The following is a 112,991-nucleotide window of genomic DNA, read 5'->3' as shown; positions in this document are numbered from 1 at the left end:
GTCCGTGGTCGAGGACGGCGCGATGGGGCTGACCCTCACGCTGACCAATCAGGGCACGGTGGCGACCACCTTCACGATCGGCAACAACCAGGTGTACGGGGCGTCCAGCGGCCCGGTGCGCACCGTGACCGTGGCGGCCGGCGGGAGCTCGACCCTCACGCTCAGCACGCTGGCCGGTCGGTACGACTATACGGTGACGGCCAGCGTGGGTGACGGGTTCGGCCGCCGGTTCGCCGGCCGCGTGTACCGGTGACCCCTGATCAGATCTCGTCGAGGACCCGCTGCGCGATCCGGAAGGCGGTGTTGGCGGCGGGCACCCCGCAGTAGATCGCGGTCTGCAACAGCACCTCCTTGATTTCGTCGACGGTGAGGCCGTTCGTGTGGGCGGCGCGCACGTGCATGGCCAGCTCCTCGTGATGTCCGAGAGCGACCAGCGCGGTCAGCGTCACCACCGAACGGCTGCGCCGGTCCAGGCCGGGCCGGGTCCAGATCTCGCCCCAGGCGTACCGGGTGATCAGATCCTGGAAGTCGCGGGTGAACGCGGTGGTCCCGGCGGTCGCCCGATCGACGTGGGCGGCCCCGAGGACCTCCCGGCGAACCGTGCTGCCGGCCGCGCGGAGCTCGTCGAAGTGCTGGTCGAGCAGGAACGCGACCACCTCCGGGGACTCGGCCGGGGCCAGGTGGGCGACCCCGTCGAGGATGACCAGCCGGCCGTGCAGCACACCGTCGGCGATCAGGCGCAGGCCGTCGGCGGGCGTCGGCCGGTCCTGACCACCGGCCACGGCGAGCACCGGGGTGGCGATCTCGGCGAGCCGATGGCGTACGTCGAATCGCGCCAGCGCCTCGCAGCAGCGGGCATAGCTCTCGGCATCGGTCGCGCGCAGCGCCCGCAGCAGCGGCTCGCGGCCGGCCGCCGGGAAGCCGGCGCCGAACCAGCGGTCGTCGGACCCGGCGACGACCGCTTCGACACCCTCCGCCCGGACCAGCGCGGCGCGCTCGTGCCAGGCCTCCGGCTGACCGATCCTGGCCCCGGTGCAGAGCAGCACGGCGGCGGTCACCCGCTCGGGCGCGTCGAGCAGCAGCTGCAGGCCGATCGCGCCGCCGATCGAGTCGCCGCCGAACCGGAAACTCTCGCCCGGCCGCAGCCTGTCGGCCAGGTCGAGGACCGCTCGGGCCAGGTCGGGGATGGTGAACGGCGCGTCGGACGGGGCGCTGCGGCCGTGGCCGGGCAGGTCGAAGCCGACCACGTGGTAGCGGCCGTACAGACGGGACGCGCAGTCCGCCCAGAGGGTCTCGGCCGAGGTGCCGACCGAGGAGCCGAGCAGCAGGAGCGGGCGATCGGGGGCGTCGGTGAAGACGGTCGCGGTCAGCACGAGAGTCCCTTCTCCGGTGCGGCCGTGGCGCGGGCCAGAGCGGCGTCGATGATCGCGTCGGTGGCGCCGAGATAGGGCTGGTCCGGAGCGACGCCCGGGGTGATCGACTGCTGTTCCGCGTCGATTTCCGGCCGCGCATCGTGCAGGGTGGCCAGCATCCGGCCGGTGTCCACGCGCAGGCCGGCGAGCAGCTCGGCGGTCTGCGCCCCGGCGGTCACCGTGTGCCGGGCGAGGGTGCGCAGGGTGGACCACTCGACGTGCCAGCCGCCGTCCGGGCGTTCGTCGACGGCGGCCGCCGCGCCCGCGTGGATCAGCGCGGCCAGCGGCGGCCCGGCCAGTGCGGCCCGCTTGATCAGCACGGCGTGCACCGGGTTCCGCTTGTTCGGCATCGCCGACGAGCCGCCCTTGCCCTCGGCACCGCCCTCGATCAGCTCGTGGATCTCCGGCCGGGAGCCGACCAGCACGTCGTTGGCGATCCGGCCCCACGCGTCGGTGCAGGTCACGAACGCGTCGGCGACCCGGGTGAGCGGGGCCCGGCTGGTCTGCCACGGGAAGCGCTGCGGCAGGCCGAGCTCGCGGGCGGCGACCGCGACCAGCTCGGCCGCCCGGACCGGGTCACCGGCCAGGGCGACCGGGGCGGCCAGGCTGCCGGCCGCGCCGCCGACCTGGATCGGCAGGTGCGCCGCGGCGGCCAGCTGGTCGCGGGCGTCGAGGACCCCGGTCAGCCAGCCGGCCGCCTTCAGTCCGAAGGTGATCGGGACGGCGTGCTGGGTGAGCGTCCGCCCGGCCATCCGGGTCTCCCGGTGCTCGTCGGCCAGCCGGGACAGCGCGCCGGTCTGGGCCAGCAGCGCGCCGCGGACCCGGGCGACCGCCTCACGCAGGCCCAGCACGATCGCCGTGTCGACGACGTCCTGGCTGGTCAGGCCCTTGTGCAGCCATCCCGCGGCGGCGGTGTTGCGGCCGCGCAACCGGGCCCGGAGCAGCTTGAGCAGCGGGATCAGCGGGTTGCCGCCCGACTCCGCGTCCCGGGCCAGGGCGGGCAGGTCGTCCGGGGTGACCAGGCCGGCCAGCTCGTCCGGCGCGGGGACGGTGATGCGGGCCAGGCCGGTCTCGGCGAGCGCGGTGAGCCAGGCGTGCTCGACCCGGATCATCACGGTCACCACGGCCGCGTCGGTGAGCAGGTCACCGGCCCGGTGGTCGCCGGGCCACAGCAGATCACCCACCGAGACTCATGCCCAGGCGTCCCGCAGGCGGGGATAGGTCACGAAGACCGTCTCCCCCGCGCCCTGCAGCCGGACGTCGAAGATCAGGCCCTGCTCGTCGCGCCGGGCGATCAGCGTGTCGCGGCGGGCCGGGTCGACCGCGGCCAGCAGCGGGTCGGCGGCCAGCGCGGCCGGATCGTCGGGGAGGTAGGCGCGGGTGAACAACCGGTCCAGCAGGCCGCGGGCGAAAACCGTCACCGCGAAGAACGCCGGGCGTTCCGGGGTGGTCCGGCCCGGCTCCACGGTGGCGAACCGGTAACGGCCGTCCGGATCGGTGGCGGCCCGGCCCCAGCCGGTGAACGTCCACCCGTCACGGCGCAACGACCCGGGCTGCCGCACGACGTGCCCCTGCGGGTCGGCCTGCCAGATCTCGATCATCGCGTCCGGCACCGGTTCGCCGGCGCCGTCGGTCACCCGGCCGTGCAACCGCACCGCCCGGGGATGCGCCGGGGGCACCAGCTCGTTCATCCCCGGATATTCCAGACCCAGGTGGAAGAAGGGGCCGACGGTCTGGCCCGGTGCCGCGGTCATGCGTGGTCCTCGGGGTCGAGCGTGTCGAGCGGAGTGCGGTGGCTGCCGGTGAGCACGATGTCCCAACGGTAGCCGAGGCTCCACTCCGGGGTGGTCAGGTCGTGGTCGTACCGGGCGATCAGCAGCTCCCGGGACTTCGGATCGGTGATCGACTGGTAGATCGGGTCGAGCGCGCACAGCGGATCGCCCGGGAAGTACATCTGGGTCACCACGCGCTGGGTGAATTCGGTCCCGAACAGCGAGAAGTGGATGTGCGCGGGACGCCACGCGTTCCGGTGGTTGCGCCACGGATACGGCCCGGGCTTGATCGTCTGGAAGCGGTAGTTGCCGTCCGCGTCGGTCAGGCACCGGCCCACCCCGGTGAAGTTCGGGTCGTGCGGCGCCGGATGCTGGTCACGCTGGTGGCGGTAGCGCCCCGCGGCGTTCGCCTGCCACACCTCGACCAGTTGGTGGGCGACCGGGCGGCCGTCGCCGTCGAGCACCCGGCCGGTCACCACGATCCGCTCGCCGAGCGGGGTGCCGGCGTGCTGGATGGTCAGGTCCGCCTCGTCGTCGGCGACGTCGCGGTGCCCGAACGCCGGGGCCCACAGCTCGACCGACTCCGGGTCGATCGGCTGCGGCGGCTGCTGCGGATGCCGCAGGACGCTGCTGCGGTACGGCGGATAGTCGATCCGGGGCTGGGGGCCACTCGACTGCCGGGCCGCCGCCTCGATCTCCTGACTGATGTCGGCCTGGGTGTTCACCAGGGGGACGCTAGGCGCTCACCGCCCCCGGAGGCGATACTCGGCTTCCACTCAACGGAAGGGACCGCGATGGCCAGGAGCGTCACCGGCCGGGCGCTGGACCTGCTCGGCGCGTTCGACGCCGAGCACCGCAGCCTCACCCTCAGCGACCTGGCGCGGCGCTCCGGCACCCCGCTGACCACCGCGCACCGGCTCGTCGCCGAGCTGCGCACCTGGGGCGCGCTGTCCCGGGAGCCGACCGGGGAGTACGTGATCGGGCGGCGGGTCTGGCAGCTCGGCCTGCTCGCCCCGGTGCAGAGCGAGCTGCGCACCGCGGCCGGCCCGTTCCTGCACGACCTGTACGGCGCCACCCTGGCCACCGTGCACCTGGCCGTCCGGGACGGGCTGGAGGTGCTCTACGTCGACCGGCTGGGCGGGCACGAGTCGGTGCCGGTGATCAGCAAGATCGGCTCGCGGTTGCCGCTGCACGCGACCGGGGTCGGCAAGGTGCTGCTGGCGTACGCGCCGGACGACGTGCTGGGTGCGGCGCTGCAGAAGCTGACCAGGGTGACCGCGTACACCGTGACCCAGCCGGCCCGTCTGCTGGAACAACTGCGCCGGGTCCGGGCCGACGGGTACGCCACCACCGGCGAGGAGATGAGCCCGGGCGCCTGCTCGGTGGCGGTGCCGGTGCGCAACGGCGACGACGTGGTCGCCGCGCTCGGCATGGTGGTGCCGGATCTGCGCCGGCAGCTGCCCCGGATGGTGTCGGCGTTGCAGGTCGCGGCGCGCGGGATCGGACGCACGCTGACTTCCGTCCAGTGGAAATAGGCCCTTGCCCGGGAGCCGTCCGCCGCTGAAGGTGGTGGGCATGCGTACCCAGGTCGCCATCATCGGCGCGGGCCCGGCGGGCCTGCTTCTCTCCCACCTGCTCGCCCTGGGAGGCATCGACTCCGTGGTCCTGGAGACCCGCTCCGAGGAGTACGTCGCGGCCCGGATCCGGGCCGGCATCCTCGAGCACTCCAGCGTCGAGCTGCTGGAATCGGTGGGGCTCGGCGCTCGGCTGCGCGCCGAGGGGGACGAGCACCGCGGGATCCACCTGCAGTGGCCGCACGAACGGCACCATCTCGACTTCGTGAACCTGACCGGCCGGTCGGTCTGGGTCTACGGGCAGACCGAGGTGCAGAAGGACCTGATCGCCGCCCGCCGCGCGGCCGGGCAGGAGATCCACTACGAGGTGACCGAGGTCCGGCTGCACGATGTGGACGCCGATCGCCCCTTCGTGACCTTTTCCGACAGGTCCGGTCGCAGCGTTCGGCTGGACGCGGCCGTCATCGCCGGCTGCGACGGGTCGTTCGGGCCGAGCCGAGCCGCCGTCCCGGCCGCGAAGACGTTCGAGAAGGTCTACCCGTACTCCTGGTTGGGCATCCTCGCCGACGTCGCCCCCTCCACCGACGAGCTGATCTACGCCTGGCACCCGCACGGGTTCGCCCTGCACTCGATGCGCTCGGCCACGGTCAGCCGGCTCTACCTGCAGGTGCCCACCGGCACCGACCCGGCCTCCTGGTCCGACGACCGGATCTGGGACGAGCTGGCCACCCGGCTCGGCCACGGGCAGAACGGCTGGAAACTCCACCCCGGCCCGATCACCGACAAGAGCGTGCTGCCGATGCGCAGCTACGTGCAGACCCCGATGCGGTACGGCAATCTCTTCCTGGCCGGCGACGCCGCGCACATCGTCCCGCCGACCGGCGCCAAAGGACTGAACCTCGCGATCGCCGACGTCGCGCTGCTCGGCAGGGCGCTGGTCGCCCTGCTCGGCGAGCGGAACCCGACGCTCGCCGACGCGTACTCGGAGGCCGCGCAGCGGCGGGTCTGGCGGTGCACCCACTTCTCCTGGTGGATGACCACGATGCTGCACACCTCGGGTGACGGGTTCGACGCCGAACTGCAGCTGTCGCAGCTGCGCTGGGTGACGTCCAGCGAGGCCGGCGCGACCGGGCTCGCGGAGAACTACGCCGGGCTGCCGATCACCTACTGAACCCCTATCGAGGTAGATATCCGTGGATCCCCAGGGAGATTCACGGATACGCTCCGCCTGCCCGGCACCTACTGTCCGAAGGGTACGGCGCGACGAACGGGGGTACATCGGTGGGGTGGCTCGGCGAGTGGCTCGGCGGGCTCCCGCCGGTGTTGGTCTACGCGGTCGTCGGCGCCCTGGTCGCCGGCGAGGCCGCGATCATCGCCGGGATGGTGCTGCCGTCCGCGACCGCGCTGATCGCCACCGGGCTGCTCGCCAACGCGGGCGTCGTCCCGGTCCTGCCAGCCCTGCTGGTCGCCATCGGCGCGGCCCTGCTCGGCGGCACCGTCGCCTACCGGCGGGCGGCGCGCACCACCGGTGCCACGCCGCCGGCCCGCACCGGCAGACACTGGGCGCGGGCCGAACGGCTCTTCGCCCGGTACGGCGGACGGGCGATCTTCCTCGGCCAGTGGGTGGTCGGCGCGCGGACGCTGATGCCACGGCTGGCCGGCCGCAACGGCGTACCCTATCGGCGTTTCGCCCTGTGGCACACGCCCTCCGCGATCCTCTGGGCACTCTGGATGGTCGGCGCCAGCTATCTCGCCGGCGCCGGATACCAGGCCCTCGCCGCCCGGGCCGGCCGGGCCGCCGGTGCGCTGGCCGCCCTCACCCTGATCATCGTCGGTCTGCTGCTGGTCGGCCGCTGGCTCGGCCGACACCCGTTCCCGGTCCACGCCCCCGGCCGCCTGTCGCTGATCCGGCGCACCGTCGCCCGGTGGCACCCCGCGGTGCTCGCCGCGGTCAGCCTGGCCCTGTTCACCGGCCTCGCCCTGGTGCTGATCGAGGTCATCCCGCCGATCGTCCGTTTCAGCGGCCTGGCCGCCGCCGACGACTCGGTGACCACCTGGGCGCGCGGGCAGTGGACGTCGGACGGGTACTGGTTCGCCCTGTCCACCGCCGGCACCCTGGCCCCCGAGGTGCCGCTCACCTTCGCCGTCGTCGTCGCACTGATCCGCTTCGCCTGGCGCCGCCGCCCCGACGGCCTGCGCCACGGCCTCCTGCCCGCCGTCATGTACCTCGCCGAGCTCCCGTCCCGAGCCCGCAGCCTGCGCCGGCCCCGCGGTCCTGAGCCGGGCGCTTCTCAGCCGGGCGCTTCTCAGCCGGGCGGATCTCCTCCCGGCGTTTCCCGACCGGGCGGTCTCCGGGCGCGCGGTCTGCTGCGCGGCTCTTTCTGGGCGGCCCTGTTCGAGGCGGTCGGCCCGGTGCTGCCGGCCATCGTCCTGGCGGTCGCCCTGTCCCTGCTCCTCGACCCGGGCTGGCGCACCGCCGGCACCATCGTCTTCCCCTCCCCCACCGAATTCGACGGCGGCGGCCTCCCCCTGGACACCGCCCCCAGCATCCTGGCCGGAATGGCGGCCGGCTCCACCGCACAGACCGCCGCCGCCATCGGCCTGCTCGCCTGGCTGCTCACCGACAACCTGCGCTGGGGCTGGCAGGTCACCGTCTGGACGGTCGCGGCCGGCACCCTGACCACCGCCGCCGGCTGCTGGGTCTACCTGGGCTGGGGCCGCCTCAGCGAAACCGTCGCGGCGGTCGTCATCGGCGCGGCCTGGGCCGCCCTCAACGCCGCCATCTGGACCGCCCGCTACCGATCAGCCGAGCGGCCGGTGCTGGACGAGGCCGACCAGGTTGCCCTCGCTGTCCCGGATGAAGGCCTGGACCTCCTCGGTGCCGACCGGCCCGAGTGACCCGTCCCGGTGCGTGAAAATGACGTGCGGTTCGCTGTCGATCGGCACCCCGGCGGCCCGCAGCCGCGCCACGGTCGCGTCGATGTCGTCCACCAGGAGGTGGTGCAACGCCGACGGTGCTCCCGGTTCGAGCAGCAGCCGCACCCCGTCCAGGTCGAACAAGACCAGCCCCGGCGGGTCGAACGAGGGCACCGGCGGCGCCCCGAGCAGGTCACGGTAGAACGCGGTGGCCCGCGCCAGGTCGGTGGCCCGCCGGGCGATCTGCACTGCTCGCACTGTTCTCCACTTTCCCGTCGCTCCGGTGCACACGACCACCCCGCCGCCCGGCGGACCAGTGCGTCAAGGACCGTTCCATGCTCGTAGGATCGGAACGACAGCGCATCCACTGAACACCTGAGCCGGAGGCATGAGGCTGCCATGGCATACCGGCCGATGACGATGGTCGACCTTGCTGGACACCTGCGGCGGCAGCAGGCGGACAAGGTCCGGTGGAAACATCTGTGGGAGTTCCTCGAGGAATACCGGTGGGAGGCTCCGGAGAGCCGGCCGGCACTCTTGCGCGACGAGCCGGCGCCGTGCGGTGATCCTCAGTGGGATGCGCTGCTCGCCGCGCTGGCCGAGCAACTCGCCGCCCAACTGGATCTCGCACCACCGGAGTGGTCCCGACCCAGGGTTCTGGTAACTCCCTGGTTCCCTTCTTCGCTGCCGTCCAAGCGCATGGAAGCGCTCGTCTCGGCGCCCGCGGCCTTCCGCAAGCACGGCGTCTATCTGTCCGCCCGTGACCTGGAGGCGGCATGAGCGGCGACGGTCTGATGGGCCGCGCCGAACTCGAACGAGCCTTCACCGCTCTGGGTGACCGCCTTGTTCGCCGAGGCGTCGTGGCGGATCTTTTCATTGTGGGCGGCGCGGCAATGGCGCTCGCCTACGATGCCGCCCGTGTGACACGGGACGTTGATGCGACGTTCGTTCCCCATGGAGTGGTCCTGGAAGAGGCTCGCACCGTGGCTGAGGTAATGGGTCTACCGCCCTGGTGGCTCAACGAACAGGCGAGCGCATACGTCTCCGCCAACACGACGCCGGCAAGCGGGAGGTATTCGACCATCCAGGCATCAGGGTCATGGCGGCCTCTGCGGAACACGTATTCGCGATGTGATGCCCAGGTGGCGGCTGAACGAGCAGAATGCCCGAAGGGATCATCGAGAGACAACTGGATGTCGGCCTAGTTCGGCTGAACGATGACCTTGCCCAGGGCGCGCCCCTCGCCCACCCGGGCCAGTGCCTCGGGCGCTTGCTCCAGCGGAAACGTGCGGTCGATGTGGACGTCGAGCTCGCCGCCGGCGCACAGGTCGGCCACCGGGCCGAAATGGTGCGGTCCCTGTTTGACGGCGAGCACACCCAGCCGGCGACCGGTGAGCCGGCCGGCGACCGTGCCGGCCGTCAGCACGCGCAGCAGCGTCGGCACCGAGCGGCGCCGGGGACCGGCACGGGGAGTTCCTCGAGCCTGAGCACGGCGGGCGGCCCGTACCGGTCGTACACCACTGCTCGCATCCGCACACGTCCCACCTCACGGTTGGTAGCACGCGCGGACAAGCTTTCCGACCGGACCGGCCACGGCCACCTGGTTACGGCCGCCGTTCTTGGCCTGGTAGAGGGCGTGGTCGGCGCGGGCCATCAACTGGTCGAGGGCGTCGCCGTCGGCGCCGAGAGTGGCCACGCCGACGCTGATCGTCACGCGGACCCGTCCACCGCGGGTGGTCACCGGCTCGGCGGCGACGGCCTCGCGGGTCCGCTCCATCGCCGCGATATCGGCGCCGTCGCAGTCGGGCCGGATGATCGCGAACTCTTCACCGCCGTAACGGCCGAGCACGTCGGAGTTCCGGATGGTGTCCTGGACACGCTGGGCAACGGCGCGGATCACGTCGTCGCCGACGCCGTGACCGTACCCGTCGTTGATGTTCTTGAACTTGTCGATGTCGATCATCGCGGCGCTGAGCGGGCTCCGCCCGCCAACTGGCAAAATCGGCGCATGGGTGCTCCCGAGCTGGTTCTGGTGCTGCGCTATCGCAAGGCGGTGACGTACGGCTTTCACGCGCTGCTCGGGGCGCTGGGCGAGCACGACTCCCCCACCCGCTACGAGGTCCGCTTCGGCGAGACTCCGGAGCAGACGGCCCGGCACATTCGCGAGGCCGGCGACACCCGCGTCCTCGTGCTGTGGTCCTTCTATTCTCCCGACGCCGCCGCGCTCGCCGAGGAACTCGAGCAGATCCGGGCCCTCGCCGACGGCCCGCACGTCACGCACCTCGCCGGTGGGGTGCACGCCACCGCCGAGCCGGTGCAGACGCTCGATGCCGGTTGGGACGTGGCGGCCGTCGGTGAGGGTGAATCGACCCTGATCAGCCTGGTCGACGCGAAGGGCGACCCGGCCGGCATCACCGGTCTGGCCTACCGCGACACCGCCGGGAACCTCGTGCGGACCGGCAAGGCGAAGCAGCGGCCACTCGACGACTTCCCCGGCTTCGCGCTGCGGTGGGACAGGTTCAACGCCCTGGAAATCACCCGCGGATGTGTCTACGCGTGCCGGTTCTGCCAGACGCCCTTCATGTTCTCGGCGAGGTTCCGGCATCGCAGCGTCGACAACGTGCGGTGGCACGTCGATCAGATGCGGGCGCGCGGGCTGCGGGATGTCCGGTTCATCACGCCGACCGCCCTGTCGTACGGCAGCCAGAACGAGGATCCGAATCTGGCCGCGGTCGAGGAGTTGCTGGCCACCTGCCGGGAGGGGATCGGGCCGCGCGGGCGGGTCTATTTCGGCTCGTTCCCGAGTGAGATCCGGCCCGAGCACGTCACCCGGGAAACGCTGCGGCTGGTCAAGAAGTACTGCGACAACAACAACATCATCGTGGGCGCGCAGTCCGGATCGGACCGGGTGCTGGACGCGGCCAAACGCGGGCACGGGGTGGAGGAGGTGAAGCGCGCGGCCCGGCTCGGCATCGAGGAGGGGTTCCGGATCAACGTGGACATGATCTTCGGGATGCCCGGGGAGAGCCGGGACGACGTCGAGGACTCGCTGCGGCTGGCCCGTGAGCTGGCCGACCTGGGGGCCCGCATCCACGCGCACACGTTCATGCCGCTGCCCGGCACGCCGTGGCGGGACGCGCCGCCCGGGGATGTCGACCCGGCCACGATCCGGGAGGTGGACCGGCTGTCGCGGCGGGGCGCGCTGTACGGGCACTGGCAGAAACAGCGGGATCACGCGGCCCGGCTGGCGGCGGCGGCGCAGGCCTATCCGCGGCCGGGGCGCAGCCGGACGATGCTGACGGTGCATGACATACGCCACCAAGATTCGCCGTGAGGCAACCGTGATCGGCCGGAACCCGTCTGGGAGATGTGAGCCCACGACGTTTACTGGCCGCGACGGCCCTGCTGCTGCTGGCCGGCTGCGATGGATCGGCCCAGGCGAAACCACCGCAGACACCCCCGCCGACGGTGACCGCCGGCCGGTCGGCGCCGCCCACCAGGGCACCCGCTCCGAAGCCCCGGATCACCTACCCGGCCACCGGTAGCCGGAAGTTCGCGGTCGCCTCGGGGGAGGCCGCGGCCCCGGCCGGCGATCGGAAGGGCCGGCTGCTCCGGTACCACGTGCTCGTGGAACGCGACATCAAAGGCGTCACCGCCAGCGAGTTCGCCACCGCCGTCACCACGACGCTGCGCGACCCGCGGAGCTGGACCGCCGGCGGCCAATGGCGTCTGCAGCGCGTCGGGCCGGAGCAGAAGGCCGATTTCGCGGTACGCCTCGTCACGCCGGCCACCCGCGACAGACTGTGCGAGGGCGCCACCGACGGGTACACCTCATGCCGTACCCATGATGAGGTGGTCATCAATGTCGCCCGCTGGGCCAAGGGTGTGCCGCACTACGGCGCGAGCCTCGCCGTCTACCGCGAGTACGTGATCAATCACGAGGTGGGGCATCGTCTCGGCCAGGCTCACGAGCTGTGCCCCGGGCGGGGCCGGCCGGCTCCGGTGATGCAGCAGCAGACCCTCGGCCTGCACGGCTGCACCCCGAGCGCCTGGCCGTTCCTGAACGGGGTCCGCAACCGCGGCCGGATCGGGGCCTACGACGACCCGGTGCCGCCGCGCGACAGGGGACTTTCCTGATGCAGGGGCCGCGAGCCGGGGTGCCCGGCTCGCGGCCCGCCCCTCACCGTCGTTTCTTGGGCAGGTCGAACTGGTCGGCCCGGCGGCAGTCCACGTGGTCGCCGACCGCGTCCTTGCCCAGGTCGGCGAGCGCCTTGCGGGCCCGGGCCCGGCCCAGGTTCCAGGCGTACCACGGGTCGGGTCGCGACAGGTCCTGGGCGATCCAGCTGAGCGTGCACCGCCGGACCGGATCGGGCAGTCTGGTCAGTGCCGGGGTGGCGTCGGCGGACAGGGCCCGCAGATACCAGGCGTCGATCTTGCCGGTCTCGGCGTAGCGGGTGGCGTTGCGGCTCGCCGCGTACCCCTCGGGGTCGAGGACCGCGAGGCCGAGCAGCATGAGCACGGCGAGACCGACGGTGGCCCGCGGGATCCACCGGCCCTGCCAGCGGATGCCGGCCGCGGCGACCATCACGAAGATCGTGCCGAGCAGGATCTCCAGCGACATCACGAAGATCCGCTCGCCGGTGAAGCTGTACACCTTCTGGTACGCCCACATACGGGACAGCGCGGACGCCACGATCACCACGCTCAGTCCGCAGATCAGGCCGAGCAGGACGCGCAGCAGCAGCCGGTCGCGCGGGTCGTCGCGTTTCGCCCAGCGGGCCAGGGCGGCCAGCACCACCAGCGACAGCAGGGTGACCGCCACCAGCTGCCAGAAGCCGCTGCGGGCATACTGCGCGTAGCTGAGCCCGGCGGTCTCCAGCACGTGCCGGCTCCCGCCGAACATCACCGTGAACTGCACCGCCACGAACCCGCCGAACAGCAGCACCAGCGCACCCGCGGCCGGCGCCCACTCGACCAGACCGAACCGGCCGTGACCGGGTCTGTCCATGCTGGAGGTGACCGGCGGCGCCGACAGGGTGTAGATGCCGGCCACCGCGATCAGGCCACCGACCACGGCCAGGAACACCCAGCGGAACACCGACCCGACGTTGATCTCGGGAACCGCCTTGCCGAGCAGCGTGGAGAACGCCACGTCCGCCGACGACAGCAGCGCGCCGAACACCAGCAGCACCAGGATGGTGAGCACCGCGGAGAAACCGATGCGCCGGGCGATCCCGGGGTTGCGGCTCGCCCGCAGGTGACGGCGCACCCAGGGCAGACCGGAGATGGCGGCGTACGGCGTTGCCACCAGACCGAAGAGGATCGACCGCACCTGGCGGCCCCCGACGATCGCCAGCGTGGCACACCCGAGCGCGCCGAGAATGCTGAACGTCACCAGCCACCACGCGTTGCGGAACGCCGGGACCAGCAGCAGGGCCAGCGTCGCCAGCGCCCAGCCGGACCGGATCCACCGCTCGTAGACGGGCAGTTCGGCGGAGCGCCGGATCGCGCCGACGATGCCGAGCGCCAGCACCAGGAAGCCGAGGAACCAGCCGATCCCGGACCGGTTCAGCGGCAGCAGGAACGCGAACCCGAGCGCGCCGGCCAGCACCCCGGCGGGCACCGCGCGGCCCCGGGTGGCGGTGGGTCCGGGCCAGTACTTGGCACGGAACGTCTGCCACGGGGTCGGCGGCGGTTCGTAGCGTCCGAACGGCCCGTGCGGGAACGGCTCCGTCCGCACGGGAACGTCGACCGGCACCGGCCAGCCGGACGCGTGCGCGGCTCCGACGGGCATCGGCGCGGGCGCAGGTCCCGGCACGGGCGCAGGTCCCGGCACGGGCGCAGGTCCCGGCACGGGCGCAGGTCCCGGCACGGGCGCAGGTCCCGGCACGGGCGCAGGTCCCGGCGCGGGCTCCGGCGCGGGTTCCGGCACGGGCGCGGGCTCCGGCGCGGGTTCCGGCGCGGATTCCGGCGCGGGCGCGGCGGGCGTCGCGCCCGGCGGCGGGGTGGCCGCGGCCGGGCCGGGACGGTCGGCGACGACTCCCGGGCCGGCACCGGCGGCCGGCGCGGTCCGTTGCGGGGACGCCGGGGCGGCGACCGCGACCGGTGTGGACGGCTGCGCCGGCACCATCGGCACGAACAGTGCGTACCCCCGGGTCCCGGACGGAATCTGCACCGGGATCGCCCAGGCCGGTCCCCCGTCCGGCCAGACCATCGACGGAATCGCCTCGGTCGGCGGCATGACCAGAAGTTGAGGCGCCGGCGTCGGTTCCGCCGGATCTCGTTGCTCAGGTGGCAGGTCGGCCACAGCACCCTCCTCGATGGGTCGGTCCGCACAACATAGGGGTTCAGCACCACAGATATCAACGCTGGAACGGAACCGTTCCGCCCTGACGGCACGAATCCGGGAGGTAATCCGAGGCACCAGAGATGTCGATGGAGTCACCGCCACCGACAGTCGGGAGGCGGTGGCGCAGCGCACACCCGGGACTCGGATGACGGTGAGAGCGCTCTATCGCTGCCGGCCGATACGGAGGTCGGCTTCGATGGCGGCGGTGGCGGCCAGCAGCGGTGGCAGGAGACGCTCGCGGATGGTGTCGACGGTGGCGCGGGCGGCGTGGACGGAGATGTCGAGTGCACCGGCCGCCGCGCCGGAGCGATCGCGGATCGGGGCGGCGATGGCACGCAGCCCCTCCTCCAGCTCCTGGTCGACGACCGCGTGCCCGTCGGCGCGGACCCGGCGCAGCTCGGCGCGCAGCTCGCCGGGGGTGCGGATGGTGCGCCCGGTGAGCGGCTTGAGCTCGGCCCCGGACAGGTAGGTCTCCAGGTCCGGTTCGGGCAGCGCGGCGAGCAGCACCCGGCCCATCGACGTGGCGTAGGCCGGGAACCGGGTGCCGACGTTGATCGACACCCGCATGATGCGGCTGGTCGGCACCCGGCTCACGTAGACGATGTCGGGTCCGTCCAGGACGGACAGGGAGGACGACTCGCGGACCTCGCCGACCAGGCGTTCCATGTGCGGCTCGGCGACCTCGGGGAGGGTCAGTCCACCCAGGAAGGCGTAGCCGAGTTCGAGCACCCGCGGGGTCAGCGAGAACAGCCGGCCGTCGGTGCGCACATAGCCGAGATCGGTCAGGGTGAGCAGGAATCGGCGGGCCGCGGCGCGAGTGAGTCCACAGTGGCGGGCCACCTCGCTGAGTGTCAGCTCGCGGTGCTCCGCGTCAAATGCACGGATGACCGCCAGGCCTCGTTCCAGGGACTGGACGTAGTACGGTTCCCGCGTCATCGGATGATCGACACAGGTCGTTGACGTGACACGAGCCACATTCTAGCGTTCTCCATGAGAACTTTCGTTCGTTGTGCGCACACATCTACGGAGGAACAGATATGCGGCGGCGTTTGCTCGCGGGCCTGGCACTGGCGCTGGTGGCCGGCACGGTCGCGGCCTGCGGCTCGGACAAGGACTCCAGTTCCTCCGGCGGATCGTCCGGGGGTGTGGACACCGTGACCGTGGGCGTCATCCCGATCGTCGACGTCGCCCCGATCTACCTGGGCCAGTCGAAGGGCTTCTTCAAGTCCCGCAACATCGAGCTCAAGCTGGAGGCCGGCCAGGGCGGCGCGGCGATCACGCCCGGTGTGGTCAGCGGCCAGTTCCAGTTCGGCTTCTCCAACCTGACCTCGCTGATGATCGCGCAGACCAAGAACCTGCCGATCAAGGTGGTCGCGGCCGGCGTCTCGTCGACCGGTGTGCAGGGCAAGGACTTCGGTGCCGTGGTGGTCAAGGGCAGCAGCCCGATCAAGACCGCCAAGGACCTGGAGGGCAGAAAGATCTCGGTCAACACCCTGAAGAACATCGGCGACACGGTCACCCGCGAGTCGGTGCGCAAGGCCGGCGGCGACCCGAGCAGGCTGCAGTTCGTCGAGATGCCGTTCCCGAACATGCCGGCCGCGCTGGACGGCGGCCAGATCGACGCCGCCTGGGTGGTCGAGCCGCAGCTCACCACGATCAAGCAGGCCGGCGGCCGGGAGATCGCCTCGACCTACGTCGACGCCGCCCCGGACCTGACCGTCGCCGCGTACTTCACCTCGCAGAACCTGATCGCTTCCAAGCCCGACCTGGTGAAGCGCTTCACCGAGGCGATCAACGAGTCGCTGACCTACGCCGACGCCCACCCGGACCAGGTGCGCCAGATCCTCGGCACCTACACCAAGATCGACGAGAAGATCCGCGCCGCCGTGGTCCTGCCGAAGTGGCCCACCGAGATCAACAAGGCGTCCGTGCAGACGATCGCCGACCTCGGTACCCAGGACGGCATCTTCAGCACCGCTCCGGACCTGGGCAAGCTCCTGCCGTGACGTCCGCGCGCCGTGGCAACCCGGTCCTGCTCGGCCTCGCCGGGCCGGCCGGGTTGGTCCTCATCGTCGAGCTGCTGCCCCGGCTCGGCCTGGTCAACGACCGGTTCCTGCCGCCGGCCAGCCGGATCGCCGGCGCGCTCGCCGACGAGGTGGCCACCGGGGCGTTCTGGCAGTCGCTGGGCGACACGCTGTACGCGTGGGCGGCCGGCCTGCTGATCGCGGTGGCCGCCGGGGTGCTGGCCGGGCTGCTGATCGGCTCGGTGCCGGTGCTGCGCGCGCTGACCGCGTCCACGGTGGAGTTCCTGCGGCCGATCCCGTCGGTCGCGCTGATCCCGCTCGCGGTGCTGCTCTACGGCACCCGGCTGGGCTCCACCCTGCTGCTGGTCTGCTACGCCGCGTTCTGGCAGGTGCTGGTGCAGGTGCTGTACGGGGTGGCCGACGTCGACCCGGTCGCCGAGGAGACCGCGCGCAGTTTCCGGTTCTCCGCGTGGGGCCGGGTGCGGCACGTGCTGTGGCCGACCGCGCTGCCCTACGTGTTCACCGGCGTGCGGCTGGCCGCCTCGGTGGCCCTGGTCCTGGCGATCACCGCCGAGCTGGTGATCGGCGCCCCCGGGCTGGGCAAGGAGATCGCCACCGCGCAGAACTCCGACGCGGTGCCCACCATGTACGCCCTGATCGTGGTCACCGGCGTGCTCGGCGTGCTGATCAATCTACTGACGCGCACCGGCGAGCGCCGCCTGCTGGCGTGGCACCAGTCGGTGAGAGGCGAGGCGGGCGTCTGATGGGCGTACTCAAGAAGTGGTCTTTGGCCGTGATCCTCCCGATTCTGCTCTTCGCCGGGTGGTTCTGGCTCAGTGACGACAGCAGGAGCTACTACGCGCCGCCGCTGCGGCAGATCCTCCAGGCGTTCGGCGACACCTGGACCCTCGACCGGCTGCGCACCGACGTCGCCCCCAGCCTGGTCCGGCTGCTCGCCGGCTTCCTGCTGGCCGCGGTGATCGGGGTCGGTCTCGGCGTCGCGATCGGCCTGAACCGCAAGCTGCGGGCGGTGCTGGAACCGGCCCTGGAGTTCTTCCGGGCCGTCCCGCCGCCGGTCCTGGTCCCGGTGATCATGCTGTTCGCCGGGATCGGCAACGGCATGAAGGTGATCGTGATCGTCTCCGGCTGTGTCTGGCCGATCCTGCTCAACACGGTCGAGGGGGTGCGCGCCACCGACAGCGTCGTGCTGGACACCGCGCGCGCCTACGGCGTGACCGGCCCGGCGGGGCTCACCCGGGTGATCCTGCCGTCGGCGTCCCCGCAGATCGCGGCCGGTCTGCGCCAGGCGCTGTCGATCGCGATCATCCTGATGGTGATCAGCGAGATGTTCGCGTCCAGCAACGGCCTGGGCTTCACCATCGTGCAGTTCCAGCGCAGTTTCGCGATCCCGGAGATGTGGAGCGGGATCATCCTGCTCGGCCTGCTCGGCTTCGCGTTGTCGCTGTTGTTCCGGCTCGCCGAGCGGCGGGCGCTGCGGTGGTACGAGGGGCTGCGCGCGGCGCGGCGCCGGGCCGGTTAGGAGGGCCAGCATGCTGGAGGTCAAGGGCCTGCGGAAGGTCTACAGGTCGGGCGGCCGGGAGGTGGAGGCGCTGCGCGATCTCACCTTCACCGTCGAGGGCGGTGACCTGGTCTGCCTGGTCGGGCCGTCCGGCTGCGGCAAGACGACGCTGCTGCGCTGTGTCTCCGGCCTGCTCACGCCGACCGCCGGCGAGGTCCGGGTGGGCGGCCGGGAGGTGGCCGGGCCGCCGCCGGGGATGGCGGTGGTCTTCCAGGAGTACGGCCGCAGCCTGTTCCCCTGGATGAGCGTGCGGGACAACGTCGAGCTGCCACTGCGGCAGAAGGGTGTCGCCCGGGCGCGGCGCCGGGAGCTGGTCGAGTCGTCGCTGGACGCGGTCGGTTTGGGCGGGACCGCGACGGCGTATCCGTGGCAGCTGTCCGGTGGCATGCAGCAGCGGGTGGCGATCGCGCGGGCGGTCGCCTACGAGCCGGAGACGCTGCTGATGGACGAGCCGTTCGCGGCGGTCGACGCGCAGACCCGGGCCGATCTGGAGGATCTGGTCCGGTCGCTGTGGCAGCGGCTCGGGGTGACGGTGCTGTTCGTGACCCACGACATCGACGAGGCGGTGTACCTGGGGCAGCGCGTGGTGATGCTGTCGTCGTCGCCGACCGTGGTGCAGGACGAGCTGGTGGTGGACCTGCCGACCGACCGCGATCAGCTGCACACCCGGGCCGATCCGCGGTTCATCGAGCTGCGCGCCCACGTGTACGAGCAGATCCAGCTGGCGAAGAAGAACGCCTGACGCCGGGGTCCGGGGCATGCTCCCGGACCCCGGCGCCGATTCAGCGGCCGACCGCCGCGCGAATCACGTCACGGGCGGTGTCCGCGGTGGCCGCGCTCTTCTTGCTGAGCGCGGAAACCGCGGTCGGGTCCGGCTGCGGCACCGGCTGGCACTGCTTGTCGGACCGGTTGCCGTGCACCCGCGACGGCAGCGCACCGGTCGCCAGGTAGGCGGCGACGGTGTCGTCGGTGCAGGCCACCCCGCTGAGCGAGCCGGCGTGCGTGGTGCCGCCGACGCCCTCGATCAGCACCGAGCGCGGGAAGAGCTTACGCACCTGCAGGGCTCCGGAGTACGGCGTGGCGGCGTCGTCGGTCTCGCTGATCAGCAGGACCGATGGAGCCTTCGCACCGTTGATCCGCACCGGGGTGCCCGGCTTGGCGCCCCAGGTGGTGCAGGGCGCGTTGTACCAGGCGTTGTTCCAGGTGATGAACGGGTACCGGGAGTAGATCGTCCAGTTGTCCTTCTGCCACTTTGACCAGTTGGTCGGCCACTTCACGTCGCTGCACTGGGTGGCCAGGTACATCGCGTAGTTGTTGTCGGCGCCCGGCGCGCCCGGCTCGCTGTAGCTGGCCAGCAGCAGGCTCGGGTCCTTGTCGTTGACCCAGGCCGCGAACGCGTCGGCGACGTCCCGCCAGCCGTAGACGTAGTAGCCGGCCGAGACGAAGATGTCGTTCCACTCGTCCGGGCCGATCTTGCCGGCCGCCGGCGCCTTGCGGAGCTGTTGCAGGACCGAGTAGTACTTCTTCTTCACCGCCTTGCCGGTGACGCCCAGGTGGTAGACCGCGTCGTACTTGGCGATCCAGGTGAAGTAGACGTCCATGTTCTTGTCGAACTGGATGTCCTGGTCGAGGTTGGCGTCGTACCAGACGCCCCGCGGGTCGACCACACCGTCGAAGACGGCCCGGCGCACCCGGTCCGGGTGCAGGGTCGCGTAGACCTGGCCCAGGTACGTCCCGTACGAGAAGCCGTAGTAGTTGATCTGGCGCTGGCCCAGCGCCTTGCGCAGGCTCTCCATGTCGGCCACCGAGTCGGTGGTCTTGACGTGGTCGAGCAGCGCGCCGCCGGCCCGGTCACACGCCTTCGCGTAGCCCGCGGCCTTCTTCAGCCAGGTCTTCTCCAGCGACCGGGTGACCGGCACGTAGTACGGCCGGTTGTAGCCGGCGTAGTTCACGTCGCAGGACAGGGCCGGCACGCTGGAGCCGACGCCGCGCGGGTCGAAGCCGATCCAGTCGTAGTAGTCGCCGGCGTGGTCCGGCACCGACTCGCCGATCACCGGCAGACCGAGACCACTGCCGCCGGGGCCACCCGGGTTGGTCAGCATGACGCCCTGGTACTGCGCGTCGGCCGACTTGTGGTTGATCCGGGACACCGCAATCTTGATCTTGGTGCCGTTCGGTTTCGCGTAGTCCAGCGGAACGGTGAGAAAGCCGCACTGGGCGTTGCGCGCCTTGAGGCTCGCCCGGGTGCAGGTGCCCCAGTCGATCGGCGGCGGGGTGTAGCCGTCGTCGTGGCCGCTGTGCGCCACGGCGGCGACCGGGATCGTGCCGGCGCCGACGAGCAGGCCGACCGAGGCGGCGACGGTGGCCGCCAGGATTTTTCGCATCCCTTGCCTTCCGTTGTCGAAATCGTCCTGCCGGCGATGGTTCGCCCGGACGATCTCCGCAGACTAGCCATTCACCGATGGAGATGCGTTCCACCGATCGGCTGACCGCGCTCTCCACCGCACGCTCGGGAGACCGGGCGAGGCTCGGCGACCCGCGCGGCGGCGATGCTCCCGGTGTCGATGCGGCAACGGGATGGGGGCGCCGGGATGCGCAAGGTCGTTCGGTTCATGGGTTGCTACGTGGCACTCAGCTTCTCGACGCTGGGCGCGATCGTCGCCCTGCGCGACACGCACTACGTCACCGACGCGGTCGGGGTGCGGGCCTCGCTCGTCGCGCTGGCGTCGCTGATCTCGCTCCACCTGTCGGTGCGGGCGCTGCGCGGCAGCCGCGGGGCGCTGCTGCGGCTGCGGATCGTCACGGCGATCATGCTGGTCGCGATCGTGGTGATCGCGGCGCTGCCCGGGATGTTCCCGCTCTGGTTCAGGCTGGAGCAGGTGGCCTGCGGACTGCTGCTGCTCACCCCGGTCATCCGGATCAACCGGAAGCCGGCCCTGGCCTGAGATCGAGGATCCGGAAACGGAAGGCCCCCCGGCGGGGGCCTTCCGTTTTGTTGCTCGGGTGCGTAATACTCGGTAGCGAGCATTCACACCACGAGGAGCGAGATGGCGAAGCGGCGCAAGGTGGGCAACCTCCTCGGGTTGCACATCCTGGCGACGCTGAGCATCGAGCCGATGCACCCCTACGAGATGGCCGCCCGGCTCAAGGAGTTCGGCAAGGATCAGGACATCAAGATCCAATGGGGATCGCTCTACACGGTCGTGCAGAACCTGGAGAAGCACGGCTTCATCGAGGCGGCGGAGACGGTCCGGGACGGCCGTCGGCCCGAGCGCACGGTGTATCGGCTGACCGGGAACGGCCGCGCCGAGCTGACCGACTGGATGCGCGAGCTGGTCGGCACTCCCGCACGGGAGTTTCCGAAGCTGCAGGCGGCGCTCTCGGTGCTCGGCGTGCTCCCGCCGGACGAGGTGATCACGCTGCTCGAGCAGCGCCTCGCCACCCTCGCGATGGAGAACGATCGGATGCGGGCCGACCTCGACGGCAACCGCGCGGTGGTCCCCCGGCTGTTCCTGGTCGAGGCGGAGTATCGGATGGCGATCCGGGACGCCGAGGTCACCTGGCTGACCGGGCTGCTGACCGAGATGCGCGAGGGCACCATGGCCGGTCTCGCCGCCTGGCGGCGGATCCATCGGACCGGCGAGATGCCCACTGATCTCTCGGAGTTCATGACGATCACCGAGACGTGAGAAAAGCGGCCCCGGCCGGTGCGGGAACACCGGCCGGGGTCGTGCCCCATCAACCGGCCGCGGGAACGGCCCGGCTCATCCGAGGCGTGTAGCAGCAACAAGGATAACCGGGACACGGCCCGTGGCGATCTGGAGAAGGATCACCATGAGTGATGCCGTGACGGCACAGGAACTACGCAAGAGTTATCCCGGCGGGGTGCGGGCCCTCGACGGGCTCACCCTCACCGTCCGCGCCGGCGAGGTGTTCGGCCTGCTCGGGCCGAACGGCGCCGGCAAGTCCAGCACCGTCAAGATCCTCACCACGCTGGCCCGGCCGGATTCCGGCGGCGCGACCGTGGCCGGGCACGACGTGCTGCGCCACCCCGACCGGGTGCGCCGCACGATCGGCGTCGTCCCGCAGCGCTCCGCGCTCGACCCGATGGCGACCGGAAAGGACAACCTCCGGCTTCAAGGGCGTCTCTTCGGCGTACGCGGTGGGCAGCTCACCCGGCGCGTGGACGAGCTCCTGGAGCGCTTCGGTCTGGGCGAGGCCGCCGGCCGGGCGGTCCGCGGCTGGTCCGGTGGCATGCAGCGCCGCCTCGACGTGGCCCTGGCCCTGATCCACCGGCCCGGCGTGCTCTTCCTCGACGAGCCGACCACCGGGCTGGACCCGGAGGGGCGCGCCGAGATGTGGACCGAGATCGGCCGGCTCGCCGCGGACGAGTCGATCGCCATCCTGCTCACCACGCACTACCTGGACGAGGCCGACCGGCTGGCCGACCGGCTCGCCATCGTCGACGGCGGCCGGATCGTGGCCGAGGGCACCCCGGAGAGTCTGAAGGGGGAGTTGCGGGGTGATGCCGTACATCTGCAATTGGCGCTGCCACCGGATGAGCCGCAGGCGCGGCGGGCCATCGCGCACGTCGCCGGCCTGCGCGACATCGCCCTGGACGGGCGGACGCTGAGCGCGCGGGCCGACGACGGCGCGGCGGCGGTCCCGGCGGCCCTGGCCGCCCTCGAATCGGCCGGGATCGGCGTCGCGACGGTGACCGTCGCCCGCCCCTCGCTGGACGACGTGTATCTGCGCCACGCGGGACGGAGGTACGCGGCATGACGACCCTGGTGACGCACACCTGGTGGATGACCAACCGGCGGCTGAAGGTGCTGATCAAGCAGCCGGCGTTCGTGGTGATCCTGCTGATCCAGCCGGCCATCTGGCTGTTGCTGTTCGGCAACCTGTTCCGGAAGGTGGTGGAGCTGCCCGGCTTCGGCGGCGGGTCGTACCTGGACTACATCGTGCCCGGTGTGGTCGCGATGACCGCGGTGTCGTCGAACATGTGGTCCGGGATGGGGGTGCTCGAGGAGATCGAGCGCGGCACCATGAACCGGCTGCTGACCACCCCGGTCGCCCGCGGCGCCATCATGAACGCGCTGGTCGTCGAGCAGGCGCTGTCCACCGCGGTGCAGGTGGCGGCGATCGTCCTGCTCGGGCTGGCCGCCGGGGCGAGCTACCCGGGCGGCGCGGCCGGCCTGGTCGTGCTGCTGGTCACCGCGCTGCTGCTCGGGACGATCTTCAGTGCGCTCTCGAACACGGTCGGGATGCTGGTCCGGCAACGCGAGACGATCATCGGGATCAACACCCTGCTGCTGTTGCCGCTCACCTTCCTGTCCTCGGCGTTCATGGCGGCGACACTGATGCCGTCGTGGATGCGGCGGATCGCGGAATTCAACCCGGTGAACTGGTGCCTGGCGGCCGCCCGGGCGGCGATGCGGGACACGCCCGACTGGGGGGTGGTGCTCAGCCGCGGCGGATGGCTGCTCGCGCTGGCCGCGGTGATGATCTTCCTGTCCACGCGGACGTTCCGGGCGTACCAGAAATCGGTGTGATCCAGCGGACATGACCTCAGGGTCGTCGGGCGGGTCCCGATGGTTGCGGCCGTCCCTGGACCGGAACGGAAACGAGGACCCGCACCGATGACGAGCCCCGCGCAGCCCGCCGGATGGTACGCCGACCCCAGTGGTCTGCCCGCGACCCGATGGTGGGACGGCCAGCAGTGGACCGACCACCTGCAGCCCGGGCCGGCGGTGCTGCCGCCGACCGCGGGGCTGGGCGGCTACTACCCGGCGGCCGCGCCGTCCGGGCCGCTGGTGCCGGGGGCACACACGGTCGCGCCGCCCGACCCGGAGGCGGCCGCGATCTTCGCGCACTCGGCGGCGTCGGCCGGGGCCGCGTTCCCGGCGGCGCGGCCGGTGGCACCGGGACCGGCGGGTGGCGCTCTACCGGCGCCGCCCGCCGAACTCGTCGACTACGCCATCCCGCCGGTCGACTCCGCCGCGCCGCTCAGCGGCTTCGGGATGCCGGCGCCGGCCGGCGACCCGGAGAAACGGCCGGCTGCCCAGCACGCGACCGGCCTGCTGACGCATCCGCTGCTGCTGGGCACCCTGGCCGTCGTCGTCCTGGTCGCCCTGATCGTGCTCACCGTGCTGCGCTGAGCGCGCCGGTCGTGGATCGGACAGCGAGCAAGGGCCGTCGCGCACGCATGGAACACCCGGGCAGCGGGGTACCTGACGACCATCGACACGAGCGGCCGCGTCCGGGTCGCGGGAGTCCGAAGTGACCGATCACGGATAGAACGGCGTGGGCCGCCGGACCGGCGGCTAGCGTGGTGATCGTCGCTCGACGATCACCCGCGGCGCGGCCGGCGTCCGGACGGAGGTCACCACCATGGCCGAGCACGCGGCCGCGCAACGCCGGAACTGGCTCGTCGCCCTCGGCGCGGCGGTGATCCTGCTGATCCTGCTCGCCCTGACGCTGTCGTTCTGCGATCGGAACGGGGGCGCCGGCACCACGGCGGGGCCGGCGACGACGGCCAGCAGCGAGACGCTGCCACCGGTGTCCGGGCCGGCCTCGCGGCCGGCGTCAGCCTCGGCGTCGCCGGGCACGCTGTCACCGAAGACCGTGACGACCGCCGACGATCCGACGACCAAGCCCTCGCCGTCGCACTCGGCGTCGCCGTCGCACCGGCCCAGCTCCAAGCCCGACCGGACGCCGGCCGGTGGCGTCGACGCCGGGGGCGGCAGCGGGCTCGACGGCCGGCGCCTGGCACTGCTGGTCGGCGGCGCGTTCCTGCTGCTCGCGGCGGTGATCACCGGCCGGTTCGGCTTCGGCCGCGCTCGATGATCCGCAACCGTCGGGCCGCCGTCTTCTCCGTTCTGCTGGCAGTGCTCGGGGCCACCGTCACCGTGCTCGGCCTGATCACCGACGACGCGCTGCCCGACCCGCCGGCCGTCACCCCGGCCTGGGAGGACGTGCCGGCGCCACCGGCACCCACCAGGTCGAGGACGCACCGCTCGCAACCCACCGCGCTGGACATCCCGGCGATCGGTGTGCACACCCCGATCACCCCGATCGGGCTGCGCGGTGACGGCACCCTGGACGTGCCGCCGCTGCGCTCCGACGCCCCGGCCGGCTGGTACGACGGGTCGCCCACCCCGGGCGAGCCCGGTCCCGCGGTCGTCGTCGGCCACGTCGACACCGCGCGGGACGGCGCGGCGGTCTTCTACCGGTTGCGCGAGCTCAAGCCGGGCGACACCCTCACGATCCGACGCAGCGACCGGTCGACCGTGACCTTCACCGTCGTCAAGGTCGCCAGTTATCCGAAGAAGGCGTTCCCGAGCGACGAGGTGTACGGGCCGACGGGCGGCCCGGCGCTGCGCCTGATCACCTGCGGGGGATCGTTCGACCGGAGCCGTCGCAGCTATCGGAGCAACATCGTCATCTATGCGGTCGAGGCCGCCTGAGCGCCGCTCGCCGGTAACGTGAAACCGATTCCGGTACCGGTTCCGGCGGTCTGTTCGGTTCTCGGTTCCGGAACCTGGGCGGCTTGCCCACATTGGATGCCGTATGCCTTTTCCCCGCTCTTGACATGGAGGTACGCCGATTGCTTCCGTGACCTGGATCATTGCGATCTTGTTTCCGGAAGGGGTCCCTCCGTATGTCGACCATCCGCCGGCGCACCGCGCTGCGCCGGACCACCGCCGGAGCGTTCGCGCTCGGCCTGGCCCTCACGGCCGTCACGGCCCAGGCCTCGCCGGCCGCCGCACATTCCACATCCGCCGTGCCCAACCTCGGCCCACACGTCACCGTCTTCGACCCGAGCCAGCCGATCGCCGACATCCAGGCCACCCTGGACGCCGCGAACGCCAAGCAGGTCGACAACGAGATGGGCACCGACCGGTACGCCTTCCTCTTCAAGCCGGGCACCTATGGCACCGCCGAGCACCCGCTGCAGGTCAAGGTCGGTTACTACACCGAGCTGGCCGGCCTGGGCGCCAACCCCGGCGATGTCGTGATCAACGGCAAGGTCGAGGTGTACAACCGCTGCCTGGAGAACGGCGGCACGAGCAACTGCCTGGCCCTGGTCAACTTCTGGCGGACCGTGGGCAACCTGACCGTCAACATCAACGGGGCGGGCCAGGACGGCTGCCGGGGCACGGCCAACTTCTGGGCCGTCTCCCAGGCCGTCTCCCTGCGGCGCACCCAGTTCACCGGCGGCACCCTGTCGCTGATGGACTACTGCACCGCCGGCCCGCAGTACGCCTCCGGTGGTTTCATCGCCGACACCAGGGCGGAGACCATCGTCAACGGGTCGCAGCAGCAGTGGCTGACCCGCAACAGCCAGGTCGGCAACTGGTCCAACGGCGTGTGGAACCAGGTCTTCTCCGGCGTCGTCGGCGCCCCCGACGAGTCGGCGTTTCCGAACCCGCCGTACACCACGCTGGCCACCACCCCGGTCAGCAAGGAGAAGCCGTACCTGTTCGTCGACGCGCACGGCAGGTGGCAGGTGCAGGTGCCCGCCACGCAGAAGAACACCTCCGGCGTCACCTGGGCCTCGGCCGGGCGCACCCTGCCGCTCAGCGACTTCTACATCGCCAAGCCGGGCGACTCGGTCGCCAAGATCAACCTGGCCCTGGCCCTGGGCAAGAACCTGCTGTTCACCCCGGGCGTCTACGACATCGACCGCACCATCGACGTGTGGCGGCCGAACACCGTGGTGCTCGGCCTCGGCCACGCCACCCTGACCGCGGTCAAGGGCGCCACCCCGGTGCAGGTCGAGGACGTCCCCGGCGTCACCGTCGCCGGGCTCACCATCGACGCCGGCACCGTCAGGTCGTCCGCGCTGCTGCGCGTCGGCCGCGGCCACGGCTTCGGCTTCACCTCGGCGAACAATCCGACCAGCCTGCAGGACGTGTACTTCCGGGTCGGCGGCCCGCACGTCGGCAAGGCCGGCACCGCGCTCGAGGTGAACAGCGACCACGTGCTGATCGACCACACCTGGGTGTGGCGCGCCGACCACGGCGTCGAGGGCTTCACCGGCGGCGACACCGAGCGGTGGAACACCAACATCGGCACCTACGGCGCGGTGATCAACGGGAACGACGTGACCGCGACCGGCCTGTTCGTCGAGCACTTCCAGAAGTACAACACCGTGTGGAACGGCAACGGCGGCACCACCGTGCTCTACCAGAACGAGCTGCCGTACGACCCGCCGACCCAGGCGGACTGGATGAACGGCCCGGTCCAGGGCTACGCCGGTTACAAGATCGGCAACCGGGTCAAGACCCACCACCTGTACGGCGCGGGCGTGTACGTGTTCAATCAGAACAACCCCACGATCCACACCGCGAACGGGTTCGAGGCGCCGCAGACCCCGGGCGTCCACCTGCACCACATCATGACGGTGAACCTGAGCGCCGGCGTGATCGACCATGTCGTCAACGGCGTGGGTGCGGCGGCGGACACCACGAAGGTCGGCGTGCCGGTCTACGTGAACGACTACCCGGCCGCTCCGTAAGAACCATGCGGTGGTCACGCTCCGCCGGAGCGTGGCCACCGCTTGCCCTTGCCTGTGTACGCGGTGAGCCGGGCCCTTTCGTGGACGAGTGGGCACCCTGCGCGTGGCTACGCATGGTGATGTGCGAAGCTGCGCGCTACCACATGCACCCTCATCTCCCGCCCGGAGGCCCGATATGGCAGCATTTTTCTCCCTTGTGGCCGGGGTCGTGGTCGGCCTGATAGCTGGATGGTTCATCCGTGGACGCTCGCTCGGGGCCGCGACGGCTCCCGCGGTGGTCACGCCGGCTGCCGCCACCGAGACCGCGCCCACCACCTCACCCTCCGTTTCGCCGACCGCCGTTTCCCCGGCCTCCGTTTCGCCGGCCTCCCTTTCGTCGAGCTCCGTTTCGTCGACCGCCGAGACCGCTGTCATCGAGCCCGCCGCCGAGGCCGGCACCGAGCGCTTCGACGTGGCCGAGACGGCTGTCGTCGAGCCGGTCGAGGCTGAGGCGGAGGTCGCCGAGCCGGGTGCCGAGACCGTCGTGATCGAGGCCGTCGTCGTCGAGCCGGTCGCTGTCGAGGAGCCGGCTGCCGCGGCTGAGCCGGCCGCGGTCGACGAGCCGATCGTCGCCGCTGAGCCGGTCGCCGCCGCTGAACCGGTCGCCGCCGCTGAACCGGTCGCCGCCGCTGAACCGGTCGCCGCCGCTGAACCGGTCGCCGCCGCTGAACCGGTCGCCGCCGCTGAACCGGTCGCCGCCGCTGAACCGGTCGCCGCCGCTGAACCGGTCGCCGCCGCTGAACCCGTCGCCGCCGCTGAACCGGTCGTGGCCGACGAGCCGGTCGCCACCGACGAGCCGATCTCCGCGGAGGAGTTCATCGACGAGCCGATCGCGGAGGAGGCCGAGGAGGCGTCCCCGATCATCGAGCCGTCCGAGGACCCGGCGCCGATCGACGCGCCGGCCCCGATCGAGGACACCATCGGCGTTCCGGCCCCGGTTCACCAGCCGGACGACCTGACCAGGATTCCCGGCATCGGCCCGAAGGTCGCCATGGCGCTCGCGGCGGCCGGGATCACGACGTACGCCAAGCTCGCCGATTCTGATGTGACCGATCTGAAGAAGGCGGTCAACGCCGCCGGCATGCGCGGCTCCGCCAGCCTGGCCACCTGGGCCGACAAGGCCCGCGAGCTGACCGTCGCCGGCTGAACCCTCCGGTCCGGCCTCCCCGGGAGGCCGGACCGCGGCTGTCGCCCAGGTCACCAAAACTTGATGCGGCAGAAGTAGCAACTCGGGAGTGACCCCGCCGATGTGAGGGGCCGTCCGGTTGCCAGCACGTTTCTAGGAGCTCCCGATGGCCGCGATCACCGCTACCGCCACCGCGTCTTCGACTTCGTCCGACCGCCAGGCCGCGTGGACGCGCCTGCAGACGTACCGCCGCCAGCTCGCCGCCGACCTGATCCCGGTGCAGGCGAGCCCGCAGACCATCAACACCGACCGGGCCGCCGTCGCCGCCGCCGAGGCCGAGGTCGCCCGGATCGAGGGCGTCCGCACGGTGACCGCCGGCAAGGTCGCCTCCACCGCCGTGCAGGCGGAGAGCGCCGCGATCGCGAGCGAACGGTCGTCCGCCGACAGCCAGCGGTCGTCCGCGGCGGTCGCGTCGTCCGCGCCGGTTCCGTCACGATCGTCCGCGGCCGCCCCGGCGTCCGCGCCGGCCGGGTCCCGGGCGTCCGCGGACACGGCGGCCGTGACCGGCCTGCCGTACGGCCGCAGCCTCGACGTCACGGTCTGACGCGGCTGACGGATCTCCGACACACCGGATCCGGTGAAATCGGCACACCGCGCCCGTCCCGCCCCGCACGCCGTCCAAGACCACATCGGACCTGCTAGATCGCCGCACACCGGCCGGAATCCGACAAAGATCAACAACCGAAGGTCATCGACCGCGGACAGTTCGTAATCTTCCAGGGGTTCCGGCTCGGCTCTTCCCGTCGCACCATGGACCAAGGGTGATGCGATGAGCGGGCGACGTCTGGCGGTCGTGGTGACGGTCGAACACCACGACGATCCCGTCCTGCGCCGGTATTCGGTGCCGTCAGCGGACGTGCGGGGTCTCGCCGCCGTGCTGGCCGATCCCGGTCTCGGCGGCTTCGACGTGGAGTTCCTGCAGGACCCGGAGACGTGGGACGTCTATCAGCGCCTGCAGGCCGTCGCCGACAACCGCACCCCCGACGACTGTCTGCTCGTCTACTTCCGCGGCATCTTGCTGTCCGGCCCGGGCGGCGGCCTGTACCTGGCCACCCCCGACACGGTGATGCAGCGTCCCGCCGACACCGCCGTCGACGTGACCCGCCTGGACGCGCTGATCCACCGCAGTCACGCCGGTCAGGTCGTGATCATCCTGGACGGCCGCACCGGCGGCCCGGTCGACGCCGGCGCCTACTTCCCGGCCGCCCACGCCGCCGACAACCGCAGCCGCGTCCTGCTCACCGCCGACGCCCGCCCCGAACCCCCCACTTTCGCCGGCCTGCTCGCCGACGGCCTCCGCGGCGGCGCCGCCGACCGCAACCGCGACGGCTACACCGGCATCGACGAGGTCATCGACCACCTGCGCGAACGCGACCCGTCCGTCCGCCACTGGACGTTCGGCACCGGTCGCCAGCCCTACCTGTCGAAGGTCCGCAAGCCGGGCAGCGACCAGATGGCCCTGATCGCCGAACTGGCCGCGGCGGCCGCCGGCCCCGACCTCCCGCAGGCCGCCCAGGCCCGCACCACCCTGTCCCGCCTCGCCACCGGCAGCGACCGGGTCGCCGCCGCCGCCACCGCCGCCCTGCGCCGCACCTCCCTGCGAGTCCCCGACCCCCAGATCACTTTCGGCCAGACGCTTCCCGGCGGTCCCGCGCAGACCGCCCGGGTCCCGCTGACCGCCCCGCCCCTGGTGGCCACCTCCACCGTGACCACCACCGGCGACGGCCTGCAAGCGGTCCTGGACGGCTCGCACCTCCAGGTCACCTGGCGCCCCGGCCGGTCCTCCCTGACCGGCTCCGTCACCATCGACGGCCCCACCGGCGTCGCCCACCTGTCCGTGACCGGCGAGGTCACCCCGGAGACCTCGGCCCTCCCGAAACCGGGCACCGCCCCTCAGCCCGGACCCGCCCTACCCGGCGCTGCCCCTCACCCCGGCGCCACTTCCCAGCCCGGCGCCACTTCCCAGCCCGGCGCCGCCTCCCAGCCCGGCGCCGCCTCCCAGCCCGGCGCCGCCTCCCAGCCCGGCGCCGCCTCCCAGCCCGGCGCCGCCTCCCAGCCCGGCGCCGCCCTTCACCCCGGCGCTGTCTCTCATCCCGGCGCCACCGCTGAATCCGGCAGCGGGGCTCAATCCGGCGCCGCTGCTCGATCCGGTCAATCCGATGCCACCGGGCAGGGTGGCACCGCCCTCGAACCGACGCTGCCTGCACCACCGCCTCGCTGGGCCGGCGGCAACGGCGTACGGCCCACGTCCGGGGCCCCGGCGGGCCAGCCGCCGTTCAGCGCTCCGGTCGACCCCTGGCCTGACGCCCCCACCTCGACGACCCCGCCCCCGGCCCGGCCGGCGGATCCGTGGCCGACCGCACCCGCCTGGCTGCCCGACGCCAGCCCTCACCACCGGGTCGTCGGCCCGCCCTCCGCACCCGGCTCCCACGACCAGGTCACCAGCCCGCTCCCCACTTCCGGTGCCCCGGATCAGAACACCGACCGCGCCCCGGCCTCCGGCGCGCATGACCAGACGACGAGTGCCCTGACCTCGCCGCCGGCCGCCCATCCGCAGTCCCGTCCGCAGATTTCGCAGGGCCCGTGGTCCGGCGCCCCGAGTCGCCCCGCCGCCCCATGGTCCACCGGCACCACCGAAGACCCGTCCCACCCGAGCGGCACGTGGTGGGCGCAGTCCCCCGGCGCCGGTCAGCAGCCGGAACGCACCTCCCCGACCGTCCCCACCACCCGGCCCTCGGCCCAGCCCCCTTCGCAGCGTCGTCCCGACCACGACGCCACACCGACCCGCACTCCCGAGCCGGCCAGCCCCCTTTCAGCGTCCGCGCCCTCCCCGGCCGCCACTCCCCCGGCCGAAATCCACCCGGCTGGAATCCACCCGGCCGAAATCTGGCCCGGTTCCCCTGCCGAGCCGTCCACCCAGACGGAGAGCCACGTCCCATGGCCGGGCTCCCTCACCGCCATGCAGGCCGACACCACCCCGGCACCTGTCGCCGACGCTCTCCCCTCAACGCTTGAAGCCCCGATCCACCCGCCCGGACCTTCCACCTCTCGCCCCGAGTCCCCGGCTCCTTCTCCTGCTCCCGCCCCGGTTCCCGGTCCCACTCCTTCTTCTGTTCCTGCTCCCGTCTGGTCCGATGTCACGCCCGCCTGGTCCGACGCCGCCTCGACCAGCCCCAGCGACTCCGGTGTGGATCAGGTCGCCCCTCTGACAGATCCCGTTACGCCGAACCATCCGGCGCCCGAGGAGTCCGGCCCACCCCAGGCCGAAGACGACGTGATCGACCACCGAACCGAGTCGCCTGCCGATTCCAGCGCCCGCGAAGCCACACCCCCGAGCGATCCGGAAGCGCTCCGCCTCAGCTCCGGCGCCGAAACACAGGCATGGCCCCCGGATCCAGCCGCCGACCCGGATCCGGTCGACAACCCAGCTGAGGTTGACAGCCCGAGCGCGCCTGACAGCCCCGCCGGGCTCGACAGCCGCGCCGCGGTTGACAGCCGCGCCGCGGTTGACAGCCCCGCCGCGGTTGACAGCCCCGCCGCGGTTGACAGCCCCGCCGCGGTTGACGACCGGAGCACCCCACGCGCAGCGGACATCGCGGATACGCCGAGCACCCCGCCCGCCCCGGCCGAGCAGCACACCACCGGTAACCGATCCGCCGCCGTAGCCGCGGCCGCAGCCGGCGGTTTCGTAGGCGCTTGGCTGAACACACAGTCCTCCCCCAGCGATCCCCCCGTCCAGGAGCAGCCGATCGCGCCGGACCAGAACCCGGGGACGCTGCCCCACAGCCGCCAAGAACAACCAGCATCGAAGGGCGCCGCACCAGCGACACCCCCAACAGCCAACGGCGACACCCCGGCGGCCCCCGACCCGGTAGTACCTGACCCCGCAACACCGGGATCACCGGTGACACCGACGTTGTCGCCTGCCGGCCCCTGGCCCGGCGACCAGCCCTCCGGCCGCGGCGCGTTCTACGCGCAGCAGCCCGGTTTCGGCTGGCAGCAGGCCCCCGCCAACCCCTCCGATTCCGCCGCTCCCCCCGAATCCGTCGGCCCCGCCGACTCCGCCGACTCCGCCACCCCCGCCGAACACTGGACGACCGCTGCCGGCCAGGCCCAGCAGTCCTCCGATCCTGCCGGCCCGTGGCCGGGCACCTCCGATCCCGCCGGCCCATGGCCGGGCACCGCCGTTCCCGGCCAGTCCTGGCCGTCCCGCGGCACCCCGCATGAGCAGAGCGACCGCACAACCGTCTCCTGGGAGGCGGGTTCCGCCGCAGCCGCAGCCGGTGGCTGGCCCCGATCCACCGATCCGGCGACCGACCCGGCAGTCCCCCACCGGCCAGAGTCCCCGGTCCCGACTGGCCCACAGTGGCCGGGTCAAGCCGCCGCGGCAGATCAAGCCACCCCACCGGAACCGCCCACCTGGCCCCCACCCCCACATCCCTCTGCAGCACCGTCGACCGCCCCAGCGAGTGGCGTCGGCCCGGGCGGATCCTCGTCGCGCGTAAGCTGGATCGGCCCGAACGACTGGCCCTCGACAGCCGACACCCCCGGCCATGGACCGACCGGTGCTCCCGGCCATGGACCCATCGGTGCTCCCGGCCCCGGACGAGCCGGCATTCCCGGCGCCGCAACAGCCGGCGCCGCAGGTCCCGGACAGGCCGGCATTCCCGGTGCGGGAATTGCCGGCGCCGCAGGTCCCGGACAGGCCGGCATTCCCGGTGCGGGAATTGCCGGCGCCGCAGGTCCCGGACAGGCCGGCATTCCCGGTGCGGGAATTGCCGGCGCCGCTGGTCGCGGACCGGCCGGCCCCGGCTCCCCGCCGGCACCCCCTTCCGGAACAGGTCCGGCTGATGCTCCCGGAGTCTCCGGCCCCCACAGCGGCTCGGAGACCACGGCCTGGGGTGGCGTCCAGTCCCCGAGCGGATGGCAGCAGGCGCAGACCGCCGCCCCCGCCAATCCGGCATGGCCGACCTCGCCCGCCGGGTGGCCGGCCGCTCCCGGATGGCAGCAGCCCGGCGTAGCGTCGCCCGCGGCGGGTGGCGATCCGGCGTACGCCAATAATCCTCCGCAGGAGAAGCGGCGCCTGCGCGTCGCGGGGATCCTTGTTCTTGCTCTGCTTCTCGCGGCCGGTGCGTATCTCGGCATCCGGTACGCCGCGGGCCGCGGTCGGGAGCAGGCCGCCCCGCCGCCGACGGTGGCTCAGACGCTGACCGGCACGCCGCCGTCGGGGCAGGCGACCGGACCGGCCACGACGACCCCGGCGCCGGCGAGTCTCGGCACCCCGGTCGTGCTGAACACGATCAAGGGGGTCGGCCGGGAGCCGGAGGGTGTCGTCGTCTCGTCGGACAGCAAGACGCTGTTCGTCGCGGATCAGGGCGCCAAGCAGGTTTTCGTCGTCGATGCCGCGAGTGGGAAGGCGCAGCCGGTCGACGTACCGAACACGCCGCGTTTCCTGACCCTGTCGAAGGACGGTGCGAAGCTCTACGTCTCGATGTTCGAGAACGATTTCAGCGCCAACGGGCTCGCGGTGATCGACACGGCGAAGCGCAGCGTGATCACGTCGGTGAAGACGGGGCCACGGCCGTTCCAGCCGGCTGTCGCCGCGGACGGGCGGGTCTGGCTGCCGATCCACAACGGGGCCCGGGTGGAGATCTACGACGGGACGACGCTGGCCCGGTTGTCGCAGATCAGCGTGCCGCCGAATCCGCACTGGATCGCTTTCACGCCGGACGGGTCGCGCGCGTTCACCTCGGATCACGAGTCGAGCCGGGTGTCGGTGGTCGACACGGCGTCGTTGGCGGTGCTGAACACCATCACGGTCGGCCGGTCGCCGCACAGCCTGGCGGTCACCCCGGACGGCGGCACCGTGGTGGTCACCAACTATGACGTCGACACCGTGGAGACCTATGACACGAGGACGCTGAAGCTGACTCAGCGTTATCAGGTGGGGAAACTGCCGCAGGCGGTGCTGGTGTCGGCGGACGGTGCGCACGCCTACGTGGTGAACGAGGGCTCGGACACCCTGTCGGTGCTGGATCTCCCCGCGCGGAAGGTGGCCGCCACGATCCCGGTCGGGGACAGCCCGCGGGTGGTGGGTCTGTCGCCGGACGGCCTGCGGCTGTACGTGACCGCGGGGCGGGACGGTGCGATCACGGTGCTGAAGGCGGCCGACGGCTGACCGGTAATCTCGCCGGGTGCGCCTGCACGGAAACGATACTTTTGGCTACGCTCGACCGCAGAAAGCCCTGGTAGGGTCGCCGCATGCCAACGGATTCCGGCGTCGATCGGGCACGCCTCAGCAAGCTCGCCGAGCGCGAGCGGGCCGCTTTCGCCGAGCGGCATCCGCGGTCCGCGGCGGCTTACGGGCGGGCCGACCACCTGTTCGGCCGCGTCCCGATGACCTGGATGAACAAGTCCGCGGCCGGCTTCCCGGTCTATCTCAAGACCGCGCGGGGCAACCGGCTGACCGACGTCGACGGCAACGATTTCCTCGACTTCTGCCTGGGTGACACCGGGGCGATGGCCGGCCACTCGCCGGCCCCGGTGGTCGCCGCGGTCACCCGGCGGCTGGGCGAGTTGGGCGGCGCCACGACGATGCTGCCGACCGAGGACGCCGCCGCCGTCGGCGCCGAGCTGGCCTCCCGGTTCGGCCTGCCGTTCTGGAGCTTCGCGCTGACCGCGACCGACGCGAACCGGTGGGCGATCCGGTTGCTGCGCGCCGTCACCGGCCGGTCCAAGATCCTGGTCAACAGCTACTGCTACCACGGGTCGGTCGACGAGTCGCTGATCGTCGTCGGCCCCGACGGGCGTGGCCGCAGCCGCGAGGGCAACGTCGGCGCGCCGGTCGACGTGACCGAGACCAGCCGGGTCGCCGAGTTCAACGACCTGGCCGGCCTGGAGCGCGAGCTGGCGCACGGCGATGTCGCGGCGGTGCTGATGGAGCCCGCGCTGACCAACATCGGCATCGTGCTGCCCGAGCCGGGCTATCTGGCCGGGGTCCGCGAGCTGACCCGCCGATACGGGACCTATCTGGTCAACGACGAGACGCACACCTTCTCGGCCGGGCCGGGCGGCGCGACCCGGGCCTGGGATCTCGCGCCCGACGTGCTGACCATCGGCAAGGCGATCGGGGGCGGCGTGCCGGTCGGCGCCTACGGTCTGTCGGCCGAGCTGGCCGACGCGCTTCTCGGTCGCGCCGACCTCGACCTGGTCGACATGGGCGGGGTCGGCGGCACCCTGGCCGGCAATCCGGTGTCGATGGCGGCCACCCGCGCCACGCTGGAGGAGGTACTGACCGAGGGCGCTTTCGCCACCATGACCGCCACGGCGACCGCCTTCGCCGACGGCGTTCAGAAAATCGTCTCTGCGCACCGTCTGCCCTGGTCGGTGAGCCGTCTCGGCGCCCGGGTGGAATATCGGTTCGCCGACCCGGCACCGCGCACCGGCACCGAGTCGGCGGCCGGCGCGGATGCCGAGCTGGAGGACTTCCTGCACGTCTATCTGGCGAACCGCGGCATTCTGCTGACCCCGTTCCACAATATGGCGCTGATGTGCCCGGAGACCACGCTGGACGACGTCAGCCGCCACCATGAGATCTTCGACGCGGCGCTCTCCGCGCTCACCGCTTCCTGAGCGCTACGGCGCCGGGCGTGGTGGGCGGAAGGTGAAGGCGTACATGCCGCGCCGGCCGGCCGCGAACAGGTCCAGGGAGTCGCCGCCCCAGGCGCATTCGTGCAGCGCGCCGTCCACCCGCATCGCCGCGACCGGCTGCAGGTCGCCGGTCAGCGGGCGGATCCGCAGTTCACCGTCCTGGCTGGTGGTGGCGAGCCAGCTCCCGTCGGCCGAAACGGCGCCGTGGGTCACCGCGGTCTCGGCGAATGCGGCGCACCCGGTGCGGCGCAGCGTGCGTACATCGAAGCAGGCGACGCCGGAGGCGTCGATCACCGTGATCCGGTCCCGGACCACGTGGATCGCCCGGACCTCGGCACGACGCGAGGGGAGCAGCGGCCGCAGCCGGTTCTTCCGGCACTGCCAGACGGCGAGTTCGCCGCCGGCTCCGGCGAGGATGAGCCGGTGACCGGGCAGGAAGGCGGCGGCCCGGATCGGACTGTCGCAGGTCCGGTGCAGCGGTTCACCGCCGGCGACCGACCGGACGGTGACTGCGCCCTGGTCGTCCCACCACGCGAGCAGGTCCTGGTCCGGGGCCGCGGCGCAGCCGAGCGCACCGGGAAGTTCCTCGACCTCCCATCCGTCGGCCGGCGAAGAGGAGGGTTCGCGGAGCAGGATCGTCCGGGATGGCGACGCCGCCGCGATCCACGATCCGCAAGGGCCGACCACGCACCGCCGGATCGGCTCCTCTCCCGCCCACAGCACGGCGCCGCCGCCTCCGCCGATCTCCCACCTGCGCACCACACCGTCGCGGCCGCCGCTGATCAGCGATGTCCCGGACGGTGCCACCGCACAGCTGTCCACCCAGTCCACCGGTCCGCCGACGGTCTCCTGGCCGAGCCGCGGAAGATCCCACACCCGGACGGTTCCGTCACTGCCGGTGGTCATCAGCGTGCGCCGGTCGGGCCCGATCACGCACCCGGTCACCCATCCCGGATGGGCTCGCACCACGGCGACCTGCGCCCCGTACCGGTCAATCATCCGGATCGTGCCGTCCTCGCCGCCGGAGATGATCCGGTCGCCGAAGGCGACGATCGTGCTCACACACCCCTGATGTCCACGGACGGTGACCGTCTCGCCGCCACCGCGGATCGGCTGGATCCGGATCGTCCCGTCCACGCCGCCGAGCGCCACCCAGGACGGCCCGGCCGCCAGCCCGGCGACCAGGTCCTTTCCCGCCATGACCAGGACTTTCCGGCGTCCGCTGCGCAGATCGTGGCCGACCACCGCGCCTTCGTCACTGGCCGTCAGCACCCGGTCGTCGTCGTAGAACGTGCAGCCGACCAGCCGTTCGCCGCCCCGATGGCCGAGAATCCGCCAGTTCCCGGCCACATCGAGGACGATCAGCTCCCCCGCGGCGCTCACCGCCGCGATCCGGTGGCTGGCCGGGGCCGCCGCGCAGCCCAGGATCTCGCCGGACGTCGTCCACAGGGTCCGCTCCTGCCGGCGGTCCACGTCCCACAGCCGCAGCGTGCCGTCGGCACCCGCGGAGATCAGTGACGCTCCGTCATATGTCGCGGCGAGCGCCTTGATCGCCCCGGGGTGCCCGGTCAACCGGGCGAGCACGTCACCGGACGCCGGATCGTGCAGGGTGATCACGCCGCTGGCGCCGCCGGTCGCGATCCAGCCGGTGGCGACCGCGACGGCGTCGAGCCAGCCGGGGCCACCGCCGATCACCCGGGTCAGGCTGTCCGGTCCGACGTCGGGCAGCGGCCAGCGCGCGGTGAGTCCGGCCCGGCCCCGCTGTGCGGCGGCAAATTCGGTCACGCCGGCAGCGAGTTCGGGCGCTCCGGAGAGCCGGGCGAGCAGCACGTCGGCCAGTGCGTCCGCGGGCTCGATCGGTGCGAAGAGTGAGGCGCCACGGGAGAGCCGGGCACGCAGCGCACCGGCGCGCGGATCCGGCACCCGATCCAGATCGGCCACCGCGGCCGCGACACCGAGCATCGGGATCTGCCGGGCCAGCCGCCGCAGGTCGGTCACGGTGGCGAACAACTCGTCCCACCAACCGGCTTCCCGCAGGTGAAAGGCGAGATGCCGCCACAGATGGCGCTCGGTGGCGGGCAGCGTCCACCACGGCCCGCCGCTGCGCGGCCGGGCCATCTCCAGCAGGCGGCGGTTCACCTGCGCGATCTCCGGGTCGAGGAGCCGATTGCGGAGGTACGCCCGGAGCACCCCCGCCACGCGCAGCCCGTCCGCGGTCGGTTTCACCAGGCCCAGCCGGGCGTACGTGGCGCGCAACCCGGCCGCTTCACCGGCGTTGAGCTCCCCCGTCCCGGCCCAGAGCAGATCGGTCATCGCGTCCGGGATCGGCTCGGCCCCGGGAAAGATCCCGAGCTCCAGCAGGCGCCGCCGATCCGACTCGGTCAGCAGCTCCAGGGCTGCCTCCGCGGTCCCCTCCACAGCGCGTTCCCGCTCGCCGGGCACGGCGAGGTCGAGCGCCACCCATCCGTACGCGCCCAGTTGATCGATCAGCTGGTGCGGTGCCACCCGGTGCCGCAGCACGCCGTTGACCAGACTGATCAGCAACGGCCACCGTCCGGTCAGGGCGAGCAGCGCCGTCAGGTCCGGCAGCGCCAACCCTGGCAGGTCCCGGGTGAGCAGCGCGGTCGCCTCGTCGTGCCCCATCCCGCCGACCTCGATCCGGGGCAGATCCTCGGGCAGCGCCCCGGCCACCCGGGTGGTGATCAGCCGGCGGCAGCCCGGCCCGTCCAGGAACGGTTCGAGCTGCTCCGCGGTCCACACGTCGTCGATGACCAGCAGCACCGGCGGCCGGTGCGCGAGCGCGGCGGCGAGCCGCACCCCCGCCTGAGCCGGGGTGACCACCCCGGGTCGTTCCCCGGTGAGCTGCTCGACCAGGTCGCCCACCAGCGCGGCGAGCGCCGCACCGGTCCGCTGCTGGCCGACCGTGGCCCAGAGCAGCCCGCCCGGGAACCGGTCGCGCAGGCCGGGCAAGCGGACGACCTGCTCGGCCAGCGTCGTCTTGCCGATCCCGCCGATGCCGTGCAGCGCCACGTCACCGGCCAGCAGCAGCTCCCGCAGCCGGGTCTGCAGCCGGCCGCGTTCCACCAGCTCGTCGCCGGGGCCGCCGGCCATCCACGGCGCCGGGCGCGGCTGCGGCACCGCGGCCGGCCCGGAACCCTCCACCGGCCGGCGCAGGCGCCCGAGCACTCCGCCGGTCGTGCCCGTCCACCGCCGCCACCCTGTGCCGTCCGTCACGCTGGGACCAACGGCGCGGAGACGGGCAGGTCACCGCTATTTCTCGACCAGATTCCGCAGGGCGCCGAGCGCCGTGTGGTCACTGACCTTGGCGTAGATCTTCTTGTCCTTGCCGACGAACACGGAGAAGGGACACGCCGTCTCGGTGCCTTCGAGCTTCTTGTCGAGCAGCAGCCGGTGCGTGGCCACCTCGTAGACCCGCAGCCGCCAGCTCGCGTGGTACAGCGTGACCGTCTCCGGATCCGGGTCGGTGTACTTGCAGGTGCGGATCTTCTTGCCCTCGGTGGTCCGATCCATGCAGGCGGCCATCTGCACCTTGCCCGGGCCGCGTGCGGCCCAGGTGTTCTCGTCGCTCTTGGCGGTGCCCTCCTCCTGCAGGTAGAAGACCGGGTCCTGCGAGCGCACGTCGTCCGGGCCGGTCTTGACCAGCAGCACCACCGGGTGCGGGGCCTTGCCCGCCCGCTTCGGGGCGTCCGGGAAGTAGACGTTGGCGTCGCAGACCTGGTCCAGGTCGTAGATGTCCTTGGCGGCCGTGACGCTGGGCTGCGGCTCGGTCGACGTGGCGGACGGCGTCGCGAACGGGTTCCCGGACGGGTCGTCGGTCGGGAAGGCGAAGCCGGACGGCAGCGTGAACGGGTAGTCGTCGCCGGCGCCGCCGTGCGATCTGTCGCCGGAATGGCTCAGCGCGTAGATGCTGCCACCGCAGAGCAGGACGATGGCGGCGATCACCGAGGTGATGACGGCGGCCAGGACGCCGCCGCGGCGCCGGCTGCCCGGGGAGGCCGGCAGGGGCGGCCAGGGCTGCCCCGGGAACACACCGGCGGGATAGCCGGGATAGCCGGCTGGCTGGGCGCCGGGATAGCCCGGGGGTTGCGCGCCGGGATAACCCGGGGGTTGCGCGCCGGGATAACCCGGGGGTTGCGCGCCGGGATGACCCGGCGGTGAAGTCGGGGGATGGCCCGGCAGTGCGGAGGCGCCCGGCGCGGGATAGTTGCCAGGTGCCGGGAAACCGGTGGGGGCCTGCGAAAACGGAGGGGGTGGCTGAGGAAATGGCTGATGCGGTGGCGTCCACGGCTGCGGCGGTGGCTCCGCGCCCTCGGCCGGGCGGGCCCACTCGGAGACCGGCTCCGCCGGCGGGGTGTGCGGCTGCGGAGGCTCTCCCGGAGCGGCCGGCCGGACAGGCGGCTCGACCGGCGCGGCGGTCGGGTCGGTGGGCGGGCCGGCGGGCGGCGGCGCGGTCGGGTCGGTGGGCTGGTGCGATGTGGGATCCGGCGCGCTGTTGTCGCTGCCTGGTGTTTCCCCCGTGCCGGTCACGTCGGTGTCCTCCCCTGTGCGGTGCGGGCCCAATGTATCGAAGCCTGTCTCATCAGGTGAGCCCGGGCTCAGACCCGGTCGACGGTGCGCTCCTGGAGATACCCGAGATCAGGTTCCCAGCCGAGGCCCGGGGTGGCCGGGACGGTGACGAATCCGGAGTCGCAGACCACCGGCTCGGTGGTGATGTCCCGGGCGTAATACTTGTCCGACCCGGACACGTCGGAGGGCAGCGTGAAACCGGGCAGCGAGCTGAGCGCGACGTTCGCGGCCCGGCCGATGCCGAATTCGTGCATGCCGCCGCACCACACCGGTACGCCCTCGGCCCGGGCCAGGTCGTGCGCGCGGACGGCGGCGGTCAGCCCGCCCATCCGGGACACCTTGATGTTGAGGATCCGGCCCGCCCCCAGCCGCAGCGCGGTGACCAGGTCGGCCACCTCCTCGACCGATTCGTCGAGGCAGATCGGGGTCTGCAGGGTCTCCTGCAGAGCAGCGTGCGCGACCAGGTCACGCGGGGCGTACGGCTGTTCGATCATCGTCAGGCCCGCGCTGTCCAGGCTGCGGAAGACGCCGGTCTCCGCCGCGGGGTAGGCCCCGTTCGCGTCCACGTGCAGCGGGATGCCGGGGAAGGCCGCACGGACCGCGCGCACCGGTTCGACGTCCCAGCCGGGGGCGATCTTCAGCTTGACCCGCTGGTAACCCTCGGTCACCCGCGCCGACACCTGTTCCAGCAGCTCGTCGATGGTCGATTCGATGCCCAGCGAGACGCCGGCGGCCACCCGGTCCCGGGTCCCGCCGAGGGCCGCGCTCAGGGCGGTCCCCTGCCGGGCCGACCACAGCGCCCAGGCCGCGACGTCGAAGCCGGCGCGCGCGAAGTGATTGCCGCGGACCTTCGCCAGCACGGCCGCGAGATCCGCCGGGTGATCCCACCCGGTCGCCAGGGTCAGTGGCTTCAGGTGATCGCGGGCCACCGCCCAGCAGCTCTCCACGGTCTCCGCCGAATAGAACGGGCCGCTCGGCGAGGCGATCTCGCCCCAGCCGGTGGCCCCCGACTCGTCGGTGAGCGCGACCAGGATGTGCTCCAGTTCGCGCTTCGCGTGCGAGCTGGTCCGGAAACGGTGCACCAGGGGCAGGCGCACCCGGCGCAGTGCGACGTGCTGGATGCGGATCATGTCTCCTCCACGTGGAGGTCGAGCTCGGCGGCGAGCGCGTCCCGCTCCCGCAGACGCCGGCCGGCGCCCTTCGAGCTGGCGATGGTCAGGGTCGCGAGCAGGTGCAGCGCGAGCACCGTCGAGGTCGGCGAGTTGACGTATGAGGCGCTGCCCGTGCCGACCACGATCCGGGCGGTGGCGAGGCCGGCCAGGGGCGCGTCCTCGGCGTCGGTGATCAGCACCAGGTCGCCGCCGTGCCGGACGTAGGCGGTGGCCACCTCGACCGTCTCCCGCCGGTACCGTTCCAGCGACACCGCGATCAGCAGGTCACCCTGCCGGATGTCGCTGAGCACGTCGAGCGGGCGCAGCGCCGCCCCGTCCACCAGATGCACCCCGGACAGCCCGGCGCTCAGGTCGGAGGCGAGCAGCGACGCGTAGCTGAGCGACTTGCCGTTCCCGACCAGGAAGCGACGCCGCGCGGAGACGATCAGCGCCGCGGCCCGTTCGATCGCATCATGCTCGGCGGCCCACTGCAGCGCCCGATCGAATTCGGCCCGCTGCTGTTCCAGCACCCGCTGCTTGAGCACCTGCGCCGACCGTCGCTGAACGTTACGGTCGAAGCGCTCCGCGGGCGTGCCTCTCGAAGTCACGCCCCATCCTCGGTTGCGAACAGGTACGCCACCCGCCCGGGGTCACCATCCGGCCGGACCACGTCCACCAGGCGCCCACCCTCAGCAAACCGCGTCACCAGCTCACGCCGCAGCCAACCCCGATCCGCCGGATCAGGCGCGGCAACCCGCTCCCCCGCCGCCACGACGATCCGCCCATCCCCCGGCCCTGCCCGGCCCCGGCCTGCGCCCACCCCACCCCCGGCGCCCGGCATGCTGTCGGCGTGACCCGTGGCGGGTAGGCCGTCGGCATGCCGGGTTGCCGGGCTCGTGCCGGGGATCGGGGGCACGATCGTCGGCGGCTGGGCGGTGTCGCTGGGGACGGCCTGGTCCAGGTTCCAGGAGACGAGGACTCGGTCGGTGCCGGGTTCGCCGTAGAAGTCGGGGAGGAAGCGCAGGCCGGTGGCTCGCAGGACGGCGAAGTTGAAGTGGGCGTTGCGGAGGGCGTAGGGGTCGAACGTCCATCTCATGGTGCGAGCGCCGGTCAGGCGGGCGGCGGCGGCTTGGGCGTGTTTGAGGAGGCGGCCGATTCCGGTGCCCTGGGCGGCAGGGGCTACGACGGCGGCCTGTGAATAGTGGTAGATCTCGCCGTCCTGGAGGCCGGTGAAGCCGTAGCAGAAACCGACCAGCTCACCGTTCTCGCCCAGGGCGCCGATCACGGTGCCGCCGTTCTCACGGAGGGCGGCCAGCAGGCGCGGGTTCAGGCCCCACTCGGGCGCGGTGTAGCCGAAAACGCTCCGATAGAGGAGCCCGGCAGCCGTCCACTCGGCTATCCCGTCCAGCTGCCGCACCACGACGTCCATCCGCGCCCCTCCTCCAACGATCCTGCCGCGACCGGTGCCGCAGTCCCCACCCGGCGCCGCTTCGGCTCCGGACCGGTTCGTCACACCGCCGCGGTCGCCGCCGACGGCCCGCGCCTCGGCCACGGCTTGGTATGCCATGGAGGAGATAGCGAACGTATGATTGCCATCCTGACGCCCACAGCGCTCGTTGACAATCTCCTTCTTCAAACTTAGCGTTCGCATATGTCGTCATCTGCGATCGCGCGGCTGCAGCGGTATGTCCTGGCCGAGTCGCCTACCGGGGATTCGCGGGGGCTGGGGGCGTTGGCCGAGATGCTGGAGGCGGATGCGGTGGCGGCCGGATTCAGCGTGGGGCGGGAGGCGCATCCGACCGGTGATCATCTGATCTGGAGCAGGGCCGCGCGGGGGGTGGCCGGGGAGCCGCTGCTTTTTCTCAGTCACTACGACACGGTGTGGCCGGTGGGGACGCTCAGCGGGATGCCGTGGCGGGTGGACGGCGACGTGATCCGGGGCCCGGGGGTCTATGACACCAAGAGCGGGATCGTGGCGCTGCTGGCGGCGGTGGCGGCGGTGGACCGGCCGCATCCGGAGATCCGGGTGATCGTGGTGGCGGACGAGGAGGTCGGGTCGCCGACCGCGACCGGGCTGGTCGAGGCGGAGGGGCGGCGGGCGGGGGTGGTGCTCGGGCTGGAGCCGCCGCATCCGGGTGGGGACCTGAAGACCGGGCGGCGTGGGAGCACCCGGGCGCGGATCGAGGTCGGTGGGGTCGAGGCGCATGCGGCGCTCGATCCGGGGGCGGGGGTGAACGCGATCGACGAGCTGGTCGATCAGCTGCTCCGGGTGCGGGAGATCGGTGCTTCCCGGCCGGTGCTGGTCAACACCGGGACGATCGGCGGCGGTGGGCGGACCAACGTGGTGGCCGGTCAGGCGTACGCCGATCTGGGGCTGCGGTTCGCCGATCCGGAGGATGAGCGGGTCGTGCTGGGCGAGTTGGCCGGGCTGCGGGCGGTCCGGGCGCGGGCGACCGTCGGCACGCGGCTGCTGTCGCACCGGCCGACGTGGCGTCCGGGTCCGGCCGGGGACCGGCTGCTGGCCCGGATCGCCGGGATCGCCGCCGCCATCGGGCAGCCGCTGGACGGGCGCCCGGCGGACGGCGCGGCCGACACCAACACCACCGGGGCGCTGGGTCGGCCCACGATCGACGGCCTGGCACCCCGCGGCGGCGGCGCGCACGCCCGCACCGAGTGGGTCTCCGCCGCCGGCATCAGCGAGCGGATCGCCCTGCTCACCGCCCTGATCACCGATCTGGCGAGCCACTGAGCGGGCCGGTGGGCGCCGCGGACATCAGCGGTGAACGGGGCGGACGGATGCGGTCACGTTTGCAAGAATCCCGGTAAAGGTTTGGCCGAGGCGTCCTCGGGGTAACCGCGAGGGGGCCGATGGACCTCTCGGGGGTGACTTCGATGCTCAACGACAACGAACGCCGCGCCCTTGCCGAGTTGGAACGCGATCTGGAGCACGACCCGGACTTCTCCGCCCGGATGGCCGGCCTCGGCGTCGTGCAGCCCGAGCCGGCCTTCCCGATCGTCCCGGTGCTGTGCGCGCTGCTGTTCATCACCCTGCCGCTGGTGATGATGTTCTTCGGCTGGCCGGGCGCGCTGATCCTGCTGGATCTGTTCACCGCCGTCGTCGCGGTCATCATGATCCGCCGCCGGGCCGTCACCGGCTGATCGGCGGCGGGCCGGCCGGTCAGGCGCGGACGTCGAGCAGATCGCCGGTGCGGTTCAGCACGTCACGGAGCTGGCTGAAGTCGACGCCCCTGTCCTGCAGCAGGCTGACCAGGCTGGACGCGCTGGTCGCGGCCGAGGTCACGTCCGAGGTGTCCATGTCGAGCAGGTCACTGACCCTGGTCAGCTTCTCCGGGTCGGCGAGCCCGGCGACCTGTCGCCCGTCGCCGGGATCCGCAGCGTCCTGCGGGCGGGGCTGCGGACGGTAGGGCGCCTGCGCCTGCAGGATCTGGTAGGGCGCGGTGTTGCTGATGCTGCTGATCGTGGTCACTGTGACTCCCGGTGTGGCCGTGACGCCTGCCGCCGCGGACGGTGGAGTTCATCGGCCGGTCCCCGGGAAAGCTCTGGAAATGAAACCGGGAAAGTCAGCCGGTGGTGATCGAGGTCGCGCTCACCACGCCGGACGAGTCGGTGGCGCCCTGCACGGTCACCCGGAGTCCGGCGGTCAGGTCGGCGACGGTCGCCGGGGTGGTCTTGCTGACCGTGGTGGTGTCCGACGCCCGGACCGTCACCGTCTGCCCGGCCGCGGTCTGCACGTACACCGTGTTCCCGTCGATTCTGCTGATCGTTCCGGACGTCCCCGGTGCGGCCGGCCCGGTCGGCCCGAAGCCGCCGCTGGGCAGGCCGGCGCCACCGGGGAAGGCGCCGGAGAACGAACCGGACGGCGCGGACGACGACGAGGTGGACGACGTCGACGAGGACCCCCACCGCTTGTGCACCTGGATCCCGCCGAGGAAGCCGCCCACCAGCAGCACCAGGCCGGCCAGCACCAGGGTCGTCCGGTTCCACCAGCGTTTCGGCGCGGCGTGGGCGATGGCGCTGTTCAGGTCGTCGTGCTCGATGTCGGTGGGGGTGCGCGGCAGCACCTCGGTGTCGTCGTTCATCTGGGTCCTCACTCGTAGCGCAGGGCGTCGATCGGCCGCAGCCGGGCCGCGCGGGCCGCCGGGAGCCCGCCGAAGAACAGGCCGATCAGCACGGACACACCCAGGGCGAGCAGCACCGAGCCGGGCACCACCACCGGCTGCACGCCGACGATCGAGAATCGGCTGCCGATCAGTGCGGCGGCCACGCCGAGGCCGCCGCCGATGACGCTGAGCAGCGTCGCCTCGATCAGGAACTGGCTGAGCACCACCCGCCGGGGTGCGCCGAGCGCCTTGCGGATCCCGATCTCCCGGGTCCGCTCGGTGACCGTGACCAGCATGATGTTGGTGATCCCGATGCCGCCGACGAGCAGGCTGATCGCGGCCACCGCGCCGAGCAGGGTGGTGAACGTGTCGGCGGTCTCGGTCTGGGTGGCGAGCAGTTGGGAGGCGTTCTGGATCCGGTACGCCGCGGTCCCGTCGCTGCCGGCCGGCGTCTTCCTGTCCAGGATGGTGGCGATCTCGCCCTGTGCGGTGTCGACGTGGTCGCTGTCGCGGGCCTCCACCAGGATCGAGCTGAGCGTGCCGTATCCGGCGATCACCTGGCGGACCGCGGAGATCGGCGCGACCGCGGTGTCGTTGGCGTCGCTGAAGCCGCCGGAGCTCTTCGAGTCGAGCACGCCGACGACGGTGAACAGCGCGCCGCCGACGGTGACCTGCCGGCCGACCGGGTCGACCCCGGAGAACAGTTCCGCGGCGACGGTCTGCCCGATCACCACGACGCGGCGGGCCTGCGCCTCGTCGTCCGCGGTGAACAGGGCACCGGTCCTGACCGGGAAGTTGGACGCGCCGAACCAGTCCGGGGTGGTGCCCACGAACGAGCCGACGTCGTGGTCGCTGCCGTCGTAGGTGATCGTGGCCGAGGTGCTGACCACCGGTGACACCGACTTCACGTCCGGGGCCAGCGCCGGGTCGTCCAGGGCGTCGGCGACCTTCATCGTCAGGCCGCTGCTCCGGCTGGAGCTCATCACGGTCAGCGTGTCGGTGCCGAGCGCGGAGATCCGGTCGGCGATCGCCCGCGCCGACCCGTTGCCGACCGCGACCAGCAGGATCACCGCGGCCACGCCGATCAGGATGCCCAGCATGGTGAGCACCGAGCGCAGCTTGTTGGCGGACAGCCCGCGCAGGGCGAACCGGAGGATCTCGGTGGCGCTCATGCGGCGTGCCGCCCCACGTGGTCCTGCCGGAGGTCCGCGGTGATCCGCCCGTCGAGGAGCCTGATCAGCCGGTCGGCCCGGGCGCCGACCTCCTCCTCGTGGGTGATCAGCACGATGGTGCGGCCGGCCGCGTTCACCTCGTCGAACACGTGCAGCACCTCCTCGGTGGCGTGGCTGTCCAGGTTGCCGGTGGGTTCGTCGGCGAGCAGCAGGGCCGGTTCGGTGACCAGGGCGCGGGCCACCGCGACCCGCTGCTGCTGACCGCCGGAGAGCTGGTGGGGCTCGTGGTCGGCACGGTCGGCGAGGCCGACCACGTCGAGGGCGAACATGGCGCGGCGACGGCGTTCGGCGGCGCGCATCCCCGAGTACGCCAGCGGGAGCTCGACGTTCGCCACCGCCGACGTACGGGGGATGAGGTTGAAGGCCTGGAAGACGAACCCGATGAGTTTGTTGCGCACCAGGGCCAGCTGGCTGTCGGAGAGCCGGCTGACGTCGTAGCCGTCGAGCAGATACCGCCCGTGGGACGGGACGTCGAGGCAGCCGATGATGTTCATCAGGGTGGACTTGCCGGACCCGGACGGTCCCATGATCGCCACGTAGTCGCCGCGGTCGACCTGCAGCGACACGCCGTCCAGCGCGCGCACCTGGGTCTCGCCCTCGCCGTACACCTTGTACAGGTCACGGACGTCCAGGACCGGCCGGGTCACGGGCATGGCTCAGCGACCGCCCTGGCCGCCGGCCGGCGGGGCACCGCCGCCGCTGAAGCCACCGGCGCCGAAGCCGCTGCCGGTGCGGAATCCGGCGCCGCTACCGGTGCTGGTGGTGCTGGTCGGGACGACCACCCTCTCGCCGGCGGTCAGACCCGAGGTGATCTGGTACGCGTCGTCGCCCTGCAGTCCCACCTCGACCTGCCGCACCTCCTGCTGCCCGGTCGCGCCGAGCACGGTGACGGTGGATCGCCGCCCGGTCGCGGTGACCGCCGCCGAGTTCACCCGGACCGCGTTGTCGACGCTGCCGGTGACCACCGCGACGCTGACCGTCTGCCCCGGCTTCGCGCCGTCCGGCGGGTCGGGCAGGCTGATCGTCACGCCGTAGGTGACCACACTGTTGCTGGTCGTCGCGGTCGGGTCGACGGCCAGCACCTTGCCGGTGGTCTCCGCGCCCGCCAACGCGTTCCAGGTGATGGTGGCCGACTGGCCGGCCTTGAGCGCAGTCGCGTCGGACTCCGAGAAGGCCGCGGTGATCTGCAGCCTGGTCAGGTCGGCCAGCTCGATGAAGCCGTTCGACGTGCTCGCCGAGGAGCCGGCGGACGCGCCGGACCCGCCGGATGCCGCGGCACCGGACGAGGTGCCGGCCGAGGTGCCGGCGGACCCGCTGGAGGAGCCGCCCAGTGAGCCGTTGACCGCGGTGACCGTCCCGGCCATCGGCGCGGTCAGCCGGGTGCCGTCGACCTCCGCCCGGGCGTCGTCGACCGCCAGTTTCGCCGAGGTGACCGCGTTCTCGGCGATGGTGGTGTCGGTGCCGGCCTTCTCGGCGCGCGCCAGCGAGTCGTTCGCGGCGGCCAGGTTGGCGTCGGCCAGTTTCCGGTCCCGCTCGGCGGCGGTGGCGTCGACCTGGGCGAGCAGTTGGCCCTTGGCGACCTTGTCGCCGACCTTGACCTTGACGCTGGTGACCGTGCCGGCCGTGGTGAACGTGGCGGCGGCGGTCGAGGCGCTGGCCACCGCGCCGTCGGCGGTCACCGTCCTGGTCACCGTGCCCTGCGAGACGGTCACCGTCCGCAGGTCGGTGGCTTTCGCCTGGTTGCCGGAGGTGGTGCTGCGGATCAGGTTGACGCCCCAGATCGCGGCGCCGACGATCAGTAATGCCAGCAGGGCGTTGATCGCCGTGCTGGGCCTGCGAAGGGCTCTCACGATCCCATCATGTCCGGTCCGACCGGTTCGTGGTGCGGTGTTGGCCGGGATTCCCGCTTCACCACGAACGTACGACCTGATCGTCGGCGGTGAGCCCGTCGGTCACCTGGGTGTACTGGTCGCCGCGCAGCCCCACGGTCACGGTCCGCTCGGACGACCGGCCGCCGACGCGCAGCAGCACGGTGCCGGAGCCGCCGGAGATGTCGTGCACCGCGGTGGACGGCACCCGCAGCACGTTCCTGGTCTCTCCGACCCGCACGGCGACCTGGGCGGACTGTCCGACCAGCAGGTCGCTGGGCGGGGCCGAGAAAGAGAGCACCGCGCCGTAGCGGACCAGCGTGCCGTCCGAGGTGCCGACCGGGTCGACCTGCACCACGGTCCCGGTCAGCGCGTCGTCGTGGTCGGCGAGCGTGATGGTGGCGCTCTGACCGACGGCCAGCGACCCGGCGTCGGCCTCCGGGAATGCGGCTTCGACCTGCATGGTGTACGTGTCGGCCAGGGTGACGAAGGTCTTCCCGCTGCTCACCGTGTCGCCGACGCTGCCCGCGACGGAGACCACGGTGCCGGCGATCGGGGCGGTGATCACGGCGCCGGCGAGCGCCGCCTCGGCCCTGGTGACGGCCTCCCCGGCCCGGTTGACCGCCTGCTGCGCGGTGAGCACCGGGTCGTTGCCGGTGTCCGGGTAGCCACGGGTGGTGCAACTGTTCACCGCCACGGTCGCCGTCGGGCTGACGTCGGCCCCGGCGAGAAAGCCGCGGTCGGATGCGGCGGTGGCGAGAAAGCCGCGGTCGGATGCGGCGGTGGCGAGAAGGCCGCGGTCGGATGCGGCGGTGGCGCACGCGGTGGCCGCGGCGGTGACCCGGGCCGCCTGGTCCCGCGCGTCGGTGAGCCGGCTCTTCGCGTCGGTGAGCGTGTTCCTGGCGTCCGTCACGGCGGCGGTCGCGGCGGTGGCGTCGACGGCGGCCAGGGTCTGCCCGGCCTTGACCTTGCTGCCGGCCCGCACGGCGATCGACGCGACCGTGCCGTTGACCGCGAAGGAGAGCTCCCGGGTGGTGGCCGGTCGGACCGTGCCGCTGGTCGCCACGTCCAGGGTGACGTCGCCCTTGCCGACCCGGACGGCCACGATCGTGCTGGTCGCGCCGCCCTGCTGGTGGCTGTGCACGACCGCGAGCAGCGCGCCGCCGACGATCCCGGCCACGACGATCCCGGCACCTATCAACCTATTGCGGTGTTTAGTCCGGTTTTGCCCCAACAGCTTGCTCATGATCGTAGATTGTGGCTGTTCACGTATCCGGACGGGCCCGAATCTCTGGAGCAGACATGCCGAGCTCGCATCTCCGCCGCGCCGCCGTCGCCCTGTCGACCGTGGTCCTGCTCGCCGCCTGCGGTGACTCGTCCGACAAGAGCAACGACAACACCGACGCACCCGGCGGTACGACGCCCTCGGCCTGCCCGCAGGGCACCGGCGGCCCGCCGTCCGGCATGGTGCCGCCGTCCGGAATGGCGCAACCCTCGGCAGTGGCCCCGGGCGGCCCGGGTTCCGGCACACCCGGCGCACCCGGCGGCCCGGGTTCCGGCGCACCCGGCGGCTCCGGCGCACCCGGCGGCTCCGGGGTACCCGGCGGCCCCGGCTCCGGCGGTCCCGGCGGGGACTGCGGTGGCGCTCCCCCGGCCGGCGCCGGCGGCGGCGAGATCGGCGAGCAGCTCGACCCCGGCCCCAGCCCGACCGGCTTCACCCCGCGCGGCACCGACCTCGGCGGCACCGGCACCCAGGGAGCCGTCCCCGGGGACAGCGGCACCCCCGACGCCGGTGACGCCGCCGTACCGGGCACCGCCACCCCGTCCCGGGGTGAATGACGACATCCAGGCCCGGCAACGACTGCGCCGGCACAACCGGGCCCTGGCCGAGCTCGCGGCCACCAAGACCGAACTGGTCAGCGCCCTGCTGCACGAGTTGCGCACCCCGCTGACAGCCGCCCTCGGCATGCTGGAGATGCTGCCCGAGCAGACCGGCGACCCGCTGCTCGACGAGGCGCTACCGATGATCGCCCGCAACCTGCGCCGGATCGAACGGTCCACCGCCGAGATCGCCACGATCAGCGGGATCGAGAGTGGCAGCCTCCCGCTCGACCGGATCAGCTTCGACCTGCCGGCCCTGCTCGGTGAGGTGGCCCTGGCCGCCGGCGCGGAATGCTCGGCCGACCCGGCGACCGGCCTGATCACCGGCGACCCGGCCCGGCTCGGCGAGGTGTTCAGCCGGCTGCTGGCCGCGGTCCGGGCACTGAACGGGCCGGCCGCGATCGAGGCGACCCTGGCCGGCACCGAGTGGCACGTCGCCTTCCCGCTCCCCGAAGGGCAGGCCAGCGACCGGCTGTTCACCTCCGGGGGAGCCGGCGGCAACGCGATGGCGCTGATCCTGGCGCGGGCGGTCGCCGGGCGCCACGGCGGCAGCGTGGGCGTGCACAGTGCGGGCGGAACGGCGTACCTGCGCATCGTCCTGCCGGTCTAGAGGGTGTCAGAGTCGCCCGGTCAGCGCTTCCACCCGGGTCAGCAGATCCTGCGCGGTGAACGGCTTGACCAGGTAGTCGTCGGCGCCCGCGTCGAACCCGGAGGCCACGTCCAGCCACTGGCCGCGTCCGGTGAGCAGAATGATCGGGATGTCCGCGGTCTCCGCGTCGCCGCGCAGCGCCCGGCACACCTCCAGGCCGGTCATCCCGGGCATGGTGACATCCAGGACGGCGAGGTCCGGCACGTGCTCGTGCGCGACCCGCAGCGCGTCCCGGCCGTCGCGGCACGCGTCGACGTCCAGACCGCCGGACCGCAGCACCGTCTCGACGATCTCCAGCACGGTCGGATCGTCGTCCACCACCAGAACGGAAGTCACCCCGTCCTCCTCGCTCGCTGCCACCCAGTATCGGCGCGGGAGACGGCCGGAGACGGCAAAAGCGCAAGGCGGGGAAGTCACGCCACCCTCCCGGCCGGCTACCTAGAGTGGTCCTCATGGTGGACGACGGTGAGCGGATCACCGGCGGGCGACTGTCCCGGTGGACCGTCGGACGGATGCTCTCGGCCGGCTTCCTGCTCGCCCTGCTCTCCCTCGCCGTGGTCGGGACCAGCGCCTATCTGCGCATCGGCGACCTGCTGCACGACCAGCCGCCACTGCAGCACTCGCACATGGTGCTCGGTGACATCGGCGCGCTGAACGACTCGGTGCGGGTGTTCGACAAGGTCGCCCGGGATGACCGCCCGTCGGCCGACCGGTGGGCCGACGCGTTGCGCGGCTCCGCCGCCACCGTCCAGGAACGGCTCGACAACCTGCGTCACGACGCGGCCGGGGACCGGGTCCATCAGGAGTATCTGGGGCAGTTGCAGCCGCTGTTCACCGGCCGGCTCGACGCGCTGCTGCGGGCCGCCGACGGCGCCACGCCGAAACCGGACGTCGACACCAGCGCCATGGACGCCCTGATCACCAAGATGCACCAGCACGAGGAGGATCAGCTCGACGACCGGTTGCAGGCGGCCCGCAGCAGCGCCACGATGACCCGGCAGCTGATCCTCTGGGTGTCGGTGGCCACCCTGGCGCTGGTGGCGCTGGTCGCCCGCTGGATCACCCACCGGATCACCGCGCCGGCCCGGCAGGTGACCGCGGCCGCGCAGCGGGTGCTGGAGGGCGACCTGACCCGGCGGGCCGAGGTGACCGGGCCGCTGGAGCTGGCCCAGATGGCCCGGGCGGTGAACGCGTCGATGACCGCGATGGTCACCGCCCACGACGAGGCGCTCGCCGCCACCGCCGCGAAGTCCGCCTTCCTGGCCACCATGAGCCACGAGATCCGCACCCCGATGAACGCGGTGATCGGCATGACCGGCCTGCTGCTCGACACCCCGCTCGACACCCGCCAGCAGGAACTCGTCGAGACCGTGCACGCCAGCGGCGGCGCCCTGCTCGTGATCATCAACGACGTGCTGGACTTCTCCAAGATCGAGGCGGGTGAGCTCAGCCTGGACGAGCGGCCGTTCGATCTGCGCTCCTGCGTGCAGCAGGCGATCAGCCTGGTCGCGCTGACCGCCGGCGGCAAGGGCCTGCACCTGTCCAGTCACCTCGCCCCGGACTGCCCGGCCGCGGTCCTCGGCGACGCCGGCCGGATCCGGCAGATCCTGGTCAACCTCCTCGGCAACGCGATCAAGTTCACCGACCACGGGGCGGTCACCGTGCACGTCGCGGCCGACGCTGCGCCCGGGCAGCCGGACCGGATCGAGGTGCGGATCGCCGTCCGGGACACCGGCATCGGCATCCCGGCCGACCGGCTGAACCGCCTGTTCCGCCCGTTCACCCAGGTCGACGCGTCGATCGCGCGCAACTACGAGGGCACCGGACTGGGTCTGGCGATCAGCCAGCGGCTGGCCGAGGCGATGGGCGGCGGCATCACCGTCGACAGCCAACCGGCCCAGGGCTCGACCTTCACCGTCACGCTGCTGCTGCGCCCGGCCGGCCCGGCGGAACAGCCGGCCCCGCTGCCCGCGGTCCCGGCCGCCGTCCGCCCGCTGTACGTCCTGGTCGCCGAGGACAACCCGGTCAACCAGCGGGTCGCCGAACTGCTCCTGGAACGCCGCGGCCACCGGGTCGACATCGTCGCCGACGGCGCCGCCGCCGTCGAGGCCGTCCACCGGACGCGTTACGACCTGGTCCTGATGGACGTCCAGATGCCGATCCTGGACGGCCTGGCCGCCACCGAACGCATCCGCGCCACTCCGCCACCGCACGGCGCGCCGTACATCGTCGCCCTCACCGCCAACGCGATGGTCGACGACGAGGCCGCCAGCCGCCGCGCCGGCATGGACGCCTTCCTGGCCAAGCCGCTGCGCGAAACCGACCTCGACACGATCCTCGCCGAGGCGGCCCGGCACACCCCCGAAGCCGGCCCCACCCCCGCCGCCGCGGAAACCGACGCCGCCGCGGAAACCGACGCGGCTGTGGAAACCGACGCGCCCGCGCCGCCGCGTCCCTCGGAGATCGCTCGCGCCGGGCTCGCCGCCGATGCCGCCCGGGCCGCCGCCGCCGCCGGAAGCGCCGCCGCCGCCGGAACCGCCCTGATCCGGGCCGCCGCCGCCCGGTCGGCCGAACCGGACAGCATCCGCGAATGCGTCCAGGCGATCGCCGGCACCGGCCCCGGCGACCGCGCCCGGCTGGCGACGATCCTCGACAACTTCGCCGACCGTCTGCCCGCCACTCTGGACCGGATGGAGAGGGCGGCCGCCACCGGCGACACCCGCAACCTGGCCCGCCTGGCGCACGGCCTGCGCGGTTCGGCCGCCACGCTCGGCGCGGTCGAGTTGGCCGCGCTCTGCGCCGATCTGGAGGCCCGCGCCCATCAGCACCCGGCGAACTCGATCACGCTACTCCGCGACCTGCACACGCAGGCCGCCGAGGTGTCGGCCATCATGCGGCGGCTGGCGGCGGACTTCGCCGCGGCCGCCTGAACCCGGACCGATGAAGATCAGGACCACATGCCTGATGTCGTGCGCCGCGGCCGACCACTGATCGCCGCTCATTGCTGGAGCATGGGTGGTGGTTCCGGTCCGTCAGGGGGCTGGGACTGGCATCTGGGCCACTGGATCACCGCCCATCGTCGCTGACCCCGGTTGAGGGCTTGCGGGAGCGTTCGCGGGGTCTGGCGGTCCGGGACATCCCGACTGGCGACAGGGCACTGCGCCGTAGGGAACCGACCCCGCGGACGCCACGAACGCCACGGCTGCGGCCGGCGCGCTCACGCCTCGCCGTCGAGGAGCAGGACGTGCAGGTGGCGGGGGCCGTGGACGCCCTCGACGCGGTTGAATTCGATGTCGCTGGTGGCGGACGGCCCGCTGAACCAGGTCAGTGGGCGGCCCGCGCCGAGCCGGGCGACCGCCTCCGGGACCGAGGCGACGACCTGGGCCGGGCGCAGCACCACGAAGTGGATGTCGGGCAGCAGGCTGATGATCCGGCGGCCCTGGTCGGGCGAGGCGTCCAGCACGATGGTGCCGGTTTCGGCGACGGCGACGGCCGCGGCGGTCAGCACGGCCTCGGCGGCGGCGATCCGGTCCCGGGGCAGGTCGTCGTCGATCAGGGCGGTGGCCGGATGCCAGGACGGCGGCAGGCCGGGTGGGATCACCACCGGGCCGCGGACCAGCCCGGACACCGTCGCGGCGATGGCCGTCTCGGGGATCCGGTGGACCGCGGCCCGGTAGTCGAGCAGCCGGTCGACGAGGAGTTCCAGGTCGGCCGCAGGGAAGTCGCGGCGGTAGGTCCGCGGGATGTCCGGGGCCGCCGGCGCGTCCCGCAGGGCGGCACGGATCCGGCCGAGGATCAGATCCTTGGCGCTCATCGGGCGGCCCACCAGTCGCGGAAGGTCTGGGCGGGGGGTTCGGGAAGGTCGCGGGCATCGGTCCAGGCGGACAGGGGGATGCCGCGCCGCCGGGCGATGCGGGCGAGTTTCGCGGCGCGCTGAGCCGACGCGTACCAGCGGGGATGGTTCATCGCGAAGGCCGCGGCCCGCATGGCGGCGCGTTCGGCCGCCGGATGGGGTGCCAGATCGCGCAGGTGCACCAGGATCGACGGGATGTCGATCCGCACCGGGCAGGCATCGAAGCAGGCGCCGCAGAGTGACGACGCGTAGGGCAGCGAGGCGTTGTCGGCGACGCCGGTGAGCTGCGGCGACAGCACCGCCCCGATCGGTCCCGGATACACCGACCCGTACGCGTGCCCGCCGGTCCGTTCGTAGACCGGGCACACGTTGAGGCAGGCGGAGCACCGGATGCAGTGCAGCGCCGACCGGCCGGCCGGGTCGGCGAGGACCGCGCTGCGCCCGTTGTCGAGCAGCACCAGGTGGAAGTTCTGCGGCCCGTCGCCGGGTGTCACCCCGGTCCACATCGTCGTGTACGGGTTCATCCGTTCCCCGGTCGACGCCCGCGGCAGCAGTTGCAGGAAGACCTCCAGGTCCGGCCACGTCGGCAGCACCTTCTCGATGCCCATCACGGTGATCAGCGTGTCCGGCAGGGTGAGGCACATCCGCCCGTTGCCCTCGGATTCGACGACGGCGAGCGTCCCGGTCGCCGCGATCGCGAAGTTCGCCCCGCTGACCGCGACCTTCGTGGACAGGAACGTCTCGCGCAGATATCGCCGGGCCGCCTCGGCGAGCACCGGCGGGTCGTCGGTGAGGTCCGGGTCGACGCCGGGCATGGCGCGCAGGAAGATCTCCCGGATCTCGGCGCGGTTCCGGTGGATGGCCGGCACCAGGATGTGGCTCGGTCGGTCGTGGCCGAGCTGCACGATGAGTTCGGCCAGGTCGGTTTCGACCGGCTGGATCCCGGCCGCCTCCAAGGCCTCGTTGAGCCCGATCTCCTGGGTCGCCATCGACTTGACCTTGATGACCCGGTCGGCGCCGGCCTGCTGGACGAGGCGGGTGACGATCGCGTTGGCCTCGATCGCGTCGGCGGCCCAGTGCACCACCCCGCCGCGGTCGGTGACCCGGGCCTCCAACTCCTCGAGGAGTTCGGGCAGCCGGGCCATCACCGATGCCTTGATCGCCGACCCGGCGGCGCGGAGTTCCTGCCAGTCGGGCAGTTCGGCGATCACCCTGCCGGACCTGCCGCGGATCGTGGTGGTGGCGTGCCGCAGGTTGCGCCGCAGCTGGTCGTCGGCGAGCGCGGTGCGGGCCGCCGCCGGGAACGGCTCGTCGCCGCGCAGGTGGCCGACGCCGCGCGGCGCGGTGGCCGGCATGCCGAGGAAGGTGCTCATGCGGATGCCAGGATTTCGGCGAGGTGCACGGTGCGCACCGGTGACGAGGCGCGGCGCAGCCCGCCGCCGATGTGCATCAGGCAGGACGAGTCCCCGGCCGTGCAGACCGACGCGCCGGTCGCCGCGATGGCGCTCATCTTGTCGGCGAGCATCGCCGCCGAGGTGGCCGCGTTCTTCAGCGCGAAAGTCCCGCCGAACCCGCAGCACTGCTCGGCGGCCGGCAGCTCGACGAGGTCCAGTCCGCGGACGTGCCGCAGCAGCCGCAGCGGCTTGTCCCCGACCCGGATCATCCGCAGGCTGTGGCACGTCGGGTGGTAGGTCACCCGGTGCGGGTAGTGCGCCCCGACGTCCTCCACCCCGAGCACGTCCACCAGCAGCTCGGACAGCTCGTAGGTGCGGCCGCCGACCGCTGCGGCCGCGGCGGCGAGCCCGGCGTCCCCGGCCGCCACCAGCCGGTGCTGATGCCGGATCGAGCCGACGCACGACCCGGACGGGGCGACGATCACGTCGTACGCCGCGAAGGTCCGGACGTAACGGCGCACCAGCGGGACCGCCTCGCGCCGGTAGCCGGTGTTGACATGCATCTGCCCGCAACAGGTCTGTTCCGGCGGGAAGACCACCTCGTGCCCGAGCCGCTCCAGCAGCCGCACGGTGGCCTTCACCGCCTCCGGGAACAGGGTGTCGGCGAGGCAGGTCGCGAACAGCGCGATCCGCACGGTCACCCCCTCACCCGCTCGGCGGCGGCCCGCCACGGGCCGTCGTCGCCGCGCGGTTCGTAGCGCACGATCTGTTGAGTCTGCCGCACCAGCGCGCGCATCGCATCGAGCCCGCCGGAGACCACCCCGGCCGCCCGCGCCTGGACCAGCAGGTTGCCCAGCGCGGTCGCCTCGACCGGCCCGGCCAGCACGGGAAGGCCGGTGGCGTCGGCGGTGAGCCGGCAGAGCAGCTCGTTGCGGGCGCCGCCGCCGACCAGGTGCAGCACGCCCGGCGTGACCCCGGCCAGCTCGGCGGCCTGGCGCACCGCGCGCCGCTGGGCGAGCGCCAGGCTGTCCAGGATGCACCGGGTGATCCGGGCCGGCGAGGCGTCGTTGGACAGTCCGGCCGCGCGGCGGATCCGGCCGGCCATGTCGCCGGGCGGCAGGAAGATCGGGTCGTCGAGGTCGACGACCGCGCCGAGCAGCGGTTCCGCGGCGGCGGCGGTGAGCAGGCCGGTGATCTCCGGGGCGCCCCACCCCCGCATGCACTCCTGCAGCGGCCAGAGTCCGGCCACGTTGCGCAGGTAGCGGATGGTCCGGTCGACGCCGCCCTCGTTGGTGAAGTTCGCCGTGCGGGAGGCGGCGCTGAGCACCGGCCGGTCCAGTTCGAGTCCGACGAGCGACCAGGTGCCGCTGGACACGTACGCGACATCGCCGCCGCAGGCGGGAACCGCGACCACCGCCGACGCCGTGTCGTGCGAGCCGACCGCGACCACCGGAATGCCCCGGAAGCGGCCGATCACGTCGCCGGGGCGACGGATCGGCGGGAGGAGGTCCGCCCGCAACCCCAGGTCCGCGATCAACGAGGTGGCCCATCGGCCGGTACGAACGTCGAGCAGCCCCGTGGTCGAGGCGTTGGTGTACTCCGCGCCGATCTCCCCGGTCAGCCAGTACGCCATCAGGTCGGGGATCATCAGCAGGGTCGCGGCCGTCGCGTACTGCGGGGTGTCCGCGGCCGCGAGCAGCTGGTAGACGGTGTTGAACGGCAACGTCTGCAGCCCGTTCACGGCATAGAGGTCGGGGACCCGGGCGGCGATCCCGTCGGTCCGCGCGTCCCGGTAGTGCACCGGGTTGCCGAGCAGCGCCCCGGACACGTCGAGCAGCCCGTAGTCGACCGCCCACGAGTCGATCCCGATGCTGTCCACCGGACCGGCCCGGGCGAGCCCGTCCAGCACCCCGCGGTAGAGCGCCAGGATGTCCCAGTACAGGGTGCCGCCGGCGCGCACCGGCTCGTTCGGAAAGCGGTGCACCACCGCCAGGTCGAGGCCGTCGCCGGTGAACGTGCCGACCACGACCCGCCCGCTGGCGGCGCCGAGATCGACGGCTGCGAACCGGTGGCTCATCGCAGGAAGGCGGCCGCGACGCCGCCGTCGACCGGGACGTGCAGTCCGGTGGTGTGCGACAGTTCGCCGGCGGTGAGCACGAAGACCGCGTTGGCCACGTGCTCGGGCAGCACCTCCCGCTTGAGCAGGGTCCGCTGGGCGTAGAACTCGCCGAGCCGCTCCTGCGGCACCCCGTAGACGGCGGCGCGCCGCGCACCCCAGCCGGCCGCGAAGATCCCCGAGCCACGGACGACACCGTCGGGGTTGACGCCGTTGACGCGTACGCCGTGATCGCCGAGCTCGGCCGCCAGCAACCGCACCTGATGCGCCTGGTCTGCCTTGGCGGCGCCGTAGGCGACGTTGTCCGGACCGGCGAACACGGAGTTCTTGCTGGAGATGTAGACGATGTCGCCGCCCATCCGCTGCGCGATCAGCACCCGGGCCGCGGCCCTGGCCACCAGGAACGAGCCCTTGGCCAGCACGTCGTGCTGCACGTCCCAGTCCTGCTCGGTGGTCTCCAGCAGCGACTTCGAGAGGGACAGACCGGCGTTGTTGACCACCAGGTCGACCCCGCCGAAGGCGAGCACCGCCGCGTCCAGCGCGGCGTCGACCGCGGCCGCGTCGGTCACGTCGGCCTCGACGGCGATCGCCGCGTCGGTGCCGCCGATCTCGTCCGCCACGGCCCGCGCGGTGGTGACGTCCCGGTCGGCGATCACCACGCAGGCGCCCTCGGCGGCCAGCCGCAGCGCGATCGCCCGGCCGATCCCGGAGCCGCCGCCGGTCACGAACGCGGCCCGGGCGGCCAGTGGTTTCGGCTTCGGCATCCGCTGGAGTTTGGCCTCCTCCAGGGCCCAGTACTCGATCCGGAACTTCTCCGCCTCGTCGATCGGCGCGTACCGGGAGATGCTCTCCGCGCCGCGCATCACCGTGATCGCGTTGACGTAGAACTCGCCGGCCACCCGGGCGGTCTGCTTGTTCGCCCCGAACGAGAACATCCCCACACCCGGGACCAGCACGATCGCCGGGTCGGCGCCGCGGATCGCCGGAGTGTCCGCGGTGGCGTGCCGGTCGTAGTAGGCGCGGTAGTCGGCCCGGTAGCCCTCGCGCAGCTCGGTGAGCCGCTGCGTGATGGCCGCAAGCGGCGCGTCCGGCGCGGTGTCCAGGACCAGCGGCTTGACCTTGGTGCGCAGGAAGTGGTCCGGGCAGGAGGTGCCGAGCGCGGCCAGCTCCGCCAGCCGCTCGCTGCCGACGAAGTCGAGGACGACGTCGTCGTCGGTGAAGTGGCCGACCTGCGGGCGGTCGGTGGAGGCCAGCCCGCGGATGATCGGGAACAGCTCGGCGGCCCGCTCACGTCTCCGCTGCCGCGGAAGAGCCGCGGTCCGGACGTTGCCGAACGGCTCGCGGCGGCCGTGCCGCTCGAGGTATGCGGCGGCGGTGCTGATGATCTCCTGCGCGTGGGCCTCGCACTCGTCGCTGGTCGCACCCCACGCGGTGATCCCGTGCCCGCCCAGGATCACCCCGATCGCCCGCGGATGCGCCCGCTGCACCGCGGCGATGTCCAGACCCAGCTGGAACCCGGGCCGGCGCCAGTCCACCCACCGCACCCGGTCCCCGAAGATCTCCCTGGTCAGCGCCGGCCCGTCGGCGGCGGTCGCGATCGCGATCCCGGCGTCCGGGTGCAGGTGGTCCACGTGCGGCACGTCCACCAGCGCGTGCATCGCGGTGTCGATGCTGGGCGCCGCCCCACCCCGCCCGTGCAGGCAGTAGTCGAACGCGGCGACCATCTCGTCCTCGCGCTCCACCCCCGGGTAGACGCCGGGCAGCGCGCGCAGCCGGTCCAGCCGCAGCACCGCGAGGCCCTGCTCGGTGAGGGTGCCGAGGTCGCCACCGGAGCCCTTGACCCAGATCAGCTCGGTCGGCTCGCCGGTCACCGGGTCCACCTCGGCGCCCTTGGCGGAGGTGTTCCCGCCCGCGTAGTTGGTGGTGCGCGGATCCGCACCGAGGCGGTGCGACCTCGCGATGAGCGCGGCCACTGCCGGGTTCGTCATGAGCGATCCTCACCGATTTATGAAACGTTTCACGAGTGCGGTCAGATTACGCGCGCCTCGACCGCCCGGTCAAGACCACGGCGCCCCACGACGAACCGCCGGCGTCCACCGCTGCGAGGCGAAACGTCGAGGTGGCGCGCGCCGTCGCACCGACCCGTGATGGTCGCGGTAGGACGATCCGTCCATGATCGCCCTTGATTCCGGTATTTCCGCTCTTCCTGACATCGCCCCGGGTGCGGATTTCCGACAGCGGGGCGGCGGCGCCGATGTGCGACGTTCAGCGCCATGCATCGTCGTCGCTGGATTGCCGGGGTCGCCGTGGCGGCCGTCGTCGGTGGGGTTCCGGTGCCCGTGCTGGGCGCGGTCACCCCGGTCGCGAAAATCAACTTTCAGCCTGCCACCGCGGCCGTGCCGGGCGGGTACACCGCCGACACCGGAGCCGCGTTCGACGGCGCGCAGGGGTGGGTGCGGCAGGACAGCCTGAGCAGCACCGCCCACGTGCCGCTGGATCTGACCCGCAACACGCGGGACCGCGCGCGTGCGGGAATCGATCAACGGCTCGACACCATCATTCATCTGCAGTACGGCGATGTCGGCGGCACCAACGGCATCGCCACCGCCGGCGCCTGGGAGTACGCCGTGCCGGACGGCACCTACCAGGTGACCGTCTCGGCCGGGGACCAGCCGGCGTACGACAGCCGGCACACCGTCCGCGTCGAGGGCGTCACCGCGATCAGCGGTTTCGTGTCCACCGCGGCCGCCGAGTTCCGGCCGGCGACGGTGACCGTGCCGGTCAGCGACGGGCGGCTGACCGTGGACGCGATCGGCGGCGTCAACACCAAGCTGAACTACGTGGAGATCAGCCGGGTCACCGCGGACCCGCCCACCGGGCTGACCGCCACCCCCGGCGACGCCCAGGTGGCGCTGGCCTGGAGCGGGAACGCGGCGAGCTACCGGGTCTACCGCGGGAGCACGCTGCTGGCGACGGTGACCCGGGCGTCGTATCTGGACACCGCGGTCACCGACGGCACCGCCTACGAGTACCACGTGACCACCGACGGCGGTTCGTCGGCGACGGTCGGCGCGACCCCGGCCGCGTTCGCCCTCAAGGTGGACTTCTCGGATGCGGCGACCGCGCCGGCCGTCGGATATGTGCGGGACTCCGGTGGGGCGTACACCTCGACGCGCGGCTACGGCTGGGTGGATCTGGGTGAGGGCACCCCGGTCGACCTGACCGGCAACGGGCGCAACCGGAACCCGGCCGCCGGCCAGAGCGATCCGCGGCTGGCCACCTTCGTGCACGCCCAGCTTCCGGCCGGCGCGCCGGGGGTGGCCACGCCGGGCGCCTGGGAGGCGGCCGTGCCGGCCGGGGTCTACACGGTGACCGTCGCGGTCGGTGACGCGGGCACCGCGGTGGACAGCGTGCACTGGGCGAATGTGGAGGACCAGAACGCGATCGCCGGGTTCCGGCCGAGCGCCGCGGTCAGGTTCGCCGCCGCGACCCGCACGGTGCGGGTCACCGACGGGAGGCTGACGCTGAGCCCGGCCGGGGGTACGAACACCAAGTTCGACTACGTCGACATCGCCAGCGTGCCGGCCGCCGGGGCCGTTCCCGCGGTGCGGGCCGGCACGCCGGCGAACGGCGCGACCGGCGTCTCCCCCACCACCAGCGTGGTCGAGGACCTGGTGCTGCCCAACGGCGGTGTCGCGGCCGCCTCGCTGACCGCCTCGACGGTGACCCTGACCCGGCTCAGCGACGGCGCGGCGGTGCCGGCCACCACGATCACCAGCGGCGGCGGGGACGTGATCAACCTGTCGCCGACCGCGCCGCTGGCGGTGGGCACGGCGTACCGGTTCACCGTGACCGGCGGGGTCACCGACGTGACCGGGACGGCGTTCACGCCGTACTCCATCGTCTTCACCACCGGCACCGGCGGAAACCCGGGCGGACCGGCGGCCTTCGACAAGGTCGTGGGCGTGGCCACCGGGGCGTCGTTCACCTCGGTGCTGACCGGGCCGGACGGGCGGTTGTACGCCGGGACGCTGGACGGGAACGTCTACCGCTTCCCGATCAACGCGGACGGCACGCTCGGCACGCCGCTGATCATCGGCTCGGTGCGGGCGAACGCCGCGGCGCTCGGGCTGCCCGGCGCGCCCGCCCGCACGATCATCGGGATGGCGTTCGACCCGGCGTCCACGGCGGCCGCGCCGATCCTCTGGACAACCGACAATTACGAGTACGTGGGTCCGCTCGACGTCCCGGACTGGTCCGGCCGGATCGGCCGGCTCAGCGGGGCCGACCTGGGCACCTACACCCCGGTGGTGACCGGTCTGCCGCGCTCGGTGAAGGATCACGAGACGAATTCACTGGCGTTCGGCCCGGACGGCGCGCTGTACCTGACCCAGGGCGCCAACAACGCGATGGGCGCCGCCGACTCCACCTGGGGCAACCGGGCGGAGCACCTGCTCAGCGCGGCCGTGCTGCGGCTGGACCCGGCGCGGTTGCCGGCGACGCTGCCCCTGAACGTGCAGACCGAGCAGGGTGGGAGCTACGACCCGTACGCCGGCAATGCGCCGTTGACCCTGTATGCGACCGGCGTGCGGAACGCCTTCGACCTGGTGTGGCATCGCAACGGGCACCTGTACACGCCCACCAACGGCTCGGCGGCCGGCGGCAACACCCCGGCCACCCCGGCGACGCTGCCCGCCTCGTGCGCGCGGCGCGGCTACACCGGGCCGGTGGTGCCGGCGCTCACCAACGTGCCGGCCGCGGAGACCGATTACGTCTTCGACGTGAAGTCCGGCCGGTACTACGGCCACCCGAACCCGGTGCGCTGCGAGTGGGTGCTGGCCGGCGGCAACCCGACCGCGGGCGCGGACCCGTTCGAGGTGGCCGCCTACCCGGCCGGCACCGCACCGGACCCGAACTTCGACCTGGCCGGCACATACGACGCGGGCCTGCACGCCTCGGCCGACGGCGCGATCGAATACCGCGGTGGCGCGCTCGACGGCAGGCTGCTGGTGGTCCGCTACTCGGATGGGCAGGACATCGAGACGTTCGACGTGGCCGCGTCCGGCGCGCTGTCGAACCGGACCGTGGGCATCACCGGGCTGACCGGTTTCAGTCAGCCGCTGGACGTCACCGAGGACGTCACCACCGGCAACCTGTACGTGACCGAGCTCGGCGCCGCCCGGATCACCCTGCTGAAACCACACGCCTGACCGCTCGGACGCCACCGCCCGGGCGCAACGGCCCGGGCGGTGGCGGCGGGGCGGATTCAGATGAGCCAGCGGTGCTTGCGGACCAGCGGCAACCGGGTCCAGACGCGGCCCAGACCCCAGGTGTGAGCTGCGTGGCTGCGGCCGATGGTCGTCATCGCTTCCTCCTCCATCAATCTCGTCACCCCGACACTGCTCCGTCCGCCGCGCCGGCGCCCGGGTCCGACCACCCCACCCGGTGGGCCGAAAGTCCCGACGTCAGCCGACCTTGACCGGCTCCGGGGCGGGCGTGTCCGCGCGGCGCCGGACCACGGCCAGCACCACCACCGCGGCGACCAGGGCGGTGCCGGCCGCGACGTACAACGTCTGGTGGAGACCGTCGGCGAAGCCGGCCGGTCGGCCGTGCGCGGCGCCGATCCGGTCGGCGAAGATGGTGCCGAAGACCGCCACCCCGAGGGCGAAACCGAGCTGCCGGAAGGTGTTCAGCGCCCCGCCGGCCATGCCGCTGCGCTCGCGCGGCACCTCGGCCAGCACCGCCGAGGACAGCGACGGCAGCACGCAGCCGACGCCGAGGCCGACCACGATCAGGCCGGGAATCAGGATCCGGCCGGTGCTGCCCGCGTCCAGCCGGGCCTGCAGCAGGTCACCGGCCGCGATCAGCAACAGGCCGAGGCCGACCGTCCAGCGCGGGCTGACCTTCTGCAGGAACTTACCGGCGGCCGCGCCGACCACCAGCGAGGCGGCGGCCATCGGCAGCGCGCCGACCAGGCCGGCGTCGACCGGACCGTTGTGCAGCACCTGCTGCAGCCAGACCGTGGCGAACGGGAGGTAGCCGAATGCGGCGGCCTGGGTCAGGAACGCGGCCAGGATCAACGCGGCGAACGGCGCCCGGCGGAACAGCGCCAGGTCCAGCATCGGGTGGTCGGAGCGCAGCTCGGCGATGATGAACGCGACCAGGGCAACGGCTCCGGCGCCGAACGCGCCGAGCGCCACGCCGTCGGTCCAGCCGGCGTCACCGGCGCGAATCAGGCCGTACGTGACGGCGGCCGCCGCCACGGTGAAGGTGAGCGTGCCGGGCAGGTCGAACCGGCCGCCCCAGGGCGCCTTCGACTCGGTCACGCCGCGCACCGTGAACCAGACCGCGACCAGGCAGACCGGCAGGTTGACCAGGAACACCCAGCGCCAGCCGAAATGCTGGGTGAGCAGGCCGCCGGCGAGCGGGCCGGCCGCCGCGGCGGCGCCGTTGACCGCACCCCAGATGCCGAAGGCGACACCCCGGTCGTGGCCGTGGTAGGTGACGTTGAGCAGGGCGGCGGTGCAGGCGAACATGGCGGCCCCGCCGGCGCCCTGCAGGACGCGGGCGGCGATCAGCGCCTGCTCGTTCGGCGCGACCGCGCACAGCAGGGAGGAGACGGCGAAAATCACGATCCCGATGAGGTACGTACGGCGGCGGCCGTACCGGTCGGCGAGCGAGCCGGCGCCGAGCAGCAGGGCGGCGAGCGCGAGGGCATAGCCGTCGAGCACCCACTGCAGGTCGGCGTAGTCGGCCCCGAACTTGCCGGCGATCGACGGCAACGCGACGACGACGATGGTGACGTCCACCAGCAGCAGGAAGGTGCCGAGGCAGACGGCGATCAGTGGTGACCATTTGCGCATGCACAGCAGAATGCCGTGCGTTCCCCTGAACGCTGGCCTCGTTCCGCCCATCCTGGCGGATCTCGACAGCCGATATGGTGGCGTGGTGGAAATCGACACGCTGGACCGACAGGTGACACACGCGCTGCGGATCAACGGCCGGGCCGGCTACCGGGAGATCGGCGCGGTGCTCGGCGTCTCCGACCAGACCGTCGCCCGGCGCTACCGCCGGCTGCGGGAGGAGGCGGGGCTGCGGGTCGTCGGGTTGCCCAACCCCATCGAGCTGCGGTACGAGACCTGGACGCTTCGCCTGCGCGCCGCCCCCGACGCGGCCCTGGCGATCGCCAACGCCCTGGCCCGCCGCCCCGACACCACGTGGGTGTCCCTGACCTCGGGCGGCACCGAGATCGCCTGCAGCGTGCACGTGCCCGCCTCGTCCGACCGCAAGGCCCTGCTCCTGCAGCAACTCCCGCGCACACCCCGGCTCGTCGCGGTCAGCGCCCACTGCGTGATCCACAACTTCGTCGGCGGGGCGGTCGGCCCCGACCTGCGCGACGACGCGCTGACCGCCGAGCAGAAGGCGGCGCTGTCCCCGCCGCGGACCACGTCACCGGCCCACCTGACCCCCGGCGACGCGCCGCTGATCGAAGCACTCGCCTGGGACGGGCGACTCAGCTACACCGAACTGGCCGCGTCGACCGGCTGGCCGGAAACGACCGTGCGGCGACGGACGCAGGAGCTGTTCGGATCCGGGTCGCTCTACACCGACGTGGAGATCGAACCGGAGGTGTTCGGCTTCCGGGCGGCGGTCAACATCTGGCTGTCGGTGGCGCCGTCCCGGATGGCGTCGGTCGGGGCGGCGCTCGCGGCACACGAGGAGATCGTGTTCGCGGCGGCGACGACCGGGCCGACGAACATCCAGACGGCGGCGATCTGCCGCGACATGCCGGCCTTCTACCGCTACGTCACCGAGCGGTTGAGCCTGCTGGACGGCGTGGAGCGGATCGAGTCCGCCCCCGTCCTCAAACACGTCAAACAGGTCGGCGCGGTCCGCTGACCCCGGCGCGGGTCAGCGCCAGAAGACGGCGACGGCAGCGTTCGCCAGGGTGAGCGTGATGATGCCGATGTAGTGGCCCTTGTTGACCGCCTCGCGCTTGCGCGGGATGAACACCATGATGAAGATCATCACGGCGATCACCAGCTTGACCACGAGCTTGGCCGGGTCCGGCTCGTGATCGCCGCCGCCGCGCAGCGGAGCGGCCAGGCCGAGCCCGGTGACCAGCTGGATGATCGATCCCCAGAGGACCGCCGGGCTGATCCGGAACGTGCCGGACAGGAACTGCGCGATCGACCCGCCCAGCAGCAGGGCGAAACCGACGAGGTGCACGAAGAGCAGGATCAACCGGAGAGCTTCCACAGCGCGACAGCTTGCCATTTCCCGGCCCGCTCGATCAATCCGGGACCCCCGGGTCACCCGATCCGGCCACCCGCCCGTCAGCGGCGGGCGGCTCCGGTGGAGGCGCGGGCGACCAGGGCCGGGACGAACGTCGCCTGCTCGTGCTCGTGGTCCGGGTCGGTGGCCTCGTCCAGGACCAGCCGGGCCGCGGTGCGGCCGAGTTCCTGCCGAGGCTGGCGCACCGAGGTGAGCGGCACCGCGGCCGCGGCGGCGAAGTCGATGTCGTCGAAACCGACGATGGCCAGGTCGTCGGGGACGCGCAGGCCGGCGGTGACCGCGTGCTGCAGCAGGCCCAGGGCGAGCAGGTCGTTGGCGCAGAACGCGGCGGTGGGCCGGCGGCGCGAGGGCAGCCCGGCGAGGCGTTCACCGGCGGAGCGTCCCTCGCTGACGGTGAGCGCCTCGGTGGGCACGTGGATCAGGTCGCCGGCGGGCCTGCCGAACTCCGCCCAGACCTCCCGGGCACCCTGACAGCGCTCCCGGACCTGACCGATGCTGGACGGTCCGCCGACGAACGCGACCCGCTCGTGGCCGCGATCGATCAGGTGCTCGACGGCGATCCGCCCGCCCAGGATGTCGTCGACGGCGACCGAGCAGTGCCCGCCCTCGCGGCTGAGCCGGTCCACCATGACGAACGGGATGCCGCGCCGGGCGATGTCGGCCAGGTGCGCGGCGTCCGGGTCGACCGGTGTGATCAGGATGCCCTGGACCCGCTGCTGGACCAGGCGGTCGAGGTGTTTGGCCTCGCGCTCCACCCGGCCGCCGCTGTTGCAGACGAACAGGGACAGGTCGGCGGCGTCGGCGGCGATCTCGATGCCCTCGGCGACATCCTGGAAGAACGGGTTGCCACCGTCGAGCATCACGTACGCCAGGGCGCGGCTGGTGCCGGCGCGCAGCTGGCGGGCCGACTCGTTGCGGACGAAGCCCAGCTCGGCCATCGCCCGCTCGACCCGTTCCCGGGTGCCGCCGCTGACCACCGCGGGCCGGTTGAGCACGTTGGAGACCGTGCCGAGGGAGACGCCGGCGGCCGCCGCCACGTCCTTGACCGACGGCGCGCGGCCGTTGCGCGGCTGCTGACCCAACCCCGTAGCCCCCTCGCTGGAACGCTGATTGAAACGCATTCTAGGTCTGCGCGACCCCTCCCCGTACGTCAGCATCGCACCGAGAATGAAACATTTCAACCGACGACCGTGAGCTGGGCGGCCACGATCCGCCAGCCGACGTCCGCACCGAACGCCCAGGTGCGCGTGTAGCGCAGCCGCGCGGTCAGCGGCACCCCACCGAACCGGCCGGTGACCCGGCACACCACGAAGGTGACCCCGGTCGTCCCGACCACCAGCGACTCCAGGCTCTCCTGGGTCAGCTCGTCCACCACCGAGCCGCCCGACCGGTAGCCCTCCAGATCGTCCGCCTTGCTGAACCGGGTCCCGTCCGGTCCGATCGCCACCAGCCGGTCGTCGAGCAGCCGATCCAACTCGGCGACGTCCCCGTTGCGCTGCGCTTCCTGCAGACGCTGCTCGGCGATCAGCAGCGCCGCGTCCCGATCCGGCTCACCCATGCGCCAACAGTAGGAACCCGGCCGCCCGGCGTCCGCCCCCTCTGCCAACGGCAGAAGCCGGCCACCGACGACCCGGCCACATCCCCACTCCCACGCCGGAAGTCAGCAACCAGAACGGCCCGGCGCAGACATCCGCCCCTCCCCCTACGCCAGAAGCCGGCAACCAGAACGGCCCCACGTCGACATCCGCCACTCTCCCCACGCCAGCAGCCGGCAACCAGAACGGCCGCACGTCGACATCCGCCACTCTCCCCACGACAGCAGCCGGCAACCAACTGCCCGGAGGCGAGGACGAGCGACCCCCGGCGGGTCTCGTGACCGGTCCGCAATCGCGGTCGGCTACCGTCCGTGCCCGTGATGCGTTCCCGGTTCGCCCCCGCCGCCCTGCTCTGCGCCTGCCTCGCCGCTCTCACCGCCTGCAGCGCCGACGACTCCGACGCCGCCGCTCCGACCGGCGCCACCACCCGGGGCTCAGCACCCGTCGCCGGGAACGACTCAGCGCCCGCCGGAAACGGCTCAACCCCCGCCGCCGGGAACGGCTCGGCACCGGCGGCCGGGAACGGCACGGCGGCGGCCGGCGCCCCCGGCCCGGGGTCGACCGACGACAGGACCGTCTGCCATCTGGTCGACCAGGCCGGCAGCGTGATGAAGGCCGGCATCTCGCAGGTGCAGCGGTCGGACGGTCACGTGGAACCCGCCGACGCGAAGAACGTCTTCACGACCTTCCACACCGCGATCGACAACGCGCTCGCCAAGGCCGCCGACTCCGACGTCACCACCGCCGCCCGCGCGGTGTCGAAGGAGATCGGCACGGCGGCCGCCGCACCCGATCCGATCAGCGCCGCCGCCAACGCCGGGTTCGACGTTCTCAGCACCAAGCTGACCACCGCCTGCCAGTCCGCCGGCGTCACCATCAACTTCTGACGGCCACGGCCGGTCAGCGACTGGCGGACTCCTCCGCCGGCCCCAGCCAATACTCGGCCGGGGCGATGCCGACGCCTTCGACGACCGGCCGCGGATCGTCCGGAGAGGCGGACGGGTCGAGGTCGGTGGCACTGCGGTAGCCCATCGAGAAGATGGTGAAGCCGGACGGGAATGTGTAGCCGATGTCGAACGGCTCCGGCCGGTGCCCGAGAGAGATCAGCTCGTCGAGCACGTCGTCCATGAACCGGTAGGTCAGCTGCACCCCTTCGAGGGTGGCCTGCTCGCCGCCGTCGGCCGAGAAGCCCAGCTCGACCAGCTCGACGGTGTCCCCGTCGTAGTCGACGACCAGGGTCGGCTCGGTGTCGTAGACCGCGCGCGCCGAGATGCCGGCGTGCATGGGCGGGCCGAGGCGGGCCTCCACCACATCTCTCGTCTCGCCCACCTTGACCAGTGCGACGCCCTCGCCGGGAAGAATCTCCATGCCCGGATGTTGCCACCACCCACCGACATTTTCGAAGCGTCGGCGTTTACCGGGACCGAAGTTCACGCCGCGGACGGTACCGGACCTGCGGTGTTGCGGAATCTGCGAATTCCGACGTCCGGCGCAGCGGCAGCAGTGAGCAGAAGACCACGAAGGCGGCGATCGGCAGCAGATCGAGGTCCACCGAGATCGCCGCGGTGCCGACGCCGAACAGCAGCGGCGTCCAGACCGGCAGCCGGCGGGCGGCGACCAGCAGCCCGAAGAACCCCAGCATGCCGAGCGGGAACAGCATCGGCCCGGCCGTCTGCAGCGCATCGGGCATCGGCGCGGCCCGCCGGAACCCGTGGAACAGGTCCCCGGTGATCACCCACAGGAAGCAGGCCACCCCGGCGAGCGCGACCACGGTCGCGACGGTCGCCACCGGGCGCCCGCCGAGCAGGCCGCGCAGCCCGACCGCGAGCACGCCGAAGAGGACCATGGCGACGAAGAACGCGACGTGTCCCACGTTCCAGAACACCCCGGAGCCGCGGCGGCCGTCCAGCCCGTCCAGGAAGCGGCACACGCCGTACGTGAGGAGCAGTGCCGGAGCGGCGACCGCCGTACGCCGGATGATGACCGTGATCGATGACATGGGTCGACGCTAGAGCGGCGGGCACCCCGGGCAGCACCGGCACATTCCCTGATTCTCTTCTCCGGGTCCCCCTGAGAAGTCCTCAGATATTCCTATCGCACAGATAGGAATGCTATGCTCCCGGCCACGGCGACCGACGGCCGGAGCAGCGGAGACGCCACCAGGCGCGCCGACCATCTCCGGCCGCCGGCCCGCTGTACCACCGCCGCCCGGCAACCGTCCGGGGCTGCCCGGGCAACCCCCGGCGCACCCGGCCGGCCGGACACTTCAGGCGGCCCGACGAGCGCAAGCGGAGGCACGCGTGACCATCCTGACCGAGCAGGCCGCCGAGGACTTCGTCGCGGCCCGCGCCCTCGCGCCCGGGCGGCCCGGGTTCGTCGGCGTCGCCGTCGACCTGCTGCTCGATCCGGAGTCCGCGCCCAGCGCCCGCCGCCCGCTGCGGCACGGCTTCCTGGACGCCCGCTCGCCGCGGGTCGCGGTGGTCAGCGGCCCGCCGTCGCCGGGCATCGAGATCGCCCTGCGCCGGATGTCCGACGACCTGGCGGCCGCCACCCGGGTCACCGACCAGCAGGGCCTCACGGTGCTGCCGTTCGCCACCGACACCGTGCACCCGGACAGCCCGGCGCACGCCTACGGCACGGCGACCGCGGGCCTGCGGGTCGGCCTGGAGGCGGGGCTCGACGAGGACGGCCCGCTCGGCCTGCGCCGCCGCTGGGTGCTGGCGCACACTCTCGCCCCGGTGCTGGCCGCGGCCTTCGCCAACGCGCCGCTGACGCACGGCCGCCCGTCCGGCTGGCGCAGCGTGCGCCAGGCACTGCGCCGCGACCTGCCGGTCCTGCCGGGCCACGCGGTCGCTGCGCTTCCCGCGCCCCGGGTCCCGGGCCATGTCACGGAGGGCTTCGGCGCCCGGTTCGCCATCGATCCGCGTACGTCATGGGCCGCCGCGGCCCTCGACGCACCCACCGTGACCGGCCGCAGCCTCCGGGACCGGCTGCGCGCCGGCGCCCGTCTGACCGAGAGCGATCTGCTGCGCCACCTGACCGCCGTGCGCCCGCCGGTCGCCGCCCGCGGTCACCTGGAGATCGACGCGGTCGACCGGCAGCCCGGGCACGGCTGGCGCCTGCCGGCCGCGATGATCACCGCGCTGCTGGACGACCCGCGCGCCGCCGAGGAGGCCTACGCCGCCACGGTCCACCTGGCCGGCGAGCCCCGGTTGTGGGAGCGGGCCGCCCGCGACGCGCTCACCGACCCGGTGCTGGCCGACGCCGCGCGGGCCTGCTTCCTGGCCGCCTACGCCAGCTTCGCCCGCAACGGCGCCGCCCGCGAGCTGCGCGACGCCCTGGCCGACTTCACCGACGCGTACGTCAATCGGGGCCGCTGCCCCGCCGACGACCTGCTGGACCACATCACCGGCCGGGTCTGAACCGGCCGCGCCTGAACGGCCGCTTCTGAGCCCGCCGCGCCTGAAAGGGCCGGGTCTGAGCCGGCCGCGCCTGAACGGCCGCATCTGAGCCCGCCGCGCCTGAAAGGGCCGCATCTGAGCCCGCCGCGCCTGAAACGGCCGGTCGTGCATCGGCCGCGGCCGACCGGCCGGGTCTGATCTGCCGCACCGAGGCCGCAACGGAATCGATACGTCGTGGCCTCGGTGAAGACCCCTTGTTGGGCTACCGTCCTGGCGTGAACGAGGAATTTCCCGGGCAGCCCGCCAGCGATCCCCTGGCGTCCGCCGCCCCCGCCAGTGATGCGCTGGCCGCACCGCCCACGGCTCCGCTGTACGACGCACCGCCCACGGCTCCGCTGTACAACGCGGCACCGGCGTACCCGACGCCGGACCCGCCGGCGACGCTCCCCTTCCCCGCACCGGCACAGCCGGCCTCGGCACCCCCGGCATACCAGCCACCGGCATACCAGCCACCGGCCGCCGCAGGCTTCCCGCCCCCGGGTTTCCCTCCGCCGGGCTTCCCACCGCCGGGCTTCCCGCCGCCGCCCGGCTACCCGGGCCAGCAGCCCGGCTACCCCGCCGCGGGCTACCCGTTCGGTCCGCCCCCGTCCGGCATCGTCAACGGCTTCGCGATCGCCTCGCTGATCTTCGGCGTCATCGGCGGCGTCTTCTTCGCGATCGGCTTCGGCATCGCCGCCCTGACGCAGATCCGCAAGCGCAACGACCGCGGTCGCGGCCTGGCGATCGCCGGCCTGAGCCTGGCCGGCTGCTGGATCCTCGGCATCGTCACGGCGGTCATCATCGGGGTGGCGGCCGACGACACCCCCCGGGCGAACGACCTGACCACCGGCAGCCGTCCCACCTCGATCGCCACCACGCCCACCACCGTGCCGACCGAGGCGCAGGATGTGCGGACCGAGAAGCTGGCCCCGGGCGACTGCATCGAGACCCTGGTCGAGCAGGAGACGGTGCGCGACCTGCCGGTGATCGACTGTTCGAAGCCGCACGAGGGTGAGGTGTACACGGTCTTCACCTTCCCGAAGGGCGACTTCCCGGGTGACACCCTCGTCGAGAAGGAGGCCGACAAGCGCTGCGGCCGGTCCCTCGACCCGTACGCCAAGGGCAAGTACGCCAGGGCCGACTACTTCTACGTCTTCCCGTCCAGGGAGTCGTGGGCATTCGACCGCGGGGTCACCTGCATCGCGGCCGCCCCCAAGCACGGCAGGTACGTCGGGTCGATGGTGAACAGGTGACCTGAGCCACCGGCTCGCTCCGGCGACGTGCCGGGCCTCGGGACGCCCGGCCGGCGGCGTGGCGGCAGCTACACGCCACGCGCGGTGCTCGTGCTCCGGGGCCTTCGCCTGCTCGTCCGACGGGACAGCGGCGGCCGCTCGACCGCAGCCCGGCCGGTGTACGTCAGGCCGCCCGGCGCGCGCGGGACCACGTACGCGGCAATCGTCGAAGTCTTCTCGCGGACCGGGAGCGGCAGCGGACCGTGACCGGGCGCTTCTTCGCGGCCGCCGACGGCGGCGACCGCAACACACTGATGGCGCTGCTCGCGCCGGAGGGGGACGCCGACGGCCGGGTGGCGGTGGTTCTCAACACCGCCAACCCGGACAAACTGTCGTCGGTTCAGGCCGGCACCGTGCGGATCCGCTGATCGTCAGGCGCGCTGGCGGGCCTTGCGGCGCTCGCCGATCTCCCAGGCGATCACGTACTGGCGGATCATCTGGGCCAACGGGTCCACGGTCTTGAAGATCAGCACCACGTGGTGGCCGGGCTCGTCGCCCGCCTCGCGGACCGCGTACACCCGGCCCTTGAGCTCCGCCTCGCCGTTGCCGAGCCAGACCAGGGCGCGCAGCTGCTCGCCCTCCTTGAACATCTTGCCCTCGGGCACCCAGAACCGCAGGCCGCCCTCGCTGATGTCGAGCATCCGGCCCTGCAGGTACTGCGGCCCCCACTCACCGAACAGGCGGATCGGCGCACCGGCCCCGCCACGGGCGTACTCGCGCCGGTTGCTGATCACCGGCTCCGCCGTCGGGAACAGGTTCCACCGGAACGGCGCCCCGTCGGTCACGCTCTTGAGCAGCACCGGCATCACCACCCGGCTGCGCGGCGGCACCCAGAACACGTCGAACTCGTAGCCCGGCAGGAACCCCGACGGCCCGGCCGTCTCCAGCGGAGCGGCCACGCTGAAGACCTCCCCGTCCACCGACTCCAGCCGGGAGCGGAAGTTCACGCCCTCGCCCAGGGCCAGGAACATCTCGGAACCGATCTCGGGCAACTCCATCACACGCCGGCCTTTCACGTCGCCTGGCCCGCACTCCGCGGGTCGTCCTGCAAGGTCGGCGGCGCCCCCTCGCCCTTGAGAGGTCCGGGAGTTGCGATCCGAGTCTCTCCCCGGCGATTCCGCTCCCGGTCGGCAACGGCAAAACACATTCACATTCATCATGTCGTGCGCTGCGGCCGATAACTGATCGCCGCTCCCGCCGCTCCCGGACCCGGCGATTCCGGCCGCTGGCGCGGCCGGAACGAATCGCCGCGCCCTACCGTCCGTGGATGGTCGCGGAAAGACCGCGGGCTACCGCACCAGTCCCAGGATGACGTCCATGTCCTTGAGCTTTTCGGCGCCGGTGCCGAGCAGGCCGTCCGGGATGATGAGTTCGTCGAGTCCGGCCGCGCGGTATTCGGCGATGGCGTCGGCGAGCGCCGCCCGGCTGCCGCCGATCACCGGAACCGGCAGATTGTCCGGCAGGGGCCCGTCGACGACCGTGAGGGCCTGCGCGGTGCGCTCGATGGTGCGCGGGTCCCGGTTGATCTCGGCGCAGAACCGGTCCAGGACCGCCGATTTGTGCGCGATGACCTCCGGATGGCCCCAGGTGTTCCACATGTCGGCGTATTCGGCGACGACGCCGAGCATCCGTTTCTCACCCTTGGCGCCGATCATGATCGGCAGCGGGTGCTGGACCGGTTTCGGTTCGCATACCGCGTCGGTCAGCTGGTAGTACTCCCCGTTCAGCGTCGTCTTCGGGGTACGCAGCAGCCCGTGCAGCACCTGCAGCGCCTCGACGAACCGGTCCAGCAGCTGCCTGGTCGGCGGCAGCTCGATCCCGTACTGCTCGTGCTCGTTCACCTGCCAGCCGGCGCCGACGCCGAGGGTGAACCGGCCGCCGCTGATGTGGTCGGCGGTGACCGCCATGTTCGCGAGGACCGCCGGGTGGCGATACGTGTTGCCGTAGACGAGCGTGCCGATCCGCAGCCGGGGCACCGCGGCGGCCAGGCCGGCGACCAGGGTGCCGGCTTCCAGGGTGGGGGCGAGCGGGTCCCGGCCGGGGCCGGCGTTCGGCATGAAGTGGTCGGCGATCCAGACGCCGTCCCAGCCGGTCTCTTCCGCGTGACGGGTGGCCTCGAGAATGCCGGACCAGGACTGACCGGCGCCGGGCCAGATGGAGATGCGCATGCGGCAACCCTAACTATCTCAGCGGTGGTACGGCGTGGTCGTACCGACCGCGGCGAAGCCCAGCCGCAGCAGGATCGGGCGGCTCTGGTCGGAGGCGTCGACCTGCAGATACTCGTACCCGAGGTCGGCCGCGATCCGTGCCCGGCAGGCCACCAGGGCACGATAGACGCCCCGGCCCCGCCATTTCTCGACGGTGCCGCCGCCCCACAGGCTCGCGAACGCGGTGCCCTCGTGCACCTCCATGCGGGCACCGGAGATCGGCTCGTCGCCGGCCATCGCGACGAACGCGCGCAGGCTTGCCGGCTCTTGATGCCGCCACGAGCCGGCCGGTTCCCCGAACGCCGACTCGCTGGCCCGGATCAGCAAGGCCAGGCCGGCCGCGTCGGTCACCGGCACCAGCCGCACCCCGTCGGGCGGGGCCACGTCCAGATCCAGTTCGCCGATCGGCGCGATCATCAGCGATTCCGGCTCACCCGGCACGAAACCGGCCCGTTCCAGCCGGGCGCCGAGGTCGGCCGGGCGGTCGTGGCCGTACGTCTTCCATTCGAACCCGACACCACGTCCGGCAAAGTAGCGCACCTGCTCGGCGATTTCCGCGTCCGCGGTCTCCTCGTCGAGATCGGACCACACCACGGCATTCCAGTCCTGCGCCGTGCCGGCGTTGCGGGTGTACCGGAGGCCGCGTTCGGCGCCCGGCATGTCGCGGCGCATCTGCCGATCGAACAGCGCCATTACCTCATCGTGATTCACGCGCCCATCCAACCGGACTCGTTCCCGGCTGTCCGCCGCTTTTCCCGCCGGCTTCCAGCTGCCTCACCAGCCGGTCCCGGCAGTCCGGCCACTCCGCAGCAGCGGTGATCGCGAACATGGCCGAGTCGCGCAGCAGCCCGTCCTCGCCCGGCGCCCACGACTTCGACCGGTTGCGCAGCACACCCGCGAACCGCGCCCCGACCCGCTCGATCGCGGCCCGGGAGCGCGCGTTGCGGGCGTCGGTCTCGAGGTCGATGCGCATCACGTGCCGCGAGATCGCCGGCGTGCCGGTGGCCGAGCGGCTGCCACCGGACCCGACGACCCTCCAGCACCGGCGCTTCACGACCGTTGAGCAGCACGGTCCACGACGGTTGAGCAGCACGGTCCACGACCGTTGAGCAGCACGGTCCACGACCGTTGAGCAGCACGGTCCACGACCCCCGGGAGGCCGGTCAGGCGGCCGACAGCACGTCGACGACGAACCGCAGCGCGCCGGCCGGCTGGCCACCGGCCGGCTTCTCGCCGTAGGCCAGCGCCGGCGGGATGTCGAGCTGCACCCGGCTGCCGACCGGCACCCCGATCAGGCCCTGGTCCCAGCCCTTGATGACCTGCCCGCCGCCGGCCGGGAAGCTGAACGGCTCCTGGCGCTTCCAGGACTCGTCGAACTCCTTGCCGTCGGCGTAGGTCACCCCGACGTAGTTCACGCTGATCGTCTGACCGGCCTGGACCGGCGCGCCGGTGCCCTTGATCAGGGTGGTGGTCTTCAGGGCGGTCAGCTTGCCGGCGCCCTTGGTGACCTTCGGCTTCTTGCCGAGAGCCGGGTCGGCGCCCACGGGCAGCGGTGGGAACGTCGCGGCCGGCTCGGCCGCCGCGCTCGGCGGGGCCGCCGCATCGGAGGCGGCCGCACTCGCGGTGCCCGCGCTGCCGGAGCCGGAATCCGACGACGAGTGACCGATCCAGACGATCAGGCCGACGACCAGGGCCAGCACGACGACCGCGGCCCCGCCGATGGTCAGCAGCTCCCGGCGTTTCCGCTGCGCCCGGGCCCGCGCCTTGGCAGCTTTGGCCTCGGCCCGCTTCTCGGCCTTCGTCTTCAGCGGCGGGGCGCCGCGGCGCGGCGAAGCGGCGGCGGAACGCTTGGCAGTCACATTGCCACGGCTGGTCACGGGATCAGGCACGGCCCGACAATACACACTTCCGCCGATGCCGTCTGGAATGCTCGGGCCCATGCCCACCTTCCCGCCCACCTTCGCCGACACGGTGATCGGCCAGCCGGCCAAGGACCAGTTCGAGTCGTTCCTCGACGAACACCGCCGGCGCTGCGCGCCAGCCTGGACGACCTGACCGAGGAGCAGGCCCGGCACCGGCTGGTGTCCTCCGAGACCACACTGCTGGGCCTGGTGAAACACGCGGCCTTCGTGGAGCGGGTGTGGTTCGACGAGGCGGTCACCGGCCGCTCCCGCGCGGAGATCGGCATCCCGGCGGACTCCGCCGACTCGTTCCTGCTTGACGAGGACGACACGATCGCCGACGTCCAGCGCGCACACCGCGACGCCTGCGCCGCCTCCCGCCGCGCGACAGCCATGCTGGACCTCGACGACATCCTGACCGGATACCGCCGGGGTCCCCTCCCGCTGCGCTGGGTCTACCTCCACATGCTGCGCGAGCTGGCCCAGCACTGCGGCCACGCCGACATCCTGCGCGAGCAGCTGCTCGCCGGCTGACCGCGCCACCGCCCAGCCGCTGCATGCCGCCCGCGTCGCGCCGCTGAAGTCGCTATCCTGGGGGCGCGCGAAAACACTGCCCCGTCGGTAGTCGGGGCGTCGTCCGGAACCGGACGGCCCGTCTCCTGCCGGTCATGATCATCGACCGGTTGTCCAGCGCAGGACGCTTGCCGCCTGCGCACAGGAGACACCATGGCCACTTTCACGCTCTATTTCGACAACCCGTTCTGGGTCGCCGTCCTCGAAATCCCGGACGCCGGCCTGGTCCGCGCCACCCGCCACGTCTTCGGTTCGGAACCCACCGACGCCGAGCTCTACCAGTTCCTCCTCCGGTTCGGCGGCACCCTCCTCTCCCGCGCCGAGGCCAACCCACCGGCGCCCGCCACTGACCGGCCCCGACGCAAGCCCCGGTTGGCGGTGACCGGCCTGGGCACCGCCGCCCAGCAGGCGGTGAAAAAGGAACTGGAGCAGCGGAAACAGGAATCAAGCCTGCGCAGCCGAACTCAGCGCGAGGAGCACGACGCCCATCGCCGGCAAGTCCGCCAGGCCAAAGCCCGAGCCCGCCGCCGCGGCCACTGACAGCCAGCCGGCGCGACCACTGACAGCCGGCCGGCGCAGCCACTGACAGCCGGGCGCCGCCGCAGCCGCCGACAGCCGGCCGGCGCAGCCACTGACAGCCGGGCGCCGCCGCAGCCGCCGACACGGCCGCCACCGCCGTAATGACGTCCGGGCGCCACTGCGGCTGATGACATCCGGCCGCCACCGGAGCCTTTGACGGGCGGTTGCCGGCACAACCGTCCGGTGCGGTAGGTGCGGGCGGGCTGTTCAGTACGGCGTACCGCCGGAATCGGGTTTCAGGTTTCCTGGAAGGACTCCTGACCGATGACTCGTAGAAGGTCCAGATAGTTGGCGGTGGGAGTGCCCGGTGGGGCGGTGAGCAGGATCAGACGTTGGTCCTCCGTGGGGGTCAGGAGCATTTCGAAGTCGAGCTCCAGCAGCCCGACCGTGGGATGTTGCAGCCGCAGGCGACTGTTGCGGCGGACGGCGACCTCGTGGCGGTCCCACACCTCGGCGAACTCGGCGCTGCTGTCCCGCAGGCGCTGGACCAGGGCGGCGGCGGCCGGGTCGGCGCCGCGCCGGGCGACGGCGGCGCGCAGGTCGGCGACGTGCATGCGGCTGCAGTAGTCGTGGTCCTCCTCCGGGATGGAGGCGCGCAGGCGCCCGTCGTTGAACCAGCGCCACACCAGGTTGTGGTCCTGCTCGTGGTCGTGCGGGCCGGCCGGGCAGATGCTGCCGAACAGGGTCTCGGCCAGCGCGTTCTGTGCGAGCAGGTCGCCGAGGTCGGTGACGATCTGGGCCGGGGACATGGTCAGCTGGCCGAGCAGGGTGAGCAGCCCGGGCCGGACGTGATTGCCGGCGAGCCGACCGGCGGGTGGGCGTTGGCCGGCGAGCAGATAGAGGTGGTCGCGCTCGTCGTCGTCGAGCCGCAAGGCGAAGGCGAGCGCGCGCAGGACCTGGATGGACGGCTGCGGACTGCGGGCCTGCTCCAGGCGCATCAGATAGTCGGCGGACATGCCGGCGAGCAGGGCCAGCTCCTCCCGGCGCAGCCCCGGAACGCGGCGGCGGGGGCCGGAGGTGAGCCCGGCATCCTCCGGCCGGATGCGCTCCCGGCAGCGGCGGATGAAGTCGGCGAGCTCACGTCGGTCCATGGCATTCATCGTTGCTCGCTCGTCCGGCCGTAGCCAAGGACTGCCAGTCCTAGTTAGAGCGGTCCGATCCTCAACGCGTCTCCGGCGGTGCAACCTTGCCGCAGACAGCGAACGACAGAGGGGTGCTACCGATGCGAGCGATCGTTTTCCAGGAGTTCGGCGGTCCCGAGGTGCTGCGGGTCACGGAGGCCGATGTTCCCGAGCCGGGCCCGGGCCAGGTGCGGATCCGGGTCCGCGCGGCCGGGGTGAATCAGCTCGACCACAAGATCCGCGAGGGGGCGATGGCGCAGGTCTTCCCCACGACGTTCCCGGCCACGCCGGGGCTGGAGGCGGCCGGTGTCATCGACGCGACCGGCGAGGGTGTCACCGGGCCGGCTCCCGGTGATGAGGTGATCGCATTCACCGATACCGGGGCCTACGCGGAGTTCGCCCTGGCCACCGTCGTCGCGCCGAAACCGGCCGGGTTGAGCTGGGCGGAGGCTGCGGCACTGCCGGTGGCCGGGGAGACCGCGCAGCGGGTGCTCGGCCTGCTCGGGGTGAAAGCAGGCGAGACGCTGCTGATCCACGGCGCGAGCGGCGCGGTCGGCGGGGTCGCGGTGCAGCTCGCGGTCGCGTCCGGGGCGACGGTCATCGGTGTCGCCTCACCGGCCAACCACGACTACGTGCGGTCGCTGGGCGCCATCCCGGTGGCCTACGGCGAGGGCCTGATCGCGCGGGTCCGTGAGGTGGCCCCGCAGGGAGTCGACGCGGTCTTCGACGCGGCCGGCTACGGAGCGCTGCCCGACTCCATCGACCTGGCGGGTGGTTCCACCGAGCGCGTGGTGACCATCGCCGATCCGGCCGCCCGCACCCTGGGCGTCGTCTTCTCGGCCGGCGCGCAGAACACGGTCGAGGGCCTGACCGACCTCGCCCGTCTGGCCGGCACAGGAGCCCTTCGCCTGACCGTGGCCGGGACGTATCCGCTGTCGGATGCCGGGCGCGCCCAGGTCCAGAGCGCCACCGGCCACACCCGCGGCAAGCTGGTCATCGCCGTCCCCGACTGAGGCCGCGGTCAAGGAGCCGGGCGGCTCGGAGGTGGCGCTCGCGATCAGCATGAACCGGTCGCGGCGGATGGGGCGTGGCCGGAGACCGTCCCGCACGCCGGGCGTGGCCGGAGACCGTCCCGCACGCCGGGCACGATCCGGTCCGGCGCGTCGTCGTCGCCCCCGAGCGGCGGCGAATGCGGGTCGACCGTGAGCTGCCCGTGAAGGCCGCCTACCGTGCTGGCCGTCTGCGGCGCCGGCATGGGCGCGACCATTCCCATTGACTAGGTAACCACCTACTAGCTGGTCTTTCAACGATTTGGTTGACAGCCCCACAGGATCGGCCTACGGTTGCTTTCAACCGGAAGGTTGAAATGAGGGGCGGGGATGGCGGTGGATGGGCTGTCGCGGGTGTTCGCGGCGCTGGCGGATCCGACACGGCGGGACATGGTGGTTCGGCTCGCGGGTGGCGATGCGACGGTCAATCAGCTCGCCGAGCCGTACCGGATGTCGCTGCAAGCGGTCTACAAACACCTCAAGGTGCTGGAGGACGCAGGGCTGGTGAGCCGGCCGCCGGGGCCGCAACCGCGGTCGGTGCGGCTGGAGCCGGATGTGTTCGGCGAGGTCGGCGTGTGGATCGAGCTGTATCGGCGGCGAGCCGAGGAACGCTACCGCCGGCTCGACTCGGTGCTGGGCGCCATGGACGACAACGGGCGGCCGGATCGTCACGGGCACGGATCAGACAGGTCAGAGCGCGACGAGCAGGAGGGTGGAGCACAATGAGCGAGGCGAAGATCGAGGCGGACGAGAAGCTGCCGATCATCCGGATCACGCGGGACTTCGCGGGTACGCCGGAGCAGCTGTTCCGGGCGCACACCGACCCGGAGTTGTTCGCGCAGTGGTGCGGGCCGGATTCGACCACCGCCCGGATCGAGCAGTGGGATGCCCGCGACGGCGGGTCCTGGCGGTACGTGGCGGTCCGCGGGGATGAGGAGTACGGGTTCCGCGGCTGCTTCCACGAGGTGGGGCCGCGCCGGATCGTGCAGACGTTCACCTTCGAGGGTGCGCCGGACGGGGTGTCGCTGGAGACGCTGACCTTCGAGGATCTGGGGGACGGCCGCACCCGGCTGCACGGGCAGTCGCTGGTGGACAGCTTCGAGGCCCGGGACGCCTGGCTGCGCAGCGGCATGGAGACGGGTGTCGCCGAGGGCTACGCCAAGCTGGACGCCCTGATCGCCAAGGGCGCCATCTGACCGGAAAGGCGATCGGGTCCGCCGGCACCGGGCGGCCTCGGAAACGGCCAACCCCGCTCCGAAGGGGCATGTCTCAGAAGATCAGCCCCGCCCCGGGAGGGACTCTGTTGGCGAATCCGCCCCGTCGCTTAACAGGGGCGGGGCGGACAAGGCTGACGGCCCGCCCCCACCCCGCCCAGTTGCCTCCCACGGCCGCGTAGGGACCACACCATGACGTTGCGACACGCGATTACGGGTCCACGGCGCGCGCTATCGGCGGCATGAGCGTGCATCAGAGGTGATCACCAGGGCAGTTGGCCTTCGGCGTCGAAGTAGCCTCCGGTGGGCCCGTTCGGGCCTGTCCGGGCCATTCGTACGATGATTTCGGCGCCCTGCCCGACGGTCTGGCGGCCGGTGTTCTTGTTCAAGTCAGTTTTGGTGAATCCTGGTTCGACCGCGTTGATCCGCATGTTCGGGAATGCCTTGGCGTATTGCGCGGTGATCATGTTGACTGCGGTCTTCGACGCCGGATAGGCGACTCCCGGGTAGGCGAATGCCGCGTGACCGCGGGTGGTGACCCGGGTGAGCGAGGCCAGACCGCTACTGACGTTGACGACGACCGGGTTGGTGGAGCGCTGCAGCAACGGCAGGAACGCGTGGAGGACGCGCACCAGGCCGAAGACGTTCGTCTCGAACGTCTGGCGCATCACCTCGGCCGTCAGCTCGGCCGCGCCGATCACGACGTTGTTCTCACTCAGCTCCGCCTGAATGCCGGCGTTGTTGATGAGCACGTCCAGCCCTTCCTCGGCTTCGACGGTCTTGACGGCGGCGGCCACGGACGCGTCGTCGGTGACGTCGAGCTGGACTGCCCGGGCGCCCAACTGCTGGGCGGCCCGGCGTCCGCGTTCGATGTCGCGACTTCCTACATAGACGGTGTGTCCTGCGGCGATGAGCTGGCGGGCGGTCTCGAAGCCGAGACCCTTATTCGCTCCGGAGATCAGCGTTGCGGTCATGACCAGAACGCTAGGATTTCGAGCGTGCTCGAAGTCAAGCCGGGGCCGACACCAGAATCCACGTCCTCCATCCCGACCGTGGGTGTGACCATCGCCGAGGCCGCCCGTCGCACCGGGATCAGCGTGCACACCCTGCGCTACTACGAACGTGCCGGCCTGATGGTCGCTGCCATTGACCGCACCGCCGCCGGTCGGCGGCGCTACCGCCAGTTCGACCTCGACTGGATCACGGCCTGTACAAAGCTGCGGGCCACCGGCATGCCTATCAAGACGATCCGTCGTTACGCTGAGCTGGTCTCCTCCGGACACGGCAACGAGCAGGAACGCCTTGCCGTCCTGGAGGCGCACCGCGCGGAGGTCGTCGCCAGACTCGCCGAGGTGCAGGAAAGCCTCACTCTCATCAATCATAAAATCGATGTTTATCGAGGTCGGCTGACCGCTGGGGTTGCCGAGGGACTATGGGCGTCCCACCCCGCGCAGGCAGGCGTTGATCTCGTTGAACGTGGTTGACGGCGCCGGGGGCCACCGAGATGGATGAGGGAAGATCGACGCGCTACTTTCGGCATGATGGTGCGCCGTTCAGCACGGACCAGGGCACACGCAGCGTGATGGCTCGTCGGGTGCCGACGCGGTCGTCGCGGCAGATCCGGATGCCGATGGACGTGGCGATTAGTCTTTCCGGATGCCTATTTTCTACTACTGGTACCAGTGCTGGAAGGCGTTTCCGGGAGAGCTGTAATACCAGAGACCGACCGGGCTGCCGTCGCCGTGCCACTTGGAGGTAAACGCGTCTACGGCGACCGCGTTGTTGGTCGCCTGCGACTCCATCGCGACACCGCCGGACGCGTTGGTGAGGTGGAAGTTCTGGCCCGGCGCGGAACCGTCCCGGCAATCGTATACATTGAATTGCGCACCGACCGTGTTTCCCATCGAGGCCGGATAGTCCAGGCAGCGTCCACTCGCGTTATTGACCAGCTCGACGCCGTAATAGATGTTTTGATTGAAGATGCGCCACCGCCAGAGCTCCGTGCGACCGCCATTGCAGGTCCACAAACCTACCGGCGAGTTGTTCCGGCCCTCTCCGGAGGCGAAGTTGTCCAGGCAGTACCCACTCCCGCGCCCGGCCACGTGCAGGTTGAACGGCGAGGAGTCGGCGACCTTCGTGCCGGTCAAGGCCATCGCCCGCCGGAGTTCCACGAAAGCGACCGCTGGGTCGGCGGCTGTGGTGGTCGCGTCAGGAGCCGCTGAGGCAGGACCCGCGGGTGCCGCCACCACCGCGCAACTCGCCACGAGCACACAAAGCTTGAGCTTGAGAATCACCGCATATCCCTTCATCGAGGCCGTCGACATCGTGCGTGGCCCAATCATCAAACACCCGAAGGCCGCCGCGCTGAGGTATTCACCAACGCGATTTCGCCCGGCTGCCCGATCAGGTTGGGACCCACTACGTCCTCGCGCATCTCGGCGCGCTGATCGTCGCCCGGTCTCAGGGTCGACTCCCACTTGCCAGAAGAATGCCCATCTTCGCGACTCCCGGAACGGTTTAATGGCGGACGTTGCACACCTGACCAAGCTCCAAAGAAGTCCTAGAATCAACCTAATTATCGTCCTTTGGTAATGGCAGGGTAAATACCAGACCAAACCTCGACTAACTGAGATTCCGCCTCGGTGTAACGCGCTCTCATCGGCAGTTGAGCACGTTCGTAGGATCGGCGCGTCGACGGCTGATGCAACTCTCGGTTACTCAGAGCAGCCTGCTCCGCCTCCCCGAGGGCGGCCAGCTGGCACCGTCCGGGTAGGCCGTCTCAGATCGTCAGGCCCCGGGCGCAGGGCGGCGAAGTGGGACATGCGGGTTAGTCCGTGAGGGCGGCCGTCGAGCCACGCGCCGATGCGGTTGACGTTGATCGCGGCGCCTGTGAACTGGTGCTGCAGGGACGTCTTGGCCAGGCCGCGGTAGCGCGACCGGCGGAGGTTGAAGCTGCGGACACCTTGGGAGATGGTGGCCTCGATGCCGGCCCGGGGTTGGTAGCGGCGTTTCCACTCGGCCGTGGACTGGTCAGCTCGGGCCAACTGGAGCGCTTCGTGCTCCTCCCGGGGGCGCAGGGTGAGGTTGCGGGAACCTGACGTGGTGCATTGACTGCGGACCGGGCAAGGCTGGCACTGGGTTTTCAGGAACCGGATCCGGCTGACGGGGGTTCCGCGATGGCTGGTCGCCTCTCGCCAGTTCGTCGTGGTCTGGCCGCCGGGACAGGTTGCGGTGCGGGTATCCCAGTCGATGGTGAAGGCGGACGGGCCGAACCCGCTGTCGGCCTTACGCACCGTGGAGGCTTGCACCGGGCCGATCAGCGTGACGTCGTGGTCACGGCGGGCGGACACCAGATGCGCGCGTTGACGTAGCCGGCGTCGGCCAGATGCACCGAGGGCAACAGGTCCCGTTGGGCAAGGTCGCGGTGGACCTCAGCGATCATGCCGGTGTCCGGGGTGGTGGCGACGGTGGTGGCCACGTGGGTAATCAGGTGGACCTCGTCGGGGTCACAGGTTTCGGTGAGGTGGACCTTGTAGCCCGACCAGGAGGTATCCCGCTTGACGGCGTTACGCGCATCGGTGTCGTAGGGGCTGGCCAGGCGCACCGCACCCGGCGGGCAGTCCTTCGGGTGCCGCCACACGATCCGCTCCTGTCCGTCGTCGGTAGAGGTGATGGCGTACTCCTGGACCCAGGTCTGCCGCAGGACCTCTACGGCCTCCACCTGGCGCAGGTGCGCGGGTGCGTCGCCGGCGAACACCGCCGTCATCAGCCGGGAGCCGTCCGCGCCGACCTGTTCGGCAAGCGCGATCCGCTTGCGGGTTCCCGGTGCGGGCAGGCGGTACTGCTCCGGGCGGTCGCTGTAGCGGTCGAACCACTCCGCGTCCGCCAGCGCCGCCACCCAGGTCGGCGCCAGCACCGAGAGGGCGTTCAGCGCGGCGCGCATCGTCTCGATACAGCGTTCCAGCCGGTTGACCTCGCGCACCGCCGTGATCACGTGGGTCGAGTCGGTGCGCTGCTTCCCCCCCGCCCTTCACCAGGCCAGTCGCTCGGGCGGCGTCGACTACGGCAGTGAATACGGCCTGCTCCAGGCCGCCGTTGATCAACCGGGAGCGGAACTCCGAGAGCACCGAGTAGTCGAAGCCCGGGTCGGTCAGCTCCAGGCCGAAGGCGTACTTCCAGTCGATGCGGGCACGTACGGCGTCCGCGGCCTGCCGGTCCGCCAGGCCTTCGGCGAACTGCAACACCGACACCAAGGCCAACCGGGCAGGAGACAGCGCCGGTTTGCCCCGCGACGGGAAAGCGCCGCGGAACATGTCGTCAGTGAAGATCGGCCCGAGGGCGTCCCGCACCCGCATCGCGGCAGTCCCGGCCGGGAACGCGGTCCGGGCCACCCGAGCAGTCAGCTCCGGAACCTCACGCAGGTCCATCGGACGCAGCGACACCCCAACCTCCACGACGAACGCCCCGAACATGATCAGCAGAGATCATGCCGGGGCGAGCATCTACTTCGGAATTCGCCAACAGAGTCCCGGGAGGGGCGGGGCTCGGCAGAAGCGGAGCTCAGCAGAAGCGGGGCTCGGCAGGTGCGGGGCTCAGCAGGGGCGGGGCTCGGCAGGGGCGTCAGGCGGGAGGGCCGGCAGGGAAGAGTGAGTCGAAGACCGCGGTGCGGTCGAAGGACATGGCGTAGTCGCGGGCCCGGCTCTCCATCGCCCGTTTCTCCGTTTCCGGCATGTCGAGGACGACCCGGTCGAGGGCTTCGGCGAGCGCGGTGATGTCGCCGGCCTCCACGATGATGGCGGTGTCGCCGACCGCTTCGCCGGTGCCGCCGGTCAGGGTGGTGACGATCGGGCCGCCGCCGGCCAGCATCTTCTCGGCGAGGGCGATGCCGAAGGTCTCGACGAAGTCCGGCTCCGGCTTGGTGGGCAGAGCGTAGGCGGCGCACCCGGCCATCAGGAGTGGCTTCTCGTCGTCGTCGACGTCGTTGAGGAAGATGATCCGCTCGTCTTCCTTGGCCATCGCCCGGACGTGTTCGAGGGCCGGGCCGTTGCCGGCGACGACCAGCGGCACCTCTTCCCGGCACTGCATCTGGCCATAGGCGATGACCAGGTCGTAGATGCCTTTGGCGCGGGCCACCCGGGACAGGAACAGGATGTACTTGCCGCGTTTGAGGCCGCGCTTCTCCAACGCCTCGTCGATCGCGTCGTCGCCGAGGCTGAGGAAGGCCGACGAGTCGATCGGCGGGTAGCTGACTGTCACCCGGTCACGGCACTGGCTCGCGAAGCTGGTGCCGCAGTGCGCGTCGACCTCCTCGGCCGAGGCGATGATCTCGTCCTTGGTGTATTCGGAGACGGCGACCACCTCGTCGCTGGCCAGGAAGGTGGTCATCAGCACGGTGGCCGCACCGAACCGGCCTTCGCGCAGGCACGAGCGGATCACGTTCGTGACGTCCGAGCCGACCGCTTTGGCGATGGTGTGGACCTGCGGGTTGAAGCCGGCGGCCCGGGCCGCGGTGACCGCGTCGTTGATCACCTGAGTGTGCGGAACCAGGTACATCGACAGGCAGACCGTGGGCACGCCGTCGCTGAGCAGTTCGACGAGCCGACCGGTGAGTCCGGCCAGGTGCCGGCCGTCGGGCACCCGGTAGTCGCCGACCGCCTCCGGGCGTTCGACGGTGATCCCGTCGCTGTACGGCAGCAGCCGGTCCAGTGGCTTGAGCGGCAGGCCGGCCGCCTGCAGCGCGGGGATCGGCCAGGTGAGCAGGCGGACGTCGTCGAAGCCCCGGTGCAGGGCGACTTCGGCGAGGTTGCGAGCCTCACCGGAGTGTCCGCAGATAACCGGGTCGGCGCGGACCGCGATCACGAGTCTCCGGGTAGGACGGCTCATGGTCATTCCTTAAAGGGGGTGAAGGAGTGGGACGGCGGGCGGTTCCCGTGTCCCCACGTCGAGGGTTCGGGGCCGAGCTTGAGGTGCAGCCGGCCGCCGCGGTGCACGTCGGTCGCCGAGAGGTGCGCCGCGTGCAGGGGCTTGCCGTTGAGGGTGGCCGATTGGACGTACTGGGCGGGTGGGTCCCGGTCGAGACCGTCGACGCCGATCGGCGTGTCGACGTGTCCGCTCGTTTCGATGATGAACTCCTCGTCGCCGACCCGCATCGCGGCCCGTTCGAAGGCGGGGGCGTTCACCAGGAAGAGGTTCTGCCCGGCGACCGGGAACAGGCCGAGCGACGCCCAGACGTACCAGGCGCTCAGGCCGCCGGAGTCGTCGTTGCCGGGCAGCCCGCCGGGACCGGTACCGAACTGCCAGGTCAGCGCAGAGTGCACGACCTCGGCGGTACGGTCGGGCCGGCCCGCGTAGTGGTAGGCCCAGGGGGCTTCCATGTCCGGCTCGTTGTTCAGGCCTTCGAACCGGTTGAGCGCGTAGCCGAGGGCCATCTCGGCCGGCTGCGGGCTCACCCCCGGCTGTTTGACCGGTTCGGCGCCGTAGCCGAAGAATCGGTCCAGTTTGTCGATGAACCCGCGGTCGCCGCCGGACAGTTCGATCCGGGCGGCCATGTCGTGCAGCAGCCGGAACGAGTAGTTCCACTTGCCGCCCTCGTAGAACTCGGAGTCCCGGAGCAGCCCGCTGACCGGGTCGAACGCGTTCACCCACTGGTGGCTGCGGCGTTCCAGGTCGTCGGCGAGTCTGCGGTCGTTGAGGGCGCGGGCGAGTTTGGCGGTGCAGTGGTGGGCGTACGCCAGGTCGAGGGTGTGCGTGATCGGGTGCACCACGCCGTGCTCGAAGAAGTCTTCGCCGTACATCCGGCGCAGGTCGTCGACCATGTGGACGAGTGCCCAGCCCCAGTCGACGCCGCCCCGGCCGAGGGCGTGCGCGTCGGCGATCGCGGTGTGCGCCAGCGCGGACGCCTGCCGGAAGAACCGGTCGGCGCCGCGCGCCATCCGGTAGCCGATCGGGAAGTTGCCCTCCTCCTCGCACACCCGGATCAGGGATTCGAGCAGGTCCATGGCGCGGTCCGGGGCGATCGCCTGCAGCAGCGGGATCTGCGTCTTGTAGATGTCCCACATGGTGCAGATGTCGAACGCCCACGGGCCGGAGCTGGGCCAGAACGGGCTCTCGTCGTCGGCGAAGCACGGCTTGATCAGGGAGTGGTACAGCGCGGTGCCCATCACCGTGCGGCGCGCCTCGGTCCCGCCGTCGACCCGGACCCGGCCGACGTGGTCGCGCCAGCGCTGCTTCGTGCTAAGGCGCACCTTCTCGAAGGCCGGCTCGCCGGTGCCACACTCCCGGCGCAGATTCTCCCGGGCCTGGTCGCAGCCGCGCAGCGAGAAACCCATCCGGACCTCGATGGTCTGCCCGGCCCGGGCCGACCCCATGAACAGCATGCCGAACGGGCGCAGCGTGGTGTGCCGGATGCTGTCGAAGTCGAGCCGGGTGCCGCCCGGGATCAGCCGCCGGTCGTACCACAGCATCTGCCGCCAGCCGGGGGCGTCGGCCTCCAGGTGGACGGAGAGCGGCACGCCCTCCATCACCACGGTGCCCTGCGCGCAGCCGTGCCCCATGCTCTCCACCTGGGCGCGCAGCGGGACCGTGCGGCCCAGGTCGATGGCGAGGCCGCCGCAGGACAGGTCGATCACGACCCGGGCACTGTGGTGGTCGGGGAACGTGTACCGGTGGACGGCGACCTTCTCCCCCACGGTGATCTCGCAGCGCACCCCGGTGTCGAGGTTCGCGGCGTAGTACCCGGGCTCGGCGCGTTCGTCGTGCAGCGCCCAGGACTGGCCAAGGTCGTCCAGCGGCTGGACCATCGGGGTGACCCGCACGTAGTTGTAGTACTTGCGGATCGCGCCGGTGCCGGACTGCTGGAAGTGGGTGAAGCCGGAGGCCTCGGTGCGCTCGAACATCTCCTCGGGCACGCCCTCGGTGTTCTTCGCGTACCGGCCGTAACCGGTGGGGTAGGCGCCTGAATAGGCGCACGCGCTGACCATGCCCAGGGGCGAGGTCGCGCCGGGGTGGGTGTTGCCCACCTGCGGCTTGGGCCACCACCAGGTGGCGGCCAGACCGAGTGCGCGGGGCAGGTCGGTCGCCGCGGTGCCGATGAAGGGATCAATGTTGTCGAGGATGGCGGGACTCTAACCGGCGACAGGGCCCGCTGTGGTTTCAATCAGGTGAACTGGACCTTCGGAGTGACACACTTCCGGTTGATCAACATCTCCCGGAACAGCTCTCGGCGCGGCGGGCCGGGTGGGGAGGGCTGCTCAGGAGCGAACTGTGTCCGCCAGAGCCGTGACGAATCGATCGATGTCCGACACGGTGCTGCCCAGCCCGAAACTCGCCCGCAGCAGCCCGGCACCGTTCGTACCGCAGATATCGGATTTCTCCGTGTTGGTGAGGCGGCGGACCAGGGGGTGCGCGCAGAACTGGCCGGCGCGGACCCCGATGCCGTGCTCGCGGCCGAGAAGGTGGGCGACCCGGGCCGGATCGTGGCCGGGCAGCACCAGCGAGACGATGCCGACCCGGGGGTGCTCGGGACCGAAGATGCTCACCTCCCGGACTTCCGGGACGGCGACCAGGCCGGCCCGCAGCCGGGCCAGCAGCGCCTGCTCGTGCCGGTGCAGCTCGTCGCGGTCGGCGACCAGCAGCGCGGCGCAGACCGCGGCCAGCGCGGTCGCGCCCAGCAGGTTCGGCGTGCCGCCCTCGTGCCGCGCCGGACCGGCCGCCCAGGTCTGCTCGCCGGGCCGCTCACCCACCGTGGCGCTGGCCCCGCCGCCGTAGAGGTACGGGTCGGCGGCGTCCAGCCAGTCCCCCCGGCCGACCAGCACGCCGGAGCCGAACGGGGCGTACAGCTTGTGCCCGGAGAACGCCAGGTAGTCGGCGCCCAGCTCGTCCAGGTCGACCGGCCGGTGCGGGGCGAGCTGGGCGGCGTCGACGACCACCCGGACCCCGTAGGTGTGCGCCACGTCGGCCAGCTCGCGCACCGGCCAGATCTCCCCGGTCACGTTGCTGGCCCCGGTGATCGCCAGCACGGCCGGGGTGCGCAGGTCGCGCAGCGCGTTCTGCAGCGCCTGCACCGCGAAGTGCGGCGACGCCGGGGTGGGCAGCCGCAACGGGTTCGGCCAGGGCAGCAGGTTGGCGTGGTGCTCGCCGTCGAACAGGATCGTGGTGGTGCCCGCGGGCAGCGCCCGGGCCAGCAGGTTCAGCGAGTCGGTGGTGTTCCGGGTGAAGATCACGTGGTCGCCGGGGCGGGCGCCGACGAACTCGGCCACCACGTCCCGGGCCACCTCGTAGGCGACCGTCGAGGTCTGCGAGCGGACCCCGGTCCCCCGGTGCACGCTGCCGTAGCGCGGCAGCAGCTCGCCGACCGCCTGAGCGGCGGCCTCGACGCAGGGGGCCGAGGCGGCGTAGTCGAGGTGCGCGAAACGGATCGTCTCGCCGCTGGGGAGCTCGGTCTTCAGGTCGTCGCCGACGATGTCGAGAGCCGACATGGCATGCCTCCGGTTCAGCGCTTGCCGTCGCCGGTCGGCGAAACGGCCCGGTCCTCACCCGGGGCACCCCATCGCGAACAGGAAGGGTTGCCGGTCAGCGAGCCGGGGCTTGACGCTGACACTCATGACCTGCCCACGAAGTTAGCAGATGTCACAGCGCCGCGCCATATCCCACGGAGCCAGTAGGGATTAGGGTCGACGCATGAGCAGCTTCGAGCAGCAGTGGACCCGGTGGCACGACGAGCACGAAACCCGGCGGGCGGACAAGCACGGCTTCCTGGCGATCACCGGGTTGCACTGGCTGACCGAGACCCCGCAGCGGTTCCCGGACGCACCCGGCGAGTGGAGCACCGGCCCGGAGGGCGTGCTGGTCACCCTGGCGCCCGGGGAGGAGCTTGACGGGATCCCGGCCGGCGAGCACCGGTTCCCGCCCCTCGCCGAGCGCGCCGACCACACCGTGGGCTGGGGCGAGGCGAAACTGGAGATCGCCCGCCGGGGTGGTCACGACGTGCTGCGCCCGCGGCACCCCGCGCACGAGACCCTGGTCGGGTATCGGGGCACGCCGGCCTACCCGCCGGCCGAGGAGTGGGTGGTGACCGGGACGTTCGTGCCGTTCGACGAGCCCCGGCCGGTGACCGTGGGGTCGGTCGCCGAGGGCCTCGAGCACGTGTACGAGTCGCCCGGACGCATCGAGTTCACCGCCGACGGGCGGGATCTGGCGTTGACCGCGTTCAACGGTCACACGCCCGGCTCGCTGTTCGTGCTGTTCACCGACGCGACGTCGGGCGTCACCACGTACCCGGCGAACCGCAGTGTGGCGATCGCGCCACCGGCCGCCGACGGCACCGTGACCCTCGACTTCAACCGGGCGACGAACCTGCCGTGCGCGTACACCGAGTTCGCCACCTGCCCGCTGCCCCCGGCCGAGAACAGGCTGCCGATCGCCGTGGCGGCGGGCGAGCAGCTGCCGCGCTAGGTTCGGCGGGATGGAGGAGCTGCTCGCGCCGGCCGAGGCGCTGATCGGGATCCGGTCGACCGCCGACCGGCCCGCCGAGCTGCACCGGGCCCTGGGCCTGGTGCTCGACCTGGTCGGCCCGGGCTTCACCACCCGGCGCTTCGAGTCCCGGGGCAGGCCCAGCGCGCTGCTCACCCACCCCGACCGGCCGGGCCGGCCTCGGGTGATCCTGAACGGTCATCTCGATGTGGTGCCCGGAACGCCGTCGCAGTTCCGGGCCCGCCGCGAGGGCGACCGGCTGTACGGGCGCGGTGCGCACGACATGAAGGTCGCGGCGCTGGTCCTCGCCACGGTGTTCCGGGAAATGGCCGGGGAGCTGCCCTACCCGATCGCGTTGCAGCTGGTCACCGATGAGGAGACGGGCGGACAGGACGGGACCGGGCACCAGCTGGCGCAGGGGGTGCGCGGCGACTTCGTGATCATCGGGGAGCAGAGCGGGCTGCGGGTGGTCACCGAGTCGAAAGGCCTGGTGCGGGCCCGGCTGATCGCTTCCGGCCTGGGGGCGCATGCGGCGTATCCGTGGCTGGGTTCCAACGCCCTGCTGACGCTGCTGACCGCGGTGCAGCGACTGATCGCGCGCTATCCGGTGCCGGCCGAGGAGGCGTGGACGACGACCGCCAATCTGGCGCGGATCGAGACCGGGAACCAGGCGGTCAATCAGGTTCCGGCGGATGCGACAGCCTGGTTCGACATCCGCTACCCGCCGGAAGACGCGGCATTGACCGGGCGTTCCATTCCGGAGATCGCCGGTCACCTGCGGTCGATCGTGGGCGCCGAGGTGGAGGTTCAGGTCGACGCGGTGGGGACGCCGCATCGGGCGGATCCGTCCGGGGCCGGGGTGCGTGCCCTGCAGGAGGCGGCCAAGGCGGTCGGATACTCCGGGGAACTGCTGCGCAAGCACGGGGCGGCGGACAGCCGGTTCTATTTTCCGCTCGGCATCGATGCCGTCATTTTCGGGCCGACCGGCGACGGGCAGCACGGCCCGTCGGAATACCTGGAGATCAGCTCGCTGCAGCCCTACCACGACGCATTGACGCGATTCCTTCAATCCCGCTGAAGAGCTCGTGCGGCGAGCAGATGCTCGATGCGGCCGGCGATGCCCCGCAGGTACGGCCCGCGTTCCGGGTCCACCAGCGCGTTCAGTGAGCACGGCCCGTGCCGCAGCAGCACCTCGGCGTACCGGGCCGCCGGGTCCACCCGCAGCCCGCTCGGCCCCACGGTCTGGTCGGCGTAGGTGAGCGCGTCCGCCAGCACGGTCCGCTCGTCCGGGTAGGCGGCCAGCGATCCGCTCAGCCCCCGCGCCGCGGCCACGAAACGGGCCCCGGAGTGGTAGGCGACCAGCCCGGCCACCCGGACCGGCCACCCGTTGCGGGTCAGGTGGTCGGCGCCGTCCAGCGGGTGGAACCCGGTGACGACGGTCGGCTCGGCATAGCCGATGTCGTGCAGCCAGGCCGCCGCGGTGACCAGGTCGGCGTCGACGCCGAGCGGCCCGGCCAGCTCGGCGGCCCGCCCGGCGACCCCCCGGGTGTGCAGCCAGCGGTCACCCATGCCACCGAGCAGGGACTCGGCGAGCAGCCGGGCGGCCGCGGTCAGCGGACCCGGTGTGGTCACCGGACGGAGCAGCGTGGGGGCCGTCATCGCCAGAGCGTAGGCCGCCGATGGTGAACAGCGGTCAAACTCCGGCGGAACGTGCGGTCAGCGGCGAAGCTCACCGCCGCCAGCCCCAGCCCGATCGCGGCCAGCACCGCGCCGGTCCACGCCGGTGCCAGATAGCCGTAACCGCGCGCGATCACCAGCCCGCCCAGCGCCGCCCCCAGGCCGTTGGCGGTGTTCATCGCCGACTGGTTCACCGCCGCGCCCATCAGCTGGGCCCCCGGCGCCACCGCGATCAGCCGGGCCTGCATGGCCGGGCCCAGCGCCAGGCTCGCCGCGCCCACCAGGAACGACCCGAGGAACAACCCGACCGTGCTGTGCGCGGTCAACGCGAAGATCACCGCCGCCACGATCACCGTGCTGAACGCGGTCAGCGTCGCCCGGCGCAGGTTGCGGTCGGCGAACCAGCCGCCCACCGCGTTACCCACGGTCATCCCCAGCCCGACCGCGACCAGCGCCCACGGCACCGCGCGGGTGGACAACCCGGTCACCTCGGTGGTCACCGGGGCGATGTAGCTGTCCACCGCGAAGAACCCGCCGAACCCGACCGCCGCGGTGACCGCCACCAGCCACACCTGCGGCCGGCGCAACGCCCGCAACTCGGCGCCGATCGACGCGCCCGCGGGCGTCGGCGTCTGCGGCACCGTGGCCAGCACCGCGAACAGCGCCAGCAGGAACACCCCGGCGATCACCAGGTAGGCCACCCGCCAGCCGGACGACTGCCCGATCAGGGTGATCACCGGAACACCGGCGACATTGGACAGCGTCAGGCCGCCGAGCACCACGGCGAACCCGCGCGCCTCGTTGCCCGGGCCCATCAGGTTCGCCGCGACCAGCCCGGCCGCCCCGAAATACGCTCCGTGCGGCAGCGCCGCGACGAACCGGGCGACGAGCACCAGCCCGAACGTCGGCGCCAGCGCGGACGCCACCGTACCCACCGTGAACAGTGCGAGCAGACCCAGCACCAGCCGCTTGCGCGGCATCCGGGCGGACAGGGCGGCGATCAGCGGGGCGCCGGCCACCACCCCGAGGGCGTACGTGGTGATCACCCACCCGGCCTGCGCCACCGCGTCCTCGTGCGAGCGCGCCCACGCGGCCGGCAGCAGATCGCGGGTCATCTCCGGCAGCAGCCCCATCGCCACGAACTCGGTCAAACCGATCGCCACGCCGCCGAGCGCCAGCGCCACCAGCGCGGTCCCCCGCTGCCGTCCGGTCACATGATCCATTCGCATGACCCTAGGTCGCTCCCCGCCCGCCGGCAGCGTCGCACTTCACAAGACGATGGCGGGGTACGACATCAGCCGCGAACCGCCGCGACGACGACCATCCGCCGGTGTTCCGCCGAGAGTGGCTCGCCGTCCTCGCCGTGCCCGGCCACCGTGGTGCACCCGGCCGCGGCACACCAGTCCCGGATCTCCGGGAAACCGAACAGGCGCTTGACGAAGGTCAGGGTGCGCGCCCGGCCGTCGCGGACCACGGTGCGCTCGACCTCGAAGCGTCCGGTGAGCGGGTCGAAGCGGTGCCGGTCGGCGAGCAGATCGCCGTTACCGAGGGCGACGGTGATCCGGGACGGCGTCCACGAGGTCAGGAACCGCACCTGATTGTCGAGGTCCAACGCCAGCCGGCCACCGGGGCGCAGCACCCGGACGATCTCGTCGAGCACGTGCCGGTTGACGGCGTCGTCGAAATAGCCGAACGCGGTCGACCAGTTCACCACCCGGTCGAAGCGGCCGGTCCACTCCCGCGGCAGCTCGCGCATGTCACCGGGGACATAGTCGATGTCGAGGGCGCGGGCGGCGGCGTCGGACCGGGCCCGGGCCAGGAAGACCTCGGAGAAGTCGAGGCCGGTGACCCGGCAGCCGCGGGCCGCGAGGGCGGCGGCCAGAGAGCCGTGGCCGCAGGCCAGGTCCAGGACGGTCATGCCGGGTGCCAGGCCGAGCAGCCGCCACACCACGTCGGCGGTGGCCGGCCCGCCGCCCGCGGCCGGCACGGCGGGCCCGTGCGTCACCCCCGCCGCCGCCCGACCCGCCTCCTCCGCCGGGTGCCTGGCGAAGAAGTGCAGGTAGTCGTCGTCGTACATGGCCGAGGCATCGAAGAGGTCCGCTGTCATGGGTCGACGCTAGACCACCCGGCCAGCGGCGAACCAGAACGGCATCACCTCGCACCCGAACGGCACTGAACGCTTTCGTTGACCGGTCCGTCGCGCCGCCGAACTGAACCGGCACATCCACCCGCCGTCACGAAGGACCTGGCCGCCATGCGCTCCGTCACCCCCGTCGTCGCCCGTTCCCTGCCGCTGCTGCTGGCGGCCGGGGCGACGGTCTCGTCAGCGACGACCCCGGCGTCCGCCGCCACCGCGGCGGTCAAGCCGGCGGCGGCGATCCTGGCCTCCACGACCGTGCCGGGCGCGCGGGACAGCCTCACCCCGGCCCAGCGGCTCGCCGCGGTCCAGTCCGCCAAGCAGATCAACTACTACCCGGCGGGTGGCAGCTGGACCCGGATGTGGACCGACTTCGACGCCAAGAAGATCGACGCCGACCTGGCCAAGGCCCGGGCACTCGGTGCGGACAGCGTGCGCGCCATCGTGTTCCCGTCGGCCTTCGGCTACCCCACCCCGAAACCGGAGTACGCCGCGAAGCTGGCCCAGTTCGTGTCGCTCGCCGCGGCCCGGGGCATGACCGTCAAGGTCACCCTGTTCGACTGGTGGGACGGCTACTCCGACGTGGCCGGCAGCACCACCTGGGCGAACGCGCTGCTCGCCCCGTTCCGTAACGACGACCGGATCATTTCGATCGAACTGCAGAACGAGCTCGACCCGACCGACCCGGCCGCGATCGGCTGGGCGAAGAAGCTCCTGCCGGTGATTCGCAAGGCCGTGCCGGGGGTTCCGGTGACCATCCCGATCAGCTCGTCGGCCGGCGTCGCCGGCCTGTCCACGCTGAAGTCGGCGATGGCGGCGACGCCGCTGGACTACTACGACTTCCACCTGTACGGCAATTCGGAACGCGCCCTGGCCTCGATCCGGCAGGCCCAGGCCGCCGTGGCGCCGGCCCCGCTGGTGATCGGCGAGACCGGTACGAACACGCTGCAGTCCAGCGAGGGTGAGCAGGCCGCATATCTCGCCCGGGTGTTCGCCGCCGCCGAGGTGGCCGGGGTGAACGCGGTCGCGCCGTGGACGCTGAACGACTTCGCCGCCGGCAGCATCCCGGACTCCGGCGTCGCGCGGATCCCCGAGCAGTACTGGTACGGCCTGTACCGCGCCGACAGCACCGCCAAGCCGGCCGCCGCGGTGGCCAAGGCCGAGTGGAACGGCGCGCCGTCCCCGACCGGCCTGATGGACCTCGGCTTCGAGAACGCCGCCGGTCAGACGCCGTGGCGGTCCTACCTGTCCGACCTCGGCACGCCCACCCGGACGCAGACGGCCGCGCGGTCCGGCAAGTGGTCGGTGATGCTGACCAACACCGGCAAGACGGCGGCCGGGTCACCGTCGTACCGGGTGTCGCCGATCGAGCCGGTGCAGCCCGGGCGGCGGTGGCACGCCGAGGTCTGGGTCCGCGGCAAGAACGAGACCGGCTCGACGCAGATCGCGCTGAGCTGGTTCGACGTGAACGACCGCTGGATCGGCGGCGCCTCCTCCGCCGACCTGCCGTCCGGGACCACCGACTGGACCCGGCTGTCGGTCGACGGTGTGGCTCCCGCGGGCGCGGCCAGCCTGCAGGTGCACCTGAAGTCGGGGGCCGACACCGGCACGGTCTGGTTCGACGACGTGGCGATCAGCGCCTCCTGAAACCGGGCGATTCGCAACTGTGCTGCAGCCCGGTGCGTCTCACGCACCGGGCCCGGCCGCCGAATCTGAGGGCATGATTCGTAGACGGCGTCAGGGTAGCGATCGGCTCGGCGGCTCCCGCGAAGCGACGGGCCAGCGGTGGACGGCCGGGCGGGTGTCGGCCGCCGGCTACGGGTCGGTCATCGGGCTGCTGGCCCTCGGCGGTGCCGCCGCCCACCTGGGCATCGACGGCGCGCAGGCGCAGCGGGCGCCGATCGACCGGGCCTATCAGGCGCTGGACACCCTGTCGAGCCTGCGGAGCCAGCTGCAGGACGCGCAGCGCGGCGAACGCGGCTTCGTGCTGACCGCCGACGAGCACTACCTCGCGCCCTACACCTCGGCGGCGACCCAGGTGCCGCAAAGCCTGGCGCGGCTGCGTCAGCTGCTCGGCGCCGACACCGCGCACCGACAGACGCTCGACGATCTGCAGGCCTCGGCCACCGCCACGGTCGACTACCTCGGTCTGGCGGTCACCCAGCTGCGCGACGAGGGTTTCCGGGACGCCCGGCCGGACGTGCTCGGCACCGCCGGCACCGAGACGCTGGATCGTGCCGGCCGGTTCATCGACACCCTGCGCCAGGATCAGCTGACCGTGCTGCACGCCCGGCAGCAGCAGCAACAGGAGCAGGAATCCCGGGCGCTCTGGCTGGTCACCGCGGCGCTGGGGGCCGCCTCGGCGATCGCGCTGACCGCCTGGCGGGCCACCCGATCGCCGGCCCCGTCGCCGCCGGCCGAGCCCGCTGCGGCGGTCGAGACGTTCTCGGCATCCGACTCGGCTTCGGAGCCCGCCGAGGAGACCTGGCACACGCCGCTGCGGGTGCTGCTGGCCGAGGACGACCCGGTCAACCAGAAGGTCGCCCAGTTCATGCTCGGCAAACTCGGCCACCGCGTCGACACCGTCGGCAACGGTCTGGAAGCCGTCCAGGCGCTGCGTGCCGCCGACTACGACGTGGTACTCATGGACGTGCAGATGCCGATCCTCGACGGCCTCGAGGCCACCCGCCTGATCCGCTCGGAGTTCCCGGCCGACCGGCAGCCGCACATCATCGCCATGACCGCCAGCGTGCTGGCCGAGGACCGGGCCGCGTGCCGCGCCTCCGGCATGAACGACTACCTGCCCAAGCCGGTCAACCTTCCCGACCTGACCAGCGCGCTGACCCCGCTGCTGGACCTCGGCCATGACCTGCCCGGCGACGACGGCGAATCCGGCGATGCCCGGACCGCGCCCGACGCCGACCGGGAGTCGGAGGTCCGCGCCCGCCTGGACGACATCAGCGACGGCGCACCCAGCGACCCGGAACGGACCCTGCTGGCCCGCCTGCTGCGCTCGTTCACCACCGGCACCCCGGCCGGCATCGACCGGCTCGCCGCGCTGTTTACCGCCGGCGACGTCCCCGGGGTCCGCGCCCAGGCGCACACCCTCAACGGCTCCGCCTCCAACATCGGCGCCGTCCACCTGGCCGGCATGTTCGCCGCGGTGGAGGCCGACGCCCGCGCCGGCCGCCTCCCCCGGAATGCGGCCACCATGGCCGCCATCCGCGCCGAGTACGCCGCCGTCGTCCCGGTCTGCGAACGCCTCGCCGACGAGCTGTCCGCTGCCACGGCCCACTGACCGCCACCACCGCCCCGGCCCGCCTCCGTGCGCGGCCGGGGCATCCCGGGCGTGCGTGTCACGGGCAGCGCCTCCCCGACCCGGGTCAACGCCCCCCGTCGAAGACCCCGGCGACCTGCGCGATCGGACGGCGGTTGCCGTCGCATCCCCGAACCGTTCGACGGTGGGCACCTCGCCGGCCAGCCAGCGCGCCACCGTCCGACGATCGAACGGACGCCGCGCACCGCCCGACCACACATGTGACGATCGAACGGACACCCTGCACCGCTTCACCACACGGTCGATGCTCGAACGAGCAGATCTGCGCTGCCTGATCACGGTGGACGGTGGCCGGACGAGCGGAGGGGCACCGGCGGTCCGGCGGCGGGGCGGCGGTCGTGCGCGGCCGCGATGGGCGGACCACGTCTTGGTCCGCCCCACCCCGGATGGTCGCTCAGCGATCGGGAGTGGCAGCGGCGTCGCGCCGCGCGGCGGGGCCGTGCACAGGTCGTACCACCAAAGATCTTGGCCGTTGATGATCAGCGGTCCGGAAGCGTGAAGATGATCTTCGTCCCGCCGCCCTCGTTGTCGGTGACATGGATCGTGCCGCCGTGCCGGTCGACGATGCGCAGGCAGCTGGAGAGGCCGATGCCGTGACCGGACGCCGAGGTGCCGTCCAGGCGGGTGAACATGTCGAAGACTCGGCGGCGCTGGTCCGGGGGGATGCCGCTGCCGTTGTCGGCGACCGTTACCGCCCAGGCCTCTTCCGCGCGGGCGGCGGTGATGACGATGCACGGCCGGCGGTCGGGGTGGCGGTATTTGATCGCGTTGGCGATCAGGTTCTGCAGGAGCTGGCGGGCCAGGACCGGGTCGCAGGACACGACGGGCAGGTGGGCCGGCGAGAGGATCCGGGCGCCGGAGGCGAGTATTTCGGCGTTCAGGTCGGCGATCACACTGGTGAGGATGTCGCCGAGGTCGGACGGGGTGCGGCGGATGGGGGCGCTGCCGGCACGGGCGTAATCGAGGAGGGAGCCGATCAGGTCGCGCATCCGGGTGACGGCGCGGGAGGCGGCGTCGACCCAGTCGCGGGGCTGGCCGGTGACGACGTCTTCGAGCAGCTCCAGGTAGCCGCCGACGGCGGCGAGCGGAGCGACCAGGTCGTGGCTGACCGCGCCGGCGAAGTTGGTCAGGTCGGCGTTGGAGCGGCGCAGCTCCTCGTTGGCGGCGGCGAGTTCGCGGCGGGCGTGTTCGATGGCGCGCTGCTGGGCACGGTCGGTGGTGACGTCGTTCATCGCGACGACCGCGCCGAGCGGGATGCCGTCCGGGCCGACCAGGGCGCGGCCGTTGACGGTGACGTGGACCGGGTCGCCGCCGCGGCGCCGGATGAGCATTTCGGCGTTGCTGACCGAACCCTCGTGCAGAGCGCGCAGCAGCGGGACCCGGTCGGCCGGCAGCGGCGTCTCCCCGTCGATGTCGAACAGGAAGTACCGGTCGGCGAAGTCGTTCGGGTCGACCCCCGGGTCGGCGTCCAGGCCGTGCCAGTCGCGGGCGGCACGGTTGAACAGGGTGAGCCGGCCGTCCCGGTCGCAGGCGACCACGGCGACGTCGATCGTCTCCAGCAGCGTGTCGGTCCACCGCTGCCGGGCCTCGGCGATCGCGGCCAACTCGGCGTTGAGCCGGGCCTGCCGGCGGCGCTCGAAGAGTGCCACGATCACGTCGGCGAGGTCCTTGAGCCGGGCGATCTGCTCGTCGTCCAGCTCGGCCGGCTCGGAGTCGAAGACGCACAACGACCCGAGCGCGTAGCCGTCCGGGGTGACCAGGGGCGCCGACGCGTAGAACCGGACCTTCGCGTGGACGCCGGTCACCCAGGGATTGGCCCGGTACGTCGGATCCAGGCTGGCGTCCGGGAGATAGGTGAATTCGCCGGTCTGAAAACGGATCGCGCACATCGACTCGGAGCGCGGCGAGTCGCCGCCGTCGAACCCGACCGTGGTCAGCTGGCACTGCCGGTTCTCGTCGATCAGGTTCAGCGTGGCGGTCGGCACCCGGGCGACCGTGGCCGCGACCCGGACGACCGCCTCCAGCTCGTTCCCCGCCGGCGAGTCGAGCAGACGATACTCGTGGAGCGCGGCGAGTCGCCGCTGCTCCCGATCATCCAGCAGCACGCCCATCCTATCGGCGTCCCCGGGCCGGTCCTGAAGGGCGCGCCCGGTCGGCCAGCGCTCCGGCGAGCAGACCGTCGATCACGTCGCGCATCCGGGTCACCTCGGCCGAACCGGCGGCCGCCTCCGGACAACCCTCCATCGCCAGCAGTTCCAGGAAGCCGCCGACCGCGGCGAGCGGCGCGATCAGGTCGTGGCCGACCGCGGCGGCGAAGTTGGTCAGATCCGCGTTGGAACGTTCCAGCTCGGCGTTCGCGGCGGCCAGCCGTTCCCGGGCCTCCTCGATCAACCGGCGGCGACGTCGGTCGGCGGTCACGTCGGCCTGGGCCAGCACCGCGCCCTGGATCTCCCCGGCCGGGCCGCGCAGCGGACCGGCGTTGACCCGTACGTGCACCGGCTCGCCCACCGGCCGGCGGATCATCATCTCCCGGCCGGTCACCGTGATCCCCCGACGCAGGGCGATCTGCAGCGGCAGTTCGTCGTCCGGGATCGTGGTGACGCCGTCCGGCTCGAACAGGCCGAACCGCCGGGCCACGTCGGTGCCCCGCGGGTCGCCCTCGCCGCTGCGACCGTGCCATTCGCGGGCGGCCCTGTTCCAGAGGGTCACCTTCTCACTCGCGTCGCAGGCGATCACCGCCGTGTCGATCGTCTCCAGCAGCGTGTCGGTCCACCGCTGCCGGGCCTGCACCGTCGCGGCGAGCTCGGCGGTCTCCCGCGCCTGCCGGCGCCGTTCGAAGAACGCGACCACGATCGCGGCCAGGTCGGTGATCTGCGCCCGCTCCTCGGGGCGCAGGTGATGCGGCACGCTGTCGGTCACACAGAGCGTGCCGAGCGCGTGCCCGGCCGGCGTGATCAGCGGCGCGGCGGCGTAGAACCGGATGTCCCCGAGTACCCCGGTCACCCACGGGTTGTTCCGGTACACCGGGTCGAGCCGGGCGTCCGGCACGTGCGTGAAGCGGCCGGACTCGACGGTGACCGCGCACATCGAGTCGTCCCGGGCGCACTGGACCGGCGCCCGGCTCAGGGTGACGAGCTGGAACTGCGACCGCTCGTCGATCAGGTTCAGGCTGGCCCAGGGCACCCCGGCGATCGTCGCGGCGACCCGCAGCACGGCCTGCAGCTCCTCCCCCGGCGGGGTGTCCCGCAGCCGGTACTCGTGCAGCGCCGCGAGACGCTCCTGCTCCACCCTTACCTGTTCGTCCGGTCCGACCCGCTGCTGAGCGTCCCCTGTGATCGACAATCAGCGATAGGATCCCGCGATGGACTTCCTGAAGCCCTTCGTTCTGCCCGTCGGCGACCAGTCTCCGGAACGCCACGAGTTCCACGATCTCTACCTGCCCGGCGAGATCGCCGCGCCACGCCCGGCGATCCTGATCGTTCCGGGCGGCCCCCTGCCGGCCGAGGTTCGCCCGACGCAGCGGGATTGGCCCGTTTTCCAGGGGTACGCCCGGCTCGCCGCCCGCCGCGGGATGATCGGAGCGGTCGTCGAGCACCGCCTCTACAGCCCCGCCGAGTATGCGACCGGCGCCGCCAACGTGGCGGCCGTCGTGGAGACCCTGCGCAGCGATCCGCGGGTCGACGAGAATCGGTTGGCGATCTGGCTCTACTCGGGTTCGGCCCTGTTCGCCGCGGACTGGCTGCGCGAACCGCCGTCCTGGCTGCGGGTGCTGGCGATGAGCTATCCGGTGGTGGAGGCCTTCCCGGGATGGCCGGCCGACGAGCGGTTCACGCCGGTGGCGGCGGTGGCCGAGGCCGGGGACCTGCCGATCGTGCTGACCCGGGTCGGCAGGGAACAGCCGATCATCGCCGGGCCGGTGAACCGGTTCGTGGAGGCGGCGGTCGCGAGCAAGGCCGACCTGGAGATCATCGACCTGCCGGACGGCCAGCACACCTTCGACGCCAAGGACGACAACGACGAGTCCCGGGCGGCGATCAACCGGGCGATGGACCTGGTCACCGCCAAGCTGGCCTGACCCGGTTGCCCGCCGGGAGCGCCGCCGCCGTCGGCAGCGGTGCTCCCGGTCCCGCCTCAGTCGTCCGTCACCGGGTAGGTGATCGCGATGCCGTCGCCGTGATCGTCGAAGCGGTCCGTGGCCTTCTCCTGATCCGATCCGTCTCCGGCGGTCCGGTGGTCCCGATCGCCGGTGGCCGCCGGGTCGTCGCCGGTGGACCGTCGGGCGTCGGCGTCGTCGGCCGCCGCGCTCGTCTCCGCCCTGGTGACCGCGTCGTTCCGGACCGCGGCGGCTTTCGCCCGGCGCTTCGGACGGGACGGCTTGTCGCAGTCGCGGGACGCGTGGCGGCCCAGGTCGTCGCCGCTCCAGCCGTTCGCCGCGGCCCGGAGGTCACCGAGGTCGCGGGCGTCACCGGTGGTCCAGCGGTCGCCGCCGTCCCAGTCGCCGCCATCGGTGTCCCCGTTGCCCCAGCCGCCGTCGGCGTCACCGTTGCCCCAGCCGCCATCGGTGTTCCCGTCGTCCCAGCCGCCGCGGCGGTGACCGACGCCCCCACCGGCGCCCCGGTGCCCGCCGGCCCAGCGGTCGTCGCCGAATCCGTGCGAGTCGAACGGGAACGCGTCATGGTTGATCCGGGCCAGCAGGTCATCGTGGAACCGCCGCATCCGGCCGTAATCGTCGTCCGCCTGCGGCAGGGCGACCGGCATGCCGGAGTGCGTCAACAGGTAGATCTGCGAGTCGGTGTCCCCGCAGACCTGCGAGTTGTCCCACCACCCGTTGGTTAGGGTGATGTCGGTGATGCCGCCGTGGAAGCGATCACAGCTACGGTTCGCCGAGATCGGCCGGTCCAGGTCGCGCACCCAGGTCGGCCGGCTGGCCCGGACCGCGCGGTGCTGGCCCGACGGCCGGGCGTGCGTCGCCGGGCGCGCGTGGGTCACCGGCCGGTCGCTGTGAACGTTTCCGGACGAGTGATGGCTGGTGGCCGGGGGTTCGACGGCCGGCGGGCGGTGGTTGACGATCGGCTGGACGATCACCGGGCCGCCGACGACCGGGGTCGCCGGGCCGGTGGCCGGGTGGCCGTTCTGGCCCGTGCCGGACTGGCCCGGGTGGCCGGGCTGGCCCGGGTGGCCGGGCTGCTGGCCGATCGGATGGCTGATCGGCTGGCCGACGGGGCCTTGGCCGGGGGCGTGCTGGCCGCCGGGCTGGGCTGCCGGGGCGCCGCCGCCGGGATGGGCGGATCCCGGCTGTGCGGCGCCGGGGTGGCCTGCACCTGTCTGGCCTGCACCGGTCTGACCCCCGCCGGTCTGGCCCGCACCGGTCTGGCCTGCGCCCGGCTGGCCCGCACCGGTCTGACCTGCGCCCGGCTGGCCTAGGCCCGGCTGACCCGCTCCAGGTAGGCCGGTTCCTGGCTGACCTGGGCCAGGCTGACCCACGCCGGGCACGCCGCCGACTCCCGGAGCCGCTACATTGCCCGGATTTTTGGGGTTATTGGTGGATGAGTTGGTGCCACCGAGACCGGGGCCGCCGACACCGGTGCCGCCCGGCCCCAGCGGCGGGTTCTGGACGACGGTGCCGCCGACCCCGAGTCCACCGCCGTGCCCGTGCACCCCCGGCGTGGCCACCACGGTGCCGCCCGGGCCGAGCGCCCGACCGCCGTCGCCTCCCGCACCCTGATCGATTCCGGACGACGACCCGCCGGCAGCCGTGCCGATCCCGCCGGATCCGGCGCCCGCCTGACCGACGTTCCCGTCCTGCTGCTGGGCGTTCGTCGTCGGCTCCTGGCTGCCGTCGACCGTTCCGGGCTCCGCCGGGTCGAGCGTCTCCCAGGTCGCGCCGGGCGGCGGCAGCTCACCCGCGAACGGCTTCTCGTCATCGCCGGTGCATCCGGCGACGGTCATCAACAGGGCCGCCCCCAGCGCGGCACCGATCCGGCGCGGGCGTACGGACATGTTGTCGGCGCTCTGCATGAGTGGTCCACTCCCCCTCCGTGGACGCCATGATCAGCATCCGGGCGGGGTTCACTATCCACCGTCCAGCCCCGACGGTCGCCACCCTGGATCTTCGACACACCCACCGCGCGGGACCTTCCAGCCCCCCGGGTGACCAGTCGACATGCCCGGCCCGCCCGCTCGTTAACCGGCGGTCACCACCACCAGCACCGCCGCCGGCCCCGCTCCGCCCGCATCCGCCCCGCCTTCCACGAACACCGGCGCCGGCCCCGCTCCGCCCGCATCCGCCCCGCCTTCCACGAACACCGGCGCCGGCCCCACTCCGCCCGCATCCGCCCCGCCTTCCACGAACACCGGCGCCGGCCCCACTCCGCCCGCATCCGCCCCGCCTTCCACGAGCACCGGCGCCGGCCCGCGGCTCACCGAGGCCGGCCTCGCCGCCCGGCCACACCAGGATCAACAGCAGAATGGACCGGCGTCCGCCATTCCCTCTCACCGAGCCCGGGTGCCGGGGCGGATTCCAACGGTCAGCGATGCCAGCGCAGGGGTCCAGGGTGGACAGTCCACCAGATTTTCCGCCACCATGACTGCCGCTCGCGCAGCGCCGCCGCATATGCCAGCACCTGCGCCCCGGCCCGGTCCGCCTGCCCGGCGGCGGCCGCCCCGGGCGCGAACCCGACCGTGTTCACCGCATCCACCAGCGCATCCAACGGCGGAAGCGGCGGAAGCGGCGGCTGCGCGCCCGCGTCGCCCACCTCCACCGACTCCGCGGCCTGAGCGGGTGAAGGCACCGACGAAGGGGAGGACGAGCCGGCCGCGGTCGCCGAAGCCGAGGCCGACGAGGCCGAGGCCGACGACGCCGAGGTGGAAGCCGCGACCGACCACGCCGAGGTGGAAGCCGCGACCGACGACGCCGAGGTGGAGGCCGACGACAAGCTCGGCCCCACCGGGGACGCCGAGGGTGAGCGCGACGCCGACGAAGCCGGCGCGGCCGACATGGAGGACGGGCGGGACGGGGCGACGGGGGTGGCGCGGCGCAGCAGAGCGGTGCGGCGCGCGGCGGGCGGCGCCGCCGCGTACGCCGCCATCTCGGTGGCCGAAAGATGACCCGGCACCGGTTGCCCGGCCAGCCGCAACGCGTCGGTGAACTCCCGCCACGCCCCGGTGATCCGCTGGTCGGGACTGCCCTTCCCGAGCCGCCGCAGCCGCAGCCCCCGCCGCAGTCGCATCACGGTCAGCCCGGCCGCCATCAGCACCAGCAGCACCGACCCGGACGCCGCGCCGGCCACCACGGGGCCGGACAGCCCGCCGCCGGGCCGCACCGCCGCGGCCGCCGCCGGTGTCGACGGCGGCGCGCTGCCGGTCGACGTGTCGGTCTGCGGCGGTGTCGTCGGCGGCGTGGTCGGTTTCGGCGTGAAGTCCTCCTCCACCGGTCTCGGGTCGTCGCTGGTCGGCATCGGGTCGAAGGGCACCCAGCCGAGCCCGTCGAAGAGCACTTCGGGCCAGGCGATCGCATCCCCGCCGGTGACCTGGCCGCCCTTGGCGGGCGCGTCGAAGCCGACCACCACGCGGCTGGGCAGCCCGGTCAGGCGGGCGAGCAGCGCGAACGACGCCGCGAACTGTTCGGAGGTGCCCTCCTGGCCGCCCCGTCCGCGCGGCCCGAACAGGAAGTACGCCAGGTTCGGGTAGGCGTGCCCGCTCGGCGCGTCCGGAGTCTCCCGGTAGTGCCCGGCGAGGAACTGTTCGATCGCACTGGCCCGGTCGAACGCCCCGCCGTTGCCGTCCGCGAGGTGTTCGGCGAGTTTCTGGATCGGGTCGGGCACCCCGTCGCCGACGGTCAGGTAGCGCACCACGGCGTCGCCGGCCGGCGCCTCGGCGGTCGGCAGCAGGTTCAGGTCGGGGGTCGGCACCTCGGACGTGGCGGTGTAGGTCAGCCCGCTGGTCAGCCCCTCCGGCCGGATCATCGTGCCGGTGCCGGCGTCGAACGCGACCCGCGCCCCGGAGAGTTCGGCCGGGGTGGCCACCGCGGGCAGCAGCCGCCCGGTCAGCCCGGCGATGGTGATCCGCTGCCGCAGCTCGGTGACGTCGGTGCCGGGCGGACGGGTCGACTCGGGCAGCACCCGGCCGGCGTTGCGGTAGAGCGCGCCGACCTTCCAGGTCACCCCGTCGTAGTCGGAGAGGACCGCGAGCCGCACCCGCACCGTGGTCGCCCTACCGGCCGGCGGGCTGGCCGGTTGATACGTGAAAAGCTGCTGTCCCGGGGCGAGCATCCAGCCGGAGATCCGGTTGAGCGGGCTCTCGTCGAGGCTGTCCACCTGGGGTGGTTCGACGTAGCGGCGCGGGTCGACCGGGTCGCCGCCGACCTGACCGCTGATCCACGGGCCGACGACCGCGGCCAGGCCGACGACCGCGACCAGGCCCACGGCGGCGGCGCCGAGCGACCGCGCACGCACGGCGGCGGGCAGATCGGCGGCGGCCGGATCGCGGTCCACGGACACCGCGAGCGCGGCCACCACCAGGGCGACCACGCCGAGGGTGGGTGCCACGGCCGGGCCGGCGTTCGGCCCGACCACGTACAGGGCACCCGCGTACAGGCACATCGGGGTGAGCGTGCCCAGCAGCACGCGCCGCGCCCGCACGCCGACCTCGACCGCGGCCATCCCGGCGAGCCACGTGGCCACGACCGGCACGACCACGGTGTCCGGTGTGGACTCCACCGGAATCAGGGCGGTAAGCAGCCGCGGGATGCCGTTCACCAGGGCGTCCCGGACGATCGACGGGAACGGGGTGGTCAGTCCGGCATGCCCGGCGGCGAGTTTCAGCGCGAGCGCCGTGTAGGTGGCCAGCAGCACCGCGGAGACCGGCGCGGCGCTCCAGGACGGCAGCCGGCGGGTGGCCACCCCGGCCCCGATCGAGCCGATCGCGGCGCCGGCGACCAGCCGGAACAGCAGGTCGTCGGCGTAGATCCGGCCGAGCGTCAGCCCGGCCAGCGCAAGCATCCCGGCCAGCGCGAGCGGCACCACGACGAGACGCGGCCATCTCACCATCCGCGTACACCGTCCCAGGCCGCGGCGAACTCGGCGCCGTCGGCGGCCTCGATCACGATCAGGCGGTCGCCGGCCGGGACCGGCGCCGCGTCGCGGTCGCCGAGGATCGCGGCGAGGATCACGGGGTACGTGCCCTTGAGCGAGCTGACGGCGCCGAGGTCGGTCCGGCCGCCCGGTCCGGTCAGGAAGACCAGGGTGTCGCCGAGGCGCTGGGCGCGCATCCGCCGGACCGTCGCCGTCAGATCGCCGGGGCGGGGCTGCACCTCGGTCAGCACGTCCAGGTACGGCCCGGTCGCCACGGTGGTGACCAGGTGCAGGCCGACCGGGAGGTCCTCGCGGACGGCGGCCGCGACGATCGACGCGGCCGCCTCGCAGGCCGACTCGAACGCCTCCGGATCGGGGTAGGCGGTGTCCCGGTCGTCGAGCAGCACTACGATCGTCGGCTCGGCCGTGTCCAGCTGCTCGCGGACCATCAGCTCGCCGACCTTGGCGGAGCTGCGCCAGTGCACCCGGCGCAGCTCGTCGCCGATCACGTATTCGCGCAGCGCGTCGAAGGTGATCGTGCCCTGCGGCACCTTGTCGATCCGGCCGTCGAGGCTGCGGGCCATCCCGGCCGGGGTGGCCCGCAGCAGGTGGATCCGCGGATGCACCCAGACGGTGGCCACCTCGCCGTACGTCCGGGCCAGCCGGACCAGGCCGAGCGGGTCGCCGCGGGTGATCCGCAGCGGGCCGATCGGGACGATGCCGCGGCGCCCGGTCGGCACCGGGTACTCCGCGGTGGTGTCGGCGCCGGGAAGCAGGCGCAGCAGCGGAACCGGGACGCTCGTGCCGCCGCACCGGTCGGTGGCGATCATGCTGGCCGCCCGGAACCGGCTGGTGTTGCCGACCGTGAGCCGCATCCGGGCGGCGTCGCCGCGGGCCACCCGGTCGGGCTCGGCGACCCGGTGCACGCGGAGCCGGGGCCGCCAGAAGGCGAAGGCGAGCGCGCCCGCGGCGGCGACCAGGCCGGCCGCGCCGAGCAGGGCGAGATCCGGATAGTGGTAGCCGAAGCCCGCGGCGAGCAGGACCGCCGCCGCGGCCAGCAGGCCGATGCCGCGAGCGGTCACGCGCTGGCCGGGAGCGGGACGTGCACCGTGTTCACCGCGTCGGCGAGCACGTCGGTGGCGGTGACACCGCGCAGCTGGGCGTCGGCGGACAGCAGCACGCGGTGGGCGAACACCGGCTCGACCAGGGCTTTCAGGTCCTCGGGGAGCACGTAGCCGCGGCCGTTGATCAGGGCGTAGGCGCACGCGGCGCGGGTCAGGGCGATCACCCCGCGCGGGCTGACACCGACCCGGACCTGCGGGTGGTTGCGGGTCGCGGCGGCCAGACGCACGGCGTACGCGTACAGCGGGTCGGCGACGTGGACCTGCAGCGCCATTTTGACCATCTCGCCGATCGTGCCGGTGTCGGTGACCGGTTCCAGTGCGTCCGGCGACCGGCCCGCCGCGCCGCGCAGCACCTCGATCTCGACGTCCTCGTCCGGGTAACCGACCGACAGTTTGACCAGGAACCGGTCGAGCTGCGCCTCGGGGAGACGGTAGGTGCCGTCCATCTCGACCGGGTTCTGGGTGGCGACCACCAGGAACGGCCGCGGCACCGGGTGCGGGTGGCCGTCGACCGTCACCCGGCGCTCCTCCATCACCTCGAGCAGCGCGGACTGCGTCTTCGGCGAGGCGCGGTTGATCTCGTCGGCGATCACGATGTTGGCGAACACCGGGCCGGGGTGGAACTCGAAGGCCCGGCTCGCCTGGTTGAAGATCGTCACGCCGGAGACGTCGGAGGGCAGCAGGTCGGGGGTGAACTGGATGCGCCGCCACTGCCCGCGGATGGATGCAGCGACGGCGCGCGCCAGGGTGGTCTTGCCCACCCCGGGCACGTCCTCCAGCAGCACGTGCCCCTGGGCGAACAGCGCGGTCAGGGCCAGCCGGACCACCTCCGGCTTGCCCAGCACGACCGTGCCGATCCGCTCGGCGAGCTGCCCGGCCACCTGGGCGAAGCCGGACACGTACGACGGGGGCAGCGGTTCGGAAGTCACCAGTCGGTCCTCATCTAGCAGTTCGGCAGGTTGCCCAGGTCGTCGCCGCCGTCCAGGTTCAGCCAGGCCCAGGGGATGTACGTCTTCCCCTTGTAGTCGATCTGGATCCACCAGGTGCTGCGCTTGTTGTTGTTGTAGACGAACGCATACACCTCCTCGCCCGACTTCTTGCAGTACGTCTTCAACCGGGTCCCGTTCGGCACCCATCCGGCCTGTTGCGCGTCGTTCTGCCTGGTGACCGTGAAGATCTCGTTGCCGTTGCGGCCGTCGACGTCGGCGTTGCAGTACGTCTTCTGGTCGCCGGTGGAACCGTTGATGCAGGTGGCCGTCCCGTACAGGTCGGCGGTGGCCTTGGTGGCCTGCTTGGTGACCGTGCCGGCCGCGTTCTTCACCGTCACCGTGAACGTGTAGTCGGTGCCCGGCTTCAACCCGCTCGCCTTGAGGCTGCTGCAGCTGCCGCCGGAGCCGGTGCCGCCGGACACCGCGAGGGAGCAGGCCGCGGTGCCGCCACCGGCGTTCACGCTGAACCCGACGGTCGCCGCGTTGAACGTGGTGGTGGTGCCGGTGATGGTGACCGTCGGGGCGGCGACCGTGCGGGCGGTGGCCGACGCCGGATCGCCCGGGCCGGCCTCGTTGACCGCGACCACCTGCACGGCGACCGTCTCGCCGGCGCCGAACCCGGTGAGCGTGGCCGCAGTGCCGTCGGCGACGTCGGTGCTCCGGCCGCCGGCGGTCACCACGTACCTACTGATCGGGCGGCCGTTGTCGGCCGGGGCGGCCCAGGTGACCCGGATCGCGCCGGGCTGGTCGGCGACGGTGGCGGCGTCCAGGTTGTCCGGCTTGCCGGGCTTGCTGAACGGCACCACGCTGTTGCTGATCGCCGACGACTTCGACCCGGCGCCGTGCTCGTTGACCGAGACGACGGTGAACGCGTACTGCTTGCCGAAGTCGAGCTGACCGGCCGGGATGCTGATCGAGGTGTCCTTGGCGTCACCGACCGGGGCGGTGCCACCCTCGGAGACCGCGGTCACCGTGTACCGGTCGATGGCCAGGCCCTGCCCGTTCGCCGCGGGCCAGGTCACGGTCACCGAGCCGTCGGGTTTCGCCGCGGCCTGCGGGGTGCCCGGCGGGTCGGGCACCTCCGAGGTCGGCTTCACCGGGTTGCTGGAGCGGTCCGGCCCGTCGCCCTTGGCGTTGACCGCGTGCACCTGGAAGGTGTACGTCTCGCCGTTGGTCAGGCCGGTCACCGTGTAGGCCCGCTGCTCGGCGCCAACGGTGAAAGTCTGGTTGTTGCCGCTCACCACGTACTTCGCGATGGCGGCGCCGTTGTCCGGCGCGGCCTGCCAGGTGACCCGGGCCTCGGCGTTGCCGGCCGCGGCCCGCACGTTGCGCGGCGCGCCCGGCTTGGTGACCGCCGGCTTGACCGGCTTCTTCCGTGGCGGGGTCGGCGGGGTGGTCACCTTCGGCGGGGTGCCGCCGGGGACGTCGTCGGCATACTTGTCGACCGGGCGGACGCCGTGCTGGTTGTCGACCACCTGGGCGATCGACGAACCGGGGGCGTTGATGAACAGGTAGCCCTCCCGCACGTCGAGCTCCAGCGAGCCGCCCGGATGCTGGAAGACGATCGGTTTCTGCTCCTGGCCGGCCTGGTCGAAGACGTGCACCGTGCCGCCGTCGGCATCCGCGACGTAGTAGAAGCCCTCCCAGGAGACGGCGGGCTGCAACTGCGACTGCGTGCCGCCCCCGCGCACGGTGAACGTGGCCTTGATCCCGCCCCGCGGGTCCACCCCGACCACCTGGCGGGTGTCCGGCACGGTCACCGCGACCGTGCCGCCGTCGGTGTGCGCGGCCAGCGTGCCCGGCCCGGTCAGTGGCAGCGTCGCGTGCGTGGTCGGCGTGTCACCGACCCGGACCAGCTCGTTCGTCGTGCGGTCGAGGACCGCGACGCCGTCGTCCAGAGTGGTCACCTTGAAGTCGTGGCTGGCGCCGCCGACCGTCTCGGTCCGCACCCGCTGCGCCTGGGCGGCGGTGCCGGCGCCGGCCCGCGGCGCCGGGGTGATCTCGATGACGGTGCCCTCGCTGGGCGCCACCACCCACAGCCGGC

The 112,991-nt window shown here is 72.4% G+C and carries 102 protein-coding genes, 2 pseudogenes and 1 riboswitch (2 of these 105 cut by a window edge); of the genes and pseudogenes, 48 read left to right on the top strand and 56 right to left on the bottom strand.

What is annotated here, in order from left to right:
- On the top strand, window positions 1–253 hold the 3' end of the coding sequence (locus ACSP50_RS11395; protein ID WP_043513961.1) for a phosphocholine-specific phospholipase C. It extends 1,676 nt beyond the left edge of the window; the window shows 253 of its 1,929 coding nt (coding positions 1,677–1,929); its start codon lies beyond the left edge, outside the window; the stop codon is at window positions 251–253.
- Between the two features lie 7 nt (window positions 254–260).
- Here ACSP50_RS11395 and pcaC read toward each other — a convergent pair whose 3' ends face one another.
- The 5 genes and pseudogenes from pcaC to pcaH all read right to left on the bottom strand — a co-directional run bounded on the left by pcaC (window position 261) and on the right by pcaH (window position 3,909).
- Entirely contained in the window at window positions 261–644 is a 384-nt protein-coding gene (pcaC, locus tag ACSP50_RS45030; protein WP_369793950.1) for a 4-carboxymuconolactone decarboxylase, read from the bottom strand.
- Window positions 645–707: 63 nt separating this feature from the next.
- Window positions 708–1,247: pseudogene (locus ACSP50_RS45025) on the bottom strand (alpha/beta fold hydrolase); the annotation flags it as partial.
- A gap of 119 nt (window positions 1,248–1,366) precedes the next feature.
- Window positions 1,367–2,596: a lyase family protein gene (locus ACSP50_RS11385; RefSeq protein WP_080127786.1), complete on the bottom strand. Its 1,230-nt coding sequence runs from the start codon at window positions 2,594–2,596 to the stop codon at window positions 1,367–1,369.
- A 6-nt stretch (window positions 2,597–2,602) separates the two neighbouring features.
- Window positions 2,603–3,166, bottom strand: a complete 564-nt coding sequence (gene pcaG, locus ACSP50_RS11380) for a protocatechuate 3,4-dioxygenase subunit alpha (protein ID WP_014689335.1) — start codon at window positions 3,164–3,166, stop codon at window positions 2,603–2,605.
- Window positions 3,163–3,909 (bottom strand): protocatechuate 3,4-dioxygenase subunit beta, encoded by a 747-nt coding sequence (gene pcaH / locus ACSP50_RS11375; RefSeq protein ID WP_014689334.1) that lies wholly within the window; start codon window positions 3,907–3,909, stop codon window positions 3,163–3,165. Before pcaH ends, pcaG begins: the two co-directional genes overlap by 4 nt.
- Window positions 3,910–3,978: 69 nt before the next feature.
- On the opposite strand from pcaH, the gene ACSP50_RS11370 reads away from it, so the two are divergent.
- The 3 genes from ACSP50_RS11370 to ACSP50_RS43865 all read left to right on the top strand — a co-directional run bounded on the left by ACSP50_RS11370 (window position 3,979) and on the right by ACSP50_RS43865 (window position 7,656).
- Window positions 3,979–4,719 carry an IclR family transcriptional regulator gene (locus ACSP50_RS11370; protein ID WP_014689333.1) on the top strand — a complete coding sequence of 247 codons (741 nt, stop codon included), beginning with the start codon at window positions 3,979–3,981 and terminating at the stop codon, window positions 4,717–4,719.
- A 40-nt stretch (window positions 4,720–4,759) separates the two neighbouring features.
- The gene (locus ACSP50_RS11365; RefSeq protein WP_014689332.1) at window positions 4,760–5,929 is read left to right on the top strand and encodes a 4-hydroxybenzoate 3-monooxygenase; all 1,170 of its coding nucleotides are present in this window, start codon (window positions 4,760–4,762) and stop codon (window positions 5,927–5,929) included.
- A gap of 110 nt (window positions 5,930–6,039) precedes the next feature.
- Entirely contained in the window at window positions 6,040–7,656 is a 1,617-nt protein-coding gene (locus ACSP50_RS43865; protein ID WP_014689331.1) for a DedA family protein, read from the top strand.
- On the opposite strand, the gene ACSP50_RS11355 is transcribed toward ACSP50_RS43865, so the two are convergent.
- Window positions 7,561–7,932, bottom strand: coding sequence for a VOC family protein (locus ACSP50_RS11355; protein ID WP_014689330.1), 372 nt, complete (start codon window positions 7,930–7,932; stop codon window positions 7,561–7,563). The two genes, ACSP50_RS43865 and ACSP50_RS11355, sit on opposite strands and share 96 nt — an antisense overlap.
- A gap of 156 nt (window positions 7,933–8,088) precedes the next feature.
- Here ACSP50_RS11355 and ACSP50_RS11350 point away from each other — a divergent pair, with 156 nt between their 5' ends.
- Both ACSP50_RS11350 and ACSP50_RS41745 read left to right on the top strand, forming a co-directional pair.
- Complete coding sequence (locus tag ACSP50_RS11350; protein ID WP_155123479.1) at window positions 8,089–8,454, top strand: hypothetical protein; 366 nt, start codon at window positions 8,089–8,091, stop codon at window positions 8,452–8,454.
- Window positions 8,451–8,879, top strand: coding sequence for a hypothetical protein (locus ACSP50_RS41745; protein ID WP_155123478.1), 429 nt, complete (start codon window positions 8,451–8,453; stop codon window positions 8,877–8,879). The genes ACSP50_RS11350 and ACSP50_RS41745 overlap by 4 nt, the downstream gene beginning before the upstream one ends.
- On the opposite strand, the gene ACSP50_RS11345 is transcribed toward ACSP50_RS41745, so the two are convergent.
- A complete protein-coding gene (locus ACSP50_RS11345; RefSeq protein WP_014689327.1) occupies window positions 8,876–9,118 on the bottom strand; it encodes a zinc-binding dehydrogenase in 243 nt (80 codons plus the stop codon). The two genes, ACSP50_RS41745 and ACSP50_RS11345, sit on opposite strands and share 4 nt — an antisense overlap.
- Before the next feature lie 102 nt (window positions 9,119–9,220).
- On the bottom strand, window positions 9,221–9,637 hold the full coding sequence (locus tag ACSP50_RS11340) for a GGDEF domain-containing protein (protein WP_014689326.1): 417 nt from the start codon (window positions 9,635–9,637) through the stop codon (window positions 9,221–9,223).
- Window positions 9,638–9,682: 45 nt separating this feature from the next.
- Here ACSP50_RS11340 and ACSP50_RS11335 point away from each other — a divergent pair, with 45 nt between their 5' ends.
- Window positions 9,683–11,008, top strand: coding sequence for a TIGR04013 family B12-binding domain/radical SAM domain-containing protein (locus ACSP50_RS11335; protein ID WP_014689325.1), 1,326 nt, complete (start codon window positions 9,683–9,685; stop codon window positions 11,006–11,008).
- Window positions 11,009–11,043: 35 nt separating this feature from the next.
- A complete protein-coding gene (locus ACSP50_RS11330; protein WP_043511248.1) occupies window positions 11,044–11,811 on the top strand; it encodes a DUF3152 domain-containing protein in 768 nt (255 codons plus the stop codon).
- Between the two features lie 43 nt (window positions 11,812–11,854).
- On the opposite strand, the gene ACSP50_RS11325 is transcribed toward ACSP50_RS11330, so the two are convergent.
- Entirely contained in the window at window positions 11,855–13,468 is a 1,614-nt protein-coding gene (locus ACSP50_RS11325) for a DUF4153 domain-containing protein (protein ID WP_014689323.1), read from the bottom strand.
- A 211-nt stretch (window positions 13,469–13,679) separates the two neighbouring features.
- Between ACSP50_RS11325 and ACSP50_RS43860 the strand changes: the two genes are divergently transcribed.
- Complete coding sequence (locus ACSP50_RS43860) at window positions 13,680–13,928, top strand: hypothetical protein (RefSeq protein ID WP_014689322.1); 249 nt, start codon at window positions 13,680–13,682, stop codon at window positions 13,926–13,928.
- Window positions 13,929–14,185: 257 nt separating this feature from the next.
- Here the strand turns inward: ACSP50_RS43860 and ACSP50_RS11320 are convergent, their stop codons facing one another.
- Window positions 14,186–14,959 (bottom strand): IclR family transcriptional regulator C-terminal domain-containing protein, encoded by a 774-nt coding sequence (locus ACSP50_RS11320; protein WP_014689321.1) that lies wholly within the window; start codon window positions 14,957–14,959, stop codon window positions 14,186–14,188.
- Window positions 14,960–15,060: 101 nt separating this feature from the next.
- On the opposite strand from ACSP50_RS11320, the gene ACSP50_RS11315 reads away from it, so the two are divergent.
- From ACSP50_RS11315 to ACSP50_RS11300, 4 genes are read left to right on the top strand one after another with little or no spacing between them, the layout of a single operon-like run.
- Complete coding sequence (locus ACSP50_RS11315; RefSeq protein ID WP_014689320.1) at window positions 15,061–16,029, top strand: ABC transporter substrate-binding protein; 969 nt, start codon at window positions 15,061–15,063, stop codon at window positions 16,027–16,029.
- Window positions 16,026–16,811 (top strand): ABC transporter permease, encoded by a 786-nt coding sequence (locus tag ACSP50_RS11310; protein ID WP_014689319.1) that lies wholly within the window; start codon window positions 16,026–16,028, stop codon window positions 16,809–16,811. The genes ACSP50_RS11315 and ACSP50_RS11310 overlap by 4 nt, the downstream gene beginning before the upstream one ends.
- A 29-nt stretch (window positions 16,812–16,840) precedes the next feature.
- The gene (locus tag ACSP50_RS11305; protein ID WP_231957023.1) at window positions 16,841–17,587 is read left to right on the top strand and encodes an ABC transporter permease; all 747 of its coding nucleotides are present in this window, start codon (window positions 16,841–16,843) and stop codon (window positions 17,585–17,587) included.
- Window positions 17,588–17,597: 10 nt separating this feature from the next.
- Entirely contained in the window at window positions 17,598–18,368 is a 771-nt protein-coding gene (locus ACSP50_RS11300) for an ABC transporter ATP-binding protein (protein ID WP_014689317.1), read from the top strand.
- Between the two features lie 40 nt (window positions 18,369–18,408).
- Here the strand turns inward: ACSP50_RS11300 and ACSP50_RS11295 are convergent, their stop codons facing one another.
- The gene (locus tag ACSP50_RS11295) at window positions 18,409–20,010 is read right to left on the bottom strand and encodes an alpha/beta hydrolase (RefSeq protein WP_014689316.1); all 1,602 of its coding nucleotides are present in this window, start codon (window positions 20,008–20,010) and stop codon (window positions 18,409–18,411) included.
- A gap of 228 nt (window positions 20,011–20,238) precedes the next feature.
- Between ACSP50_RS11295 and ACSP50_RS11290 the strand changes: the two genes are divergently transcribed.
- The 12 genes from ACSP50_RS11290 to ACSP50_RS11220 all read left to right on the top strand — a co-directional run bounded on the left by ACSP50_RS11290 (window position 20,239) and on the right by ACSP50_RS11220 (window position 36,006).
- Entirely contained in the window at window positions 20,239–20,571 is a 333-nt protein-coding gene (locus tag ACSP50_RS11290) for a hypothetical protein (RefSeq protein ID WP_198149519.1), read from the top strand.
- A gap of 102 nt (window positions 20,572–20,673) precedes the next feature.
- Window positions 20,674–21,315 carry a PadR family transcriptional regulator gene (locus ACSP50_RS11285; protein ID WP_014689314.1) on the top strand — a complete coding sequence of 214 codons (642 nt, stop codon included), beginning with the start codon at window positions 20,674–20,676 and terminating at the stop codon, window positions 21,313–21,315.
- A gap of 145 nt (window positions 21,316–21,460) precedes the next feature.
- Window positions 21,461–22,408, top strand: coding sequence for a daunorubicin resistance protein DrrA family ABC transporter ATP-binding protein (locus ACSP50_RS11280; protein ID WP_014689313.1), 948 nt, complete (start codon window positions 21,461–21,463; stop codon window positions 22,406–22,408).
- The gene (locus tag ACSP50_RS11275) at window positions 22,405–23,181 is read left to right on the top strand and encodes an ABC transporter permease (protein WP_014689312.1); all 777 of its coding nucleotides are present in this window, start codon (window positions 22,405–22,407) and stop codon (window positions 23,179–23,181) included. The genes ACSP50_RS11280 and ACSP50_RS11275 overlap by 4 nt, the downstream gene beginning before the upstream one ends.
- A gap of 87 nt (window positions 23,182–23,268) precedes the next feature.
- Window positions 23,269–23,787 carry a DUF2510 domain-containing protein gene (locus ACSP50_RS43355; protein ID WP_014689311.1) on the top strand — a complete coding sequence of 173 codons (519 nt, stop codon included), beginning with the start codon at window positions 23,269–23,271 and terminating at the stop codon, window positions 23,785–23,787.
- Between the two features lie 232 nt (window positions 23,788–24,019).
- On the top strand, window positions 24,020–24,475 hold the full coding sequence (locus ACSP50_RS11265) for a hypothetical protein (protein ID WP_014689310.1): 456 nt from the start codon (window positions 24,020–24,022) through the stop codon (window positions 24,473–24,475).
- On the top strand, window positions 24,472–25,095 hold the full coding sequence (locus ACSP50_RS11260) for a class F sortase (protein WP_014689309.1): 624 nt from the start codon (window positions 24,472–24,474) through the stop codon (window positions 25,093–25,095). The genes ACSP50_RS11265 and ACSP50_RS11260 overlap by 4 nt, the downstream gene beginning before the upstream one ends.
- Window positions 25,096–25,289: 194 nt before the next feature.
- A complete protein-coding gene (locus ACSP50_RS11255) occupies window positions 25,290–27,149 on the top strand; it encodes a hypothetical protein (RefSeq protein ID WP_014689308.1) in 1,860 nt (619 codons plus the stop codon).
- 274 nt (window positions 27,150–27,423) lie between these two features.
- On the top strand, window positions 27,424–28,335 hold the full coding sequence (locus ACSP50_RS11245) for a helix-hairpin-helix domain-containing protein (protein ID WP_155123477.1): 912 nt from the start codon (window positions 27,424–27,426) through the stop codon (window positions 28,333–28,335).
- 145 nt (window positions 28,336–28,480) lie between these two features.
- Window positions 28,481–28,918, top strand: a complete 438-nt coding sequence (locus ACSP50_RS11240; protein ID WP_014689306.1) for a hypothetical protein — start codon at window positions 28,481–28,483, stop codon at window positions 28,916–28,918.
- Between the two features lie 225 nt (window positions 28,919–29,143).
- On the top strand, window positions 29,144–34,552 hold the full coding sequence (locus tag ACSP50_RS44775) for a beta-propeller fold lactonase family protein (RefSeq protein WP_155123476.1): 5,409 nt from the start codon (window positions 29,144–29,146) through the stop codon (window positions 34,550–34,552).
- An 83-nt stretch (window positions 34,553–34,635) separates the two neighbouring features.
- Window positions 34,636–36,006 carry a transaminase gene (locus ACSP50_RS11220; protein WP_014689302.1) on the top strand — a complete coding sequence of 457 codons (1,371 nt, stop codon included), beginning with the start codon at window positions 34,636–34,638 and terminating at the stop codon, window positions 36,004–36,006.
- A 3-nt stretch (window positions 36,007–36,009) separates the two neighbouring features.
- On the opposite strand, the gene ACSP50_RS11215 is transcribed toward ACSP50_RS11220, so the two are convergent.
- The 5 genes from ACSP50_RS11215 to ACSP50_RS43350 all read right to left on the bottom strand — a co-directional run bounded on the left by ACSP50_RS11215 (window position 36,010) and on the right by ACSP50_RS43350 (window position 43,191).
- Window positions 36,010–39,258, bottom strand: a complete 3,249-nt coding sequence (locus ACSP50_RS11215) for an NB-ARC domain-containing protein (protein ID WP_014689301.1) — start codon at window positions 39,256–39,258, stop codon at window positions 36,010–36,012.
- A 36-nt stretch (window positions 39,259–39,294) separates the two neighbouring features.
- Entirely contained in the window at window positions 39,295–40,074 is a 780-nt protein-coding gene (locus ACSP50_RS11210) for a hypothetical protein (protein ID WP_052311555.1), read from the bottom strand.
- 566 nt (window positions 40,075–40,640) lie between these two features.
- Window positions 40,641–41,741: an o-succinylbenzoate synthase gene (menC, locus tag ACSP50_RS11205; RefSeq protein ID WP_014689299.1), complete on the bottom strand. Its 1,101-nt coding sequence runs from the start codon at window positions 41,739–41,741 to the stop codon at window positions 40,641–40,643.
- A complete protein-coding gene (locus ACSP50_RS11200) occupies window positions 41,738–42,370 on the bottom strand; it encodes a MurR/RpiR family transcriptional regulator (protein WP_014689298.1) in 633 nt (210 codons plus the stop codon). Before ACSP50_RS11200 ends, menC begins: the two co-directional genes overlap by 4 nt.
- Complete coding sequence (locus ACSP50_RS43350) at window positions 42,367–43,191, bottom strand: GNAT family N-acetyltransferase (RefSeq protein ID WP_014689297.1); 825 nt, start codon at window positions 43,189–43,191, stop codon at window positions 42,367–42,369. The genes ACSP50_RS11200 and ACSP50_RS43350 overlap by 4 nt, the downstream gene beginning before the upstream one ends.
- Window positions 43,192–43,413: 222 nt before the next feature.
- Between ACSP50_RS43350 and ACSP50_RS11190 the strand changes: the two genes are divergently transcribed.
- Window positions 43,414–44,511: a M20/M25/M40 family metallo-hydrolase gene (locus ACSP50_RS11190; RefSeq protein WP_014689296.1), complete on the top strand. Its 1,098-nt coding sequence runs from the start codon at window positions 43,414–43,416 to the stop codon at window positions 44,509–44,511.
- Window positions 44,512–44,654: 143 nt separating this feature from the next.
- Window positions 44,655–44,921, top strand: coding sequence for a DUF3040 domain-containing protein (locus ACSP50_RS11185; protein WP_099343740.1), 267 nt, complete (start codon window positions 44,655–44,657; stop codon window positions 44,919–44,921).
- Window positions 44,922–44,940: 19 nt separating this feature from the next.
- Here ACSP50_RS11185 and ACSP50_RS11180 read toward each other — a convergent pair whose 3' ends face one another.
- The 6 genes from ACSP50_RS11180 to ACSP50_RS11155 all read right to left on the bottom strand — a co-directional run bounded on the left by ACSP50_RS11180 (window position 44,941) and on the right by ACSP50_RS11155 (window position 50,163).
- Window positions 44,941–45,249: a hypothetical protein gene (locus ACSP50_RS11180; protein ID WP_014689294.1), complete on the bottom strand. Its 309-nt coding sequence runs from the start codon at window positions 45,247–45,249 to the stop codon at window positions 44,941–44,943.
- Between the two features lie 94 nt (window positions 45,250–45,343).
- Entirely contained in the window at window positions 45,344–45,862 is a 519-nt protein-coding gene (locus tag ACSP50_RS11175) for a DUF5666 domain-containing protein (protein ID WP_014689293.1), read from the bottom strand.
- An 8-nt stretch (window positions 45,863–45,870) separates the two neighbouring features.
- A complete protein-coding gene (locus ACSP50_RS11170; protein ID WP_014689292.1) occupies window positions 45,871–47,055 on the bottom strand; it encodes an ABC transporter permease in 1,185 nt (394 codons plus the stop codon).
- Window positions 47,052–47,768, bottom strand: a complete 717-nt coding sequence (locus ACSP50_RS11165) for an ABC transporter ATP-binding protein (protein ID WP_014689291.1) — start codon at window positions 47,766–47,768, stop codon at window positions 47,052–47,054. The genes ACSP50_RS11170 and ACSP50_RS11165 overlap by 4 nt, the downstream gene beginning before the upstream one ends.
- Window positions 47,769–47,771: 3 nt before the next feature.
- A complete protein-coding gene (locus ACSP50_RS11160; RefSeq protein ID WP_014689290.1) occupies window positions 47,772–48,965 on the bottom strand; it encodes an efflux RND transporter periplasmic adaptor subunit in 1,194 nt (397 codons plus the stop codon).
- Window positions 48,966–49,023: 58 nt separating this feature from the next.
- Entirely contained in the window at window positions 49,024–50,163 is a 1,140-nt protein-coding gene (locus tag ACSP50_RS11155; protein ID WP_231956905.1) for an efflux RND transporter periplasmic adaptor subunit, read from the bottom strand.
- Between the two features lie 122 nt (window positions 50,164–50,285).
- On the opposite strand from ACSP50_RS11155, the gene ACSP50_RS43345 reads away from it, so the two are divergent.
- Window positions 50,286–50,822 (top strand): hypothetical protein, encoded by a 537-nt coding sequence (locus ACSP50_RS43345; protein ID WP_014689288.1) that lies wholly within the window; start codon window positions 50,286–50,288, stop codon window positions 50,820–50,822.
- On the top strand, window positions 50,815–51,474 hold the full coding sequence (locus ACSP50_RS11145) for a sensor histidine kinase KdpD (RefSeq protein ID WP_014689287.1): 660 nt from the start codon (window positions 50,815–50,817) through the stop codon (window positions 51,472–51,474). The genes ACSP50_RS43345 and ACSP50_RS11145 overlap by 8 nt, the downstream gene beginning before the upstream one ends.
- Before the next feature lie 6 nt (window positions 51,475–51,480).
- Here the strand turns inward: ACSP50_RS11145 and ACSP50_RS11140 are convergent, their stop codons facing one another.
- The gene (locus ACSP50_RS11140) at window positions 51,481–51,849 is read right to left on the bottom strand and encodes a response regulator transcription factor (RefSeq protein ID WP_014689286.1); all 369 of its coding nucleotides are present in this window, start codon (window positions 51,847–51,849) and stop codon (window positions 51,481–51,483) included.
- 116 nt (window positions 51,850–51,965) lie between these two features.
- On the opposite strand from ACSP50_RS11140, the gene ACSP50_RS44585 reads away from it, so the two are divergent.
- Window positions 51,966–54,443 (top strand): ATP-binding protein, encoded by a 2,478-nt coding sequence (locus ACSP50_RS44585; protein WP_014689285.1) that lies wholly within the window; start codon window positions 51,966–51,968, stop codon window positions 54,441–54,443.
- 287 nt (window positions 54,444–54,730) lie between these two features.
- On the opposite strand, the gene ACSP50_RS11130 is transcribed toward ACSP50_RS44585, so the two are convergent.
- The 5 genes from ACSP50_RS11130 to ACSP50_RS11110 are packed head-to-tail and all read right to left on the bottom strand — an operon-like array spanning window position 54,731 to window position 60,864.
- Window positions 54,731–55,327 carry an LUD domain-containing protein gene (locus tag ACSP50_RS11130; RefSeq protein WP_014689284.1) on the bottom strand — a complete coding sequence of 199 codons (597 nt, stop codon included), beginning with the start codon at window positions 55,325–55,327 and terminating at the stop codon, window positions 54,731–54,733.
- Complete coding sequence (locus tag ACSP50_RS11125; RefSeq protein WP_014689283.1) at window positions 55,324–56,739, bottom strand: lactate utilization protein B; 1,416 nt, start codon at window positions 56,737–56,739, stop codon at window positions 55,324–55,326. The genes ACSP50_RS11130 and ACSP50_RS11125 overlap by 4 nt, the downstream gene beginning before the upstream one ends.
- Window positions 56,736–57,455, bottom strand: a complete 720-nt coding sequence (locus tag ACSP50_RS11120) for a (Fe-S)-binding protein (protein WP_014689282.1) — start codon at window positions 57,453–57,455, stop codon at window positions 56,736–56,738. The genes ACSP50_RS11125 and ACSP50_RS11120 overlap by 4 nt, the downstream gene beginning before the upstream one ends.
- 2 nt (window positions 57,456–57,457) lie before the next feature.
- Complete coding sequence (locus ACSP50_RS11115; protein WP_014689281.1) at window positions 57,458–58,837, bottom strand: rhamnulokinase family protein; 1,380 nt, start codon at window positions 58,835–58,837, stop codon at window positions 57,458–57,460.
- Window positions 58,834–60,864, bottom strand: a complete 2,031-nt coding sequence (locus tag ACSP50_RS11110) for a bifunctional rhamnulose-1-phosphate aldolase/short-chain dehydrogenase (protein ID WP_014689280.1) — start codon at window positions 60,862–60,864, stop codon at window positions 58,834–58,836. The genes ACSP50_RS11115 and ACSP50_RS11110 overlap by 4 nt, the downstream gene beginning before the upstream one ends.
- Window positions 60,865–61,149: 285 nt before the next feature.
- Between ACSP50_RS11110 and ACSP50_RS11105 the strand changes: the two genes are divergently transcribed.
- On the top strand, window positions 61,150–64,086 hold the full coding sequence (locus tag ACSP50_RS11105) for an Ig-like domain-containing protein (RefSeq protein ID WP_014689279.1): 2,937 nt from the start codon (window positions 61,150–61,152) through the stop codon (window positions 64,084–64,086).
- 255 nt (window positions 64,087–64,341) lie between these two features.
- On the opposite strand, the gene ACSP50_RS11100 is transcribed toward ACSP50_RS11105, so the two are convergent.
- Complete coding sequence (locus ACSP50_RS11100) at window positions 64,342–65,739, bottom strand: MFS transporter (RefSeq protein WP_043511231.1); 1,398 nt, start codon at window positions 65,737–65,739, stop codon at window positions 64,342–64,344.
- A gap of 85 nt (window positions 65,740–65,824) precedes the next feature.
- Between ACSP50_RS11100 and ACSP50_RS11095 the strand changes: the two genes are divergently transcribed.
- The gene (locus ACSP50_RS11095; RefSeq protein ID WP_014689276.1) at window positions 65,825–66,775 is read left to right on the top strand and encodes an Lrp/AsnC family transcriptional regulator; all 951 of its coding nucleotides are present in this window, start codon (window positions 65,825–65,827) and stop codon (window positions 66,773–66,775) included.
- Window positions 66,776–66,787: 12 nt separating this feature from the next.
- Here the strand turns inward: ACSP50_RS11095 and ACSP50_RS11090 are convergent, their stop codons facing one another.
- The 3 genes from ACSP50_RS11090 to ACSP50_RS11080 form a co-directional block, all read right to left on the bottom strand.
- On the bottom strand, window positions 66,788–67,135 hold the full coding sequence (locus tag ACSP50_RS11090) for a hypothetical protein (protein ID WP_043511229.1): 348 nt from the start codon (window positions 67,133–67,135) through the stop codon (window positions 66,788–66,790).
- 77 nt (window positions 67,136–67,212) lie between these two features.
- Window positions 67,213–68,292 (bottom strand): LacI family DNA-binding transcriptional regulator, encoded by a 1,080-nt coding sequence (locus tag ACSP50_RS11085; protein WP_052311554.1) that lies wholly within the window; start codon window positions 68,290–68,292, stop codon window positions 67,213–67,215.
- Between the two features lie 56 nt (window positions 68,293–68,348).
- Entirely contained in the window at window positions 68,349–68,729 is a 381-nt protein-coding gene (locus tag ACSP50_RS11080; protein ID WP_014689273.1) for a nuclear transport factor 2 family protein, read from the bottom strand.
- Between the two features lie 354 nt (window positions 68,730–69,083).
- Between ACSP50_RS11080 and ACSP50_RS11075 the strand changes: the two genes are divergently transcribed.
- Window positions 69,084–69,653: a hypothetical protein gene (locus ACSP50_RS11075; RefSeq protein ID WP_155123475.1), complete on the top strand. Its 570-nt coding sequence runs from the start codon at window positions 69,084–69,086 to the stop codon at window positions 69,651–69,653.
- 13 nt (window positions 69,654–69,666) lie between these two features.
- Here the strand turns inward: ACSP50_RS11075 and ACSP50_RS11070 are convergent, their stop codons facing one another.
- Both ACSP50_RS11070 and ACSP50_RS11065 read right to left on the bottom strand, forming a co-directional pair.
- The gene (locus tag ACSP50_RS11070; protein ID WP_014689271.1) at window positions 69,667–70,134 is read right to left on the bottom strand and encodes a hypothetical protein; all 468 of its coding nucleotides are present in this window, start codon (window positions 70,132–70,134) and stop codon (window positions 69,667–69,669) included.
- A gap of 46 nt (window positions 70,135–70,180) precedes the next feature.
- Window positions 70,181–70,765, bottom strand: a complete 585-nt coding sequence (locus ACSP50_RS11065; protein ID WP_014689270.1) for a hypothetical protein — start codon at window positions 70,763–70,765, stop codon at window positions 70,181–70,183.
- A gap of 301 nt (window positions 70,766–71,066) precedes the next feature.
- Between ACSP50_RS11065 and ACSP50_RS11060 the strand changes: the two genes are divergently transcribed.
- The 3 genes from ACSP50_RS11060 to ACSP50_RS41725 all read left to right on the top strand — a co-directional run bounded on the left by ACSP50_RS11060 (window position 71,067) and on the right by ACSP50_RS41725 (window position 73,866).
- Complete coding sequence (locus tag ACSP50_RS11060) at window positions 71,067–72,188, top strand: glutamate-cysteine ligase family protein (protein ID WP_231956904.1); 1,122 nt, start codon at window positions 71,067–71,069, stop codon at window positions 72,186–72,188.
- 254 nt (window positions 72,189–72,442) lie between these two features.
- Window positions 72,443–73,459, top strand: a complete 1,017-nt coding sequence (locus tag ACSP50_RS44580) for a DUF4190 domain-containing protein (RefSeq protein WP_014689268.1) — start codon at window positions 72,443–72,445, stop codon at window positions 73,457–73,459.
- A 242-nt stretch (window positions 73,460–73,701) separates the two neighbouring features.
- Complete coding sequence (locus tag ACSP50_RS41725; protein WP_014689267.1) at window positions 73,702–73,866, top strand: hypothetical protein; 165 nt, start codon at window positions 73,702–73,704, stop codon at window positions 73,864–73,866.
- Window positions 73,867–73,869: 3 nt separating this feature from the next.
- On the opposite strand, the gene ACSP50_RS11050 is transcribed toward ACSP50_RS41725, so the two are convergent.
- From ACSP50_RS11050 to ACSP50_RS11030, 5 genes are all read right to left on the bottom strand, one after another.
- A complete protein-coding gene (locus ACSP50_RS11050; RefSeq protein WP_014689266.1) occupies window positions 73,870–74,496 on the bottom strand; it encodes a PilZ domain-containing protein in 627 nt (208 codons plus the stop codon).
- A 291-nt stretch (window positions 74,497–74,787) separates the two neighbouring features.
- Window positions 74,788–75,666 (bottom strand): LLM class flavin-dependent oxidoreductase, encoded by an 879-nt coding sequence (locus ACSP50_RS11045; RefSeq protein WP_014689265.1) that lies wholly within the window; start codon window positions 75,664–75,666, stop codon window positions 74,788–74,790.
- An 18-nt stretch (window positions 75,667–75,684) separates the two neighbouring features.
- Window positions 75,685–76,398: a GNAT family N-acetyltransferase gene (locus ACSP50_RS11040; protein ID WP_014689264.1), complete on the bottom strand. Its 714-nt coding sequence runs from the start codon at window positions 76,396–76,398 to the stop codon at window positions 75,685–75,687.
- Between the two features lie 4 nt (window positions 76,399–76,402).
- Window positions 76,403–76,798 carry a GNAT family N-acetyltransferase gene (locus ACSP50_RS11035; RefSeq protein WP_197688128.1) on the bottom strand — a complete coding sequence of 132 codons (396 nt, stop codon included), beginning with the start codon at window positions 76,796–76,798 and terminating at the stop codon, window positions 76,403–76,405.
- A 70-nt stretch (window positions 76,799–76,868) separates the two neighbouring features.
- Window positions 76,869–77,594, bottom strand: a complete 726-nt coding sequence (locus ACSP50_RS11030) for an FKBP-type peptidyl-prolyl cis-trans isomerase (RefSeq protein ID WP_231956903.1) — start codon at window positions 77,592–77,594, stop codon at window positions 76,869–76,871.
- Window positions 77,595–77,735: 141 nt separating this feature from the next.
- Here ACSP50_RS11030 and ACSP50_RS11025 point away from each other — a divergent pair, with 141 nt between their 5' ends.
- Window positions 77,736–78,140 carry a DinB family protein gene (locus ACSP50_RS11025; RefSeq protein ID WP_369793949.1) on the top strand — a complete coding sequence of 135 codons (405 nt, stop codon included), beginning with the start codon at window positions 77,736–77,738 and terminating at the stop codon, window positions 78,138–78,140.
- 192 nt (window positions 78,141–78,332) lie between these two features.
- Complete coding sequence (locus ACSP50_RS11020) at window positions 78,333–78,719, top strand: YjdF family protein (RefSeq protein ID WP_014689260.1); 387 nt, start codon at window positions 78,333–78,335, stop codon at window positions 78,717–78,719.
- Window positions 78,720–78,994: 275 nt separating this feature from the next.
- Here ACSP50_RS11020 and ACSP50_RS11015 read toward each other — a convergent pair whose 3' ends face one another.
- Entirely contained in the window at window positions 78,995–79,849 is an 855-nt protein-coding gene (locus tag ACSP50_RS11015; RefSeq protein WP_099343738.1) for a helix-turn-helix transcriptional regulator, read from the bottom strand.
- A gap of 131 nt (window positions 79,850–79,980) precedes the next feature.
- On the opposite strand from ACSP50_RS11015, the gene ACSP50_RS11010 reads away from it, so the two are divergent.
- The 3 genes from ACSP50_RS11010 to ACSP50_RS10995 all read left to right on the top strand — a co-directional run bounded on the left by ACSP50_RS11010 (window position 79,981) and on the right by ACSP50_RS10995 (window position 82,124).
- Window positions 79,981–80,892: an NADP-dependent oxidoreductase gene (locus tag ACSP50_RS11010; protein WP_014689258.1), complete on the top strand. Its 912-nt coding sequence runs from the start codon at window positions 79,981–79,983 to the stop codon at window positions 80,890–80,892.
- A gap of 390 nt (window positions 80,893–81,282) precedes the next feature.
- Window positions 81,283–81,654: an ArsR/SmtB family transcription factor gene (locus tag ACSP50_RS11000; RefSeq protein WP_369793906.1), complete on the top strand. Its 372-nt coding sequence runs from the start codon at window positions 81,283–81,285 to the stop codon at window positions 81,652–81,654.
- Window positions 81,651–82,124, top strand: a complete 474-nt coding sequence (locus ACSP50_RS10995) for an SRPBCC family protein (RefSeq protein ID WP_014689256.1) — start codon at window positions 81,651–81,653, stop codon at window positions 82,122–82,124. The genes ACSP50_RS11000 and ACSP50_RS10995 overlap by 4 nt, the downstream gene beginning before the upstream one ends.
- Before the next feature lie 281 nt (window positions 82,125–82,405).
- Here ACSP50_RS10995 and ACSP50_RS10990 read toward each other — a convergent pair whose 3' ends face one another.
- The gene (locus tag ACSP50_RS10990) at window positions 82,406–83,116 is read right to left on the bottom strand and encodes an SDR family NAD(P)-dependent oxidoreductase (RefSeq protein WP_014689255.1); all 711 of its coding nucleotides are present in this window, start codon (window positions 83,114–83,116) and stop codon (window positions 82,406–82,408) included.
- Between the two features lie 24 nt (window positions 83,117–83,140).
- Between ACSP50_RS10990 and ACSP50_RS10985 the strand changes: the two genes are divergently transcribed.
- A complete protein-coding gene (locus ACSP50_RS10985) occupies window positions 83,141–83,626 on the top strand; it encodes a MerR family transcriptional regulator (RefSeq protein ID WP_014689254.1) in 486 nt (161 codons plus the stop codon).
- Window positions 83,627–83,812: 186 nt separating this feature from the next.
- On the opposite strand, the gene ACSP50_RS10980 is transcribed toward ACSP50_RS10985, so the two are convergent.
- From ACSP50_RS10980 to ACSP50_RS10960, 5 genes and pseudogenes are all read right to left on the bottom strand, one after another.
- Window positions 83,813–84,436 carry an RICIN domain-containing protein gene (locus ACSP50_RS10980; RefSeq protein ID WP_157432774.1) on the bottom strand — a complete coding sequence of 208 codons (624 nt, stop codon included), beginning with the start codon at window positions 84,434–84,436 and terminating at the stop codon, window positions 83,813–83,815.
- A gap of 420 nt (window positions 84,437–84,856) precedes the next feature.
- A pseudogene (locus tag ACSP50_RS10975) lies at window positions 84,857–86,584 on the bottom strand (IS1182 family transposase).
- Between the two features lie 178 nt (window positions 86,585–86,762).
- Complete coding sequence (locus ACSP50_RS10970) at window positions 86,763–88,025, bottom strand: glycosyltransferase (protein WP_014689252.1); 1,263 nt, start codon at window positions 88,023–88,025, stop codon at window positions 86,763–86,765.
- A 2-nt stretch (window positions 88,026–88,027) separates the two neighbouring features.
- Window positions 88,028–90,193 carry a glycoside hydrolase domain-containing protein gene (locus ACSP50_RS10965; protein WP_231957019.1) on the bottom strand — a complete coding sequence of 722 codons (2,166 nt, stop codon included), beginning with the start codon at window positions 90,191–90,193 and terminating at the stop codon, window positions 88,028–88,030.
- A gap of 198 nt (window positions 90,194–90,391) precedes the next feature.
- Window positions 90,392–91,618, bottom strand: coding sequence for an aminotransferase class V-fold PLP-dependent enzyme (locus tag ACSP50_RS10960; RefSeq protein ID WP_014689250.1), 1,227 nt, complete (start codon window positions 91,616–91,618; stop codon window positions 90,392–90,394).
- A gap of 12 nt (window positions 91,619–91,630) precedes the next feature.
- Window positions 91,631–91,748: riboswitch (SAM riboswitch) on the bottom strand.
- A gap of 72 nt (window positions 91,749–91,820) precedes the next feature.
- Here ACSP50_RS10960 and ACSP50_RS10955 point away from each other — a divergent pair.
- On the top strand, window positions 91,821–92,594 hold the full coding sequence (locus ACSP50_RS10955) for a DUF1684 domain-containing protein (protein WP_014689249.1): 774 nt from the start codon (window positions 91,821–91,823) through the stop codon (window positions 92,592–92,594).
- A 10-nt stretch (window positions 92,595–92,604) separates the two neighbouring features.
- Window positions 92,605–93,690 (top strand): M20 family metallopeptidase, encoded by a 1,086-nt coding sequence (locus ACSP50_RS10950; protein WP_014689248.1) that lies wholly within the window; start codon window positions 92,605–92,607, stop codon window positions 93,688–93,690.
- Here the strand turns inward: ACSP50_RS10950 and ACSP50_RS10945 are convergent.
- The 3 genes from ACSP50_RS10945 to ACSP50_RS10935 form a co-directional block, all read right to left on the bottom strand.
- Window positions 93,678–94,271 carry an HD domain-containing protein gene (locus tag ACSP50_RS10945; RefSeq protein ID WP_014689247.1) on the bottom strand — a complete coding sequence of 198 codons (594 nt, stop codon included), beginning with the start codon at window positions 94,269–94,271 and terminating at the stop codon, window positions 93,678–93,680. The two genes, ACSP50_RS10950 and ACSP50_RS10945, sit on opposite strands and share 13 nt — an antisense overlap.
- A complete protein-coding gene (locus ACSP50_RS10940; protein WP_014689246.1) occupies window positions 94,268–95,512 on the bottom strand; it encodes an MFS transporter in 1,245 nt (414 codons plus the stop codon). The genes ACSP50_RS10945 and ACSP50_RS10940 overlap by 4 nt, the downstream gene beginning before the upstream one ends.
- A gap of 71 nt (window positions 95,513–95,583) precedes the next feature.
- Window positions 95,584–96,396: a class I SAM-dependent methyltransferase gene (locus ACSP50_RS10935; protein WP_014689245.1), complete on the bottom strand. Its 813-nt coding sequence runs from the start codon at window positions 96,394–96,396 to the stop codon at window positions 95,584–95,586.
- A 147-nt stretch (window positions 96,397–96,543) separates the two neighbouring features.
- Here ACSP50_RS10935 and ACSP50_RS10930 point away from each other — a divergent pair, with 147 nt between their 5' ends.
- Both ACSP50_RS10930 and ACSP50_RS10925 read left to right on the top strand, forming a co-directional pair.
- A complete protein-coding gene (locus tag ACSP50_RS10930) occupies window positions 96,544–98,073 on the top strand; it encodes a cellulase family glycosylhydrolase (RefSeq protein ID WP_014689244.1) in 1,530 nt (509 codons plus the stop codon).
- Between the two features lie 73 nt (window positions 98,074–98,146).
- A complete protein-coding gene (locus ACSP50_RS10925) occupies window positions 98,147–99,724 on the top strand; it encodes a response regulator (RefSeq protein ID WP_014689243.1) in 1,578 nt (525 codons plus the stop codon).
- 518 nt (window positions 99,725–100,242) lie between these two features.
- On the opposite strand, the gene ACSP50_RS10920 is transcribed toward ACSP50_RS10925, so the two are convergent.
- Entirely contained in the window at window positions 100,243–101,874 is a 1,632-nt protein-coding gene (locus ACSP50_RS10920; protein WP_014689242.1) for an ATP-binding protein, read from the bottom strand.
- A gap of 1 nt (window position 101,875) precedes the next feature.
- Window positions 101,876–103,105 (bottom strand): sensor histidine kinase, encoded by a 1,230-nt coding sequence (locus tag ACSP50_RS10915; RefSeq protein ID WP_155123473.1) that lies wholly within the window; start codon window positions 103,103–103,105, stop codon window positions 101,876–101,878.
- Window positions 103,106–103,124: 19 nt separating this feature from the next.
- Here ACSP50_RS10915 and ACSP50_RS10910 point away from each other — a divergent pair, with 19 nt between their 5' ends.
- A complete protein-coding gene (locus ACSP50_RS10910) occupies window positions 103,125–103,838 on the top strand; it encodes an alpha/beta hydrolase (RefSeq protein WP_014689240.1) in 714 nt (237 codons plus the stop codon).
- Window positions 103,839–103,894: 56 nt separating this feature from the next.
- Here ACSP50_RS10910 and ACSP50_RS10905 read toward each other — a convergent pair whose 3' ends face one another.
- The gene (locus tag ACSP50_RS10905; protein ID WP_043511209.1) at window positions 103,895–104,752 is read right to left on the bottom strand and encodes a hypothetical protein; all 858 of its coding nucleotides are present in this window, start codon (window positions 104,750–104,752) and stop codon (window positions 103,895–103,897) included.
- Between the two features lie 33 nt (window positions 104,753–104,785).
- On the opposite strand from ACSP50_RS10905, the gene ACSP50_RS10900 reads away from it, so the two are divergent.
- Complete coding sequence (locus tag ACSP50_RS10900) at window positions 104,786–105,187, top strand: hypothetical protein (protein ID WP_043511206.1); 402 nt, start codon at window positions 104,786–104,788, stop codon at window positions 105,185–105,187.
- A gap of 1,103 nt (window positions 105,188–106,290) precedes the next feature.
- Here the strand turns inward: ACSP50_RS10900 and ACSP50_RS10895 are convergent.
- The 4 genes in view from ACSP50_RS10895 to ACSP50_RS10880 are tightly spaced (at most 11 nt apart) and all read right to left on the bottom strand, a layout consistent with a single transcriptional unit that may run on beyond the window.
- Window positions 106,291–108,810 carry a transglutaminase domain-containing protein gene (locus ACSP50_RS10895; protein ID WP_014689236.1) on the bottom strand — a complete coding sequence of 840 codons (2,520 nt, stop codon included), beginning with the start codon at window positions 108,808–108,810 and terminating at the stop codon, window positions 106,291–106,293.
- On the bottom strand, window positions 108,804–109,916 hold the full coding sequence (locus tag ACSP50_RS10890) for a DUF58 domain-containing protein (protein WP_014689235.1): 1,113 nt from the start codon (window positions 109,914–109,916) through the stop codon (window positions 108,804–108,806). Before ACSP50_RS10890 ends, ACSP50_RS10895 begins: the two co-directional genes overlap by 7 nt.
- Entirely contained in the window at window positions 109,913–110,890 is a 978-nt protein-coding gene (locus ACSP50_RS10885) for a MoxR family ATPase (RefSeq protein ID WP_043513928.1), read from the bottom strand. Before ACSP50_RS10885 ends, ACSP50_RS10890 begins: the two co-directional genes overlap by 4 nt.
- Before the next feature lie 11 nt (window positions 110,891–110,901).
- On the bottom strand, window positions 110,902–112,991 hold the 3' portion of the coding sequence (locus ACSP50_RS10880; protein WP_080127776.1) for a fibronectin type III domain-containing protein. It continues 466 nt past the right edge of the window; 2,090 of the gene's 2,556 nt are visible here — the last part of the coding sequence; its start codon lies beyond the right edge, outside the window; the stop codon is at window positions 110,902–110,904.

Origin of the sequence: Actinoplanes sp. SE50/110 (assembly GCF_900119315.1) — a bacterium.
Taxonomy (GTDB): domain Bacteria; phylum Actinomycetota; class Actinomycetes; order Mycobacteriales; family Micromonosporaceae; genus Actinoplanes.
Note: the sequence above shows the minus strand (reverse complement) of the source record. Positions and strands in the feature narration are given on the sequence as shown.

What these genes read in the sequence shown, in the direction of transcription:
- ACSP50_RS10990 (WP_014689255.1), bottom strand. Translation starts at nt 83,116, where the DNA reads ATGACCGCAACGCTGATCTCCGGAGCGAATAAGGGTCTCGGCTTCGAG.
- menC (WP_014689299.1), bottom strand. Translation starts at nt 41,741, where the DNA reads ATGATCCGCATCCAGCACGTCGCACTGCGCCGGGTGCGCCTGCCCCTG.
- ACSP50_RS11335 (WP_014689325.1), top strand. Translation starts at nt 9,683, where the DNA reads ATGGGTGCTCCCGAGCTGGTTCTGGTGCTGCGCTATCGCAAGGCGGTG.
- ACSP50_RS10935 (WP_014689245.1), bottom strand. Translation starts at nt 96,396, where the DNA reads ATGACAGCGGACCTCTTCGATGCCTCGGCCATGTACGACGACGACTAC.
- ACSP50_RS11315 (WP_014689320.1), top strand. Translation starts at nt 15,061, where the DNA reads ATGCGGCGGCGTTTGCTCGCGGGCCTGGCACTGGCGCTGGTGGCCGGC.
- ACSP50_RS43350 (WP_014689297.1), bottom strand. Translation starts at nt 43,191, where the DNA reads ATGGACGTCGTGGTGCGGCAGCTGGACGGGATAGCCGAGTGGACGGCT.
- ACSP50_RS11290 (WP_198149519.1), top strand. Translation starts at nt 20,239, where the DNA reads ATGGGTTGCTACGTGGCACTCAGCTTCTCGACGCTGGGCGCGATCGTC.
- ACSP50_RS11185 (WP_099343740.1), top strand. Translation starts at nt 44,655, where the DNA reads ATGCTCAACGACAACGAACGCCGCGCCCTTGCCGAGTTGGAACGCGAT.
- ACSP50_RS11255 (WP_014689308.1), top strand. Translation starts at nt 25,290, where the DNA reads ATGTCGACCATCCGCCGGCGCACCGCGCTGCGCCGGACCACCGCCGGA.
- ACSP50_RS10920 (WP_014689242.1), bottom strand. Translation starts at nt 101,874, where the DNA reads ATGGGCGTGCTGCTGGATGATCGGGAGCAGCGGCGACTCGCCGCGCTC.
- ACSP50_RS43345 (WP_014689288.1), top strand. Translation starts at nt 50,286, where the DNA reads ATGCCGAGCTCGCATCTCCGCCGCGCCGCCGTCGCCCTGTCGACCGTG.
- ACSP50_RS11115 (WP_014689281.1), bottom strand. Translation starts at nt 58,837, where the DNA reads ATGAGCCACCGGTTCGCAGCCGTCGATCTCGGCGCCGCCAGCGGGCGG.
- ACSP50_RS10900 (WP_043511206.1), top strand. Translation starts at nt 104,786, where the DNA reads ATGGCTGGTGGCCGGGGGTTCGACGGCCGGCGGGCGGTGGTTGACGAT.
- ACSP50_RS11085 (WP_052311554.1), bottom strand. Translation starts at nt 68,292, where the DNA reads ATGCGTTTCAATCAGCGTTCCAGCGAGGGGGCTACGGGGTTGGGTCAG.
- ACSP50_RS11325 (WP_014689323.1), bottom strand. Translation starts at nt 13,468, where the DNA reads ATGCCCGTCGGAGCCGCGCACGCGTCCGGCTGGCCGGTGCCGGTCGAC.
- pcaG (WP_014689335.1), bottom strand. Translation starts at nt 3,166, where the DNA reads ATGACCGCGGCACCGGGCCAGACCGTCGGCCCCTTCTTCCACCTGGGT.
- ACSP50_RS11175 (WP_014689293.1), bottom strand. Translation starts at nt 45,862, where the DNA reads ATGAACGACGACACCGAGGTGCTGCCGCGCACCCCCACCGACATCGAG.
- ACSP50_RS44775 (WP_155123476.1), top strand. Translation starts at nt 29,144, where the DNA reads ATGAGCGGGCGACGTCTGGCGGTCGTGGTGACGGTCGAACACCACGAC.
- ACSP50_RS11260 (WP_014689309.1), top strand. Translation starts at nt 24,472, where the DNA reads ATGATCCGCAACCGTCGGGCCGCCGTCTTCTCCGTTCTGCTGGCAGTG.
- ACSP50_RS10910 (WP_014689240.1), top strand. Translation starts at nt 103,125, where the DNA reads ATGGACTTCCTGAAGCCCTTCGTTCTGCCCGTCGGCGACCAGTCTCCG.
- ACSP50_RS10995 (WP_014689256.1), top strand. Translation starts at nt 81,651, where the DNA reads ATGAGCGAGGCGAAGATCGAGGCGGACGAGAAGCTGCCGATCATCCGG.
- ACSP50_RS11040 (WP_014689264.1), bottom strand. Translation starts at nt 76,398, where the DNA reads ATGGCGCTGTTCGATCGGCAGATGCGCCGCGACATGCCGGGCGCCGAA.
- ACSP50_RS11365 (WP_014689332.1), top strand. Translation starts at nt 4,760, where the DNA reads ATGCGTACCCAGGTCGCCATCATCGGCGCGGGCCCGGCGGGCCTGCTT.
- ACSP50_RS11320 (WP_014689321.1), bottom strand. Translation starts at nt 14,959, where the DNA reads ATGACGCGGGAACCGTACTACGTCCAGTCCCTGGAACGAGGCCTGGCG.
- ACSP50_RS11070 (WP_014689271.1), bottom strand. Translation starts at nt 70,134, where the DNA reads ATGGAGATTCTTCCCGGCGAGGGCGTCGCACTGGTCAAGGTGGGCGAG.
- ACSP50_RS11190 (WP_014689296.1), top strand. Translation starts at nt 43,414, where the DNA reads ATGTCGTCATCTGCGATCGCGCGGCTGCAGCGGTATGTCCTGGCCGAG.
- ACSP50_RS10930 (WP_014689244.1), top strand. Translation starts at nt 96,544, where the DNA reads ATGCGCTCCGTCACCCCCGTCGTCGCCCGTTCCCTGCCGCTGCTGCTG.
- ACSP50_RS10970 (WP_014689252.1), bottom strand. Translation starts at nt 88,025, where the DNA reads ATGAGCCGTCCTACCCGGAGACTCGTGATCGCGGTCCGCGCCGACCCG.
- ACSP50_RS11275 (WP_014689312.1), top strand. Translation starts at nt 22,405, where the DNA reads ATGACGACCCTGGTGACGCACACCTGGTGGATGACCAACCGGCGGCTG.
- ACSP50_RS11105 (WP_014689279.1), top strand. Translation starts at nt 61,150, where the DNA reads ATGCATCGTCGTCGCTGGATTGCCGGGGTCGCCGTGGCGGCCGTCGTC.
- ACSP50_RS10925 (WP_014689243.1), top strand. Translation starts at nt 98,147, where the DNA reads ATGATTCGTAGACGGCGTCAGGGTAGCGATCGGCTCGGCGGCTCCCGC.
- ACSP50_RS11125 (WP_014689283.1), bottom strand. Translation starts at nt 56,739, where the DNA reads ATGAGCACCTTCCTCGGCATGCCGGCCACCGCGCCGCGCGGCGTCGGC.
- ACSP50_RS11220 (WP_014689302.1), top strand. Translation starts at nt 34,636, where the DNA reads ATGCCAACGGATTCCGGCGTCGATCGGGCACGCCTCAGCAAGCTCGCC.
- ACSP50_RS11265 (WP_014689310.1), top strand. Translation starts at nt 24,020, where the DNA reads ATGGCCGAGCACGCGGCCGCGCAACGCCGGAACTGGCTCGTCGCCCTC.
- ACSP50_RS11370 (WP_014689333.1), top strand. Translation starts at nt 3,979, where the DNA reads ATGGCCAGGAGCGTCACCGGCCGGGCGCTGGACCTGCTCGGCGCGTTC.
- ACSP50_RS11285 (WP_014689314.1), top strand. Translation starts at nt 20,674, where the DNA reads ATGGCGAAGCGGCGCAAGGTGGGCAACCTCCTCGGGTTGCACATCCTG.
- ACSP50_RS11020 (WP_014689260.1), top strand. Translation starts at nt 78,333, where the DNA reads ATGGCCACTTTCACGCTCTATTTCGACAACCCGTTCTGGGTCGCCGTC.
- ACSP50_RS11240 (WP_014689306.1), top strand. Translation starts at nt 28,481, where the DNA reads ATGGCCGCGATCACCGCTACCGCCACCGCGTCTTCGACTTCGTCCGAC.
- ACSP50_RS11045 (WP_014689265.1), bottom strand. Translation starts at nt 75,666, where the DNA reads ATGCGCATCTCCATCTGGCCCGGCGCCGGTCAGTCCTGGTCCGGCATT.
- ACSP50_RS11300 (WP_014689317.1), top strand. Translation starts at nt 17,598, where the DNA reads ATGCTGGAGGTCAAGGGCCTGCGGAAGGTCTACAGGTCGGGCGGCCGG.
- ACSP50_RS43355 (WP_014689311.1), top strand. Translation starts at nt 23,269, where the DNA reads ATGACGAGCCCCGCGCAGCCCGCCGGATGGTACGCCGACCCCAGTGGT.
- ACSP50_RS11015 (WP_099343738.1), bottom strand. Translation starts at nt 79,849, where the DNA reads ATGGACCGACGTGAGCTCGCCGACTTCATCCGCCGCTGCCGGGAGCGC.
- ACSP50_RS10960 (WP_014689250.1), bottom strand. Translation starts at nt 91,618, where the DNA reads ATGTCGGCTCTCGACATCGTCGGCGACGACCTGAAGACCGAGCTCCCC.
- ACSP50_RS11340 (WP_014689326.1), bottom strand. Translation starts at nt 9,637, where the DNA reads ATGATCGACATCGACAAGTTCAAGAACATCAACGACGGGTACGGTCAC.
- ACSP50_RS11065 (WP_014689270.1), bottom strand. Translation starts at nt 70,765, where the DNA reads ATGTCATCGATCACGGTCATCATCCGGCGTACGGCGGTCGCCGCTCCG.
- ACSP50_RS10950 (WP_014689248.1), top strand. Translation starts at nt 92,605, where the DNA reads ATGGAGGAGCTGCTCGCGCCGGCCGAGGCGCTGATCGGGATCCGGTCG.
- ACSP50_RS11050 (WP_014689266.1), bottom strand. Translation starts at nt 74,496, where the DNA reads ATGGAGTTGCCCGAGATCGGTTCCGAGATGTTCCTGGCCCTGGGCGAG.
- ACSP50_RS11110 (WP_014689280.1), bottom strand. Translation starts at nt 60,864, where the DNA reads ATGACGAACCCGGCAGTGGCCGCGCTCATCGCGAGGTCGCACCGCCTC.
- ACSP50_RS10955 (WP_014689249.1), top strand. Translation starts at nt 91,821, where the DNA reads ATGAGCAGCTTCGAGCAGCAGTGGACCCGGTGGCACGACGAGCACGAA.
- ACSP50_RS41745 (WP_155123478.1), top strand. Translation starts at nt 8,451, where the DNA reads ATGAGCGGCGACGGTCTGATGGGCCGCGCCGAACTCGAACGAGCCTTC.
- ACSP50_RS10895 (WP_014689236.1), bottom strand. Translation starts at nt 108,810, where the DNA reads ATGGTGAGATGGCCGCGTCTCGTCGTGGTGCCGCTCGCGCTGGCCGGG.
- ACSP50_RS10945 (WP_014689247.1), bottom strand. Translation starts at nt 94,271, where the DNA reads ATGACGGCCCCCACGCTGCTCCGTCCGGTGACCACACCGGGTCCGCTG.
- ACSP50_RS11100 (WP_043511231.1), bottom strand. Translation starts at nt 65,739, where the DNA reads ATGCGCAAATGGTCACCACTGATCGCCGTCTGCCTCGGCACCTTCCTG.
- ACSP50_RS11350 (WP_155123479.1), top strand. Translation starts at nt 8,089, where the DNA reads ATGACGATGGTCGACCTTGCTGGACACCTGCGGCGGCAGCAGGCGGAC.
- ACSP50_RS11010 (WP_014689258.1), top strand. Translation starts at nt 79,981, where the DNA reads ATGCGAGCGATCGTTTTCCAGGAGTTCGGCGGTCCCGAGGTGCTGCGG.
- ACSP50_RS44585 (WP_014689285.1), top strand. Translation starts at nt 51,966, where the DNA reads ATGGTGGACGACGGTGAGCGGATCACCGGCGGGCGACTGTCCCGGTGG.
- ACSP50_RS11295 (WP_014689316.1), bottom strand. Translation starts at nt 20,010, where the DNA reads ATGCGAAAAATCCTGGCGGCCACCGTCGCCGCCTCGGTCGGCCTGCTC.
- ACSP50_RS11170 (WP_014689292.1), bottom strand. Translation starts at nt 47,055, where the DNA reads ATGAGCGCCACCGAGATCCTCCGGTTCGCCCTGCGCGGGCTGTCCGCC.
- ACSP50_RS11080 (WP_014689273.1), bottom strand. Translation starts at nt 68,729, where the DNA reads ATGGGTGAGCCGGATCGGGACGCGGCGCTGCTGATCGCCGAGCAGCGT.
- ACSP50_RS11165 (WP_014689291.1), bottom strand. Translation starts at nt 47,768, where the DNA reads ATGCCCGTGACCCGGCCGGTCCTGGACGTCCGTGACCTGTACAAGGTG.
- ACSP50_RS11280 (WP_014689313.1), top strand. Translation starts at nt 21,461, where the DNA reads ATGAGTGATGCCGTGACGGCACAGGAACTACGCAAGAGTTATCCCGGC.
- ACSP50_RS11130 (WP_014689284.1), bottom strand. Translation starts at nt 55,327, where the DNA reads ATGAGCGCCAAGGATCTGATCCTCGGCCGGATCCGTGCCGCCCTGCGG.
- ACSP50_RS10940 (WP_014689246.1), bottom strand. Translation starts at nt 95,512, where the DNA reads ATGGATCATGTGACCGGACGGCAGCGGGGGACCGCGCTGGTGGCGCTG.